At 72.8% G+C, this 113,281-nt stretch carries 101 protein-coding genes and 6 tRNA genes (2 of these 107 running past the window's edge); 39 read left to right on the forward strand and 68 right to left on the reverse strand.

From position 1 onward, the window contains the following. The 5 genes in view from ABD234_RS02845 to ABD234_RS02865 are tightly spaced (at most 23 nt apart) and all read right to left on the reverse strand, a layout consistent with a single transcriptional unit that may run on beyond the window. On the reverse strand, nt 1-656 hold the 5' portion of the coding sequence (locus ABD234_RS02845; RefSeq protein WP_038369959.1) for a vWA domain-containing protein. The gene continues 343 nt to the left of window position 1, outside the view; only the first 656 of its 999 coding nucleotides appear in the window; its start codon is at nt 654-656; the stop codon falls past the left edge of the window. Further along, entirely contained in the window at nt 656-1,678 is a 1,023-nt protein-coding gene (locus ABD234_RS02850; protein ID WP_038369958.1) for a vWA domain-containing protein, read from the reverse strand. Before ABD234_RS02850 ends, ABD234_RS02845 begins: the two co-directional genes overlap by 1 nt. Beyond that, the gene (locus tag ABD234_RS02855; protein ID WP_038369957.1) at nt 1,669-2,169 is read right to left on the reverse strand and encodes a hypothetical protein; all 501 of its coding nucleotides are present in this window, start codon (nt 2,167-2,169) and stop codon (nt 1,669-1,671) included. The genes ABD234_RS02850 and ABD234_RS02855 overlap by 10 nt, the downstream gene beginning before the upstream one ends. After that, complete coding sequence (locus ABD234_RS02860) at nt 2,156-3,052, reverse strand: DUF58 domain-containing protein (protein WP_038369955.1); 897 nt, start codon at nt 3,050-3,052, stop codon at nt 2,156-2,158. Before ABD234_RS02860 ends, ABD234_RS02855 begins: the two co-directional genes overlap by 14 nt. Nucleotides 3,053-3,075: 23 nt before the next feature. Then, nucleotides 3,076-4,158: an AAA family ATPase gene (locus ABD234_RS02865; RefSeq protein ID WP_232226134.1), complete on the reverse strand. Its 1,083-nt coding sequence runs from the start codon at nt 4,156-4,158 to the stop codon at nt 3,076-3,078. Nucleotides 4,159-4,332: 174 nt separating this feature from the next. Between ABD234_RS02865 and glgX the strand changes: the two genes are divergently transcribed. The 3 genes from glgX (at nt 4,333) to glgB (ending at nt 10,933) form a co-directional block, all read left to right on the forward strand. After that, entirely contained in the window at nt 4,333-6,561 is a 2,229-nt protein-coding gene (gene glgX / locus ABD234_RS02870) for a glycogen debranching protein GlgX (RefSeq protein ID WP_038369954.1), read from the forward strand. Nucleotides 6,562-6,733: 172 nt separating this feature from the next. Next, nucleotides 6,734-8,704, forward strand: a complete 1,971-nt coding sequence (locus ABD234_RS02875; protein ID WP_051486447.1) for an alpha-1,4-glucan--maltose-1-phosphate maltosyltransferase — start codon at nt 6,734-6,736, stop codon at nt 8,702-8,704. Between the two features lie 24 nt (nt 8,705-8,728). Continuing rightward, a complete protein-coding gene (gene glgB / locus ABD234_RS02880; RefSeq protein ID WP_038369953.1) occupies nt 8,729-10,933 on the forward strand; it encodes a 1,4-alpha-glucan branching protein GlgB in 2,205 nt (734 codons plus the stop codon). A gap of 104 nt (nt 10,934-11,037) precedes the next feature. Here the strand turns inward: glgB and ABD234_RS02885 are convergent, their stop codons facing one another. The 3 genes from ABD234_RS02885 to ABD234_RS02895 are packed head-to-tail and all read right to left on the reverse strand — an operon-like array spanning nt 11,038 to nt 13,950. Continuing rightward, nucleotides 11,038-11,919, reverse strand: coding sequence for a co-chaperone YbbN (locus tag ABD234_RS02885; RefSeq protein WP_038369952.1), 882 nt, complete (start codon nt 11,917-11,919; stop codon nt 11,038-11,040). Nucleotides 11,920-11,965: 46 nt separating this feature from the next. Then, nucleotides 11,966-13,057, reverse strand: coding sequence for a DUF8094 domain-containing protein (locus tag ABD234_RS02890; RefSeq protein ID WP_038369951.1), 1,092 nt, complete (start codon nt 13,055-13,057; stop codon nt 11,966-11,968). After that, nucleotides 13,054-13,950 (reverse strand): hypothetical protein, encoded by an 897-nt coding sequence (locus tag ABD234_RS02895; RefSeq protein WP_156953999.1) that lies wholly within the window; start codon nt 13,948-13,950, stop codon nt 13,054-13,056. Before ABD234_RS02895 ends, ABD234_RS02890 begins: the two co-directional genes overlap by 4 nt. Nucleotides 13,951-14,111: 161 nt before the next feature. On the opposite strand from ABD234_RS02895, the gene nucS reads away from it, so the two are divergent. Continuing rightward, a complete protein-coding gene (gene nucS, locus ABD234_RS02900) occupies nt 14,112-14,822 on the forward strand; it encodes an endonuclease NucS (RefSeq protein WP_038369950.1) in 711 nt (236 codons plus the stop codon). Nucleotides 14,823-14,871: 49 nt separating this feature from the next. After that, a complete protein-coding gene (locus tag ABD234_RS02905; protein ID WP_038369949.1) occupies nt 14,872-16,107 on the forward strand; it encodes an N-acetylglucosamine-6-phosphate deacetylase in 1,236 nt (411 codons plus the stop codon). A 12-nt stretch (nt 16,108-16,119) separates the two neighbouring features. On the opposite strand, the gene ABD234_RS02910 is transcribed toward ABD234_RS02905, so the two are convergent. From ABD234_RS02910 to ABD234_RS02990, 17 genes are all read right to left on the reverse strand, one after another. Continuing rightward, on the reverse strand, nt 16,120-16,557 hold the full coding sequence (locus ABD234_RS02910; protein WP_038369948.1) for a DUF2550 family protein: 438 nt from the start codon (nt 16,555-16,557) through the stop codon (nt 16,120-16,122). Between the two features lie 19 nt (nt 16,558-16,576). Next, on the reverse strand, nt 16,577-16,849 hold the full coding sequence (locus ABD234_RS02915; RefSeq protein WP_038369947.1) for a F0F1 ATP synthase subunit epsilon: 273 nt from the start codon (nt 16,847-16,849) through the stop codon (nt 16,577-16,579). Continuing rightward, a complete protein-coding gene (atpD, locus tag ABD234_RS02920) occupies nt 16,846-18,303 on the reverse strand; it encodes a F0F1 ATP synthase subunit beta (protein WP_038369946.1) in 1,458 nt (485 codons plus the stop codon). The genes ABD234_RS02915 and atpD overlap by 4 nt, the downstream gene beginning before the upstream one ends. 51 nt (nt 18,304-18,354) lie before the next feature. Beyond that, the gene (locus ABD234_RS02925; RefSeq protein WP_038369945.1) at nt 18,355-19,269 is read right to left on the reverse strand and encodes a F0F1 ATP synthase subunit gamma; all 915 of its coding nucleotides are present in this window, start codon (nt 19,267-19,269) and stop codon (nt 18,355-18,357) included. A gap of 71 nt (nt 19,270-19,340) precedes the next feature. Then, nucleotides 19,341-20,963 carry a F0F1 ATP synthase subunit alpha gene (gene atpA / locus ABD234_RS02930; RefSeq protein WP_038369944.1) on the reverse strand — a complete coding sequence of 541 codons (1,623 nt, stop codon included), beginning with the start codon at nt 20,961-20,963 and terminating at the stop codon, nt 19,341-19,343. Nucleotides 20,964-21,046: 83 nt separating this feature from the next. After that, complete coding sequence (locus ABD234_RS02935) at nt 21,047-21,862, reverse strand: F0F1 ATP synthase subunit delta (protein ID WP_038369943.1); 816 nt, start codon at nt 21,860-21,862, stop codon at nt 21,047-21,049. 9 nt (nt 21,863-21,871) lie between these two features. Next, a complete protein-coding gene (locus ABD234_RS02940) occupies nt 21,872-22,411 on the reverse strand; it encodes a F0F1 ATP synthase subunit B (protein WP_038369942.1) in 540 nt (179 codons plus the stop codon). Between the two features lie 10 nt (nt 22,412-22,421). Then, nucleotides 22,422-22,661: an ATP synthase F0 subunit C gene (atpE, locus tag ABD234_RS02945; RefSeq protein WP_038369940.1), complete on the reverse strand. Its 240-nt coding sequence runs from the start codon at nt 22,659-22,661 to the stop codon at nt 22,422-22,424. Nucleotides 22,662-22,739: 78 nt separating this feature from the next. Continuing rightward, nucleotides 22,740-23,555, reverse strand: a complete 816-nt coding sequence (atpB, locus tag ABD234_RS02950; protein WP_344354263.1) for a F0F1 ATP synthase subunit A — start codon at nt 23,553-23,555, stop codon at nt 22,740-22,742. 242 nt (nt 23,556-23,797) lie between these two features. After that, nucleotides 23,798-24,286: a Cg1360 family ATP-synthase-associated protein gene (locus tag ABD234_RS02955; protein ID WP_051486329.1), complete on the reverse strand. Its 489-nt coding sequence runs from the start codon at nt 24,284-24,286 to the stop codon at nt 23,798-23,800. Beyond that, nucleotides 24,273-25,394 carry an MraY family glycosyltransferase gene (locus ABD234_RS02960; RefSeq protein ID WP_038369937.1) on the reverse strand — a complete coding sequence of 374 codons (1,122 nt, stop codon included), beginning with the start codon at nt 25,392-25,394 and terminating at the stop codon, nt 24,273-24,275. Before ABD234_RS02960 ends, ABD234_RS02955 begins: the two co-directional genes overlap by 14 nt. Then, nucleotides 25,391-26,470, reverse strand: coding sequence for an L-threonylcarbamoyladenylate synthase (locus ABD234_RS02965; RefSeq protein WP_084148139.1), 1,080 nt, complete (start codon nt 26,468-26,470; stop codon nt 25,391-25,393). Before ABD234_RS02965 ends, ABD234_RS02960 begins: the two co-directional genes overlap by 4 nt. Nucleotides 26,471-26,475: 5 nt before the next feature. Next, entirely contained in the window at nt 26,476-27,348 is an 873-nt protein-coding gene (gene prmC / locus ABD234_RS02970; protein ID WP_038369935.1) for a peptide chain release factor N(5)-glutamine methyltransferase, read from the reverse strand. Next, entirely contained in the window at nt 27,345-28,463 is a 1,119-nt protein-coding gene (gene prfA / locus ABD234_RS02975; RefSeq protein WP_344353929.1) for a peptide chain release factor 1, read from the reverse strand. Before prfA ends, prmC begins: the two co-directional genes overlap by 4 nt. A 96-nt stretch (nt 28,464-28,559) precedes the next feature. Next, nucleotides 28,560-28,772: a 50S ribosomal protein L31 gene (gene rpmE, locus ABD234_RS02980; protein WP_038369933.1), complete on the reverse strand. Its 213-nt coding sequence runs from the start codon at nt 28,770-28,772 to the stop codon at nt 28,560-28,562. Nucleotides 28,773-28,905: 133 nt separating this feature from the next. Next, a complete protein-coding gene (locus ABD234_RS02985) occupies nt 28,906-29,946 on the reverse strand; it encodes a LacI family DNA-binding transcriptional regulator (protein ID WP_038369932.1) in 1,041 nt (346 codons plus the stop codon). 19 nt (nt 29,947-29,965) lie between these two features. Continuing rightward, complete coding sequence (locus tag ABD234_RS02990; RefSeq protein ID WP_038369931.1) at nt 29,966-31,963, reverse strand: aldo/keto reductase; 1,998 nt, start codon at nt 31,961-31,963, stop codon at nt 29,966-29,968. A 339-nt stretch (nt 31,964-32,302) separates the two neighbouring features. Between ABD234_RS02990 and ABD234_RS02995 the strand changes: the two genes are divergently transcribed. From ABD234_RS02995 to ABD234_RS03005, 3 genes are read left to right on the forward strand one after another with little or no spacing between them, the layout of a single operon-like run. Next, nucleotides 32,303-33,673, forward strand: a complete 1,371-nt coding sequence (locus ABD234_RS02995) for an ABC transporter substrate-binding protein (protein WP_084148138.1) — start codon at nt 32,303-32,305, stop codon at nt 33,671-33,673. Then, a complete protein-coding gene (locus tag ABD234_RS03000; RefSeq protein WP_084148137.1) occupies nt 33,670-34,644 on the forward strand; it encodes a carbohydrate ABC transporter permease in 975 nt (324 codons plus the stop codon). The genes ABD234_RS02995 and ABD234_RS03000 overlap by 4 nt, the downstream gene beginning before the upstream one ends. Further along, nucleotides 34,641-35,564, forward strand: a complete 924-nt coding sequence (locus ABD234_RS03005) for a carbohydrate ABC transporter permease (RefSeq protein ID WP_084148136.1) — start codon at nt 34,641-34,643, stop codon at nt 35,562-35,564. The genes ABD234_RS03000 and ABD234_RS03005 overlap by 4 nt, the downstream gene beginning before the upstream one ends. Nucleotides 35,565-35,636: 72 nt before the next feature. Here the strand turns inward: ABD234_RS03005 and rho are convergent, their stop codons facing one another. The 5 genes from rho to lysA form a co-directional block, all read right to left on the reverse strand. Next, nucleotides 35,637-37,661 carry a transcription termination factor Rho gene (gene rho / locus ABD234_RS03010; protein WP_038369930.1) on the reverse strand — a complete coding sequence of 675 codons (2,025 nt, stop codon included), beginning with the start codon at nt 37,659-37,661 and terminating at the stop codon, nt 35,637-35,639. Nucleotides 37,662-38,050: 389 nt separating this feature from the next. After that, nucleotides 38,051-38,968 (reverse strand): homoserine kinase, encoded by a 918-nt coding sequence (thrB, locus tag ABD234_RS03015; RefSeq protein ID WP_038369928.1) that lies wholly within the window; start codon nt 38,966-38,968, stop codon nt 38,051-38,053. After that, nucleotides 38,965-40,023 carry a threonine synthase gene (thrC, locus tag ABD234_RS03020; RefSeq protein ID WP_038369927.1) on the reverse strand — a complete coding sequence of 353 codons (1,059 nt, stop codon included), beginning with the start codon at nt 40,021-40,023 and terminating at the stop codon, nt 38,965-38,967. The genes thrB and thrC overlap by 4 nt, the downstream gene beginning before the upstream one ends. A gap of 5 nt (nt 40,024-40,028) precedes the next feature. Next, on the reverse strand, nt 40,029-41,375 hold the full coding sequence (locus tag ABD234_RS03025) for a homoserine dehydrogenase (RefSeq protein WP_051486328.1): 1,347 nt from the start codon (nt 41,373-41,375) through the stop codon (nt 40,029-40,031). A gap of 118 nt (nt 41,376-41,493) precedes the next feature. Next, entirely contained in the window at nt 41,494-42,909 is a 1,416-nt protein-coding gene (lysA, locus tag ABD234_RS03030; protein ID WP_344353944.1) for a diaminopimelate decarboxylase, read from the reverse strand. A 214-nt stretch (nt 42,910-43,123) separates the two neighbouring features. On the opposite strand from lysA, the gene ABD234_RS03035 reads away from it, so the two are divergent. Beyond that, nucleotides 43,124-45,373, forward strand: a complete 2,250-nt coding sequence (locus tag ABD234_RS03035) for a bifunctional alpha,alpha-trehalose-phosphate synthase (UDP-forming)/trehalose-phosphatase (protein WP_232226132.1) — start codon at nt 43,124-43,126, stop codon at nt 45,371-45,373. A 69-nt stretch (nt 45,374-45,442) separates the two neighbouring features. Here ABD234_RS03035 and pabB read toward each other — a convergent pair whose 3' ends face one another. From pabB to ABD234_RS03065, 6 genes are all read right to left on the reverse strand, one after another. Then, on the reverse strand, nt 45,443-47,320 hold the full coding sequence (gene pabB, locus ABD234_RS03040; protein WP_038370399.1) for an aminodeoxychorismate synthase component I: 1,878 nt from the start codon (nt 47,318-47,320) through the stop codon (nt 45,443-45,445). 101 nt (nt 47,321-47,421) lie between these two features. Continuing rightward, nucleotides 47,422-47,494 (reverse strand) — tRNA-Arg (locus tag ABD234_RS03045). 75 nt (nt 47,495-47,569) lie between these two features. After that, nucleotides 47,570-48,622 carry a tRNA (adenosine(37)-N6)-threonylcarbamoyltransferase complex transferase subunit TsaD gene (gene tsaD / locus ABD234_RS03050; protein WP_038369923.1) on the reverse strand — a complete coding sequence of 351 codons (1,053 nt, stop codon included), beginning with the start codon at nt 48,620-48,622 and terminating at the stop codon, nt 47,570-47,572. Next, nucleotides 48,619-49,539, reverse strand: coding sequence for a M23 family metallopeptidase (locus ABD234_RS03055; protein ID WP_038369922.1), 921 nt, complete (start codon nt 49,537-49,539; stop codon nt 48,619-48,621). Before ABD234_RS03055 ends, tsaD begins: the two co-directional genes overlap by 4 nt. A 277-nt stretch (nt 49,540-49,816) precedes the next feature. After that, nucleotides 49,817-50,869, reverse strand: coding sequence for a hemolysin family protein (locus ABD234_RS03060; protein WP_038369921.1), 1,053 nt, complete (start codon nt 50,867-50,869; stop codon nt 49,817-49,819). Continuing rightward, nucleotides 50,862-52,199, reverse strand: a complete 1,338-nt coding sequence (locus tag ABD234_RS03065) for a hemolysin family protein (RefSeq protein ID WP_038369920.1) — start codon at nt 52,197-52,199, stop codon at nt 50,862-50,864. Before ABD234_RS03065 ends, ABD234_RS03060 begins: the two co-directional genes overlap by 8 nt. A gap of 205 nt (nt 52,200-52,404) precedes the next feature. Between ABD234_RS03065 and ABD234_RS03070 the strand changes: the two genes are divergently transcribed. The 5 genes from ABD234_RS03070 to ABD234_RS19160 all read left to right on the forward strand — a co-directional run bounded on the left by ABD234_RS03070 (nt 52,405) and on the right by ABD234_RS19160 (nt 59,173). Continuing rightward, complete coding sequence (locus tag ABD234_RS03070) at nt 52,405-53,193, forward strand: response regulator transcription factor (protein ID WP_051486327.1); 789 nt, start codon at nt 52,405-52,407, stop codon at nt 53,191-53,193. Between the two features lie 4 nt (nt 53,194-53,197). After that, on the forward strand, nt 53,198-54,232 hold the full coding sequence (locus ABD234_RS03075; RefSeq protein ID WP_038369919.1) for a sensor histidine kinase: 1,035 nt from the start codon (nt 53,198-53,200) through the stop codon (nt 54,230-54,232). A gap of 146 nt (nt 54,233-54,378) precedes the next feature. Continuing rightward, a complete protein-coding gene (locus ABD234_RS03080; RefSeq protein WP_344353955.1) occupies nt 54,379-58,254 on the forward strand; it encodes a multifunctional oxoglutarate decarboxylase/oxoglutarate dehydrogenase thiamine pyrophosphate-binding subunit/dihydrolipoyllysine-residue succinyltransferase subunit in 3,876 nt (1,291 codons plus the stop codon). Between the two features lie 87 nt (nt 58,255-58,341). Then, a complete protein-coding gene (locus tag ABD234_RS03085; RefSeq protein WP_051487162.1) occupies nt 58,342-58,980 on the forward strand; it encodes a GDSL-type esterase/lipase family protein in 639 nt (212 codons plus the stop codon). A 118-nt stretch (nt 58,981-59,098) separates the two neighbouring features. Then, complete coding sequence (locus ABD234_RS19160; protein WP_370297284.1) at nt 59,099-59,173, forward strand: 50S ribosomal protein bL37; 75 nt, start codon at nt 59,099-59,101, stop codon at nt 59,171-59,173. A gap of 132 nt (nt 59,174-59,305) precedes the next feature. Here ABD234_RS19160 and ABD234_RS03090 read toward each other — a convergent pair whose 3' ends face one another. Together ABD234_RS03090 and ABD234_RS03095 are read right to left on the reverse strand one after the other, a co-directional pair. Further along, nucleotides 59,306-59,662 carry a zf-HC2 domain-containing protein gene (locus tag ABD234_RS03090; RefSeq protein WP_051487161.1) on the reverse strand — a complete coding sequence of 119 codons (357 nt, stop codon included), beginning with the start codon at nt 59,660-59,662 and terminating at the stop codon, nt 59,306-59,308. Then, on the reverse strand, nt 59,659-60,276 hold the full coding sequence (locus tag ABD234_RS03095; protein WP_038374462.1) for a sigma-70 family RNA polymerase sigma factor: 618 nt from the start codon (nt 60,274-60,276) through the stop codon (nt 59,659-59,661). The genes ABD234_RS03090 and ABD234_RS03095 overlap by 4 nt, the downstream gene beginning before the upstream one ends. Nucleotides 60,277-60,601: 325 nt before the next feature. On the opposite strand from ABD234_RS03095, the gene ABD234_RS03100 reads away from it, so the two are divergent. The 6 genes from ABD234_RS03100 (at nt 60,602) to ABD234_RS03125 (ending at nt 66,631) form a co-directional block, all read left to right on the forward strand. Further along, complete coding sequence (locus ABD234_RS03100) at nt 60,602-61,159, forward strand: DoxX family protein (protein WP_038374435.1); 558 nt, start codon at nt 60,602-60,604, stop codon at nt 61,157-61,159. A gap of 11 nt (nt 61,160-61,170) precedes the next feature. Further along, on the forward strand, nt 61,171-62,496 hold the full coding sequence (aroA, locus tag ABD234_RS03105) for a 3-phosphoshikimate 1-carboxyvinyltransferase (protein WP_038374434.1): 1,326 nt from the start codon (nt 61,171-61,173) through the stop codon (nt 62,494-62,496). After that, the gene (gene rsgA, locus ABD234_RS03110; RefSeq protein ID WP_038374433.1) at nt 62,490-63,536 is read left to right on the forward strand and encodes a ribosome small subunit-dependent GTPase A; all 1,047 of its coding nucleotides are present in this window, start codon (nt 62,490-62,492) and stop codon (nt 63,534-63,536) included. The genes aroA and rsgA overlap by 7 nt, the downstream gene beginning before the upstream one ends. Before the next feature lie 22 nt (nt 63,537-63,558). Continuing rightward, nucleotides 63,559-64,371 (forward strand): histidinol-phosphatase, encoded by an 813-nt coding sequence (gene hisN, locus ABD234_RS03115; protein ID WP_038374432.1) that lies wholly within the window; start codon nt 63,559-63,561, stop codon nt 64,369-64,371. A 219-nt stretch (nt 64,372-64,590) separates the two neighbouring features. After that, nucleotides 64,591-65,811, forward strand: a complete 1,221-nt coding sequence (locus tag ABD234_RS03120) for a pyrophosphate--fructose-6-phosphate 1-phosphotransferase (RefSeq protein ID WP_038374431.1) — start codon at nt 64,591-64,593, stop codon at nt 65,809-65,811. Between the two features lie 31 nt (nt 65,812-65,842). Beyond that, the gene (locus ABD234_RS03125; RefSeq protein WP_051487160.1) at nt 65,843-66,631 is read left to right on the forward strand and encodes a C2 family cysteine protease; all 789 of its coding nucleotides are present in this window, start codon (nt 65,843-65,845) and stop codon (nt 66,629-66,631) included. Between the two features lie 24 nt (nt 66,632-66,655). Here ABD234_RS03125 and ABD234_RS03130 read toward each other — a convergent pair whose 3' ends face one another. The 3 genes from ABD234_RS03130 to ABD234_RS03140 all read right to left on the reverse strand — a co-directional run bounded on the left by ABD234_RS03130 (nt 66,656) and on the right by ABD234_RS03140 (nt 68,116). Then, nucleotides 66,656-67,282 carry an SGNH/GDSL hydrolase family protein gene (locus ABD234_RS03130; RefSeq protein ID WP_344353974.1) on the reverse strand — a complete coding sequence of 209 codons (627 nt, stop codon included), beginning with the start codon at nt 67,280-67,282 and terminating at the stop codon, nt 66,656-66,658. Nucleotides 67,283-67,374: 92 nt separating this feature from the next. Then, a complete protein-coding gene (locus ABD234_RS03135) occupies nt 67,375-67,920 on the reverse strand; it encodes a pyridoxamine 5'-phosphate oxidase family protein (protein ID WP_038374427.1) in 546 nt (181 codons plus the stop codon). Between the two features lie 122 nt (nt 67,921-68,042). Next, nucleotides 68,043-68,116, reverse strand: a tRNA-Met gene (locus ABD234_RS03140). A gap of 184 nt (nt 68,117-68,300) precedes the next feature. Between ABD234_RS03140 and ABD234_RS03145 the strand changes: the two genes are divergently transcribed. Beyond that, nucleotides 68,301-69,122 carry a PhzF family phenazine biosynthesis protein gene (locus tag ABD234_RS03145; protein ID WP_038374426.1) on the forward strand — a complete coding sequence of 274 codons (822 nt, stop codon included), beginning with the start codon at nt 68,301-68,303 and terminating at the stop codon, nt 69,120-69,122. Between the two features lie 135 nt (nt 69,123-69,257). Here the strand turns inward: ABD234_RS03145 and ABD234_RS03150 are convergent. Together ABD234_RS03150 and ABD234_RS03155 are read right to left on the reverse strand one after the other, a co-directional pair. Further along, nucleotides 69,258-69,331, reverse strand: a tRNA-Met gene (locus tag ABD234_RS03150). Nucleotides 69,332-69,460: 129 nt separating this feature from the next. Continuing rightward, entirely contained in the window at nt 69,461-72,562 is a 3,102-nt protein-coding gene (locus ABD234_RS03155) for a UPF0182 family membrane protein (RefSeq protein WP_038374425.1), read from the reverse strand. 166 nt (nt 72,563-72,728) lie between these two features. Between ABD234_RS03155 and ABD234_RS03160 the strand changes: the two genes are divergently transcribed. Then, a complete protein-coding gene (locus ABD234_RS03160) occupies nt 72,729-73,325 on the forward strand; it encodes a PPA1309 family protein (protein ID WP_344353982.1) in 597 nt (198 codons plus the stop codon). A 42-nt stretch (nt 73,326-73,367) separates the two neighbouring features. Here the strand turns inward: ABD234_RS03160 and ABD234_RS03165 are convergent, their stop codons facing one another. Further along, nucleotides 73,368-73,934, reverse strand: coding sequence for a single-stranded DNA-binding protein (locus tag ABD234_RS03165; RefSeq protein ID WP_051487159.1), 567 nt, complete (start codon nt 73,932-73,934; stop codon nt 73,368-73,370). Between the two features lie 233 nt (nt 73,935-74,167). Next, nucleotides 74,168-74,794 (reverse strand): superoxide dismutase, encoded by a 627-nt coding sequence (locus ABD234_RS03170; protein WP_038374423.1) that lies wholly within the window; start codon nt 74,792-74,794, stop codon nt 74,168-74,170. Nucleotides 74,795-74,974: 180 nt separating this feature from the next. Here ABD234_RS03170 and ABD234_RS03175 point away from each other — a divergent pair, with 180 nt between their 5' ends. The 5 genes from ABD234_RS03175 to ABD234_RS03195 all read left to right on the forward strand — a co-directional run bounded on the left by ABD234_RS03175 (nt 74,975) and on the right by ABD234_RS03195 (nt 82,517). Continuing rightward, nucleotides 74,975-79,747 carry an ATP-dependent helicase gene (locus ABD234_RS03175; RefSeq protein ID WP_051487158.1) on the forward strand — a complete coding sequence of 1,591 codons (4,773 nt, stop codon included), beginning with the start codon at nt 74,975-74,977 and terminating at the stop codon, nt 79,745-79,747. Between the two features lie 2 nt (nt 79,748-79,749). Beyond that, a complete protein-coding gene (locus tag ABD234_RS03180; protein ID WP_038374456.1) occupies nt 79,750-80,616 on the forward strand; it encodes a DNA-formamidopyrimidine glycosylase family protein in 867 nt (288 codons plus the stop codon). A 114-nt stretch (nt 80,617-80,730) separates the two neighbouring features. Further along, nucleotides 80,731-81,090: a YciI family protein gene (locus ABD234_RS03185; RefSeq protein WP_038374421.1), complete on the forward strand. Its 360-nt coding sequence runs from the start codon at nt 80,731-80,733 to the stop codon at nt 81,088-81,090. 28 nt (nt 81,091-81,118) lie between these two features. Further along, nucleotides 81,119-82,351 carry an RNA polymerase sigma factor gene (locus ABD234_RS03190; RefSeq protein WP_232226487.1) on the forward strand — a complete coding sequence of 411 codons (1,233 nt, stop codon included), beginning with the start codon at nt 81,119-81,121 and terminating at the stop codon, nt 82,349-82,351. A gap of 93 nt (nt 82,352-82,444) precedes the next feature. After that, nucleotides 82,445-82,517 (forward strand) — tRNA-Arg (locus ABD234_RS03195). 53 nt (nt 82,518-82,570) lie between these two features. On the opposite strand, the gene ABD234_RS03200 is transcribed toward ABD234_RS03195, so the two are convergent. Both ABD234_RS03200 and ABD234_RS03205 read right to left on the reverse strand, forming a co-directional pair. Next, nucleotides 82,571-83,344, reverse strand: a complete 774-nt coding sequence (locus tag ABD234_RS03200; protein WP_038374418.1) for a hypothetical protein — start codon at nt 83,342-83,344, stop codon at nt 82,571-82,573. 455 nt (nt 83,345-83,799) lie between these two features. Then, entirely contained in the window at nt 83,800-84,141 is a 342-nt protein-coding gene (locus ABD234_RS03205; RefSeq protein ID WP_038374417.1) for a GNAT family N-acetyltransferase, read from the reverse strand. Nucleotides 84,142-84,353: 212 nt separating this feature from the next. Between ABD234_RS03205 and ABD234_RS03210 the strand changes: the two genes are divergently transcribed. Beyond that, on the forward strand, nt 84,354-85,472 hold the full coding sequence (locus ABD234_RS03210) for a type I restriction endonuclease (RefSeq protein WP_344353996.1): 1,119 nt from the start codon (nt 84,354-84,356) through the stop codon (nt 85,470-85,472). Between the two features lie 18 nt (nt 85,473-85,490). Here the strand turns inward: ABD234_RS03210 and ABD234_RS03215 are convergent, their stop codons facing one another. Further along, the gene (locus ABD234_RS03215; protein WP_038374414.1) at nt 85,491-85,985 is read right to left on the reverse strand and encodes a mycothiol transferase; all 495 of its coding nucleotides are present in this window, start codon (nt 85,983-85,985) and stop codon (nt 85,491-85,493) included. Continuing rightward, complete coding sequence (locus ABD234_RS03220; RefSeq protein ID WP_038374413.1) at nt 85,982-86,557, reverse strand: TetR/AcrR family transcriptional regulator; 576 nt, start codon at nt 86,555-86,557, stop codon at nt 85,982-85,984. Before ABD234_RS03220 ends, ABD234_RS03215 begins: the two co-directional genes overlap by 4 nt. A gap of 126 nt (nt 86,558-86,683) precedes the next feature. On the opposite strand from ABD234_RS03220, the gene ABD234_RS03225 reads away from it, so the two are divergent. Continuing rightward, a complete protein-coding gene (locus tag ABD234_RS03225; protein WP_038374411.1) occupies nt 86,684-87,346 on the forward strand; it encodes an NAD(P)-dependent oxidoreductase in 663 nt (220 codons plus the stop codon). 32 nt (nt 87,347-87,378) lie between these two features. On the opposite strand, the gene ABD234_RS03230 is transcribed toward ABD234_RS03225, so the two are convergent. The 4 genes from ABD234_RS03230 to ABD234_RS03245 all read right to left on the reverse strand — a co-directional run bounded on the left by ABD234_RS03230 (nt 87,379) and on the right by ABD234_RS03245 (nt 90,546). Further along, nucleotides 87,379-88,191: a class I SAM-dependent methyltransferase gene (locus ABD234_RS03230; protein ID WP_051487157.1), complete on the reverse strand. Its 813-nt coding sequence runs from the start codon at nt 88,189-88,191 to the stop codon at nt 87,379-87,381. Next, entirely contained in the window at nt 88,184-89,020 is an 837-nt protein-coding gene (locus tag ABD234_RS03235) for a DUF899 family protein (protein WP_344354003.1), read from the reverse strand. The genes ABD234_RS03230 and ABD234_RS03235 overlap by 8 nt, the downstream gene beginning before the upstream one ends. Before the next feature lie 78 nt (nt 89,021-89,098). Then, complete coding sequence (locus ABD234_RS03240) at nt 89,099-90,112, reverse strand: NADP-dependent oxidoreductase (protein ID WP_344354006.1); 1,014 nt, start codon at nt 90,110-90,112, stop codon at nt 89,099-89,101. Between the two features lie 47 nt (nt 90,113-90,159). Beyond that, nucleotides 90,160-90,546, reverse strand: a complete 387-nt coding sequence (locus ABD234_RS03245) for a DUF1304 domain-containing protein (RefSeq protein WP_344354009.1) — start codon at nt 90,544-90,546, stop codon at nt 90,160-90,162. Nucleotides 90,547-90,643: 97 nt separating this feature from the next. Here ABD234_RS03245 and ABD234_RS03250 point away from each other — a divergent pair, with 97 nt between their 5' ends. Then, nucleotides 90,644-91,279 carry a TetR/AcrR family transcriptional regulator gene (locus ABD234_RS03250; RefSeq protein WP_344354012.1) on the forward strand — a complete coding sequence of 212 codons (636 nt, stop codon included), beginning with the start codon at nt 90,644-90,646 and terminating at the stop codon, nt 91,277-91,279. On the opposite strand, the gene ABD234_RS03255 is transcribed toward ABD234_RS03250, so the two are convergent. After that, entirely contained in the window at nt 91,255-92,289 is a 1,035-nt protein-coding gene (locus tag ABD234_RS03255) for an acrylyl-CoA reductase family protein (protein WP_344354015.1), read from the reverse strand. The genes ABD234_RS03250 and ABD234_RS03255 overlap by 25 nt on opposite strands. A 104-nt stretch (nt 92,290-92,393) precedes the next feature. Between ABD234_RS03255 and orn the strand changes: the two genes are divergently transcribed. Next, nucleotides 92,394-94,295 carry an oligoribonuclease gene (gene orn / locus ABD234_RS03260; RefSeq protein WP_344354018.1) on the forward strand — a complete coding sequence of 634 codons (1,902 nt, stop codon included), beginning with the start codon at nt 92,394-92,396 and terminating at the stop codon, nt 94,293-94,295. A 30-nt stretch (nt 94,296-94,325) separates the two neighbouring features. Here the strand turns inward: orn and ABD234_RS03265 are convergent, their stop codons facing one another. Together ABD234_RS03265 and ABD234_RS03270 are read right to left on the reverse strand one after the other, a co-directional pair. Further along, nucleotides 94,326-94,757 (reverse strand): DUF6630 family protein, encoded by a 432-nt coding sequence (locus ABD234_RS03265; protein ID WP_344354022.1) that lies wholly within the window; start codon nt 94,755-94,757, stop codon nt 94,326-94,328. 31 nt (nt 94,758-94,788) lie between these two features. Further along, the gene (locus ABD234_RS03270) at nt 94,789-95,136 is read right to left on the reverse strand and encodes a thiamine-binding protein (protein ID WP_038374404.1); all 348 of its coding nucleotides are present in this window, start codon (nt 95,134-95,136) and stop codon (nt 94,789-94,791) included. A gap of 128 nt (nt 95,137-95,264) precedes the next feature. Between ABD234_RS03270 and ABD234_RS03275 the strand changes: the two genes are divergently transcribed. Next, nucleotides 95,265-95,340: transfer RNA gene (locus tag ABD234_RS03275), tRNA-His, on the forward strand. A 136-nt stretch (nt 95,341-95,476) separates the two neighbouring features. Here the strand turns inward: ABD234_RS03275 and ABD234_RS03280 are convergent. Then, entirely contained in the window at nt 95,477-96,151 is a 675-nt protein-coding gene (locus ABD234_RS03280) for a TetR/AcrR family transcriptional regulator (RefSeq protein ID WP_344354027.1), read from the reverse strand. 149 nt (nt 96,152-96,300) lie between these two features. Here ABD234_RS03280 and ABD234_RS03285 point away from each other — a divergent pair, with 149 nt between their 5' ends. Together ABD234_RS03285 and ABD234_RS03290 are read left to right on the forward strand one after the other, a co-directional pair. Next, nucleotides 96,301-96,807: a DUF6326 family protein gene (locus tag ABD234_RS03285; protein WP_051487156.1), complete on the forward strand. Its 507-nt coding sequence runs from the start codon at nt 96,301-96,303 to the stop codon at nt 96,805-96,807. 58 nt (nt 96,808-96,865) lie between these two features. Continuing rightward, nucleotides 96,866-97,480, forward strand: coding sequence for a hypothetical protein (locus tag ABD234_RS03290; protein ID WP_344354030.1), 615 nt, complete (start codon nt 96,866-96,868; stop codon nt 97,478-97,480). A gap of 19 nt (nt 97,481-97,499) precedes the next feature. On the opposite strand, the gene ABD234_RS03295 is transcribed toward ABD234_RS03290, so the two are convergent. Beyond that, the gene (locus ABD234_RS03295; protein ID WP_344354032.1) at nt 97,500-98,048 is read right to left on the reverse strand and encodes an SRPBCC family protein; all 549 of its coding nucleotides are present in this window, start codon (nt 98,046-98,048) and stop codon (nt 97,500-97,502) included. A gap of 16 nt (nt 98,049-98,064) precedes the next feature. Between ABD234_RS03295 and ABD234_RS03300 the strand changes: the two genes are divergently transcribed. Beyond that, nucleotides 98,065-98,418 carry an ArsR/SmtB family transcription factor gene (locus ABD234_RS03300; protein ID WP_344354033.1) on the forward strand — a complete coding sequence of 118 codons (354 nt, stop codon included), beginning with the start codon at nt 98,065-98,067 and terminating at the stop codon, nt 98,416-98,418. Nucleotides 98,419-98,443: 25 nt separating this feature from the next. Here ABD234_RS03300 and ABD234_RS03305 read toward each other — a convergent pair whose 3' ends face one another. The 4 genes from ABD234_RS03305 to ABD234_RS03320 all read right to left on the reverse strand — a co-directional run bounded on the left by ABD234_RS03305 (nt 98,444) and on the right by ABD234_RS03320 (nt 101,395). Further along, the gene (locus ABD234_RS03305) at nt 98,444-99,316 is read right to left on the reverse strand and encodes a DUF1206 domain-containing protein (RefSeq protein ID WP_344354034.1); all 873 of its coding nucleotides are present in this window, start codon (nt 99,314-99,316) and stop codon (nt 98,444-98,446) included. 71 nt (nt 99,317-99,387) lie between these two features. Further along, nucleotides 99,388-100,137 (reverse strand): ABC transporter permease, encoded by a 750-nt coding sequence (locus tag ABD234_RS03310; RefSeq protein WP_344354036.1) that lies wholly within the window; start codon nt 100,135-100,137, stop codon nt 99,388-99,390. Further along, complete coding sequence (locus ABD234_RS03315) at nt 100,134-100,847, reverse strand: ABC transporter ATP-binding protein (protein ID WP_344354037.1); 714 nt, start codon at nt 100,845-100,847, stop codon at nt 100,134-100,136. The genes ABD234_RS03310 and ABD234_RS03315 overlap by 4 nt, the downstream gene beginning before the upstream one ends. Beyond that, a complete protein-coding gene (locus tag ABD234_RS03320) occupies nt 100,841-101,395 on the reverse strand; it encodes a TetR/AcrR family transcriptional regulator (RefSeq protein ID WP_344354039.1) in 555 nt (184 codons plus the stop codon). The genes ABD234_RS03315 and ABD234_RS03320 overlap by 7 nt, the downstream gene beginning before the upstream one ends. A 205-nt stretch (nt 101,396-101,600) precedes the next feature. Between ABD234_RS03320 and ABD234_RS03325 the strand changes: the two genes are divergently transcribed. Then, the gene (locus ABD234_RS03325; RefSeq protein WP_344354040.1) at nt 101,601-104,114 is read left to right on the forward strand and encodes a GcvT family protein; all 2,514 of its coding nucleotides are present in this window, start codon (nt 101,601-101,603) and stop codon (nt 104,112-104,114) included. 10 nt (nt 104,115-104,124) lie between these two features. On the opposite strand, the gene ABD234_RS03330 is transcribed toward ABD234_RS03325, so the two are convergent. Next, nucleotides 104,125-104,871 (reverse strand): IclR family transcriptional regulator, encoded by a 747-nt coding sequence (locus tag ABD234_RS03330; RefSeq protein WP_344354041.1) that lies wholly within the window; start codon nt 104,869-104,871, stop codon nt 104,125-104,127. A gap of 146 nt (nt 104,872-105,017) precedes the next feature. Here ABD234_RS03330 and ABD234_RS03335 point away from each other — a divergent pair, with 146 nt between their 5' ends. Together ABD234_RS03335 and ABD234_RS03340 are read left to right on the forward strand one after the other, a co-directional pair. After that, entirely contained in the window at nt 105,018-106,214 is a 1,197-nt protein-coding gene (locus ABD234_RS03335) for a glycine cleavage T C-terminal barrel domain-containing protein (protein WP_344354042.1), read from the forward strand. A gap of 43 nt (nt 106,215-106,257) precedes the next feature. Then, the gene (locus ABD234_RS03340; RefSeq protein WP_344354044.1) at nt 106,258-107,097 is read left to right on the forward strand and encodes a methylenetetrahydrofolate reductase; all 840 of its coding nucleotides are present in this window, start codon (nt 106,258-106,260) and stop codon (nt 107,095-107,097) included. A 31-nt stretch (nt 107,098-107,128) separates the two neighbouring features. On the opposite strand, the gene ABD234_RS03345 is transcribed toward ABD234_RS03340, so the two are convergent. From ABD234_RS03345 to ABD234_RS03360, 4 genes are all read right to left on the reverse strand, one after another. Next, the gene (locus tag ABD234_RS03345) at nt 107,129-108,727 is read right to left on the reverse strand and encodes a solute:sodium symporter family transporter (RefSeq protein ID WP_344354046.1); all 1,599 of its coding nucleotides are present in this window, start codon (nt 108,725-108,727) and stop codon (nt 107,129-107,131) included. A 109-nt stretch (nt 108,728-108,836) separates the two neighbouring features. Then, nucleotides 108,837-109,514 carry a 3'-5' exonuclease gene (locus ABD234_RS03350; protein WP_038374389.1) on the reverse strand — a complete coding sequence of 226 codons (678 nt, stop codon included), beginning with the start codon at nt 109,512-109,514 and terminating at the stop codon, nt 108,837-108,839. Next, nucleotides 109,511-111,439, reverse strand: a complete 1,929-nt coding sequence (locus tag ABD234_RS03355; protein WP_198025481.1) for a DUF294 nucleotidyltransferase-like domain-containing protein — start codon at nt 111,437-111,439, stop codon at nt 109,511-109,513. The genes ABD234_RS03350 and ABD234_RS03355 overlap by 4 nt, the downstream gene beginning before the upstream one ends. After that, the gene (locus ABD234_RS03360; protein ID WP_038374387.1) at nt 111,439-112,335 is read right to left on the reverse strand and encodes an NAD-dependent epimerase/dehydratase family protein; all 897 of its coding nucleotides are present in this window, start codon (nt 112,333-112,335) and stop codon (nt 111,439-111,441) included. Before ABD234_RS03360 ends, ABD234_RS03355 begins: the two co-directional genes overlap by 1 nt. Before the next feature lie 127 nt (nt 112,336-112,462). Here ABD234_RS03360 and ABD234_RS03365 point away from each other — a divergent pair. Further along, a tRNA-Lys gene (locus tag ABD234_RS03365) sits at nt 112,463-112,536 on the forward strand. A gap of 45 nt (nt 112,537-112,581) precedes the next feature. Here ABD234_RS03365 and ABD234_RS03370 read toward each other — a convergent pair. Beyond that, nucleotides 112,582-113,281, reverse strand: the 3' portion of a protein-coding gene (locus tag ABD234_RS03370) for a nucleoside/nucleotide kinase family protein (protein WP_051487152.1). 26 nt of this gene lie beyond the right edge of the window; the window shows 700 of its 726 coding nt (coding positions 27-726); the start codon falls outside the window, past its right edge — the gene reads right to left on this strand; it ends in the stop codon at nt 112,582-112,584.

Genomic DNA, 113,281 nt, shown 5'->3' on the forward strand with positions numbered 1-113,281 from the left:
TTCATCGGCCCGCCCTCCGGGGTGCCGTAGCCCAGCACGGCGCCGCCGTCGATCATCGGCTGGGCGGGGCCGAAGGGCTCGGACTCCTGCCCGTCGGTGTTCTCCCCGTCGGAGAGGAAGTAGACGATCCGGTAGGAGTCGGGATCATCGCGCTTGGTCTCGGACAGGGCCGTGAGCAGGCGCTGCAGGGGCCGGTCCACGTTGGAGCCCTGGGAGTAGGCGGTGGGCTCGGTGGTGAGGGTGTCGACCCAGGCCAGTGCGGCCCCTGCATCGGTGGTCAGCGGCAGCTGCTCCGAGGCGGAGGAGTCGAAGGAGATGATCGAGTAGCGCGAGCCCTCGGTCATGGACATGATCCGCTGCATGTCGGCCTTCACCCCCTCCAGCCGGGGCTGCCCGTCCGCGTAGTCCTCGGCGTTCATCGAGCCGGTGCGGTCCACGACGAAGAAGACGTTCGCGTTCATGCGCTGGGTCTGCTCGCCCTCGAGCGGGGTCACCGGGCGCACCGCGACCACGGCGATCAGCAGCACCATCAGCAGACGGCGCCCCCAGTCGACCCGCTGGCGGGGGCGGCTCACCAGCATCACGGCGCACAGCACGAGCAGGGGCAGCAGCACCGGGATGCTCAGCCACAGCGGGATCAGGTGCTCCAGGCGCATCAGCGGTTCCTCCAGCCCAGGACCAGCACCGCGACCAGCGCGAGCAGCGCCAGCACGAAGCCGAGCATCGGGTGGTCGTTGCGGATCACGGTGGGCTCGGCGCCCATCAGCTCGGCCTGGCTGCGCTGGATCTGCTCGATGATCGAGGGGATCGCGTTCGGGTCCGAGGACTGGTACAGGCCGCCGTCGACGGTCTCGGTGACCGTCTTGAGCTCCTCGAAGCAGACGTCGGTGCACTCGAAGGCGCCGGGGTAGAAGGTGTACAGGTCGATGTCGCGGGCGGCGACGCCGTCCACCGCCTCCTGGAGGGTGAAGATCGGCTCGCCGTTGACCTCGTTGTCCGTCGCGAAGATGATCGAGCGGCTGCGGTCCTGGGCGGCCTGGTCGAACAGCAGTCCGCAGGAGGCCAGGCCGTCGGGGACGATGGAGGCCTGGTCGTCGATGCCGCGCGTGCCCTCGACGAAGTCGACGTACTGGCGCACCTTCTCCTCGGGGTAGTCGCGGGTGCCCAGGCGGTAGCCCGTCTCGTCGAAGTCGATGGCCTCGGCGCCCTCAGTGAGCTCGCGCCGGATCAGGTCGTAGTCGTTGGTGAGGGGGAAGACGGTGCGGCTGGTGGAGTTGAAGATCGACAGCGCCACCCGCTCGCCGTCGAAGGAGTCCACCATCGCGGCGAAGGTCTGCAGGATCTCCGTGTCGTACTCGTACATCGAGCCGGACACGTCCAGGCACAGCACGATGTCCCGGCTCGCGAAGTCGGGGGTCTCGATGCGCTCGGTGGCCACGCGGCCCGAGAGCACGGAGGCGCCGAGCACGCCCAGCACCGCCAGCCCCACCTGCAGCACGCGGACGATCCGGGCCGTGCGCTGGGCGCGCACGAAGCTGGGCAGCTGCTCGAGGAAGGAGGAGTTGGCCACCAGCACCGGCGAGCGGCGCATGGCGCGGCGGTTCCAGAAGGTGATCGCCCACACCGCGATCCCCGCCAGGAGCAGCAGCAGCGTGACCCACCAGAAGGTCATGACCATCGGCGGATCACCTCCCGGCAGCGGTGCACGGACTCGGCCAGCTCGGTGTCGCTGCTGGCGGCGAAGTCCGGCTCGTAGAGGTGGGCGATCAGCCGGCCCACGTCGTGGGTGCGGTCGTCGGCGATCAGCGTGGCGAGGTCCTGGCTGGTGACGTCGTGGCCGGTGGTCGAGCGCACGAAGCGCCGCATGACGGCGGTGAGCTCGTGGTGGCCCTCGCGCGCGTCGATCTCCTCGGCCTCGTGGCGGGCGGCGATCTCGTTGACCGCGCGCAGGAACTCGGCCTTGAGGGTCTCCACCTCGCCGGGGCGGGCGCGGTAGGCGCTGCGGGTGACCACGGCGCGGGAGATGCGCAGCACCGCGATGACCAGCGCGGCGATCACGATCAGGCACAGCGCGGCGAGGATCAGCCAGGCCACCGAGTACTGCGGCGGATCGATGATCTGGGCGGGCTCCGCGAGGAGGGACGGCAGCGGGAACTCAGGCGCGGGCATGGCGGTACTCCCTCGCACGCAGCATGGCGATCATGTCCTCGACCACCGTGGTGTCCCCGGCGGTGAGCACGTGGCTGATGTGCAGGCGGTCCAGCATCGCGGAGACCTCGTCGCGACGGGCCCGGCGGAAGGCCTCGACGTCCCGGGCGACCTTCGGGCTGTGGCGCGAGAGCTCCGCGATCTCCCGCGGATGGTTGACGTCGACGACCTCGTGCTCCTCGTCCTCGCGCTGGAGGGGATCCGCATCGCCGATGCGCACCACCATCACGTCGTGCCGGGTGGTCAGGCGCCGCAGGATCGAGTAGTCCTCCAGCAGGGGATGCGCCTCGTCGGTGATGATGGTCATCAGCGTGGCGCGGGAGGTCACGCGGAAGGCGCGCTCGATCAGCCAGGAGGAGTCCGGCGCCGGGGCGGCCGCGGTGGTGGTCTGCTGGATGGTGCGCAGCACCAGCTCGAGGTGGCCGTCGCTGGAGCGGGCCGGCAGCTGGGTGGGCCGCGCCTCCGCGCCGGCGACCAGACCCACCAGGTCCCCGTTCTTCTGGGCCAGGAAGCACACCAGCCCCGCGGCGGTCACCATGGCATCGCGCTTGGAGGTGCCGTCGGCCGCGGTCGCGGCCATCGCGGAGGAGGTGTCCGCCACGATCGACAGGTGACGCACCCGCTCCTCGTTGAACTGGCGGATCAGCGGCTCCCCCGAGCGCGCCGTCGCCTTCCAGTCGATGTCGGAGATCTTGTCCCCGGGCTGGTAGTACTTCAGGTCGTCGAAGTCCTCGCCGCTCCCCTTGAACAGGGACCGTCCGCGCCCCTGGATCAGTCCCCGTGCCCGCCCGGACGTGGACAGGTCCACCCGGGCCTTGACACGGGTCAGCAGCGATGTCGCCATGCGGCGCCGTCCTCTCCTCGCGGTCAGGGCATCGGCACGGCGTGGAACACCGCGTCGATGATCTGCTCGGGCTTGATGCCGCCGGCCAGGGCGTCGAAGGTCAGCACGAGGCGGTGGCGCAGCACGCCGTAGCGCATGGCGCGCACGTCGTCCGGGGTGACGAAGGAGCGCCCGTTCAGCAGCGCGTGCGCCTGGCCCACCCGCATCAGCGCGAGCGAGCCGCGGGGGCTGGCGCCCACGCGGACCGACTGGGTCAGGTTCGGCACCGGGCGCGGGCCGGAGCCGCGGGTGGTGAACACGAGGTCGATGATGTAGCGCTTGACGGCCTGGTCGACGTACACCGCATCGACCATGCGCTGCAGGAAGCGGATGTCGTCGAGGGTGACGCTGGCGACCGGCTCGGAGGGCGCCGAGAGACGGCCGCTGGTGGAGCGGTCGAGGATCTCGTGCTCCTCGCCGGGCCGCGGGTAGGTGAGGACCTCCTTGATGAGGAAGCGGTCCATCTGCGCCTCGGGGAGGACGTAGGTGCCCTCCTCCTCGATCGGGTTCTGGGTGGCGAGCACCATGAACGGCGAGGGGAGCTTGTAGACCTCCCCGCCGATGGAGGTCTGCCGCTCCTGCATCGCCTCGAGCATGGCCGACTGGGTCTTCGCGCTCGAGCGGTTGATCTCGTCCAGCAGCACGACGTTCGCGTGCACCGGGCCCAGCTGGGTGGTGAAGGTGCCGTTGCCGTAGTTGAAGATCTGGGTGCCGATGATGTCGTTGGGCATCAGGTCGGGCGTGCACTGGATGCGGGCGAAGGTGCCGGTGATCGAGGACGCCAGGGCCGATGCGGCCGTCGTCTTGGCCAGCCCCGGGACCGACTCCAGCAGCACGTGCCCGCCGGCGGCGAGCGCCGCCAGCAGGGTCAGGCGCAGGTTCTCCTGGCCGACCACGCGGGAGCCGAAGACGCTGCTGATCGTGCGCACGATCTGCTTCGCCCGCTCGAGGTCCTCGCCCGAGATGGTGGCGGCACCGGGGGCGAACGACGCCGCGGGACGCTGTCCCCGGGCCTCGGACTGCGGCGACGCGGGCGCCTCGGGACGCTGATGCGGCGGATTGCTCATGTGGTGCGCTTCCCCATCCATGCTCTTGCGGCGTCTGCCGGTGCCCTCGCGCGCTGCGGCGGCACCGGCCACGATCCTAACGGGTGTGAGCGGGGGCACCGTGAATGCGGTGGCACCGACCACAGAACACCCGGTCCTCCGGGCGCGCGCTCCGCCCGGTGCGAGGATGAGCGGGTGCCGGAACACGTCCCCTCAGCCTCCGCCCCCGTCTCCCCCGGTCTGCACGTCGGCCAGGACGGGAGCGGGACCTTCGCCGTCGTCGCGCCCCGCGCGCAGGCGGTCGACCTGTGCATCCGCCGGGGACGCACCGAGACGCGGCACCGGCTGCGCCGCGTGGACGGCCCGCTGCACTGGGACCGCGTCACCGGGATGACCCCCGGCACCGAGTACGGCATCCGGGTCTACGGCCGGTGGGACCCGGAGGCGGGGCACTTCGCGAACCCCGAGATGCTCCTGCTGGATCCCTACGCGCGCGGGGTGAGCCACGCCTCGCCGCTGCTGACCTCGATGTTCCCCTACGAGGTCGACTCGATGCTCGAGCCGGTCTCCGCCGAGCTCGCCCCCAGCCCCTTCGACTCCGGGCCCACCGCCGTGTGGTCGGTGCACCTGGACGGCTCCTTCGACTGGCAGGAGGACCGCGCCCCGCGCACCCCGTGGGAGGACACCGTCCTGTACGAGGCGCACGTCAAGGGGCTGACGGCCCTGCACCCGCGGGTCCCCTCCGCCCAGCGCGGCACCTATGCGGGGCTCGGGCACCGCGCCGTCACCGACCATCTGCGCTCCCTCGGCGTCACCGCGATCGAGCTGATGCCGATCCACGCCGCGATGGACGAGCCGCACCTCACGCGGCTGGGGCTGACGAACTACTGGGGCTACTCGACCCTCTCCTTCCTGGCCCCCAACCCGGCCCTGGCGACCGCCGCGGCCCAGCGGGCCGGCGCGCAGGCGGTGCTCGACGAGGTGCGCACCATGGTCCGCTCCCTGCACGCGGCCGGGATCGAGGTGATCCTCGACGTGGTCTACAACCACACCGCCGAGGGCGGGGCGCTGGGGCCCAGCCTGTCCCTGCGCGGCCTGGACGCGGCGGAGTACTACTGGCTCTCCGAGGGCTCCTTCCTCGACGTCACCGGCACCGGCGGCACCCTCGACCCGCGCAGCGTCCACGTGATGGACCTGATCCTCGCCTCCCTGCGCTACTGGGCGCAGGAGGTCCACGTCGACGGCTTCCGCTTCGACCTGGCGACCGCCCTGGCCCGGGACGACGGCGGCTTCCGCGCCGACCATCCCCTGCTGCGCGCCATCAGCACCGACCCGGTGCTGCGGGGGCTCAAGCTCATCGCCGAGCCCTGGGACGTGGGCTCCTACGGCTGGCGCACCGGCGGCTTCCTGCCGCCGTTCGCCGAGTGGAACGACGCCTTCCGCGACGGGGTGCGCGGCTACTGGCTGGCGCAGCCGCGGGAGCGGGAGCGCTCCGGCGACCCGGCGATCGGCGGCGTCCGCGATCTCGCCACCCGCCTGGCCGGCAGCAGCGACCTGTTCACCCGCCAGGACCCCTCCGACCTTCCCGCCGGGCGGACCCTGCGCTCGGCCTGGGCGTCGGTCAACTACCTCACGGCCCACGACGGCTTCACCCTCGCCGATCTCACGAGCTACGACGACAAGCACAACGAGGCCAACGGGGAGGACGGCCGCGACGGCACCGAGGCCAACCGCTCCTGGAACCACGGGCACGAGGGTCCGGTGGATCCGGGCACGGCCGACGGCGCCCGCATCGCCGCGCAGCGCCGGCGCACCCGCCGCTCGATGCTCGCCACCCTCCTGCTGGCCAGCGGCACCCCGATGATCACCGCCGGGGACGAGCTCTCGCGCACCCAGCAGGGCAACAACAACGCCTACTGCCAGGACAACGAGATCTCCTGGGTCGACTGGTCCCTCGCCGAGAGCGAGGAGTCCTGCATCGCGACGGTGCGCACGCTGCTCGCCCTGCGCCGCGAGCATCCCCAGCTGCGCACCCGCGCGTTCCCCCGCCCGGCCGACCCGGCGGACCTGCGCGAGGACCAGGTCGCCTGGTTCGGGCGCGAGGGCGAGGAGCTCAGCCACGAGGACTGGTTCGACCCCCGCCGGCATGTGCTGCAGATGCTGCGCCCCGGCCCCGAGCATGTGCTCGTGGTGATCTCCGGCGCCGACCGCGACCTGGAGGTCACGCTGCCGGCGCAGCCCTGGCCCACCGGGACCCCGCGGATCGTGCTGGACACCTCCCGCGAGGACGGCGGGACCGGCAGCGATCCGATGTCTCGCCCCGTGCGCGGGAAGGACGGGCGGCAGCGGCTGCAGGTCCCGGCGCGCAGCGTCGTCGTCATCGTGATCGGCGACACATCCGGGGTCGAGGAGCGGCTACCCTGAGCCCAGGCGGCTCCCCCCGCCGGCACCCCGACCCGATCCGGCAGGAGTAGGCATGACCGCAGCGAGCGGCCCCACCGCATCGAAGTCCCCCGCACCTCCCTCCGCGAGCCCGGCTCCCCCTGCGAGCGCTGCTCCGCGGGGCCTGGACGCCGGCGTGGGCCGGATCCCGATCATGGCCGTGTCCCCGGTCGTGGACGGGGGGCGCTTCCCGGCATCGGCCGCCGAGGGCGAACGGGTCCCGCTGACCGTCAACGCCTTCCGCGAGGGCCACGACGCGATGGGCGTGCAGGTGCGCCTGCGGGATCCCGACGGTGCGGAGAGCGTGCTGCCGCTCGAGCCGCTGAACCCCGGCCTGGACCTGTGGCGCGGGTACGCGATCCCGGACCGCCCCGGCCACTGGTCCTTCACCGTGGAGGCGTTCAGCGCCCCGTACGCCACCTGGGCGCACGTCGCCGAGGTGAAGATCCCCGCCGGCATCGACGTCGACCTCGTGTGCGCCGAGGGCGTGCAGGTGCTCGCCCCCGTGATCGAGGAGGCCGAGGCGGGGCTGCGTCCCGCCTCCGACGCGACCCTGGCGCGGGCGGCGATCGACGCGCTGCGCAGCCACGCGCTGGGACCCCAGGGGCGCGTCGCCCCCGCCCTCGCCGCCGACCTCGCGGCCGTGCTGCGGGAGCGGCCCCTGCGCGAGGGTGTCACCACCGCGGGCCCCTACCCGCTGGTGGTCCACCGACGCCGGGCCCTGTTCGGCTCCTGGTACGAGTTCTTCCCCCGGTCCGAGGGCGCCCGCTTCGATCCCGAGCACGGCGGCTGGCGCTCGGGCACCTTCGCGACCGCCGCCCGGTCCCTGGACCGGATCGCGGCGATGGGCTTCGACGTCGCCTACCTCACGCCCATCCATCCCATCGGCACCACCTTCCGCAAGGGCCGCAACAACACGCTCGAGGTGGCCGAGGGCGATCCGGGGTCCCCCTACGCCATCGGCTCCCCGGACGGCGGCCACGATGCGATCCACCCGGACCTCGGGACGATGGAGGACTTCGACGCCTTCGTCGGCCGGGCGAAGGAGCTGGGGCTCGAGGTCGCCATGGACATCGCCCTGCAGTGCTCCCCCGACCACCCGTGGGTGGCGGAGCACCCCGAGTGGTTCGTGGTGCGCCCCGACGGCAGCATCGCCTACGCCGAGAACCCGCCCAAGAAGTACCAGGACATCTACCCCCTGAGCTTCGACACCGACTACGAGGGGCTGTACGCGGCGATCCGCGACATGCTCGAGCTGTGGGTGTCCCACGGGGTGACCCTGTTCCGCGTGGACAACCCCCACACCAAGCCGGTGCGCTTCTGGGAGGAGCTGCTCGCGGAGTTCGACGAGAAGCACCCGGAGGTGATCTTCCTGGCCGAGGCCTTCACCCGGCCCACCATGATGCACACCCTGGGCAAGGTCGGCTTCCACCAGTCCTACACCTACTTCACCTGGCGCCACACGCCCGAGGAGCTCAGCGAGTACGCCCTCGAGCTGGCCGAGGCCGCGCACTACATGCGGCCCAGCTTCTGGCCCACCACGCACGACATCCTCACGCCCTTCATGAGCGGCGGCGGCGAGGCCGCCTTCCGCCTGCGGGCGATCCTCGCCGCGACGCTCTCGCCCACCTGGGGCATCTACTCCGGCTACGAGCTGGTCGAGGACGTCCCGCGGCCCGGGGCGCAGGAGCAGATCGACAACGAGAAGTACGAGTACAAGCCCCGCGACTACCTGGGAGCCCTGCGCTCGGGGCGGAGCCTCGAGCCGCTGCTGACGCGGCTGAACACGATCCGGCGCGAGCACCCCAGCCTGCAGACGCTCACCGACGTGACCTTCCACCGGGCCGACGACCCGCAGGTGCTCGTCTTCTCCAAGCACCTGCCGGGCGAGGCCACCCCCGGCGGCGTCGCGGACACCGTGATCGTGGTGTCGCTGACCGAGCACGACCGCGACAGCGGGACCGCGGTCCACCTGGACCTGGAGGCCCTCGACGTGCCCGGACCCTTCGAGGTGGAGGACCTGCTCACCGGCGAGCGGTTCACCTGGGATGCCGATCCGTTCGTGATCCTCAGCGCCGGCTCCCGCCCCGCCCACGTGCTGCGCATCGTGCGCGAGCACGCCTGACCCCGACCGCCCGAGGAGACCATCATGAGCGAGAACAGCAGCGGCACCGGCGCCCCCCAGCCCATGCCCGTGGGGACCCACGAGCTCGGCGCGACGGCCACCGGCTCCTACCACGACCCGCACTCGGTGCTCGGTGTGCACCACTACGACGGGGCCGTCACCGTCCGCACGCTCAAGCCGCTCGCGCACGCCGTCGCGGCGGTGCTCGAGGACGGCACGGCCGTGGACATGGTCCACGAGCACGACGGCATCTGGGTCGGGGTGATCGACCTCCCCGAGGTGCCCCGCTATCGGATCCGGGTCACCTGGAGCGAGGGCCAGGACCCGGTCGAGCTCGAGGAGCCCTACCGCTTCCTGCCCACCCTCGGCGAGCTGGACCTGCACCTGATCCGCGAGGGACGCCACGAGGAGCTGTGGCGCGCGCTCGGCTCCCACGTGCGCGAGGTCGGCGGCGTGCCGGGCACCTCCTTCGCGGTCTGGGCGCCGAACGCCCGTGCCGTGCAGGTGATCGGCGAGTTCGACGGCTGGGACGGACGGGGCCATGCGATGCGCTCGCTGGGATCCTCCGGCGTCTGGGAGCTGTTCGTCCCCGGGGTCGGCGACGGCGCCGTGTACAAGTACCGGATCCTCGGCGGGGACTCCCAGTGGCGCGAGAAGGCCGATCCGATGGCCCGCCGCGCCGAGGTCCCGCCGGCCACCGGCTCGATCGTCACCAGCAGCACCTTCGAATGGGACGACGACGCCTGGTTGGCCGCCCGGGCCCAGACCGACGCCCTGTCCGCGCCGATGTCCATCTACGAGGTCCACCTGCCCAGCTGGCGCCAGGGGCTGGGCTACGCCGAGCTCGCCACCGAGCTGGTCGACTACGTGGTGGAGATGGGCTTCACGCACGTGGAGTTCATGCCGCTGGCCGAGCACCCCTTCGGCGGCTCCTGGGGCTACCAGGTCACCGGCTACTACGCACCCACCTCGCGCCTGGGCTCCCCCGACGAGCTGCGCGCGCTGATCGACGCCCTGCACCGGGCCGGGATCGGCGTGATCATGGACTGGGTCCCCGCGCACTTCCCCAAGGACGAGTTCGCCCTGGCCCGCTTCGACGGCCAGCCGCTGTACGAGCACGCCGACCCGCGCCTGGGCGAGCATCCCGACTGGGGCACCTACATTTTCGACCTCGGCCGCAACGAGGTGCGCAACTTCCTCGTCGCCAACGCGTGCTACTGGCTCGAGGAGTTCCATGTCGACGGCCTGCGCGTGGATGCCGTCGCCTCCATGCTCTACCTCGACTACTCGCGCGAGGAGGGGCAGTGGCTGCCCAACCGCCACGGCGGCCGCGAGAACCTCGAGGCGATCGCCTTCCTCCAGGAGACGAACGCGACGGCGTACAAGCGCGCCCCCGGCATCGTGATGATCGCCGAGGAGTCCACGTCCTTCCCGGGGGTCACCCGACCCACCGACGCCGGCGGGCTCGGCTTCGGCTTCAAGTGGAACATGGGCTGGATGCACGACACCCTCGAGTACCTGGGCCTGGACCCGATCCACCGCCAGTACCACCATCACGACCTCACGTTCTCGCTGATCTACCAGTACTCCGAGAACTTCGTGCTGCCGATCTCCCACGACGAGGTCGTCCACGGCAAGGGCTCCCTGCTGCGCAAGGCGCCCGGCGACGACTGGCAGCAGGCCGCGAGCCTGCGCGCCTATCTCGCCTTCCAGTGGACGCATCCCGGCAAGCAGCTGCTGTTCATGGGCAGCGAGTTCGGCCAGGGCACGGAGTGGTCGGAGTCCTCGGGGCTGCCCTGGTGGCTGCTGGAGTACCCGCTGCACCGCGGCGCCCAGCAGCTCGTGCGGGACCTCAACCATCTGCTGCGGGAGCACCCGGCGCTGTACGAGCAGGACCAGGACCCGGCCGGCTTCGAGTGGCTGATCGGGGACGACGGCGCCCACAACACGGTCGCCTTCGCCCGCCGCGACGCGGCGGGCGACCCGGTCGTGGTGGTCGTGAACTTCTCCCCGTCCCCGTGGCACGAGTACCGGGTGCCGATGCCCGAGGCCGGCGGCTGGGTCGAGGTCCTCAACTCCGACGCCCCCGTCTACGGCGGCAGCGGGGTCGGCAACCTCGGTCGGGTGCGGGCCGAGAAGCTGCCGATGCACGGCCGCGAGGCCTCCGTGCGCCTGTCGGTGCCCCCGCTGGGCGCGGTCGTCCTCGCCCCGGAGCGCACCGTGCGCTGATCTGCGGGAGCGCCGCTCCCCCGGGCACGACGGCGTGAGGCCGGCGGCCCCTCCGCAGGGAGGGGGCCGCCGGCCTCACGTCATCGGACCGGGGTGCGGGCCGGTCAGAACAGCAGGTTCGCCAGGCGCTTGCGGGCCGGCGGCACGCGCGGGTCCTCGGGGCCGGCGACCTCGAACAGCTCCAGCAGGCGGGACCGCACGGCGTCCTTCGTCTCCGCATCGGCCCCGCGCAGCAGCTCGAGCAGACGCCCGAAGGCGTCCTCGACATGGCCGCCGAGCATGTCCAGATCCGCCACCAGCAGCTGCGCGGGAAGGTCCGCGCGATCCGCGGCGGCCGCGGCGCGCGCGGCGTTGAGGTCGACGCCCTGGGTGCGGCGCATCAGGCTCACCGTCGCCAGTCCCGCCTTCGCCTCGGCGTCGGCGGGGCTCTGGGAGAGCTGCTCCTCGTAGGCGGCGACGGCTCCGTCGAGGTCGCCGCGCTCGATCGCGTCGTACGCCGCCTGGATCAGCGGCGCGAGCGGCTCCTCCTCCGCCTCCGGCGCCTCGCCGGCGGCGGAGACGTCCATCCCCTGCTGCTCGGCGACCTGGACGACCTGGTCGAGCAGGGGGGTGATCTCCTCGGCCGGGAGCACGGACTCGACGATCGGCTGCAGCTGCCCCTTGAGCAGCAGCAGCAGGGTGGGGAGCTGGCGCACGCGCAGGGCCTCGGCCACCCGCGGCTGCGTGTCGGCGTCGACGGTGGCCAGGCGCACCGCGCCGGACTTCGCATCCACCGCCGCGCGCAGGGCGGCGAGGAAGTCCGCGGCCTGGGGCACGCGGGAGCTGGTCACCAGCAGCAGCGTCGCGATCTGCTGGGAGTCCTGGATGAGCTGCTCGAGCCCCTGCTCGGTGACGGCGACCTCGTGCTGGGCGGGCTCGCCGACGTGGGAGCTGGGAGCGGGATCGCGCAGCGCGGCGAGATCGGGGATGCCGTACGGATCGGTCATGGATGGTCCTCTCACGGATGGTCGGTCGGGAGCATGCTGACGGGGATCAGGAGCCGGAGGCGCCCAGCAGCGCACGGCTCGCGCCGATCGGCTGGATCTGCTGGTCGGAGTCCGCCGGCGGGATGTACAGGGCCACCACCGAGCCGTACTCGCGCACGTAGCTCTCGGTGAACTCGGTGCGTCCCGCCAGGGTGGTGAAGACGTTGTCCTCGGTGTAGGAGATCGTGGCGCCCTCCTTGACCTTCACGGTCCGGGTGGACAGGAGCGTCCCCATCACCACCGCGCCGCCGTCGTCGGTGCGCAGGCCGGCGAAGTCGCCGTCCTTGACCGTGTACCTCTCGTGGATCGTGGCCGCCTGGTCGCGCTCCACGTCCTTGTTCAGGTCGGTGCGCTCGGCCTGGATCTGCGCGTGGGCCTGCGTCTGGAAGGGGTTCTCGGCGAGGACGTCCTCGGCGTCGACCCCGTCGCCCGAGGAGAGGACCGCGGCGTACAGCGACAGCGCCTCGGCGGGGGTGAGCTTCAGCCCCTCGGCGTCCGGCGCCACGGGCTCGCTGCCGACGCTGTCCGCGGGCACCTTCGGCATCTCGACGTCGACGGCCTGCTGGGCCCAGCCCCAGGTGGTGTACGGCGACTGCGCATCGGCCTGCTGGAGGGCGAGGAAGAAGGGGATCCCGGAGGGGCCCGCATCGGGCACCAGCGCCATGGCGGTGCGCGGGAACTCGGTCGCGGTCGAGGTGAGGAGCACCATCGGCTCGGCGCCGGGGTACGAGGCCAGCTGCTCGGACCAGTCCGGGAAGGCCGCGACGATCTCGTAGGTGCGGGTGCGGAACTCGACCGCCGAGCCGACCACGCGCGGCGCAAGCAGCCCGGCGTCCTTCGCCTCGTCCGCCGCGGCGACGGCGGCCGAGATCTCCGCGACCACGGGGGCCAGCTGTTCGGTGCTCGCGGCGGGCGTCGGCGAGGCGAGGGAGGGGCCCGTGGGCACCGGCGGCGGCGGGGCGACCTCGGAGCAGGCCGCCAGGACCGTACCGGTCAGCAGGGCCCCGGCCCCGGCGAGCAGGGAGCGGCGGGCCAGGACGGGGCGCAGGGACATGGGGCCTCCCGGGACCTGGAGCGGGGCGGCGGGACGCAGGCTCATGACCGCTCCTCCCCGCGATGGGTGGGACGGTGGGGCGCCCGGGGCGCGGGATCCTCCTCCGCGGCGGGCACCGGCGGGAGGGTGTCGGTGACGTCCCCGGCGGGCGGTGCGGAGTCCGGGGAGCTCACCGGCGCGTCGCGGCCGGGCACCAGCGTGGGCGCCGCCGTGGTCGTCGACGGCGCCGCCGAGGGGCCGGCGGCGGCCGCGGCGACCTCGGGCCGGGCCGGCGCATGGTCCTCGTCGCGGCGGCCGCTGCTGCGGAAGGCGAGCACGAACCAGATCAGGCCGATCACGGCCACGGTCGCCCCGCCGGCATATGCGTAGGGCACCCAGGCGTTGCTCGCCTCCACCGGCCAGGTGATGGAGATGCTCTGCGCACCGGGGGCGGTCCCGTCGGTCACCAGCAGGATCGCGCGGTACGGCTGCTCGGAGCCGGGAGCGGCCTCCTCCCGGCGGAAGGCGGCGATGTCGATGCTCGCGGGGCTCGGCGAGGTCTCGACCTGGCGCCAGAGGTCCGAGCCGGCCGGATCGCTCAGCGTGGTGCCGCCGTCGGGATTCACGACCTCGGTGGAGAGCGTCTCCCAGCTGGGGACGCCCGTGACGCGGGTGTACCGGGTCTGGGCGAGGTAGGCGGCGATGTCGTCGTTGGCCGCGGTGATCACCGAGACGTCGGAGGCGGCGGTGATCTCCACCGTGCCCTCCTCCCCGCCGACGTACAGCACGCCCGGGTCGATGACGACCGCGGGTCCGGCATCGGCGAGGTCGGCCACGGCGGTGTGCTCGGTGGAGGGCGCCCAGGTGGTCTCGCCCAGGCGGCCCAGGACGAGGCCGGCCAGGCCCAGGACCACGAGGGCCGCGGCGAGGATCTTCTGCACGGCGGAGATCTCCTTCAAGGATGGGAACCACACCACGATACGAGCGCTCCCGCACGACCGGCACGGCGACGTGAGCGTTTCCACCCGGCGGCGGCGCCGACCGGGACCCGGCCCCTCAGGGATACCGCCGTGCCAGCCTATCGTCCCGGAGCCCGCGCGGCCTGACGTACGCTGTCGGGGTGCGTCTCGTGGTAGCTCATTGCTCTGTGGATTATGCGGGCCGGTTGACGGCCCACCTCCCTCTGGCCCCGCGCCTGCTGATCGTCAAGGCCGACGGCAGCGTGCTGGTGCATTCCGACGGCGGCAGCTACAAGCCGCTGAACTGGATGAGCCCGCCGTGCACCCTCACGGTCGAGCGGAGGTCGGACGAGGAGGCCGCGGCGGACGCCGACGGCTCCCCCTGGATCGAGCAGTGGCAGGTGACCCACACCAAGACGGGCGACACCCTGCGGGTGCGCCTGCACGAGGTGCTCGAGGACTCCTCGCACGAGCTGGGCGTGGACCCCGGGCTGCAGAAGGACGGCGTCGAGGCGCATCTGCAGGCCCTGCTGGCGCAGAACATCGACCATCTCGGCGAGGGCTGGACCCTGGTGCGGCGCGAGTACGCGACCGCCATCGGCCCCGTGGACATCCTGGCGCGCGACGCCGACGGTGCGAGCGTCGCGATCGAGATCAAGCGCCGGGGCGAGATCGACGGCGTCGAGCAGCTGACCCGGTACCTCGAGCTGCTCAACCGCGATCCGCTGCTCGCGCCCGTGCGCGGGATCTTCGCGGCCCAGGCGATCAAGCCGCAGGCCCGCGTCCTGGCCGCCGACCGCGGGATCGACTGCGTGACGCTGGACTACGACGCCCTGCGCGGCATCGACGACGTCGAGTCGCGGCTCTTCTGAGCGAGCGCCCCGGCCTCACCGCTCCCCGCCCGTCCGAGGAAGGACCGCCATGACCCAGCCCGCCGAGAGCTCCCCCTCCCCCGAGTCCGTCCTCGCCGTGGACACGGCCGTCCACGGCACCGCCGTGCTCGGGGACCGCGTCCTGCCCGGAGCGCTGGTGCTGCTGCACGAGGGGCGGATCGTCTATGCCGGCCCGGCCCATGGCGCCCCCGTGCACCGCGCGGCGCAGGAGGTGCGCCACGAGGGCCTGGTCCTCCCCGGGCTGGTCGACGTCCACGACCACGGCGGCGGCGGCGTCTCCTTCCCCGACTGCGAGGATCCCGAGCGCGCCCTGGTCGCGGTGCGCGAGCACCGCCGCCACGGCACCACGTCCCTGGTCGCGTCCCTGGTCACCGCCGATGCCGACACGCTGCGCCGGAGGGTCGCCCTGCTCGCGGGCCTCCACCGCGACGGGGAGATCGCGGGGATCCACCTCGAGGGGCCGTTCATCTCCGCGGCGCGCAAGGGCGCGCAGAATCCCGCGCACATCGTGGCCGGGGACGCCGAGCTGGTGGCCGAGCTCTGCGAGATCGGCGCCGGGGCGGTCGCCACCATGACGCTGGCCCCCGAGGCCGAGGGCGCGGACGCCGTCCTCGCGGCCCTCGCCGCCGGCGGGGCGGTGCCCTCCCTCGGGCACACCGACGCCAGCAGCGAGATCATGACCCGCGGGATCGAGCAGGCCCGGCGGGCCCTGGAGGCCGCGCGCGGACGATCCGCCCTCCCCAGCGCCACCCACCTGTTCAACGGCATGCGCCCGATCCATCACCGGGATCCGGGACCGGCCCTCGCGGCGCTGGACGCCGCCGCCCGCGGCGAGCTGCTGGTCGAGGTCATCGCCGACGGCGTGCACCTGGACGCGCGGACGGTCGCGCACGTGTTCGCCATCGCCCGCCCGGGCTGCGTGCTGCTGGTCACCGACGCCATGGCAGCGGCGGGCATGGCCGACGGCGCCTATCACCTGGGCGCTCTGGACGTCACCGTCGCGGGCGGGGTCGCGACCCTCACCGAGGGCGGCAGCATCGCCGGGGGCACCGCCCACCTGATCGACGTGGTGCGCTGCGCCGTGCAGGAGGCGGGCGTGGACCTCGGCGCCGCGGTCGCGGCCGCGAGCACCACCCCGGCGCGCCTGCTCGGCGCGGAGGGGGAGATCGGGGTCCTCGCCGCCGGCGCGCGGGCCGACGTCCTGCTCGTGGACGAGGATCTCCAGGTCCAGCGGGTGCTGCGGGAGGGCGTCGACGTCCTCTGACCGCCGCCGGCCTCAGTCGGCGTCGCCGATGACCAGCCCCATCGGCGCCGACTCCAGCCAGGCGTTCAGCGCGGAGGCCGCCGAGCGGGCCATGATCACCCGCACCCGGGCGCCCTGGCGCAGGGTGAGCTCGACCAGGACGTAGTCCTCGCCGCCGGGGGTCTTCTCCCCGATCACGCTGCGCTGCTCGCCGAGGATGTCGCAGCGGCCGATCCGCCGCTCGGGGCGGATGCGCCACGAGAGGGCGCGAAACCACTGCAGCTCCTGCGAGGTGAAGCGCATGAGCCCCTGCTGCCAGCCCTCGCGGCCCCGGACGCCCCGGCGCCACAGCACGCAGTCGAACACCCCGCGCATCCGCGAGACATGCACCTGGCGGGCGACCAGGGCGAGCGTCGCCAGGACGACGAGCGCCCCGATCACCAGGGCGATGATCGGGGCGCTCGTTCGCATCGACGTGTCCGGGACCGGATCAGCTCGCGCTGCGGGCGCGGTCGGCCTGATCCACGGCGATGGTGACGACGTCGGAGTCCATGGACACGAAGCCGCCCTGGACCTCGCGCTCGGTCACCGAGCCGTCCTCCGCGATGATCCGCACGTTCCCGCGATCGAGGATCGCGAGGGTGGGCTGCATGCGCGGGAGGATGCCGAAGGAGCCGTCGACCGCAGGCACGACGACCTGCGCCGCGGTGCCGGTCCAGACGGTCCGGTCCGAGGTGACGAAGGTGACCTCGAGCGAGCTCACTGGCCGAGCTCCTTCTGGATGCGGTGCCAGTTCTCCAGGACCATGTCGATGCCGCCGACGTTGAAGAACGCCTGCTCGGCGATGTGGTCGAACTCGCCGTCCACGATCCCCTTGAAGCCCTCGATGGTGTCGCGCAGGGCGACGTCCGAGCCGTCCACACCGGTGAACTGCTTGGCCATGTGGGTGTTCTGCGAGAGGAACTGCTGGATGCGGCGGGCGCGCGCCACCGTGACCTTGTCCTCCTCGGAGAGCTCGTCCACGCCGAGCATCGCGATGATGTCCTGCAGCTCCTTGTTGCGCTGGAGGATCTGCTTCACGCGCAGGGCCGTGTCGTAGTGCTCCTGGCCCACGTAGTGCGGGTCCAGGATGCGCGAGGTGGAGGCCAGCGGGTCGATCGCCGGGTACAGGCCGCGCGAGGCGATCTCACGGGAGAGCTCGGTGGTCGCGTCCAGGTGGGCGAAGGTCGTCGCCGGGGCCGGGTCGGTGTAGTCGTCGGCCGGGACGTAGATCGCCTGCATGGAGGTGATCGAGTGGCCGCGCGTCGAGGTGATGCGCTCCTGGAGCACGCCCATCTCGTCGGCGAGGTTCGGCTGGTAGCCCACGGCCGAGGGCATGCGGCCCAGCAGCGTGGAGACCTCGGAGCCCGCCTGCGTGAAGCGGAAGATGTTGTCGATGAACAGCAGCACGTCCTGGCTCTGCACATCGCGGAAGTACTCCGCCATGGTCAGCGCCGACAGCGCCACGCGCAGACGCGTGCCCGGCGGCTCGTCCATCTGGCCGAAGACCAGGGCGGTCTTCTCGATGACGCCGGACTCGGTCATCTCCTCGATGAGGTCCCAGCCCTCACGGGTGCGCTCGCCGACGCCGGCGAACACGGAGACGCCGTCATGGTTGTTGGCCACGCGGTAGATCATCTCCTGGATGAGCACCGTCTTGCCGACGCCCGCGCCGCCGAACAGGCCGATCTTGCCGCCCTGCACGTACGGGGTGAGGAGGTCGATCGACTTGATGCCGGTCTCGAACATCTGGGTCTTGGACTCCAGCTGGTCGAAGTTCGGCGCCTTGCGGTGGATGGGCCAGCGCTCGGTGACCTCGAGGGTCTGGCCCTCGGGGAGGTTCAGCGCGTTGCCGACGGTGTCGAAGACGGTGCCGAGGGTGACGTCGCCGACCGGCACGGAGATCGGGGCGCCGGTGTCGGTCACGGCCTGGCCGCGCACGAGCCCGTCGGTCGGCTTCAGCGCGATGGCGCGGATCATGCCGTCGCCGAGGTGCTGGGCGGTCTCGAGGGTGAGGGTGGTCGGGTCCAGGCCCGCGCCGGTCGCCTCGATGACGGTGGTCAGCGCGTTGTACATCGCGGGGATGTTCCCGGGCGGGAACTCGATGTCGACGACGGCGCCGGTCACGCGCGCGACGCGGCCGGTCGCGGTGACGGTCTCGGGGGCAGTGGTGGTCATGTGCGTTCTCTCCAAAGGGTCGGGCCGGCGCTCAGGGCGCGGGGCGAGGTCTCAGCGCTCTGCGCGTCCTGATCCGGCGAGTGCGTCGGCGCCGCCGACGATCTCCGTGATCTCCTGGGTGATCTCCGCCTGTCGGGCGGAGTTCGCCAGACGGGTGAACTTGTCGATCTGGGTCTGGGCGTTGTCCGTCGCGGTCTTCATCGCGCGCTGCCGGGAGGCGTGCTCGGAGGCGATCGACTGCATCAGCAGGTTCACGATCCGGGACTCCACGTAGCGCGGGATGAGCTCGTCCATCACCGAGGCGGCGTCGGGCGCGAACTCGTACAGCGGGAAGGTCTGCGCCTGGTCTCCGTGCCCGCCGTCGACCACTGCCATCGGCACCAGGCGGCTGACCCGGGCGACCTGCTGGAAGCGGCTGAGGAACCGGGTGCCCACGAGGTACAGCTCGTCGACGTGGACGGCCGGGTCCTCGCTGAGCAGCGCCTCGGTGAGGGTCTGCGCGATCTCGTGGCCGAGCGCGCCGAGCTCCTCCTCCTTGTAGGGCGTCCAGGCCTGCTTGGGCGGACGGTTGCGGAACCGGTAGTAGGTCTCGCCCTTGCGGCCGACGACGTACAGGTCCACCGTCTTGCCCTCGTCGCGCAGCCGGTTGGACAGCTCCTCCGCCTCCCGGATCGCGTTGGGCGAGTAGGAGCCCGCCATGCCGCGGTCGGAGGTGATCAGGAGGACGGCCGCGCGGCCGGTCTCGCTGCGGTCCTGCTCCAGGAAGGGGTGCGCGAAGTCGGTCGAGTGCGCGCCGACCGCGCCGATGGCCTGGGTGATGGCGTCGGCGTAGGGGGTGGTGGCGAGCACGCGGGCGTGCGCCTTGGCGATGCGCGTGGCCGCGATCATCTCCTGGGCCTTGAAGATCTTCTTCATGCCCTGGGCGGAACGGATCCGCTTCTTGTACTCCCTCTGCTGGGCTCCCATGTCTCTCCTCGTACGGGGCGATGAACCGGCGTCCGCCGTGCCCGCCCGAAGGGGCGGGCACGGTGTTCGGATCAGCCGCGGACGATGCTCTCCTGGTCGATGTCCTCGTCGCCGAGGCGACCGTGCACGTCGGTGACCGGCTCCTTGCCCCGACCGGCGAGGAAGTCCTTCTTCGCATCGGCCAGCAGGCGGGTGAGCTCCTCCTCGGTGGAGGACTCGAACTTGCCCGAGGTGCGGATGGCCTCGAGGACCCCGCCGGTGTGGCGCAGGTACTCGAGCAGGTGCGTCTCGAAGTCGCGGACGTCCTCGACGTCGATGTCGTCGAACTTGCCGGTGGTGCCGGCCCAGATCGAGACGACCTCCTCCTCCATCGGGAACGGCGAGCTCTGGTTCTGCTTGAGCAGCTCCATGAGGCGGGCGCCGCGGTTCAGCTGCTGCTTCGAGGCGGCATCCAGGTCCGAGGCGAACATCGCGAAGGCCTCGAGGTCGCGGTACTGCGCGAGCGAGATCTTCAGCGTGCCCGAGACGGACTTCATGGCCTTCGTCTGGGCGGAGCCGCCCACGCGGGACACGGAGATGCCGACGTCCACGGCCGGACGCTGGTTCGCGTTGAACAGGTCCGACTGCAGGAAGCACTGGCCGTCGGTGATGGAGATGACGTTGGTCGGGATGTAGGCCGAGACGTCGTTGGCCTTGGTCTCGATGATCGGCAGGCCGGTCATCGAGCCGCCGCCCATCTCGTCGGACAGCTTCGCGCAGCGCTCCAGCAGACGGGAGTGCAGGTAGAAGACGTCGCCGGGGTAGGCCTCGCGGCCCGGCGGGCGGCGCAGCAGCAGCGACACGGCGCGGTACGCCTCGGCCTGCTTGGACAGGTCGTCGAAGACGATGAGGACGTGCTTGCCCTCGTACATCCAGTGCTGGCCGATGGCCGAGCCCGCGTAGGGGGCGATGTACTTGAAGCCCGCCGGGTCGGAGGCCGGGGCCGCGACGATGGTGGTGTACTCCAGGGCGCCGGCCGCCTCGAGGGTCGAGCGCACCGAGGCGATGGTCGAGCCCTTCTGGCCGACTGCGACGTAGATGCAGCGCACCTGCTTGCTCGGGTCGCCGGACTCCCAGTTCGCCTTCTGGTTCAGGATGGCGTCCATGGCGATGGCGGTCTTGCCGGTCTGGCGGTCGCCGATGATCAGCTGGCGCTGGCCGCGGCCGATGGGCGTCATGGCGTCGATGGCCTTGATGCCGGTGGCCAGGGGCTCCTTGACGCTCTTGCGCTGCATGACGCCGGGCGCCTGCAGCTCGAGGGCGCGGCGGCCGGTGGACTCGATGGTGCCGAGGCCGTCGATGGGCGCGCCGGTCGGGTCGACCACGCGGCCGAGGAAGGCGTCGCCGACGGGGACGGAGAGGACCTCGCCGGTGCGGCGGACCTCCTGGCCCTCCTCGATGCCGGCGAACTCGCCGAGCACGACCACGCCGATCTCGCGCAGGTCGAGGTTCAGCGCGAGGCCGAGGACGCCGTTCTCGAAACGGACGAGCTCGTTGGCCATGACGTTGGGCAGGCCCTCGACGCGGGCGATGCCGTCGGCCGACTCGGTGACGCGGCCGATCTCCTCGCGGTCGGTGGAGCCTGCCTGGTAGGTGGACACGGCGGTGTCCAGAGCATGCCGGATGTCCTCCGGGCGGATCGTGAGCTCAGCCATCGCGGTGCTTCGCTTCCTCTCGGTCATCCCGTCGCTGCGGGAGTTCTGGGTCGTGTGGTTCGAGGGTGCCTGGGCGGGAGCCGTCAGGACACCAGGTGTGCGCGGGCCTGGGCCAGGCGCGCGAGGACGGTCGCGTCGTACAGGTCGTCGCCCACGTGGACGCGCAGACCACCGACGACGTCCGCGGAGACCTCGAGGTTCATCTGCACCTCCCGGCCGTAGCTGCGGGCCAGGATCGCCCCGAGACGGGAGACCTGCTGCTCGCTGAGCGGGCGGGAGCTCTCGACGACCGCCATGAGGCGGCTGCGCCGCTCGGAGGCGAACTCGGCGAACTCGCGGACGCGGCGGGCGGGCTTGAGCTCGCTGCGGCGGGACACGGCCCGGCGGGCCAGCGCCACGGCCAGACGGTGCGCCCGGCCCTCGAGCAGCCGCGAGACGAGCCCGCCGCGGGCGGCCGGCTCCCCGCGGGAGTCGTCGAAGGCCGAGGACAGCTCGGGGCTGTCGTCGATGAGGCGGGAGACCTGGAAGAGCTCCTCCTCGACCTGGCCCAGCACGTTCTCCCGGTCGGCCTGGTCCAGCAGGGCGAGCACGCCCAGCTGCTCCAGCGCGTCGAGGATGTCCTCCTGCTCGGACCAGCGACGGCGCACGACCTCGAGGGTGAGACCGAGGGCTGCCTCGCCGACCTTGCCGGCCAGGAGGGTGCGCACCGCCGTCTCCTTCACCTCGGCGTCGCGACCGGAGTCGCTCAGCAGACGCACGAGCTGATTGCTGGAGTCGATCGCATCGGCGATCGCGAACAGTTCGTCGGCGGTGCTCTCCAGCGAGAGCCCGTCAGCCCGGAAGGCGGACTGGGCCTGCTGGACGACCTCGGCGAACGAGGTGGAGGAGATTCCTCGCATCACTGGTCCTTATCGGGTGGCGGGCTGGCTCGACTCGAGGTCGTCCAGGAACCTGTCGATCACACGGCGGGAGCGCTCGTCGTCGGCGAGGGACTCCCCGACGATCTTCGAGGCGAGATCGCTCGCGAGCGATCCGACCTCGCTGTGCAGCTGGGCGGAAGCGGTCTGGCGCTCGGCGCTCAGCTGCTGACGCCCGGTGGCGAGAACACGCTCGGCCTCGGCCTCGGCATGCGCCTTGGCCTCCTCGACGATGCGGGCACCGTCCTGGCGAGCCTTCTCGCGGATGGCAGCGGCCTCCTGGCGCGCTGCGGCGAGCTCCTGCTCCTGGGTGGACTTCAGCTCGTCGACCTGCTGCTGGACCTCCTCGGCCTTCTTCAGCCCGCCCTCGATCTTCTCCGCGCGCTCGTCGAGCACCGCGTTCAGACGGGGAAGGATGAACTTCATGAAGACCAGCGCGAAGATCAGGACGAAGATGAGCGTCCAGATGATCTCGGAGGGGGCAGGGATGAGCAGCCGGGTACCGGAGACTTCTCCTTCGGCGAAGATCATCAGGGGAGCCTCAGGCCGTTCCGCCGAAGATGAGGCCGGTGACGATGGCCAGCAGGGTCAGGATCTCGGTGAAGGCGATACCGATGAACATGGTCGTCTGCAGCTGGCTGCGCAGCTCGGGCTGGCGAGCGGTCGCCTCGGCGGTCTTGCCGACGATGATGCCGATGCCGATGCCGGGGCCGATCGCGGCGATGCCGTAGCCGATGGATGCGACGTTGCCGGAGAGCTCCGAGAGAATCATCGGGTCCACAGGGTTTCCTTTCGTTGTGCCGCCCGGACGGGCGACGGACAGGGGTCGTGCGAGGGGACGGTCAGTGCGGGGGCAGGCTCAGTGCTCCTGCGAGGTGGCCATCTGGATGTACACCGCGGAGAGCATCGTGAAGATGAAGGCCTGCAGAGCGGCGACGAAGATCTCGAAGCCGTAGATGCCGATCGCCAGGGCGCCGGTGAAGGGGGCGCCGACGAGGAGGATGCTGCCCGAGAACAGCAGACCCTGCGTGAGGCCGATGAACACCACGAGCATGATGTGGCCGGCGACCATGTTCGCCAGGAGTCGGATCGTGAGCGAGGCCCAGCGGATCAGGACCACCTGGAGGAACTCGATCGGCACCAGCAGCAGGTAGATCGGCTTCGGCACGCCGGGGGGCATCGTCTCGTGCTTGAGGTAGCCGGCGACGCCGTGCACCTTGACGCCGGAGACGACGTAGGTGACGAAGGTCCACAGGGCCAGCACCAGCGGCACGCCGATCACGGAGGTCCCGGCGAGGTTCAGCCCGGGGATCACGCCGGCGATGTTCATCGTGAGGATGAGGAAGAACAGCGTGGTGAGCATCGGGGCGAACCGCTTGCCCTCCCGCAGGCCGAGCGTGTTCTGGATGATCGTGTTGTTCACGAAGTCCAGGAGGAGCTCGACGATGCTCTGGGAGCGGCCCGGCACGAGCTTGGCGCGGGAGGCGATGATGCTCAGCACGAGCAGCACGACCACGATCATGATGAGGCGGACGAGCTGGACCCGGTTGAACTCGAAGGGGGTGCCCGCGAAGAGGATGGCGTCCGGGAAGAACTCCGCCAGCGACGGGATGTGGAAGAGCTCGTCGCCCTCCGCGTAGAGGGCCGGAGTGAGGTCTGCGGTGTTCAGCTCGATCTCCCAGGTCGTCGGTCCCGCGCGGCAGCGCGGGAACGGCTGTCATTGAATGTCCGGCACCGGTGTCGGAGACGGCCGGAGCGAAGCTCCTCGCGCGCCGCGACGGATCACCCAGCACCGACGATCCAGCTCTGCGGGAGAGGGCCGTCCATGGCGCGCAGGACGCGCCGATGATGAGTTTTCAGGGGGTTCCGTGCGGCCTCAGGGGCCTCACAGCGCACGGCCTCGAGCATAACAGAATGTCACTGCCCGACCGACGGCGGTTCGACCTCCAGACGGGGCCGACGGGCCAGCAGGGCGAGGGCCTCGGTCACGGCGGCGGCCACGGCGCCCGCGAGCAGCGCGATGCCGATCCAGGGACGGGAGATCCCGTCGACGTCCTGGAGCAGCAGCAGGACGATGACCAGCACGAACATCTTCACCAGCCAGGCCCCCACGAGCACCGCGGCGCTCATCATCGGGTCCCGGTCCCGGGTGATCCGCGCGGAGAGCAGTGTGGGCACTGTCACGACCAGCGCGAGCCCCGTCCCGACCAGCGCCCCGCGCAGCGCCGGGCCGTCCAGGAGCGTCGCCGCCAGCACGATCAGCACCGCGTCGATCACCGCGCCGACGACGATCGCCAGCAGCAGCGCCCGGTGGAGGTGGTGCTGGTTCTCGCGGCGGATCCCGGCGGCGCCGGCGGCCGGCTCCGCGCCCTCGGCGGGAGTGGGGAGGTCGTCAGTGCTGGGCATCGGCGGGCTCCTTCCGGGAGCGCTTGAGGAGACGGGTGACGGGGTCGATCGTGAGGACCAGCGCGAAGACCACGCCGATCACCCAGAAGATGACGGAGGCGCGCAGGTCCAGGAAGACCGGCAGCAGCAGGCCGACGCACACCACGACCGTCCACGTGTACATGATGAGCACGGCGCCGCGCTTGGAGTGGCCGAGCGCCAGCAGACGGTGGTGGAGGTGGAGGGCGTCGGCGTGGAAGGGGGACTTCCCCGAGCCGATGCGCCGCACCACGGCGAGGGCGAAGTCGAGGAAGGGCACGAACATCACGCCGATCGGCAGCAGGATCGGCAGGAACTGGCCGAAGACGTCGGCCGCGGAGAGCTGGGCGGGGTCGACCTGCCCGGTGACGGTGATGGTGCTGGCCGCCAGCAGCAGGCCCAGCAGCATCGAGCCGGAGTCCCCCATGAAGATCCGCGCCCGGTCGAGGTTGTGCGGGAGGAACCCCAGGCAGGCGCCGATGAGGATCGCCGTGAGCAGGGCGGCCAGCGAGGAGAAGTCCGTCGCGCTCGCCCCGCGGGTGAGCAGGTAGGCGTAGATGAAGAAGGCGCCGCCGCCGATGGCCATCACGCCGGCCGCGAGCCCGTCCAGCCCGTCCACGAAGTTCACCGCGTTCATGCTCACCACCACCACCAGCACGGTGAGGATGAGAGCGCCGCGCGGCGACAGCAGCATCACGCCGTTGATCGGCAGCGAGACCAGCTGCACGCCCTGCCAGGCCAGCAGGAAGGCGGCGAGCACCTGGCCGGCGAGCTTGGTGACCCAGTCCAGGTCCCATTTGTCGTCCGCCGCGCCGAGCAGGCACACCACCACCGCGGCGGTGAGGATCGCCCAGGGCTGGCCGTTGTCGAACAGCCTCTCCAGGAAGGGCACCCGGCTGGCGACGAGCATCGCGGCGATGACGCCGAGCAGCATCGCCACGCCGCCCAGCCGCGGCGTGACCACGTCGTGCATGTCCCGGGCGCGGACGGCGGTCATCGCCCCGGCGCGCCGGGCCAGCAGCCTCACCGCGGGAGTGGTGAGGAAGGTCACTGCCGCGGCGAGCAGCAGGATGAAGAGGTAGACCCTCACCCGGCCGTGGCCCCGGCGGCGCCACGGGCGTCGTCGGCAGCCGACTCACGGGGCAGGTCCAGCGCCCCGGCGGCGGCCGGCCCGGCACCTGCCGGGGAGTCGACCTCGCCCTCGTCCGAGGTCGCGGCGTCTTCCTGCAGCGCGGGCCCGTCCGGTCCGGCCAGGGCGCCGGAGGCGGCGGCCTGCGCCGGGTCCGCGGCATCGGCAGCATCGGCCTCGGCCTCGGCCTCGGCGGCATCGACATCGGCGGGAGCGGCGTCGGACCCCGGCGCCGGGGCGGGGTCCTCGGAGTCCAGGGCCAGGGCCGGAGCGGCGCCGGCCGGGCTCTCGCCCTCGGGCGCCGTCTCCCCCGATGCGTCGTCGGAGGAGTCGCTCGCCGCGGTGTCCGCGGCCTCGGCCTCCGCCGCCGCGTCCTCCTCCTCGGCGGGCGGCTCGGGGGCGGTGAAGATGTCCCCGACCTTCGCGACGATCTCGTCCCGGCCCAGCGCGCCCTGGCGGACGATCTCGGCCGGCGTGACCGTGGTGTCGATGATGGTGGACGCCTCGCCGATCCGCGCGGGTCCTCCGTCGAGGTAGACGTCGACGGCGTCGCCCAGCTGGGTGGCGGCGTCCAGCACCGTCAGCGCGGCGCTCTTCCCGCTGCGGTTCGCGCTCGAGACGGCCAGCGGCCCGGTCGCGCGCAGCAGCTCGAGGGCGACCTCGTCATCGGGCATGCGCAGGGCGACGGTGCCGCGGGTCTCCCCCAGGTCCCAGGTCAGCGACGGCTGGGCGTTCAGGATGAGGGTGAGCGGCCCGGGCCAGAAGGCATCGGCCAGGTCCTCGACGTAGTCCGGGACGTCCACGGCCAGCGCGAGCAGCACGGCCGGGTCGCCGATGAGCACGGGCGGCGGCATGTCGCGGCCGCGCCCCTTGGCGTCCAGCAGCGCCTGCACGGCCTCGGGGGTGAAGGCATCGGCGCCGATGCCGTACACGGTGTCGGTCGGCAGCACGATCAGCCTGCCGTCGCGGACGGCGGCGACAGCGGCCTCGATCGCCTCGGGGCGGCTGTCCTCATTCTGGGTGTCATGAACGCTCACGGGGGTCAGTCTCTCACTTCCGCCTGACGGCGCACCGCGACGAGGAACCGGTCCCGGCCGGTGAGATCGACGCGGGTGCGCACCTGCTCGAACGCCCCGGTCTCCTGCGCGATCGCGCAGGTCGCCGGGCCCTGGACATCGGCGTGCTCCATCACCAGCAGCCCGCCGGGCCGCAGGAGCCGCGCCGCACGGACGATGATCGCCCGTGGGATCTGAAGACCGTCCTCGCCGCCGCCGTAGAGCGCCGCCTCCGGGTCGTGGGCGAGCACCTCGGGGTCCCGGGGGACCTGGCCGGCGGGGATGTACGGCGGGTTGGACAGCACGGCGTCGACGCCGGGCTCGATCGGGACCTCGCGCACATCGCCCTGCAGCACCGTGCCGCGGTCCCCGCCGGCGGCGGCGATGTTCCGGGCGGCGAGGCGCGCGGCGGCCGGATCCCGTTCGACCGCGAGCACGCGCACGCCGGGCATCTCGTCCAGCACGGCGGCGGCGATCGCCCCGCTGCCGGTGCACAGGTCCAGCACCTGGGCCACGTGCTCGGTGCGGGCGTGCTCGAGGAGGACGTCGAGGGCCACCTCGGTCTCGGGACGGGGGATGAACACCCCGGCGGCCACCTCGAGCTGGAGCCGGCGGAACGGGGCGCTGCCGAGGATGAGCTGCAGCGGCTCGCGCGCCTCCCGGCGGCGGGTGAGCTCCTCGAGATGCGCGTCGAAGCCGTCCGGCAGCGCGTCGAGCAGGACCAGGTGGGCGGGCTCGCCGGCGGCGCGGGCGATGAGGGCGCGGGCATCGACGGTGGGGCTGGGCACCCCTGCGGCCGCGAGGCGGCCGGAGACCTCGCCGAGGGCCGTGCGCAGCCGCGCCGGGACGGGCAGGCTCATCGGGCGTCCTCCGCGCCGGCGACCAGCCGCGCCTCCCGCTCGGCGCGGCGGGAGGAGTCGATGACCGCGTCCAGGTCCCCGGCGAGGACCTGGTCGAGGTTGTTGGCCTTGTACCCCGTGCGGTGGTCGGTCACCCGCGACTCGGGGAAGTTGTAGGTGCGGATCCGCTCGGAGCGGTCCACGGTGCGCACCTGGGAGCGGCGGGCCTGGGAGGCCTCGGCGTCCTGGGCGGCATGATGGGCGTCCAGCAGGCGAGAGCGCAGGATGCGCAGGGCCTGCTCGCGGTTCTGGAGCTGGCTCTTCTCGTTCTGGCAGGAGACGACGATCCCCGTCGGCAGGTGGGTGATGCGCACCGCCGAGTCGGTCGTGTTCACGCTCTGCCCGCCGGGCCCGGAGGAGCGGAAGACGTCCACGCGCAGGTTCGCGGGGGCGAGGGCGTCGGCCAGCAGCTCGGCCTCGTCGGTCTCGTCGGCCTCGGGCAGGACGAGCACGCCCACGGCGGAGGTGTGGATGCGCCCGGCCGATTCCGTCACCGGGACGCGCTGGACGCGGTGCACGCCGGCCTCGTGCTTGAGGTGGGCCCACACGCCGTCGGCCGGGGTCCCCGCGCCGCGCGAGCGGATCGAGATCGTGGCCGCCTTGATCCCGCCGAGGTCGGAGTCGGCCAGGTCCAGCACCTCCAGGAGCCATCCGCGCGCGGCGGCGTACTGGCGGTACATGCGCAGCATCTCCGCGGCGAACAGGGCGGATTCCTCGCCGCCGGCGCCGGCCTTGATCTCGAGGATCACGTCGCGGCCGTCGTCGGGGTCGCGCGGGGCCAGCAGCTCCTCGAGCTCCTCGGACAGCCGTGCGGCGCGGGCCTCGAGCTGATCGGCCTCGGCGGCGAAGTCGGGGTCCTCGAGGGCGAGCTCGCGGGCGGTGGCGAGGTCGGCCTGCACCGCCGCGATCTCGTCGCTGCGGGAGATGATCGCCTCCAGCTCGGCGTAGCGGCGGCCCACCCGCCGGGCGCGCCCGGCGTCCTCGTGCAGCGACGGGTCCGCCATCTCCTGCTGCAGGCGGCGGTGCTCCTCGCGCAGCGCCGGCAGGCCGGCCGGCGACGTCGGCCGATCGGCCATCTGACCTCCTGGAGGCTCCCGCCCCGCCGCGGCGACCGGGAGCGGGGACGACGACGCCGACGGCCCCGAGGGGACCGCCGGCGTCGATCGGATGTCTTAGTCGGACTTCTTGCCGTAGCGCGCCTGGAAGCGGGCCACGCGGCCGCCGGTGTCCAGGATCTTCTGCTTGCCCGTGTAGAACGGGTGGCACGCGGAGCACACCTCGGTGCTGATCGCACCGTCGGTCTTGGTGCTGCGGGTCGTGAACGTGTTGCCGCAGGTGCAGGTCACGTCGGTCACGACGTACGCGGGGTGGATCTCGGCCTTCATCTCGTCTCCTTCTCACGGGTCGCTGGGTCGACGCCCGGCGGGCGCCGTGAACCAGAACCGTCGTTCAGTGTGCCACGAGCGCGGCCGCCGCGGGAACGCCGACGGCACGGGGGTGACGAAGATCCTTCCCCGCTCAGGCGGACTCCCGCACCACCAGGCGATAGGCGTGACGGCGCAGGGTGGCCGTGCCGTCGGGACCGCCGTCGGAGGGGATGGCGTGCTCGTAGATCCCGATCGCGAGATCGACCGCATGGCGGGCGATCTCGTGGGCGTCGGAGGCCAGGCTCGTGAGGGTCGGCGTGACGAGCTCGCCGAGCGCCAGGCCGTCGACGCCGATGACGCGGACCTGCTCCGGGACGCGCACGCCGCGCCGTCGGAGGCCGCGCAGCAGCTCGATGGCGAGGCGGTCGTTGAAGGCGACGATCGCATCGGCGCCCCTGCCGTCCTCCCCCGCCGCCAGCAGGCGCTCCAGGGCCGCCTCCCGGGCGGCGTCCGCCTCGGCCCCGCGCAGGCGGTCGTCGAGCACCTCGAGCGGGACCTGCCCGGCGGCGGCGAGCGGGGCCAGCGCCGCCCGCAGGAGCACGGCGCGCTGGGAGGGACCGTGCGCGCTCGCGTCCAGCACGGCCGGGCGCGATGCCCCGACGCCCCGCAGATGCTCGCGGAGATCGGTCAGCGCGGGCTCGTAGTCCAGGACCACCCGACCGCATCGGGGATCGGCGTCCTCCGGGGCATCCAGCAGGACCACCGGCACGGCGGCGTTCCCCGGCGCGTGCTCCCCCATCGGCGAATATCCGATGAGGGCGTCCACCCGCTCCCCCAGGTACGGGACCGGACCGGCGGTGACCCGGGACTCCGCGAAGAGGACGGACCAGCCGGCGCGATCCGCTTCTCGGATCATCGCGGTCGCGAGCTCGGAGAAGAAGGCGTTGGTGAGGTCCGAGACGATCAGCCCGATCACCGGGGTCTCCGACCGCACGAGGGCGCGGCCGGAGCGGGAGGGGCGGTAGGCCAGCGCCTGCGCCGCCGCGAGCACGCGCTCCCGGGTGGTCGGGCTGATCCCCGGCATGTCGTTCAGGGCCCGGGTGACGGTCTGGCGGGACACCCCGGCGCGTTCGGCGACGTCGACGATGGTGGCCCGCCGGGCCGGGCGGGGCCCGGCGGGCACACGGTTCATCGGATCACCATAGCCGTGCTCAGCGTGCGTCGCTGCGCAGATCCAGCCAGGCGATCTCCTGCGCGCTGAGCTCGACCGACAGGCCCAGCGTGGAGGAGCGCATCTCGGAGATGCTGCGCGGGCCGAACAGCGGGAACGTCGGGAACGGCTGGGCCAGCACGAAGGCGAGCGCGATCGCCGTGGCCGGGACCCCGCGCTCGGCGCCCAGCTGCTCCGCGCGCGCCAGGCGCTCGAAGTTGTCGTCGCTGTAGTAGCAGCGCACCAGCTCGGCGTCGGATCGGTCCTCGGGACGCGCACGGCCGGTGAAGAAGCCGCGCGCCTGGGAGGACCACGGCAGCAGGGCGACGCCCCGCTCGGTCAGCCAGGCCTTGGACTCGGGATCGGTCGCGTGCTCGCAGCCGGCCCACGGCACGTCCAGCGCCTGCGCCAGCCCGAAGTGGTTGGACAGGATGGTGAAGCCCTGCTTGCCGTGCGCCGCCGCGTAGGCGTTGGCCTCGTCGAAGCGGGCCGGCGTCCAGTTCGAGCCGCCGAAGGCGCGGATGCGCCCGGCGCGGTAGTGCTCGTCCAGCACGTCGACGAACTCCCCGACCGGCACGTCGAGGTTGTCGCGGTGCATCATGTAGAGGTCCGCGTAGTCGGTGCCCTGGCGCTCGAGGGACTCCTCGAGCTGACGGGTGATCGACTCCGGATCGCAATGCGGCGTGTGGGCGCCCTTGGTGATGACCACGACGTCCTCGCGCACGCCGCGGTTGTTCACCCACTGCCCCAGCAGCTTCTCGCAGTAGCCGCCGCCGTAGATGTAGGCGGTGTCGAAGGTGGTGCCGCCGATCTCGAAGAAGGCGTCGAACATCGCCGAGGCGTGGGAGAGGTTCATCTGGTTGTCGCAGCCCATGACCAGGCGCGAGACCTTCTTGTCGATCCCGGGGATCCGGCCGTAGGTCATCTGGGTCCCGGCCTGCAGCGGCCGGCCCGTGAGCGTGGGGATGTCGGCGTCGTCGCGCTCGAAGGGGTACCGCAGGCCGATCTGCTCGCGCCAGGCGTCCAGCGCCCGCGCCTGGCCCAGGGATCCGGCGTAGGGCAGCTCGGGGACCTCGGTGCCGGCCTGCGCGGCCGCGGCCAGGGCGTCCGCCTCCAGGGCGTAGGAGAAGGACGGCTCGATCTCGATCCGCCGGGGCTCCTCGCCCACCACGTCGAGCTCGATGACCTGGCTCTCGCCCAGGGCCCACGGATCGGACAGGCGGATCACGCCGCGCGCGCCGGTGATGGTGGCCGACTGCGGGTCCGCCAGGCGCACGCCGGTGCGCAGGCTCGCGGTGATCCCGCCGGGGAGGCGGAGCTCGGCGGTGGCCCACTCGTCCACGCCGGTCTCGCCGATCGTGCCGCGCCCGACGAGCTCGGTGGGCTCGGCGAAGGGGGCTCCGGCCGCCGCGCCCGCGACGAAGCGGGCCAGCGACAGCGGGTAGCAGCCAACGTCCAGGATGCCGCCGCCGGCGGTGTCCACCTCGAACAGGCGGCCGCTGCGGCCCTTGGTGTCGAAGGAGAAGGAGGCGTCCACGTGGGCGATCTCGCCGATGGCGCCCTCGGCGACGAGCTCGAGGACCTTCACCGTCTGCGGGTGGAAGCGGTACATGTAGGCCTCGAGCAGCACCTTCCCGCTGCGCTCGGCGAGGTCCAGCAGCGCCATGGTGGTGCCGGAGTTCGGGGTCAGCGGCTTCTCGACCAGGACGTGCTTGCCGGCCTCGAGGGCCGCGGCGGCCAGGCGCGCGTGCCCGGTGTGGACGGTCGAGATGTAGACGGCGTCGACCTCGGCGGAGGCGAGCACCTCCTCGTAGGTGCCGACGATCGCGGCGCCCTGGAGGGGGAACTCCTCGGCGAAGGCCGCGGCGCGCTCGGGCGAGGAGCTGCCGACGCCGACGAGGGCGCCGGCGCGGGACTGCGGGAGCTGCGTGGCGAAGCGACGGGCGATGGAGCCGGGGCCGAGGACGGCCCAGCGGAACGAAGCGGGGGCGGAGCTCATGGAGACGTGTCGTCCTTCATGGGTGTCTGGGGGTGGTCTGCAGATCGCGGACGCCAGCCCCTCCTCGGGCCGTGAACGTTCACGATCGCATCACGCTATCGCCCCGCGGCGGGGATCGACAAGTCCTTTCCCGTTCCGGCTGCCCGCACGGGGGCGCGGAGCCCTCGCCGAGGCTCCGCGAGCGGGCATCGGGCGGTCTCCGGGTGGTCACGACGGACGCGGAGCCGTTGACGGCACGGAGAGCCGATGCAATGATCTCCGACAGCCGTGAACGTTCACGGCCTCCTGACGGCCGTGAACGTTCACGGCCGCCCGACACCACTCGATGAGGAGGGTGCCATGCCCACTGTCCCTGACCACGGACCGCCCCGGCGCACGGGGCTGTCCCGCGGCGTCGCCGACGCCCTGACCCGCCGCCCGTCGCGGCGCTCCCTGCTGCGCGGGGGTGCCGCAGCCCTGGGAGCCGGCGCGCTCGCGCCGTCGCTCGCGGCCTGCGGCTCCGACCCGAGCATCTCCGAGGACCCCGATGAGCTGGTCCTGTGGTACTGGAACCGCTCGGCCAGCCCGATCCTGCTGGACCAGGCCGCCGAGCAGATCCCCGGCACCAGCAAGCATCTGCGCGCCGACGTGATCGGCACCAGCTTCGACACGAAGCTGCGCACGAGCCTCGCGGGGAACGCCTACATCCCCGACATCACGTACATCAACTCCAACAACGCCCTCTACTTCACCAACGAGGACCTGTTCCTGGACCTCGGAGAGCTCGGCGCGGATGCCGTTCGCGGCGACTACTTCGACTGGAAGTGGAACCTCGGCATGACGCCGAAGGGCCGCTTCTGCTTCTTCCCGCTCGACATCGGCCCCACCGGCTACTTCTTCCGGCAGGACGTCTTCGAGGAGGCCGGGCTGCCCACCGACCCCGCGGAAGTCGGGGCCGCGATCGCGACCTGGGAGTCCTGGATCGAGCTGGGGACCGAGCTCAAGGGCGCCACCGGCTCCTTCCTCATGAACGACGCCCAGGCCGTGTACGAGGGCTTCCTCAACTCCTCTCCCGAGCGCTACTTCGACACCGACGACACCCCGCTGTACGAGAAGCCGGACTCCGCGGTGCGGCAGGCCTGGGACACGGCCGTCGCCGCGATCCAGGCCGGGATCACCGCCCGGATCCCCCGCGACCGCGGCACCGACCAGAACGCCGCCTGGTCCAGCGGGCGCACCGCCGGGCAGATCGGCGCGGCCTGGTGGACGCAGGTCCTCGAGGAGTCGGCACCGGACACCGGCGGACTGTGGCGCATCGCCGATCAGCCCGTGAGGGCGGGGAACAGCGGCGGATCCTTCGCCGCGCTCCCCCACACCTGCAAGGACCCCGAGGCCGCGCTGGCCTTCGTGATGTGGATCAACAGCCCGGAGAATCAGGCGATCGCCTACGACGACGTGCAGCTGTTCCCCTCGACCCCGGGCTCCTTCGACTCCCCGAAGATGGCCTACGACGGCGACTTCTACGGGGACCAGAACCCGCTGGACTTCTTCTCCGCCGCGGCGGAGACCGTGCCGTCCTCCTTCATCAGCACCTGGGAGACGGTGATCGGCGGGTCGTTCAGCCTGGAGATCACCAACGTCGAGACCTCGGGCAAGGATCCCGAGCAGGCCTGGGACGACGCCGTCGCCCAGGCCGCCAAGGTCCTCACCAAGAGAGGAGTGGAGGCATGAGCACCGCCACCGCCGCCCCCGCGTCGCCCTCCGCCCCGGAGGCCGCATCCGCCCGCCGACGCCGGAAGGTCCGCGAGCGGCTCCCGATCTACCTCGCGATCTCCCCCTTCTACCTGCTGTTCGCGGTCTTCGGGCTGTTCCCCATCCTGTTCTCGATCGTCCTGTCGTTCACCGACTGGGACGGCATGGGCGACATCTCCTTCGTGGGCCTGGCGCAGTACCAGTTCCTGCTCAGCGACGGCCGCTTCTGGAACGCTGTGGGGAACACGTTCATCATCTGGTTCCTCTCCACGATCCCGATGCTGTTCTTCGCCCTGGTCATCGCGTTCCTGTTGCATCAGAACATCCGGTTCACCAAGGTCTACCGGGTCGCGTTCTTCCTCCCGAACGTCACCTCGATGGTGGCCATGGCGATCGTGTTCGGCTCGGTCTTCTCCGACACCTTCGGCCTGGTGAACTCCGCGCTGACGGCGCTGGGCCTCGGCTCGATCCCGTGGCTGTCCACCAGCTGGGGCATCAAGGTCACCATCGCGATCATGGTGATCTGGCGCTTCACGGGCTACAACGCCATCATCTACCTGGCCGGGCTGCAGTCGATCCCGACCGACCTGTACGACGCGGCGAAGGTCGACGGCGCCAACCTCCGGCAGGTCTTCACCCGGGTCACCGTCCCCATGATGCGGCCGATCATCCTGTTCACCGTCATCACCTCCACGATCGGCGGCCTGAGCCTGTTCACCGAGCCGCAGGTCCTGCTGGGCAACTCCGGCGGCGCCGGCGAGGCCGGCATGACCATCGTGCTCTACCAGTACAACCAGGCGTTCACGCAGTTCGACTTCGGCTACGGCTCGGCCATCGCCTGGGCGCTGTTCCTCATCGCGGCCGTCTTCGCGATCATCAACTGGCGCCTGGTCTCCGGTCGCAGCGACGCCGCCGACCGCACCCCGCGCCGCAAGGAGGCCCGCCGATGAGCACCACCACCACTCCCGGCCCCGTCGCCCCGGTCCCCTCCGCCGGAGGGGCGGAGCCCCGATCCAGCTCCCCCGTCGGCTCGAAGCACCCGGTCGCCTCCCGGCGGATCGGCGCGATCGTCACCCACCTGTGCGTGATCATCGGCGTGCTGCTGTCGATCTTCCCGTTCTACTGGCTGATCGTCATGTCCACGTCGACCACCGCAGAGATCTTCGGCTACCCGCCGAAGCTCACCTTCGGCAGCAGCTTCGGCGAGAACGTCCGCAACGTCGTGGCGAGCGTGGACCTGCTGCAGGCGCTGCTGAACACGATCATCGTCTCCGGGGCCTGCGCCCTGCTGGTGATGTTCTTCGACTCCCTGGCGGCCTTCGCCTTCGCGAAGTTCGACTTCCCCGGACGCACCCCGCTGTTCATCCTGCTCATCGCGACCATGCTGGTGCCCGGCAGCCTCTCCCTGGTGCCGAGCTTCATCCTCATGTCGGAGCTGGGCTGGGTGGGGACGCTGCAGGCGCTGATCGTCCCCGGAGCGGCGAACGCCTTCGGCATCTTCCTGCTGCGGCAGATGGCCGCCGGGTCCATCCCCGACGAGCTGGTCGAGTCCGCCCGCATCGACGGCGCCGGGTTCTTCCGGACCTATTGGAGCGTCGGCGTGCCGATGCTGCGCGGCGGTCTCGCGTTCCTGGGCATCTTCACCTTCATCACCGCCTGGAACGACTACGTGTGGCCGCTGATCGTGCTGGTGGATCCGCAGCGGCAGACCCTCCAGACGGCCCTGCAGAACCTCAACTCCCTGTACCTGACCGACTACGGCATGGTCATGGCCGGGGCGCTGATCAGCGTCGTGCCGCTGATCGGCGTGTTCATCATCGGCTCGCGCCACTTCATCGCGAACATCGCGGCCGGAGCGGTCAAGGGCTGATCCCCGCCCCCTCAGCGCGACGACGCCCCGCCGATCCGGCGGGGCGTCGTCGTGCTGCGGGGCGGCGGGCGATCAGTCGTTCGCGCGGCCGTTCACGCTCGGGGTGTTCTTCTGCACCGTCATGAGGAACTCGGTGTTGGACTTCGTCTTCTTGATCCGCTCCAGGAGCAGCTCGAGCGCCTGCTGCTGCTCGAGGGCGCCGAGGACGCGACGCAGCTTCCACATGATCGCGAGCTCGTCCTTGCCCATGAGCTCCTCCTCGCGGCGGGTGCCGGAGGCGTTGACGTCCACGGCCGGGAAGATGCGGCGATCGGCGAGCGAGCGGGACAGGCGCAGCTCCATGTTGCCGGTGCCCTTGAACTCCTCGAAGATCACCTCGTCCATCTTCGAGCCGGTCTCCACCAGCGCCGAGGCGAGGATGGTCAGCGAGCCGCCGTGCTCGATGTTGCGGGCCGCGCCGAAGAACCGCTTGGGCGGGTACAGCGCCGAGGCGTCGACACCGCCGGAGAGGATGCGACCGGAGGCCGGGGCCGCCAGGTTGTAGGCCCGCGAGAGGCGGGTCAGCGAGTCCAGCAGCACGACCACGTCGCGGCCCATCTCGACCAGGCGCTTGGCGCGCTCGATGGCGAGCTCGGCGACGATGGTGTGGTCCGAGGCCGGGCGGTCGAAGGTCGAGGCGATGACCTCGCCCTTGACCGTGCGCTGCATGTCCGTGACCTCCTCGGGGCGCTCGTCGACGAGCACGACCATGAGGTGGACCTCGGGGTTGTTCGTGGTGATCGCGTTGGCGATCTGCTGCATGATGATCGTCTTGCCGGCCTTCGGGGGCGCGACGATGAGGCCGCGCTGGCCCTTGCCGATCGGCGAGACGAGGTCGATCACGCGCGGCGCGAGACCCAGCGGGGCGGTCTCCAGGCGCAGGCGCTCGTCCGGGTACAGCGGGGTGAGCTTGCTGAAGTCCACGCGGGAGCGGGCGCGCTCGGCGGTCATGCCGTTGATCGTGTCGATCTGGACGAGCGCGGCGAACTTGCCCTGGTTGCCGCCGCTGTTCTTGCCGCGACGGTTGCGGCCGCCGGAGTACTGCTGCGGCGGCGCCTCGCGCTCCTCGCCCTCGCGCGGGGCCTGGACCTGGCCGACGATCGCATCGCCCTTGCGCAGACCGTGGCGGCGCACCTGGTTCATCGTCACGTAGACGTCGCTGGGACCGGGCAGGTAGCCGGTGGTGCGGATGTATGCGTTGTTGTCGCGGATGTCGAGGATCCCGGCGACGGAGACGAGCTCGTCGCCGTCTCGGACCTCGGGATCGTCGTTCTGGGAGCGGCCCTGGTCGCGGCCCTGATCCCGGCCCTGGTCCTGGCCGCCCTCGCCGCCCTGGCCGCCGCGCCCGCGGCGCTTGCGGTCGCGGGTGCGGTTGCGCGAGCGGCGACCCCGGCGGTCCTCGCCGTCCTGGTCCTCGCCGCGGCCGGAGCCCTCCGCGTCCTCGGCGCCGCGCGCCGGGAGCTCGATGTCCTCGATGCGGCGCGGGCGGTCCCGGCGGTTGCCGCGTCCCGGACGCTCGCCGTCCTGACGCTGCTCGTCGCGATCCTGCTCGCGATCGGAGCGGCGTCCGCCCTCGCGGTCGGAGCGGCCCTGGCCCTGCTCGCGATCGGAGCGGCCCTGCCCCTGCTCACGATCGGAGCGGCCACGGCGCTGGCCGCGCTCCTGGTCCTGCTCCTGGCCGGAGTCGCGGCGGGAGTCCTCGCGGCGCGAGTCGTCCTGCCGGCCCGAGCGGCTGGGCAGCTCGATGTCCAGCTCGGGGCTGCGCGCGGGGGCGGAGCTCTCGGCGCGGGGCGCCTCGGCCGCCGGCGCGGCGGGAGCCTCGGCGGCGGCCGCGGGCTGGGCGGCCGGGGCCTCGGCGGCGGGGGCGCTCTTCGCGGGGGCCGCGGAGCCGCCCTGCGCGGGGCCGGAACCTCCGCCGCGGATCGCCTCGATGAGGTCGTTCTTGCGCAGGCGGCGCACGTTCTTGATGCCCATGGAGGCGGCGATGGCCTGCAGCTCCGGGAGCTTCTTCGCCGCGAGCGAGGTGTTCTCGCCCGAGGCGGCGGTGGTGTCGTTCACCCAGGTTCCTTCCTGTGGAGCCGATGGTCTCGGCTCGTCGTGCCCGGCATGCGGCCGGGAGCGCTGTGACGGATCCCGGACCGCCAGGGGCCGCTCTCGGCCCGCCGTGCGGTGATCAGGGGATCGTTGTCCGGCGGAGGGAGCACGCCGCGAGGAGCGGCGGGCGGGTTCCACGTCCGTCGAGAAGATGGTTCTGGTGCGTCGGCGTCCCGTGACCGGATGCGGACTGTCGCATGCGGTCGATGCGGGGTGCGGGCGCGGAGAGCCGTGGTCCGGGGACCGGGCTCATGCACCGGAGCACTGCGCTGCGAGGTGGGGTTCGTCGTTGCGGCGCCGGTCCCGGGTCCGGGAGAGGTCGTCGCAGTGGCGTTCTCCGCCTGGACGCGCCCTCAACCTACCACAGCGGGCGCCGCGCCCGTGGTGTCCAGGCCGACACGTGCCAGGCGCCACTGCTCGGGCCGATCCACCACCCGGCGCACGAGCGAGGAGAGGCGGTCGTGATCCCCTGCGAGGACGAGCACCGTCGGCCCCGCCCCGGAGATCACCGCCGGGAACCCCTCGGACCGCAGCACCCGCATCAGCTCCACGCTCTGCGGCATGCCCGGGGCCCGCTGCTCCTGGTGGAGGCGCTCCTCGGTGGCGGGAAGCAGCAGGGACGGGTCCGTGGCCAGGGCGTGCACCAGCAGGGCCGCACGGCCGGCAGTGAAGGCCGCATCGGCGTGCGGGACCTCGGCCGGCAGCAGGGAGCGGGCCTTCGCGGTGGACAGCGTCGCCTCGGGGCGCAGCACGATCGGGTTCAGGGCGCCCTCGGCGACCGCGAGACGCACGGTGCGGGGCACCTCCTGCTGCATCCACGAGAGGGTGACGCCGCCCAGCAGGGCCGGAGCGGCGTTGTCGGGGTGGCCCTCGATCGCGGTGGCGAGGGCGAGCACCGCCTGGTCGTCCAGGCCCGCGGGATCCGCGATGAGCCCGCGGGCCAGCAGCAGGCCGGCGACCGCGGCCGCGGCGCTCGAGCCCAGCCCCCGGCCGTGCGGGATGCGGTTGCGGGTGCGCAGGCGCACGCCGATCTGAGGGGCGCCCGCGTGGTCCAGGCCGATGCGCAGGGCCCGCACCACGAGGTGGTCCTCGGTGCGCGGGACGTCCTGGGCGCCCTCGCCGGTCACCTCGATCTCGAGGCCGCCGGCGACGGCCTCGACCTCCAGGTCGTCATGGAGTCCTAGGGCGAGGCCCATCGCGTCGAAGCCCGGCCCGAGGTTCGCGCTCGTGGCCGGGACGCGGACCGCCGCGCTCCGGCGGCCGATCCTCACAGGCCCATCGCCTCCGCGGCGGCGTTGACATCCGCCTCGACGACGGTCGGGGTGAGATCGCGGCGCGAGAGCGCGGTGTCGATGTCCTTGAGCCCGTTCCCGGTGACGGTGATCGCGATCCGCGCCCCGGCGGGGACCAGGCCGCGGGAGGACTGCTGCAGCAGCCCGGCGACGCCGGCGGCGGAGGCTGGCTCGACGAAGATGCCGACCTCTCCGGCCAGGATCTCCTGGGCATCGAGGATCTGCTCGTCGGAGACCGCGCCGATCAGGCCGCCGGAGTCGTCGCGGGCGGCGACGGCGAGGTCCCAGGAAGCGGGGGCGCCGATGCGGATGGCGGTCGCGATCGTCTCCGGGTTCGGGATCGGGCGGCCGGCGGTGAACGGCGCGGCGCCCTCGGCCTGGAAGCCCCACATCTGCGGGACGGAGGAGGTGATGCCCTTGTCGCGGTACTCCTGGTAGCCCATCCAATAGGCGGAGATGTTGCCCGCGTTGCCGACGGGCAGGATGTGCACGTCCGGGGCGCCGCCGAGCGCATCGGCGATCTCGAAGGCGGCGGTCTTCTGGCCCTGCAGGCGGTAGGGGTTCACGGAGTTCACGAGCTCGACGGGGTACTGGGCGTCGAGCTTGCGGGCGATCTCGAGGCAGTCGTCGAAGTTGCCGTCGATCTGGACCAGCTGGGCCCCGTGGACGACGGCCTGGGCGAGCTTGCCGGCGGCGATCTTGCCCTGCGGCAGCAGCACCACGCAGCCGATCCCGGCGCGGGTGGCGTAGGCGGCCGCGGAGGCGGAGGTGTTGCCGGTGGAGGCGCACACGACCTTCTGGGCGCCGTCGCTGACGGCGCGGCTCATCGCCGAGACCATGCCGCGGTCCTTGAAGGAGCCGGTCGGGTTCATGCCCTCGACCTTGATGTGCACCTCGGCGCCGACGGTCTGCGAGAGCGTCGGGGAGTGCACCAGCGGCGTGCCGCCCTCCCCCAGCGTGAGCAGGGTGTCGTCATCCCCGAACGGGAGGTGCTCGCGGTACTCGGCGATCACGCCGCGCCACTGATGTGCCATGTGGATCATTCCCCTTCGAGGCGGAGGACGGAGTCGATGCTCTGGACCGCGGGCCGGGCGGAGAGCTCGTCGAGGGCTGCCGTGGTGGACTGCTCGCGGGCCCGATGGGTGGAGATGCCGATCACGGCCCGCTCCCCCGTGCCCTCGCCCTCCGGGAGCGGCTGCTGATGGATGGTGGAGATGGAGATGCCGTGCGAGGACAGGCACCCGGCGACGTCGGCGAGGACGCCGGGGCGGTCCTCCACGGTCAGCGCCAGGTAGAAGCGGGTGCGCAGGTCGCCGATCCCGGCGATGGGCAGCTCCGCGTAGGCCGACTCGCGCGGGCCGTAGCCGCCGTGCACGCGCTGGCGCGCGACGCCGACCACATCGCCCAGCACCGCGGAGGCGGTGGGGGTGCCCCCGGCGCCCTGGCCGTAGAACATGAGCGATCCGGCGGCCTCCGCCTCGACGAACACCGCGTTGTAGGCCTCGGAGACCGAGGCCAGAGGATGGGAGTCGGGGATCATCGCGGGATACACGCGCGCGGAGACCCGCTCCTCGTCGCCGTCCACGATCCGCTCGACGATGCTCAGCAGCTTGATGGTGCGCCCCATGCGGCGGGCCGCCGCGATGTCCTCGGCGGTGACCTCGGTGATGCCCTCGCGGTGCACGTCGCCGAGGCCCACCCGGGTGTGGAAGGCGAGGGAGGCCAGGATCGATGCCTTCGCGGCGGCGTCGTAGCCCTCGACGTCGGCCGTGGGATCGGCCTCGGCGTAGCCCAGCTCCTGGGCGCGGGCGACGACCTCGGCCTGGTCCGCGCCGGTGCGCGTCATCGCGTCCAGGACGAAGTTGGTGGTGCCGTTGACGATGCCCATCACGCGCTGGATGCGGTCCCCGGCGAGGGACTCGCGGATCGGCCGGACCAGCGGGATCGCGCCGGCGACGGCCGCCTCGAAGCTGAGGTCCACGCCGTGGCGGTCCGCGGCCTCGTAGAGGGTGGCGCCGTCCTGCGCGAGCAGCGCCTTGTTGGCGGTCACGACGCTCGCCCCGGACTCGAGGGCCGAGAGGATCAGGCTGCGCGCCCGCTCGATGCCGCCCATCACCTCGATGACGAGGTCGGCCTGCGTGACCAGGGACTCTGCATCGGTGGTCAGCAGGGACGGATCCACGTGCTCGCCGCGGTCGCGGTCGAGGTCGCGCACGGCCACGCCGATCACCTCGAGGCGGGCCCCGATGCGATGCGTGAGCTCCTCGCCGTGGATCCGCATCAGCCGCAGCACCTCGGAGCCGACGGTGCCGGCGCCCAGGAGCGCCACGCGCAGGGTCGGGCGGGGGTCGTCACCGGGATGGGGGGCGGGGGCCGCAGACGTCATTCGGGGGTCCTTCCGGGCAGGCGGTCGGGGCGACGGGGCACCGTGAACTCTAACGGAGCAGGCATGAACAGGTTGCCCCGTATGAACGTGTGGGACGGGCGGGATGCGCGCGGCCGGATCAGCCGACGTCCAGGGCGAGCAGGTCGTCCTCGGTCTCGCGGCGCACGATGGTGCGCACCGTCCCGTCCTTGACGGTGACCACGGCCGGACGCGGCACGTGGTTGTAGTTCGAGGCGAGGGAATAGCAGTAGGCCCCGGTCACCGGCACCGAGACGAGGTCCCCGCGCCGGACGTCGGCGGGGAGGTACTCGTCCTTGACGACGATGTCGCCGCTCTCGCAGTGCTTGCCGACCACGCGCACGACGGCGGGGGCGGCGTCGGAGGTGCGCCCCGAGAGCAGGCAGGAGTAGTCCGCGTCGTACAGGGCGGTGCGCACGTTGTCGCTCATGCCGCCGTCGACGGAGACGTACACGCGGTGGTGCGGGCCGCCGAGGTGGACGTCCTTGACGGTGCCCACCGTGTAGAGGGTCTGGGTGGAGGGCCCGGCGATGGCGCGGCCGGGCTCGAAGGCCACGTGCGGCACGGGGAGGTCCAGCTCGTGGCACTGCTTCTCGACGATCCCGGCGATGCCGTCGGCGAGCGCCTCCGCCGGGGACGGCGTGTGCTGGGAGTTGTACATGACGCCGAAGCCGCCGCCGAGGTCGAGATGGTCGATGGTGTGGCCCAGCTCGTCCCGCACCCGGGCGACGAGGTCCAGCACGCGGCGGGCGGCGACCTCGAAGCCGCCGGTGTCGAAGATCTGGGAGCCGATGTGGGAGTGCAGGCCGATCAGCTCGAGGTCGGCGTCGTGCTCCAGGGCGCGGGCCACCGCCGTGAAGGCGTCCCCGGCGGTGAGGGAGATGCCGAACTTCTGGTCCTCGTGGGCGGTGGCGATGAACTCGTGGGTGTGCGCCTCGACGCCGGTGGTGATGCGCAGCATCACCGGGGCGCGCACCCCGGTCTCGCGGGCGAGGCTCGCGATGCGGTCGATCTCCTCGATGGAGTCGGCGACGATCCGGCCCACCCCGGCGCGCAGGGCCCGCCGCAGCTCCTCGTCGGACTTGTTGTTGCCGTGCAGGGCCAGGCGCTCGGGCGGGAAGCCGGCGCGCAGGGCCACCGCGAGCTCGCCGCCGGTGCACACGTCCAGCCCCAGGCCCTCCTCCTCGACCCAGCGGGCCACGGCGCCGCACAGGAAGGCCTTGCCCGCGTAGTAGGTGCTGGCGCCCGCATGCGGGGCGAAGGCGCGGGCGAAGGCGGTGCGGAAGCGGCGGGCGCGGGCGCGGAAGTCGTCCTCGTCGACCACCAGGGCCGGGGTGCCGATCTCCTCGGCGATGCGGCTCACGCGCACCCCGCCCACGGACAGCTCCCCGTCGGCCTCGCGGCGCGTCGAGCCGGACCACAGGTCCTCGAGGAGGGCGTTCACATCGGCCGGATAGGGCAGCCAGGTGGGGGCGGGATCGTTGCCGTGCAGGGCGCCTGCTTCGTGTGCGCGCATGGTCCAGGGGTCCTTCGGGTGCGGGGACGACGGGGCCGCCGGGGTGCGACGGGACGTCCGGGATCCTATCGGCCGGCGGGCGCGCGGCGCCGGGGCGTCCGATGGCGCCCCCGAGGGAGCCCTCCGCCCGGCCGGCTCGCGCCGGGAACCATCGGCCGTGCTTGGTAGGTTGGGGCGGCCAGGAGTCGTCCGCTCAGCTGTGGAAGGTGGCCCCGTGCCCACACATGATCTCGTGATCGTCGCCAATCGGCTTCCCGTCGACGCCCGCACCCTCCCCGACGGCGCCACGGAATGGGTGACCAGTCCCGGAGGCCTGGTCACCGCCATGGAGTCCGTGATGCGCCATGTGGACAGCGGCGCCTGGGTGGGATGGCACGGCACCGCCGGGGAGGCCCCGGAGCCCTTCGCCGCCGACGGCATGCACCTGTACCCGGTGGCGCTGTCCGCGGAGGACGTCGAGAAGTACTACGAGGGCTTCTCCAACGGGACGCTGTGGCCGCTCTACCACGACGTGATCGTCGACCCGGAGTTCCACCGCGCCTGGTGGGACGCCTATGTGCGCGTCAACCGGCGCTTCGCGCAGGCGGCGGCCGCGGCCACCGCCCCCGGCGGGACGATCTGGGTGCACGACTACCAGCTGCAGCTGGCGCCGGAGATGATCCGGGCCTCGCGGCCCGACGTCCGCATCGGGTTCTTCAACCACATCCCCTTCCCGCCCGTCGAGCTGTTCTCGCAGCTGCCCAAGCGCAACCAGGTGCTGCGCGGCCTGCTCGGCGCGGACCTGGTCGGCTTCCAGCGCGAGTCCGATGCGGTGAACTTCCTCTCCGCGGTGCGCCACCTGCTGGGCTACCAGGTCGACCAGTACACCGCCACCGTCCCCGGGATCGGCTCCGAGCCGGCCCGGCAGGTCGTCGCGAAGTCCTTCCCGATCTCGATCGACACCGCCGCGATCTCCTCGCTGACGGAGGATCCGGCGGTGCGCGAGCGCGCCGCGGAGCTGCGCCGGGAGCTGGGCGAGCCGGACAAGATCGTGCTCGGCGTGGACCGCCTGGACTACACCAAGGGGATCCGCCATCGGCTCAAGGCCTGGGGCGAGCTGCTGCGCGACGGCTCCATCGATCCGCACGACGCGGTGATGATCCAGGTCGCCACGCCCTCCCGCGAGCGCGTCGAGGCCTACCGCCAGCTGCGCGACGAGGTCGAGCTCACGGTGGGCCGCATCAACGGCGACCATGCGCCGATCGGCCGGCCTGCGATCTCCTACCTGCACCGCTCCTTCGACCGTCGCGACATGACGGCGCTGTTCATGGCGGCCGATGTGGTGCTGGTGACGGCGCTGCGCGACGGCATGAACCTCGTGGCCAAGGAGTACGTCGCCTCCCGGCCGGACCTGCGCGGCGTGCTGGTGCTGTCCGAGTTCGCCGGCGCCGCCGATGAGCTGCGCGCCGCGATCCTCGTCAACCCCCACGACATCGACGAGCTGAAGACGGCGATCCTGCAGGCCCTCAAGATGCCCGAGGACGAGCAGGAGCAGGCCATGCTCTCGCTGCGCCGCCAGGTGCTGGACCACGACGTGCAGGCGTGGGCGCACGCCTTCCTCGGCGATCTCGAGTCCGCCGGGCGGCCCGAGGAGATCGCGCGGCCGCCGGTGCGGCTGACCGGCGAGGAGAAGCCTCCGCGCGAGGAGCTGGAGGCGGCTCTCGCCCGCTTCGCCCGCACCCCGCGGATCCTCGTCGCCTCCGACTTCGACGGGGTGCTGGCGCCGATCGTCGCCGACCGCGACGCCGTGGTCCCCGACCCCGACAGCCTCTCCGCCCTGCGCGAGCTCACCGAGGATCCGGGCGTGAACGTCGCCCTGGTCTCGGGCCGCTCGCTGGGCGACCTCGACGCCCATACCCGCATGCCCAGCTCCGTGGTGCTGGTGGGATCGCACGGCGCGGAGGTCGGTGCATTGCCGCCGGACATGAACGCCGGGGTGCTCGACGCCGCGGCGCTGACCATGGACGAGCACAAGGAGGCGCTGCTGGCCTCGATCACCCGCACCCTCGAGGTGATCGCCCAGAAGCACCCCGGCGCCGATGTCGAGCGCAAGCCGATGGCGAGCGTGCTGCACACCCGCACCGCCCGCGGTCGCGGCGCCGTCAACGCGACCGAGTCCGCGCTGGAGTACGCGCGCACCCTGCCGGACGTGAAGGTGACCCCGGGCAAGGAGGTCGTGGAGTTCTCCGTGGTGCAGACGGACAAGGGCACCGCCCTGGAGGCCCTGGCGCGCGCCGCGGCCGTGGACGCCTGGCTGTACCTGGGCGACGACGTCACCGACGAGAGCGTCTTCGTGCGCGGCGGGGAGCACGACCTGACCATCAAGGTGGGCGCGGGCGACACCGCCGCGGCCTTCCGGGTCGACGGCCCCGAGGAGGTCGCGCAGCTGCTGCACGAGATCCTGCGCCTGCGCCGCGAGGGCTGAGCCCGCCGGCGGCGCGGGCAGGACGGCGCGGGGCAGGGCCGGCACGATGCTCCCTCCCCGCGCCGCGGATCAGGTCAGCAGTCGCGCCCGGCGCCGTCCGCGCACCGAGCTGATCAGCGCGATCTCCTCCGCGGCGCGCAGCTCGGCGACGGTGATGCTGCGCTCGACCGCCTCACCGCGCTCCAGCAGCAGGCGCCGGCCGATCCCGGGCAGGCAGCCGTCGCCCTGCGGCGGGGTGCACCAGGTCCCGTCGAGGCGGACCAGCAGGTTCGCGATGCCGGTCTCGGTGACCAGGCCGCCCGGCGCGGTGAGCACGACGTCCTGCACCCGCGCATCGCGCGCCCGGGCGCGCCGCAGGGCCGCGTCCAGGCTCGCGCGGTCGGTCGTCTTGTGGCGCACCTCCGGGGCCTCCGGGTCCCGCGGACGGTCGTCGAGGGCGAGCAGGACCGGGCCCTCCCCCGCCGGCGGCAGCTGCCGCGCGGTGACGGTCGGGGTCCCTGACAGGTCCAGATGCAGGCGCAGCACCCCCGTGCCGCGGGCGGCGGCCTCCTTCCGCAGCAGGGCGCGCAGCGCAGCGCGCTCGCAGGGGATCGCGAAGCGGTCGGCCGACGCCTCGAGACGGTCCAGATGCTCCTCGAGATGGCGGGGGGCTCCGGCATCGACCGCCAGGGTCTCCAGGAGTCCGAACGCGGAGAGGTCCCCCGGGTCGGCGATGACGGCGGCCCCGTCCGTGCCGGGCGCGGCCGACGGCGGAGCCGGGTCGGCATCGCCGGACCGGAGACCCGCGGCAGGATCGGCAAGGCGCTCGAGCACCTGGGACTTGGTGGCGAGCTCGTCCCACTCCCCCTCGGCCCGGGAGCCCCAGGTGACGCCGCCGCCGACCCCGTAGGTCGCGGCGCCGTCCTCGCGGTCCACCACCACGGTGCGGATCGCGACGCTGAAGCGAGTCTCGGGTTCCTGCTCCCCGGCCGCGTCGCGGCGGCGCGGGGCCAGCAGCCCCACCGCCCCGCAGTACACGCCGCGCGGCGAGGACTCCAGCTCCGCGATGATCCCCATGGTGGACAGCTTGGGCGCCCCGGTGATGGAGCCGCAGGGGAACAGGGCCGCCATCAGCTCCTCGAGTCCCAGGTCCGGGTCCACCTCCGCGGTGATGGTGCTGGTGAGCTGCCACAGGGTCGGGTAGGCCTCGGCCTGCAGCAGCTGCGGGACGCGCACCGTCCCGGGCCGGGCGATGCGGGCGAGGTCGTTGCGCAGGAGGTCGGCGATCATCACGTTCTCCGCGCGCTCCTTCTCGCTGCGCAGGAGGTCGGCCCGGGCCGCGGCGTCGCGCGCCGGGCCCGCGGCGCGCGGTGCGGTGCCCTTCATGGGCACGCAGGTCACCATGCTCCCCTGCCGGTGGACGAAGGACTCGGGGCTGGCGCTGAGCACCGCCCATCGGCCCAGGTCGAGATAGGCGCTGTGGGCCGCCCGCTGCCCGATGGCGAGGTCGCGGTAGCAGGCCAGCAGGTCCCCCTCGATCCGCCCGTGCAGGCGATGGGTGAGGTTGACCTGGTAGGTATCGCCCTCGGCGATGGCGGCGCGCACCGCGGCGATGCGCTCGGCGTGCTGGGATCGGGACCATTCGCCGCGCCAGGCCGAGGCCCTGTACTCCCCGGCGCCGGAGACCTCGGGCAGGGGCGCGGGGTCGTCATCGGGCGCATCCGCGATGCCGAAGCGCACCAGCGGCACGCCGTCTGCGGCAGGGATCACCCGGGCGTCCGGGTCCAGCCCCGCCGCGGCCTCGTAGGCGATCATCCCGAACGCCCACGCCCCGGCGTCCACCGCCTCCTGCACGGCGCGCAGCGCCGGGCGGACCTCGCCGGGCGTCCGCGCCTCGATGACGCGGGAGACCTCGCTGAACTGGACGACCGTCCCGGCCAGGAGGTCGTCGAAGCGTGCGTGGGGCATCTGAGCAGGATAGTCGGCGCGGCCCACCGCGCGCCCGGCACGAGAACGGCCCGCATCCCGGATCGGGTCTCCCCGATCGGGATGCGGGCCGTGCGCATCGGTGCCCGCGACAGGATTCGAACCTACGACCTTCTGCTCCGGAGGCAGACGCTCTATCCACTGAGCTACGCGGGCGTGCCGTGCCAGTCTAGCAACGCATCGCCCCAGCTCGGTCCCTGCGGGCGGCCGCGCCGCGGTTCGAGAGATAGCTCACCGCAGCAGCGGCAGCTGGGCCCCGTGGAGGACGGCGGAGGGATCCGCGGCGATGCCGAGCCCGCTGGGCTCGGAGCCCGCGCGGACCAGGAGGTCGCCGACGGCGGCGATCATGGCGCCGTTGTCGGTGCACAGGCGCGGCGGCGGGATGCGCAGCTCGACGCCCTGCTCGGCGCAGCGGCGCGCGGCCACCTCGCGCAGGCGGGCGTTGGCCGCGACGCCGCCGACGATCACGAGCGTGGACAGGCCGCGGTCTGCCACGGCGCGCAGCGACTTGGTCACCAGCACGTCGACGACGGCCTGCTCGAAGGAGGCGGCGATGTCGGTCACCGGGACAGCCTCGCCGGCGCGCTCGATCTTCTCGACCGTGCGGGCCACGGCGGTCTTCAGCCCGGAGAACGAGAAGGTGTACGGGGCGTCGCCCTGGCGCAGCAGGGCGCGCGGGAAGGCGAAGGCCTGCGGGTCCCCGCCCGCGGCGGCGCGGGAGATGGCCGGCCCGCCGGGGTAGCCGAGGCCCAGCAGGCGGGAGACCTTGTCGAAGGCCTCGCCCGCGGCGTCGTCGAGGGTGTCGCCCAGGTGCTCGATGGGATCGAGCACGAGGTCGCCGACGTGGAGGATCGAGGTGTGCCCGCCGGAGACGATGAGCACGATGCTGCGCTCGGGCAGGGGGCCGTGCTCGAGGGTGTCCGCCGCGGCGTGGCCGGCCAGGTGGTGCACGCCGTACAGGGGCACGTCCAGCGACCAGGCCAGCGACTTCGCGGCGGCCAGGCCCACGTGGACGGCGGTGGCCAGTCCGGGGCCGCTGGTCGCGGCGACGTGGGTGATGTCGGACAGCTCGACCCCGGCATCGGCCAGGGCGATGCGCAGGGTGGGGACGGCGGCGGCGAGGTGGGCGCGCGCGGCGATCTCGGGGACGACGCCGCCGAACTCCGCGTGCTGCGCGGCGCTCGAGGCGAGGCCCTGGCCGAGCAGGGTCCCCTCGCTGACGATCCCGAAGCCGGTCTCGTCGCAGGAGGACTCGACGCCCAGGACGACAGGGGTGCGGCTCACTGGAACAGGGTCATCGGGTTGGAGTACGTGCCCGACGCATCCATCTTCGCGAAGTGCAGGTGGCAGCCGGTCGAGCGGCCGGTGGAGCCGACCGAGCCGACGACGTCGCCCTGGGCGATCACGTCGCCCTCGGAGACGGCGAAGTCCTGCAGATGGTAGTAGCCGGTGATGATGCCGTCGCCGTGGTCGACCTTGACGCGGTTCCCGGAGGAGGAGTTGTACTCGACCGCGACCACGGTGCCGGCCTGGGCGGCGTGCACCGGGGTTCCGCAGGCGGCGCCGAAGTCGGTGCCCTCGTGGCCCTTGCGGTAGCCGAGGACGGGGTGGATGCGCACGCCGTAGCCGGAGGTGATGGGGGCGTCCACGGGCTTGATGTAGCCGCTCGAGCTGCCGGCCGAGGCCTCGTACAGCTCGGCGAGCTCGGGGTCGGGGACCTCGACGTGCAGGCCGGTGGTCGTCGCGGTGGTCTCGGCCGCTGCGCTCGAGGAGGGCTGGGTCTGCACGGGGGCGCCGGGGACGGCCGCGGCCTTCTCGGCGGGGGCCTCGCTCGCGGCGGGCGCCTCGGGGGCGGCGGCCTCGGGGGCGGCCTGCGCAGCGGCGGGCTGCTCGGCGGCGGGCTGCTCGGGCACGGAGGCCGAGGCGGCGGGGGCGGCGGCATCGGCCGAGAGGGAGGCGGAGACCTCGGGCAGCGCGACCGCGGGCTCCGCGGTGGGCTCGACCGTCTCGGGAGCGGAGGTCGAGACGCCCTCGACGGCGTCGGCCAGCGGGGCGCTCGCGTCGAGGCCGCCGGCGGTGGCGGAGGCCAGCGGCACGGCGATGGTGGCGGTGGCGAGCGCGCCGAGCATGCCCACCTTGACCGCGCCCGCAGGGACGAGGGAATCGCGGTGCGCGCCCGGGGAGACCTTGAGGGGTCGCACATGTGCTCGTCCAGCAGCGCGATGATTCGCCACGGATGTACCTGCTTCCGATAGACCGTTCCGTATTCCCGTTCGCTCCTGCGACGCCGGACTGGGGGAAGACGCGTCACCGAACAACAGATTCAAATGTACGGACGACAAGAGGCAGGTCCAGGGCTCTGGACCGGGACATTGCCAAGACTTTGCCGTCGCCCGCAGGACCCGGCGCAACCTTGACCTGGGTCCTCCCGCAGGGTGACGGCCGCGACACGGCCCCGCGCACGGGGCCGTGCCGGAATCACACGCGGTGGCGCTGCATGACGTCCTTGACCTCGCCGACGAGCTCCTCGAGGACGTCCTCGAGGAAGACCACCCCGACGCTCCGGGAGGTCGGCGAGTCCACCCGCGCCATGTGCGCGCCGTTGTACTGCATGGCCCGCAGCGCCTCCTCGATCTCGTCGTCGTCGTCGACCGAGACGACGGCCCGGACCAGGCCCGGGGGGATCGGCCGCTCGTAGTCCGCGTCCTCCGCGCCGGGGGCGAGCAGGACGTCCTTGAGGTGCACGTAGCCCACCAGGTCCCCGGCGTCGTTGCGCACGCCGATGCGGCTGTACCCGGTGCGGGCGACGATCTCCTCGATCTGCGCCGGGGAGACGTCATGGGTCACGGTGACGACCTCGGAGATCGGCACCATGACGTCGCGGGCCGTGTGCTCGGAGAACTGGATGGCGCCGCGCAGCAGCCCCTGGTCGTCCTCGAGCAGGCCCTCGCGGCGGGACTCGTCCACGATCGCGGCGATCTCCTCCGCGGTGAACTCGCTCTCGACCTCGTCCCGGGGCTCGACGCGCAGCAGGCGCAGGATGCCGTTGGCGAAGACGTTGAGGATCCAGATCACGGGGGTGAAGATCCGGGCGATCACCACCAGCGGCGGGGCGAGCAGGCACACGGCTCCCACCGGCACGGCGATCGAGATGTTCTTGGGGACCATCTCCCCGAAGACGACGTGCAGGTAGGACGCGATCAGCAGCGCCACGGCGAAGGCGATCGGGTGCACGAGCACCTCGGGCGCGCCCACGCCCTCCAGCAGCGGCTCCAGGAAGTGGGCGATGGCGGGCTCGGCCACGGCGCCCAGCGTCACCGAGCAGACGGTGACGCCGAACTGGGCGGCGGCCAGCATGATCGAGACGTGCTCGATCGCCCACAGGGCGGTGCGGGCCCCGGGGGTGCCGGCGTCCACCAGCGGCTCGAGCTGGCTGCGGCGCGCGCTCATCACCGCGAACTCGGCGCCGACGAAGAAGGCGTTGCCCACCAGCATGGCCAGGCCCAGCAGCAGGGCGGCGGTGTCACTCATCGTCGGCCTCCTCCACCGGGGCGACGCGCACGGAGTCGTCCAGGACCATCAGGCGCACGGAGTCGACGCGGCGCCCGTCCATCGCCAGCACCTCCAGGCGCAGCCCGGCGCTCTCGACGACGTCGCCGGGAGCGGGGATGCGGCGCAGCTCGTCCATCAGCAGACCGCCGAGGGTGTCGTAGTCGGTGGACTCGGGCACGATCACGCCCAGCTCGCGGCGGATCTCGTCGGGGCGCATGAGGCCGGAGACCACCCAGCCGCGCTCGCTCTCGCGGGCGTAGCGCTCGGGCTCGTCCTCGTCGTGCTCGTCGTTGACCTCGCCGACGATCTCCTCGATGACGTCCTCCAGGGTCACGATCCCGGAGGTGCCGCCGTACTCGTCGACCACCACGGCCAGCTGGGCGCCCAGGTCGCGCAGGTCCAGCAGCAGGTTGTCCAGGGGCACGGTCTCGGGCAGGCGGTGGACGTCGGCCATGATCGAGCGGACCGGGGTCCCCGCGCGCTCGGCGCGCGGCACGGTCACGGCCTGGCGCACCTGCACCACGCCGACCACGTCGTCCTCGCTGCCGTCGATGACGGGGAAGCGCGAATGGCCGCTGGTCCGGCTCAGCTCGAGGACCTCGGCGGCGGAGGCGGAGGCGTCCACCGCGATCATGGCCCCGCGGTGGGTCATGACATCGGCCGCCTCGCGGTCGGCGAGGGCGAGGGTCCGGCTGAGCAGCACCGCGGTGCCGCGGTCGAGGCTGCCGGCCCGGGCGCTGTGCCGCACCAGGTAGTCCAGCTCCGCGGGCGAGCGCGCCGCGGAGAGCTCCTCCTGCGGCTCGATGCCCACCAGGCGCAGGATCGCGTTCGCGGTCGAGTTGAACACGGCGATCAGGGGGCGGAACACGGTGGTGAAGAAGTGCTGCAGCGGCGCGACGACCTTGGCGGTCGCCATCGGCGCGGCGATCGCGAGGTTCTTCGGGACCAGCTCGCCGAACAGCATCGAGAAGGCGTAGGCGATCGCCATCGCGGCGACCACGGAGACCGGGCCGACGGCGGAGCCGGGGATGCCCAGGGCCGCCGCGACCGGGCTCAGCAGGCCCGCCAGGGGGTCCTGCACCGCGAAGCCGAACAGCAGCGTGGTGATCGTGATGCCCAGCTGGGCGCCGGAGAGGTTGGTCGAGAGGTGGGTCAGGGCCGAGAGCACGCCGGCGGCGCGGCGGTCGCCGCCCTGCTGGGCCTTCTCGACGGTGTGGCGGTCCAGGGCCACGAGGGAGAACTCCGAGGCCACGAAGACGGCGGTGCCTGCGGTGAGCAGCACGCCGACGGCCAGAAGGATCCAGGTCACGTGAGGGCCTCCCCGAGGGCGGGGAGTGCGCGCACCGCCGGGTGGCCGGCACGGGGTGCCTGGGCCGCGGGCGGGCGCGCGCCGGTACTCGGCGCGGGGGATTCGTCCATAGTGGCCGGAAGTCTACGACAGGACGGAGCCCTCCCGACGGCGGCGCTCGGCGGCTTTCCGGGAACGGCTCGGGAGGCGCCAGTACAGTGACGGCATGTCGACCTCACGCCCTGATGCCGCTCGTCCTGCCCCGCCCGCCGGCGCGGCCGCGCCCACGCGCGTGGTCGTCATCGAGGACGAGCCCACCATCACCAGCGCGATCGCCGACCGGCTCACCGCCGAGGGCTGGGAGGTCTCCACCGCGCTGGACGGCGTCACGGGCGTGGAGACGGTCCTGCGGGTGCGCCCCGACGTGGTCGTGCTGGATGTGATGCTGCCCGGGATCGACGGGCTCGAGGTGTGCCGGCGCATCCAGGCCGACTCCCCCGTCGCCGTGCTGATGCTCACCGCCCGCGACGACGAGACGGACATGCTCATCGGCCTCGGGGTCGGGGCCGACGACTACATGACCAAGCCCTTCTCCATGCGCGAGCTGGTGGCCCGGCTCAAGGTGCTGCTGCGCCGGGTGCGTCGCGCCGAGCCCGCGACCCCTCCCCCGGACGCGGCCGATGCGCAGGTGGCCCTGCAGATCGGCGATCTCCTGATCGACCGCGCGGGCCGCCGCGTGATGAGGGCGGGCGTGCCCGCCCATCTCACGCCCACCGAGTTCGATCTCCTGCTGTGCCTGGCCAGCTCCCCCGGCACCGTGCTCACCCGAGAGCACCTGCTGGCCGACGTCTGGGACTGGGTCGATGCCACCGGGACCCGCACCGTGGACTCCCACGTCAAGGCCCTGCGCCGCAAGCTCGGCTCCGACCTGGTGCGCACCGTCCACGGCGTCGGCTACGCCCTGGAGATCCCCGAGGATCCCGAGGACGTCGACGCCCCCGCCCCGGAGGCCTGAGCAGATGGCGCGGCGCCCCCTGGACCGGCTGGGGTCGTTCAAGGTCAAGCTCGGCGCGGTGGTGGTCGCCGCCGTCACCCTGACCGCCGTGCTGACCTGGCTGAGCGCCTCCGCCGCCCTGGACCCGTGGCTCGCGATCCCGGTCGCGATCATCGCCGCGCTGGTGCTCACGCAGGTGCTCGCGCACGGCATGACCTCCCCGCTGCGGCAGATGACCCGCGCGGCCCAGGCCATGTCCCACGGGGACTACGGCCAGCGGATCGACGCCAGCAGCAACGACGAGGTGGGCGAGCTGGCCCGGGCGTTCACCTCCATGGCCTCGGAGCTGCAGCAGACCGACCTGCTGCGCCGCGAGCTGGTCGCGAACGTCTCCCATGAGCTGCGCACCCCGGTCGCCGGGCTGCGCGCCCAGCTGGAGAACCTCGTCGACGGCGTCACCGAGCCGGACCCGGCGGCCCTGTCGGTGGCCCTGAACGAGACCGAGCGGCTCTCGAGCCTCGTGGACCACCTGCTGGACCTCTCCCGGATCGACGCGGGCGTGACCGACGTGAGCATCGAGCGGATCGAGCTGACGCCGTTCCTGCACGAGGTCGCCGATGCCGCGGCGCTCGGCGCGGGCGCGCGGGGCCGGGACGTGCGCTGGGCCATCGACGTGGAGCCGCCCCAGCTGACCTTCCTCGCCGATCCCGCCCGCATGCACCAGGTGATCGCGAACCTGCTCGACAACGCCTCGCGCCACTCGCCCCCGGGGGGCCGGGTGCGGGTGCGGGCCCGGGCCGACGAGGAGCGGCGCACCGTCGTCATCGAGGTGAGCGACGAGGGCCCCGGCATCCCGCACGCCGAGCGGGAGCTCGTCTTCGAGCGCTTCCAGCGGGGAGGGCGCTCGGACGCCACCGGCGGCACCGGGCTGGGCCTGGCGATCGCCCGCTGGGCGGTGAACCTCCACGGCGGCACCATCGAGGTCGGCGACGACCCGAGCTCGGCCGCGAGCGAGCACGGCGCCTCCTCCCTGATCCGGGTCACGCTCCCCGATGCGTGAGCGCTCCCGCGGCGCGGCCGATGTGCATCGGCCCACACCGTGCGCAGCCCCTGCGCAGCGCGTCCCCGGCGTCCACATTCCGGTCCGTGCTCGGCTAGGCTGAGCAGGTCATCACCCACGACGTTCAGAAGGCTGGCGATCGCAGCGTGTCACAGCAGACACCACCCCCCGAGGACGAGGCCCCCGAGTTCGGCCCCAACCAGTGGCTCGTGGATGCGCTCCACGAGCAGTGGACCGAGGATCCCACCAGCGTCGACCCCAGCTGGGCGGAGTTCTTCCGCTCGCGGTCGACCCCGGCGGAGCGGGGCGTGAGCACCGCATCCGAGCCCGTCGTGCAGGAGGACTCCCCGGACGCCGCGCCGGCCCCCGCCGAGCCCGCGTCGCCCGCCGCTCCCGAGGAGCCCGCCGCCCCCGCGGCGCCGGCCCCCTCCCCCGCCGCGCCCGGCGCCCCTGTCCCCACCCCGTCCGCCCCCGCCGCAGCGGCGTCGCCGCGGCCCGCGCCGCCGGCGACCTCCCCGGCCGCCCCCACCGCCGCCGCTCCCGCCGCGTCCGCCCCCGCAAAGGAATCCGAGTCCGTGAACTCCACGCCCGCCCCGACGGTCTCCAACACCTCCGACCGCCCCGCGAAGGCCCCCACGACCACCGCGCAGATCCCCGTCGTCGAGCTGAGCGAGCCCGAGGTCGTCAAGCTCCGCGGCCCTGCGGCCGCCGTCGTGCGGAACATGGACGAGTCCCTCACGGTGCCCACCGCGACCTCCGTGCGCGACGTGCCCGTCAAGCTCCTGTTCGACAACCGCATCGTCATCAACAACCACCTCAAGCGCAATCGCGCGGGCAAGGTCTCCTTCACCCACCTGATCGGCTGGGCGATGATCGAGGCGATCCGCGAGCTGCCCGACATGAACAACGGCTTCGACGTCGACGACAAGGGCAAGCCGGTCATGCTGCGCCGGGAGGACGTGAACTTCGGCCTCGCCATCGACATGCCGCGTCCCGACGGCTCGCGCGGCCTGGTGGTCCCCTCCATCAAGGGCGCGCAGCGCCTGGACTTCCGCGGCTTCTGGGCGGCGTACGAGGAGATCGTCCGCAAGGCCCGCGCGAACAAGCTGACCATGGAGGACTTCACCGGCACGACGGTCTCGCTGACCAACCCCGGCGGGATCGGCACGGTCCACTCGATCCCGCGTCTGATGGCCGGGCAGGGATGCATCGTCGGCGTCGGCGCGATGGACTACCCCGCCCAGTTCCAGGGTGCGAGCGCCGCGACCCTCGCGCAGCTGGCCGTCTCCAAGGTGATGACGCTGACGTCCACCTACGACCACCGCATCATCCAGGGGGCCGCCTCCGGCGAGTTCCTCAAGAAGATCTCCGACAAGCTGCTGGGCAAGGAGGGCTTCTACGACCGGGTCTTCGCCTCGCTGCGGATCCCCTACGAGCCCGTCCGCTGGGTGGCGGACAACCCCCTGGAGGACACCCAGGAGGAGAAGTTCGCCCATGTGATGGACCTGATCCACGCCTACCGCGTGCGGGGCCACCTGATGGCGGACATCGATCCGCTGCAGTACAAGGTGCGCACCCACCCGGACCTGGACGTGCAGACCTACGGCCTGACGCTGTGGGACCTGGACCGCACCTTCCCCACCCGCGGCCTCGGCGGGACGCAGGAGGCGACGCTGCGCGACATCCTGGGGATGCTGCGCGACGCCTACTGCCGCTCGATCGGCGTGGAGTACATGCACATCGCGGACCCGGAGGAGCGGGCCTGGCTGCAGGACCAGTTCGAGATCCCGCGGCCCAAGCTCACCAAGGAGCAGGTCACGCACGTCATGGACCGCCTCAACGCCGCCGAGGCGTTCGAGACCTTCCTGCAGACGAAGTTCGTGGGCCAGAAGCGCTTCTCCCTCGAGGGCGGCGAGTCGGTCATCCCCCTGCTGGATTCGATCCTCTCCGACTCCGCCCACCACGACGTCGCCGAGGTCTGCATCGGCATGGCCCACCGCGGCCGTCTGAACGTGCTGTCGAACCTGGCCGGCAAGAGCTTCGGCCAGATCTTCCAGGAGTTCGAGGGCGCCGTCGGCCCGGGCGCGATGGGCTCCGGCGACGTCAAGTACCACCTGGGCACCGAGGGCACCTACACCGCCGACGACGGCGAGACCACCAAGGTCTACCTCGCCGCGAACCCCTCCCACCTGGAGGCCGTCAACCCCGTGCTCGAGGGCATCGTCCGCGCGAAGCAGGACAAGCTCGAGCGCGGCAACGACTTCCCCGTCCTGCCGATCCTCATCCACGGCGACGCGGCCTTCGCCGGCCAGGGCGTGGTCACGGAGACCCTGAACCTCTCGGAGCTGCGCGGCTACCGCACCGGCGGCACGATCCACGTGATCATCAACAACCAGATCGGCTTCACCACCGAGCCGGACTCCTCGCGCTCCTCGTACTACTGCTCGGACGTCGCGAAGTCCACGCAGCTGGCGATCTTCCACGTCAACGGCGACGATCCGGAGGCCTGCGTGCGGGTCGCCGAGATCGCCTTCGCCTACCGCCAGAAGTTCCACCGCGACGTCGTGATCGACATGGTCTGCTACCGCCGCCGCGGCCACAACGAGGGCGACGACCCCTCGATGACGCAGCCCCAGATGGCCGCCCTCATCGAGAAGAAGGCGACGGTGCGCAAGCAGTACACCGAGGCGCTGATCGAGCGCGGCGACCTCACCAAGGACGAGACCGAGGACGTCTTCCGCAACTTCCAGGCGCACCTGGACCAGGCGTTCGCGCAGGCGCGCGCGGTCTCCGACGCGGATCCGTCCCAGAGCGTGCAGGGCCTGGACCTGCCGCAGGCGCAGCAGGGCACCGCGCAGGGCGACGGCAGCGCGCAGACGGCCGTGGAGCGGTCCGTGGTCGAGCGCGTCGGCGCCGCCCACGCCGAGTTCCCGCCCTCCTTCACCCTGCACCCCAAGCTCGGGCAGCTCGCCGCCAAGCGCGAGGAGATGTCCCGCGAGGGCCGCATCGACTGGAGCTTCGGCGAGCTGATCGCCTTCGGCTCCCTGCTCATGCAGGGCCACCGCGTGCGCCTGGCGGGCCAGGACTCCCGCCGCGGCACCTTCGTGCAGCGCCACGCCGTCTTCATCGACCACGAGACGCAGGACGTGTGGACCCCGCTGGCCCACCTCTCCGAGGACCAGGCCCGCTTCAACGTCTACGACTCCTCCCTCTCCGAGTTCGCGGCGCTGGGCTTCGAGTACGGCTACTCCGTGGAGAGCCCGGCCTCGCTCGTGCTGTGGGAGGCCCAGTTCGGCGACTTCGTCAACGGCGCGCAGACGATCATCGACGAGTTCATCTCCGCCTCCGAGCAGAAGTGGGCCCAGAACTCCTCGGTGGTCATGCTCCTGCCCCACGGCTACGAGGGCCAGGGGCCGGACCACTCCTCGGCACGGATCGAGCGCTTCCTGCAGCTGTGCGCCGAGGAGAACCTGCGCGTGGCCGTCCCCTCGACCCCGGCGAGCTACTTCCACCTCCTGCGCCGCCAGGCCCTCGCCGAGCCGCGCAAGCCGCTGATCGTCTTCACCCCGAAGTCGATGCTGCGCAACAAGGCGGCGGTGAGCTCCGTCGAGGACTTCACCTCCGGCACCTTCGAGCCCGTGCTCGCCGACACCTCCGTGGACCCCTCGGCCGTGCGCAAGGTGCTGCTGACCTCCGGCAAGGTGTACTGGGACCTGATCGCCCAGCGCGAGAAGTCCGGGATCCAGGACGTGGCGATCGTGCGGATCGAGCAGATCTACCCGCTGCCCGCGCAGCAGCTCACCGAGGTGCTCGCGGCGTACCCGGACGCCGAGCTGACCTGGGTCCAGGAGGAGCCGGAGAACCAGGGCGCCTGGTCCTTCATGGCCCTGAACTTCGCGGTGCAGGTGGGCCGCACCCTGCGGGTCGTCGCCCGGCCGGCCTCGGCCTCCCCCGCCACCGGATCCGCCAAGCGCCACAAGGCCGAGCAGCAGGACCTGCTGGACCGCGCCTTCCAGGCCTGACATCATGCCCGGACCCGCGCCATCGCGCGGGTCCCCGCGTGAGCGACCCCTCCGCTCCCGACGCATCACGACCTAGGAGGTCTCCTGGTGGAGGACCATCCCCCTCAGACCGCTGCCGCACAGCAGGCCCGCATCCGCGTCATCGCCCTCGGCGACGAGCTCCTGGCCGGAGCGGGCGATGCCCGCGCCCTGGGCTGGATCGGCCGCGCCGTGGCCAGCGAGCAGGATCCCTCGGCACGCATCGAGCTGTTCGTCTCCGCGCTGCCGGGCGAGACCTCGGCCGCCCTGGCCGAGCGCTGGGACACCGCGGTGACGGAGCGGATGGACGCCGAGGCCCAGGCCGAGGGCCTCCTCGAGCATCGTGTGGTGATCGGGATGGGCGCCGCCGACGTCACCGCCGGCATCTCCCTGGCCCGGTCGCGCCTGAACCTCGCCAAGATCCTCGACGGCCTGGAGCGGATGCGCGTGCCCGCCTTCGTGGTCGGTCCCCCGCCCAGCCTGGACCGGGGGCGCACCGCCAGCGTGCGGGAGCTCTCGGCCGCCTTCGAGGACGTCTGCGCCCGTCGCCGGATCCCCTACGTCGACACCGTCGCGGCCCTCGAGGGCCACGACCAGTGGACGGCCGATCTCGCCCGGGGCGGGGACCGCCCCGGCCAGACGGGCTACGGCCTCATCGCGTGGCTGGTCCTGCACGGCGGCTTCGGCACCTGGCTCGGCACCAGCTGACCCGGCCCGCCCGCCGTGCCCCGCGGCCCGGGGCCGGCGTGCGACAGACGGCACCGCGACCCGTGCCCGCCGGTGTGGCACAATAGCGGGGTTGTCCTGGGATAGGAAGGAGAGCGTGATGAGCAAGCGTGGCCGCAAGCGCAAGAGCCGTCGCAAGAGCGGCGCCAACCACGGCAAGCGCCCCAACGCCTGATCCGTGACGGCGCCCTCCCGGCCCCGGCCGGACGCGCACGTGACGAAGGGCCGCCCCCGCGACGGGGGCGGCCCTTCGTGCATCCCGGCCGGTGATGCCGCGGCCGGTCCCTGCCGCGATCGCGGGACGGGCTCAGGCGGTGCCGGCCCCGCCCTCGAAGCGGACGGTGCGCGTGACGGTGGTCCGCGTGATCTGGCCGTCCGGCCCGGAGACCTGCTCCGTCCGGGTCACCTCGGTGCGGGTGACGCCGAGGTCCTGGCACTCGATGCTGATCCGCTCGCGGAGGCTGCTCGGGGCGACGTCCTGCTGGCAGCTGCGCCGCACCAGCTCCTTGAGCAGGCGCAGACGCTCCCATTCATCGGCGCACTCCGGGCAGTCCTCGGTGTGGCGGCTCATCCGGACCACGGTCTCGCGGGGCAGCTCGCCGTCCAGCGCCTCCTCGAGGCCGAAGCGGGGATCCCGCCCGGTGCGATCGTCTCGCTCGTTCACTTCTTCTCCCCTTCCCGGGCGGGGACCGCGTCACCCGTCGTGTATCCGTGGCGGACCGCGTAGTCGCCCAGCAGCTCGCGCAGCTGCCGGCGCCCGCGATGCAGCCGTGACATCACCGTGCCGATGGGCGTGTCCATGATCTCGGCGATCTCCTTGTACGCGAAGCCCTCGACATCGGCGTAGTACACGGCCATGCGGTAGTCCTCGCGCAGCTCCTGCAGCGCCTCCTTGACGGCGGAGTCCGGCAGGTGGTCCAGCGCCTCCGTCTCCGCCGAGCGCAGCCCGGAGCTCGTGTGCGAGCCGACGTCGGCCAGCTGCCAGTCCTGCACCTCGTCCGTCCAGGCCTCCTTGGGCCGGCGCTGCTTCTGGCGGTAGGACGAGATGTACGTGTTGGTCATGATGCGGTACAGCCAGGCGCGCAGGTTCGTGCCCGGGGTGAAGCGGTCGCGGGCGCGGAAGGCCTTCATGAAGGTCTCCTGCACCAGATCCTCCGCATCCTCGGGCTTGCGGGTCATGCGCAGCGCGCCTCCGTAGAGGGCATCCAGATGGGACAGCGCCTCGGCCTCGAAGTCGAAGTCCGCTGCGGTGTCGGGGGCGGCGTCTGTCGGGATCATCGGGGACCACGGTACGCCACGGACGCCCTGCGCATCCCGGGCGGCGGACGCCGGTGCGGCCGCCTCGGACCGGGCCTGCGGGCGCGGGGGTGCCAGCATGGTCATGGTGCTTCGCGCTCCTCGTCCCGGCCCCGGGCCGATCCGTCCACGTGCTTCGTCCGGTCGGGAGCTCCCGACCGCCGTCCACCAGGGTGCAACGCCGCCCGGTCCCGTGGTGTTCCCACAGCTCGGCCGCGCCTCTGCGGCCCGGCCCGGCGCGCTACGCTGGAGCGGACATCGGCCCCTGCTGGGCCGAGCACGCCCGAACACCGAACGTGAGGTCACCATGTCGCTGGTCCGTCGCATCGCCCGTCCCCTGCTCGCCGCCCCCTTCATCGTCGAAGGCATCCGCACCGCGATCACCCCGGAGCGCGCGACCGCGGTGCTGCCCCGCTCCGTGGTCGAGAGCGCGGACCGCACGCTGCACTCCACCCCCGTGCCGGACCTCGTGAAGGTCAAGGACCTCCTGCGGGTCTCCGGCGCCGTGGCCGCGGGGGCCGGCGTCCTGTACGCCACCGGCCGCAGCCCGCGCCTCGCGGCGGCGGTGCTGCTGGCCACGACCACCGTCGGCTGGGCCGGCCGCAAGCGGGTCTGGGAGCTCAAGGGCGCCGAGCGCATGCAGGAGCTGTCCTCGATCGTCACCGACGCCGGGCTGCTGGGCGGCGTGCTGCTCGCGGTGGTCGACCATGACGGCCGCCCCTCCCTGCGCTACCAGGCCGAGCGCTTCCTCGAGCGCAGCCAGAAGAACGCCGAGGCGAAGAAGCGCGAGCTGGAGAAGGCCGCCGGCGCCGCACGGCGCGGCGCCGAGGCCCGCGCCGCGCAGCTCGCCGAGCGCGTCTCCTGAGGCCGGTCTCCGTGCCCGACGTCCTGTGGACCGCACCGGTCGCCACCGGCCCCGTGGACGCGCTGATCAGCGTGCCCGGATCGAAGTCCCTCACCGCCCGCTGGATGATCCTGGCGGCCCTCGCCGAGGAGCCCACCCTCCTGCACGGGGCGCTCGTCTCCCGGGACACCCGTCTCATGCGGGACGCTCTGGAGCGGCTGGGCGCCTCGCTCACCGTGGAGGACGGCGCGCTGCGGGTGCATCCGATCCCCCCGGCCTCCGAGGAGCGCCAGGAGCCCATCGAGATCCACACGGGGCTGGCCGGTACGGTGATGCGCTTCGTCCCGCTGCTGGCGGCACTGCGCCACGGCGATGTGCGGTTCACGGGCGACGAGGCCGCTCTGGTGCGGCCGATGGGCCCGGTGATCGCCGCGCTGCGCGGGCTCGGCGTCGAGGTCACCGAGCACGGCGAGGCCGGCCATCTGCCGATCACCGTCCACGGCAGGGGGTCCCTGCCGGGCGGCCCGCTGACGATCGACGCCTCCGCCTCCAGCCAGTTCGTCTCCAACCTGCTGCTGGTGGCCCCGCGCTGCGAGGAGGACCTCGTGCTGCGGCACGACGGCGCCACGCTGCCGTCCCTGCCGCACATCGAGATGACCGTCGAGACGCTCCTCGAGGCCGGGGTGACGGTCCGCCACCGCCCGCTCGGCGAGGGGGTGCACGAGTGGACGGTCCCCCACGGCCCGATCCGCCTGGGCGAGGTCACCGTCGAGCCGGACCTCTCCAACGCCGGCCCGTTCCTCGCGGCCGCCCTGGTCACCGGCGGCACGATCGCGGTCGCGGGCTGGCCGGAGACCACCACCCAGCCCGGCGACGCCTACCGCGAGCTGCTCTCGCGCATGGGCGGCGAGGTCTGGCGCGAGGAGGACGAGGTCTGCCTCCGCGGGACGGGGACCATCCACGGGATCGACGCGGACCTCTCGGCCGTCGGCGAGCTCACCCCGACCATCGCGGCCCTCGCCGCGCTGGCCGACTCCCCCAGCCACCTGCGCGGCATCGGGCATCTGCGCGGGCACGAGACGGACCGCCTCGAGGCGCTCGCGGCGGAGCTGACGAACATCGGGGCCCGCACCATCGCGCACCCGGACTCCCTGGAGATCCATCCCGGCCCGCTGCACGGCGAGGTCTTCGAGACCTACGAGGACCACCGCCTGGCGACCGCGGCCGCCGTCATCGGCCTGCGCGTCCCGGACCTGCGGGTGCGCAACGTCGAGACGACGCAGAAGACCCTCCCCGACTTCGTGGGCATGTGGCTGGCGATGCTGCACACCGATGCGCCCACCGGCGGGACATGGTAGGTCGCAGGTCCCGGGACTGGGACGAATCCGATGTGCGGGTGCGCCCCAACCGGCGCGGCTCGCGCCCCCGCACGAAGGACCGTCCGGCCCACCGCGACGCCGTCCCGGCGCGGGTGGTGGCGGTGGACCGCGGCCGCTGGCGCACGGTCGTGGACGAGGGCGGTGCGCAGGAGCGGGCGGTGACCGCCATGCGGGCCCGGGAGCTGGGCCGCAGCCCGGTCGTGCCCGGGGACGTGGTGGCCCTCGCCGGCGACGTCTCCGGCCGTGAGGGCACCCTCGCGCGGATCGTCCGCATCGAGGAGCGCTCCTCGTTCCTGCGGCGCAGCGCCGACGACGACGACGCCACGGAGCGTCCCCTGGTCGCGAACGTCGACCTGATGGTGATGGTGACCGCCCTGGCGGATCCGGAGCCGCGCGGCGGGATGATCGACCGCTGCCTGGTCGCCGCCTACGTCGCGGGCGTGGACGCCCTGCTGGTGCTCACCAAGGCGGACCTGCGCTCCCCCGCCCCCTTCCTGGAGACCTACGCGCCGCTCGGGCTGGAGCACGTGGTCACCTCCCGCCGCGAGGACGGCGGCATCACGGGGCTGGACCCCCTGCGCGAGCACCTCGACGGACGCATCAGCGTGCTCATCGGGCACTCCGGGGTGGGCAAGTCCACCCTGCTCAACGCCCTGGTCCCCGGCGCGGACCGGGCCACCGGCGCGGTCAACGACGTCACCGGCCGCGGGCGGCACACGAGCTCCTCCGCCCTGGCGCTGCGCCTGCCCTCCCACGACGGCTGGCTGATCGACACCCCCGGGGTGCGGTCCTTCGGCCTGGGGCACGTGGACCCGGAGGATCTGCTGGACGCCTTCGCGGACCTGGCCCCGCTGGCCGAGGAGTGCCCACGGGGATGCACCCATCTCGAGGACGCCCCGGACTGCTCGCTGGACGCGGCCGTCGCCGCCGGGAGGGCCGGGACGGCCGGCCCCAGCCGTCTGGAGTCCTACCGGCGCCTGGCGACCGCGCTGCGGCGCAATGATCCCTGGGACCTGTGAACCGTTCCGTACAGTAGGGGCCATGTCGACCCGATTCGCCGATGACCTCCGCCTCGCCCATGTGCTCGCGGACGCCGTGGACCAGCTGACCATGTCCCGCTTCAAGGCGCAGGACCTCGTGGTCGAGACCAAGCCGGACCTCACCGAGGTCACCGACGCCGACCGCGACGCCGAGCAGCTGGTGCGCTCCCAGCTGGCCCGGTCCCGCTCGCGCGACCAGGTGATCGGCGAGGAGTTCGGCAGCACCGGGACCGCGGCGCGGCAGTGGGTCGTCGACCCCATCGACGGGACCGCCAACTTCGTGCGCGGCGTGCCGGTGTGGGCGACGCTGATCGGCCTCATCGAGGACGGCGAGGTGGTGATGGGCCTGGTCTCCGCCCCCGCCCTGTCGCGCCGCTGGTGGGCCGCCGCAGGCGCCGGGGCCTGGGCGGGCACGCGGCTGAGCTCCGCGAGCGCCCTGCGCGTCTCGCAGGTCGACGAGCTCGAGGACGCCTCCCTGTCCTACAGCGCGCTGGACGGCTGGGCCGAGACCGGCCGCCTGCGCGAGATGCTCAACCTCATGCAGCGCTTCTGGCGCACCCGCGCCTACGGCGACTTCTGGTCGTACATGCTGCTGGCCGAGGGCGCCGTCGACGTCGCCACGGAGCCCGAGCTGAAGCTGCACGACATGGTCGCCCTGGCGCCCATCGTCACCGAGGCGGGAGGCCGCTTCACCTCCCTCGACGGGGCCGACGGGCCCTTCGGCGGCAACGCGCTGGCGACCAACGGGCACCTGCACGAGCAGGTCCTCGCGGCGCTGTCCGCCCCGGCTCCGGGCGAGGCCGCCCGGTCCTGACCCCGGGCGCGGAGGGCCTGACCCCGACCGCGGAGGACCGGGACGCAGGAGCGCGAGGACGACCCCTTCGCCTGCGCGCGTCCTCGCGGCCCGCGGGCGCGTCCGCGGAGGAGACCGCGGGGACGGCTCGGGGACGGCAGCGGCTACCATGAGGGCGACCTCGAGCGCGGGCGATCTCGCCTGCGCTCACGCCCCCGGAACCCATGGAGGACCTGCCCCATGACCGTCAAGCGCGTCGCACTGCTCACCGCCGGGGGCTATGCCCCGTGCCTGTCCTCCGCCGTGGGCGGGCTCATCGAGCGCTACACCGAGCTCGTCCCCGACGTCGAGATCATCGCGTACAAGCACGGCTACTGGGGCCTGCTCTCCGGGGAGAAGATCGTCGTGGACGAGACCGTCCGGGCGAAGGCCGCGGTGCTGCACGAGTTCGGCGGCTCGCCGATCGGCAACTCCCGCGTGAAGCTCACCAACACCAAGGACCTGGTCAAGCGCGGCCTCATCCAGGAGGGCGAGAACGCCCTCGAGGTCGCCGCGAACAAACTCAAGGCCGACGACGTGGACGTCCTGCACACCATCGGCGGCGACGACACCAACACCACCGCCGCGGACCTCGCGAAGTACCTGCAGGACAACGACTACCCGCTCCAGGTCGTCGGCCTGCCCAAGACGATCGACAACGACATCGTCCCGGTGCGCCAGTCCCTCGGCGCGAAGACCGCCGCCGAGCAGACCAGCCTCTTCGCCCAGAACGTCATCGCCGAGCACGGGTCCAACCCGCGCATGCTGATCATCCACGAGATCATGGGCCGCGCCTGCGGGTACCTCACCGCCGAGGCCGCCCGCGCCTACCAGGAGTGGCACGCGAAGCAGGACTGGCTGCCCGAGATCGGCCTCTCCGGCGACCGCTGGGACGTCCACGCCGTGTTCCTCCCGGAGCTCGCGCTGGACATCGACGGCGAGGCCGAGCGTCTGAAGAAGGTCATGGACGAGACGGGCTGCGTGAACATCTTCCTGTCCGAGGGCGCGGGGATCCCCGAGATCGTCGCCGAGATGCAGGCCCGCGGCGAGGAGCCGGAGAAGGACCCCTTCGGCCACGTCAAGCTGGACACCATCAACCCCGGCCAGTGGTTCGCCAAGCAGTTCTCGGAGAAGCTGGGCGCCGAGAAGGTCATGGTCCAGAAGTCCGGCTACTTCGCCCGCTCCGCGAAGGCCAACGCCTACGACCTGCGTCTGATCAAGTCGATGACGGACCTCGCCGTGCAGGTCGCCCTCGAGGGCGGCACCGGCGTGATCGGCCACGACGAGGAGCGCGGCGACGTGCTGCGCGCGATCGAGTTCGAGCGGATCGCCGGCCACAAGGCCTTCGACGTGAGCCAGCCCTGGTTCCAGCAGGTCCTGGAGACCGTCGGCCAGAAGGCGGTCCCGGCGGCGGCGCACTGACGCCTCCCGTCCGGACCCGTCGCCCGCGACGATGACCCCGCGCCACGGCGCCCGCCCTCCGGGGCGGGTGCCGTGGCGCCGTCGTCTGCGCAGCCTCGTGCAGGCGCTGCGAGGGCACGCCCCGGCCGGCCCGGGCACCGCCGCGGCGATGCCCGGGCCGGGCCCGCACGCCCAGGGGGTCCGGGAGGACGCCACGCGGATCGACCTCGCCGCGCGGCCGCGGCAGGGACGGCTCGGCGACTGCTGGGTGATCGCCGCGCTGCTGGCCGTGCACGAGCAGGCGCCGGACCGGATCGCCGCCGCGCTGCGGCCCGTCGGCGACGGCACCTACCGGGTCGTGCTGCCGGCCGGCGAGGTCGTCGTGGACCGGCGGATGCCCGTGGACGCCGCCGGCCGCTGGGTCTATGCCACCCAGTCCGGCTCCGGCCCCGGCTGGCCGGGCCTGATCGAGAAGGCCCTCGCCGCCCATCTCGCCGGGTCCTACGGGTTCCTCGCCCGGGGCCTCGGCCGGTACGGCCTGCGGGCCCTGACCGGAACCCGCCTGCGCATGCACCTGCTGCTGCCCGGATCCGCCCGGATCTCGACCCTGCTGGGCGAGGGCCGCGCGGTCCTCGCCTCGACCCACCCGCTCAGCCCGCTGGTGCGCAGCCCTCACGGGCCCCTGCCCGCCAACCACGTGATGGCCGTCGTCGGCGCCGATGCCGCGACCGGCCACGTGCACCTTCGCAATCCCTGGCGGCCCGACGAGCTGCTGGTGCTGGATCGCCGCCGGTTCCGCCGCGGGTTCCTCTCCCTGGACGTGAGCGGCCCGCTGGGCTGAGCGGTCCGCTCGCCGGCCCCGGTCTCAGCGGCGGAAGGCCTCGAGCCAGGCGTCGGCGATGAGCCGGTGGCCCGCGGTGCTGGGATGCACGCCGTCGGGGGCGAGGGAGGCCGGCGTGTGCCCGCGGGACAGCGCATCGGCCATGACCTTCTCGAGGTCCACGACGCGAGCGCCGAACTCGCGGGCCAGGCGCCGGATCCGCTCGACCTTGCCGTCCAGGTCCTCGTGGAAGCGGGCCTTGTCCTCGTCGATGTCCGTGACGAAGGGGATGATCAGCACGACCGGCCGGTCCGGCCGGGTGGCGGAGAGCTGGTCGAGCAGGTAGCGGTAGTCGGCCTCGAAGGCGTCGTCCTCCGTCGGATCGCCCTGGTCGTAGCGCCGCCAGGTGTCGTTGACGCCCACGTAGACGGTGACGACGTCCGGATCGTGGTCCAGGCAGTCCTCGGCGAAGCGGGCGCGCAGGTCCACCACCCGGTTCCCGCCGATGCCGGTGTTCACGATCCGGGCGGCGGGCTCGTAGGCGGCGAAGTGCTCGGCCAGCAGGCGGACGTAGCCGAAGCCGATGCCCTCGGGATCCTCCCTCCGCCCGCAGTCCGTGATCGAGTCGCCGATGAACAGGAGGGTGCGCTGCGCGGGGGCTTCTGTGCTCATGACAGGATCCAAGCAGAATCGCGCACCGCGCGCGACGCGATTCCGGCGCGGGGCATGGGCCCGGGCCCCTGCCGGCCGGGGCCGCGGCGAGGTCAGGGAAGAGGAAGGCCCGTCGGGAAGCCGTCGATGCTCTCGAGGTTCTTCTCCGCCCAGTACCGGTGGATCCCCTCCTCGCCCTTCTTCGCGGCCCAGGAGTCCATGAGCTCGCGCTGCGCGCCGAACTCCATGAGCGGCACGCCGTACCCGCAGGACGTCTGCACCAGGTCGATGTCCAGCACGAAGATGTTCCGGGCTCCGCGCATCGGCGGGAAGGCGGAGCAGCGCTCCTCCCAGTCCGGGTCGCCGGGGTGGACGGCGCGGGCGGTGCCGTACAGGCGCAGGATCAGCGGCTCCCGCTCGTAGGAGCAGAACATGACGGTCATCCGCGGCGTGTCCAGCAGGTGCGCGGCCGTCTCGTTGCCGCTGCCGGTGCCGTTGAGGAACATGACCTGGGTCGGGCTCAGGACGCGGAAGGAGTCCAGACCCTTCGGGGAGACGTTCACCCTCCCGTCGCGCGCGGCCGTGGCCACGAAGAACATCGGCTGGCGCTCGATGAACGCGGTCAGGCGAGCGGTGAGCTCCGGGTGCTGGGTGGCCATGCATGCCTCCTGGCGGGCGGGCGATCGTGGGCGGGGCGCGGTGGCCCCAGTCTTCCACGCCCTCCGCCCGGCATGGCGAAAGGCCCCTCCCCCGGCAGAACCAGGAAAGGGGCCTTCTCTCGTAGCGGGGGCAGGATTTGAACCTACGACCTCCGGGTTATGAGCCCGGCGAGCTACCGAACTGCTCCACCCCGCGGCGACTCTCTCAACTATACGGCCTCCATCCTGCCTGGTCCAGCCGCTATCCCGGGAACGTGGCCCACCCCACGCCGTCCCGGGACGACGTGCCCGCCGGCCCCGCGATGCAGGTCGGCCGCACGCGGGGCGGCCTCGGGCGGCGCTAGGCTGACCCCGCCGCGCCCGTTCGTCGAGAGGTTGTCGTGATCATCCCGCTGGTCCAGATCGATGCATTCGCCGAGAGCCTCTTCGAGGGCAATCCCGCGGCGGTGATGCCGCTGGAGCGCTGGCTCCCGGACGAGCTCCTCCAGCGCCTGGCCCTCGAGAACAACCTCTCCGAGACGGCGTTCCTGGTCGACCGCGATCCCGAGGACGCCCCCGACCCGTCGGTGCCCGCCTACGATCTGCGCTGGTTCACCCCCGCGACCGAGGTCGACCTGTGCGGGCACGCCACCCTGGCGGCGTCCTCCTACCTGTTCGAGGACGTGCACCCCGGGGCCGGGCTGCTCCAGTTCTCCTCCCGCAGCGGCTGGCTCGCGGTCAGCCGCTCGGCGGAGGGCCTGCTCACGATGGACTTCCCGGCCGAGACGCCCGAGCCGGTCGAGGTGGATCCCGCGATCGCGCGGGCGCTCGGGGTCGAGGTGGTGGACGCCCACCGTGCGACCGACCTGATCTGCACCGTCGCCGATGCCCGGACCGTCCGGGACCTCGCACCGGACCTGACGTTCCTGGCGTCGCTGCCGGTGCGCGGCATCGCCGTCACCGCGCCCGGCGAGGGCACCGGGTTCGACTTCGTCTCGCGCTGGTTCGGCGCCCGGGCCGGGGTCCCCGAGGACCCGGTGACGGGATCCGCCCATTGCCAGCTGGCTCCCCTGTGGGCCGAGCGTCTGGGGATGCGGGAGATGACCGCCCGCCAGATGTCCCCGCGCGGAGGAACCGTCGCCATCCGTCTGCAGGACGATCGCGTCCACCTGTCCGGACGGTGCGTGCGGTACCTCGAAGGGTCCGTCACGCTGCCTCGCTGACCGGAGAGCGTCCCCGTCGTCCTGCGGACGCCCGGCGCGTCCCGTGCACGGTGCGCGCCGCGGCGCCGGCCGGCAGGACGGCGGGCATGGCGAAGGCCCCTCCCCCGGCAGAACCGGGAAAGGGGCCTTCTCTCGTAGCGGGGGCAGGATTTGAACCTACGACCTCCGGGTTATGAGCCCGGCGAGCTACCGAACTGCTCCACCCCGCGGCGACTCCTCCAGCATATGCCCGCGACGCCGAGAGTCCCAACCGGCGCGGCCCGTTCGTGGGCTACCCCACGTTCCCCGCCCGTCCATCCGGCCGCCGCCCGCGGGGCGACGGCCGGATGCGACCGGGATCAGCCGCCGCCGTCGCTCGCGGCCGGCTCGGGGCTGGTGCCGTTCAGCTCGTCGTTCGCCTGCACGGCCCGGTTCACGGCGTCCTGCAGGCGCTCCTGGGCCTCGCCGTAGGCGGTCCAGTCCCCGCGGGCGAGGGCGTCCTCGGAGTCCTTGACGGCCTGGTCCATGTCGGCGATGGCCTGGTCCAGACGCTCCTGGGCGGTGCCCGGGTCGGCCGCGGGCGCGGTCGTCTCGGGGTCGGCCGGCGGGGTGGTGGCCGTTCCGGCGTCCGGATCGGCGGGGGCGTCGTCCCCCGTGTCGGTCTCGGCGGAGCCTGCCTCCCCGGTCGCGGGCACCTCGGCGTCGCCGGCCGTGGCGCCGGAGTCTCCCTCGAACACCTCGTCCAGCGCCTGGTCCAGCGTCGGGGCGAAGCCGATCTTCTCGCCGAAGGAGACCAGCACCATCTGCAGCAGCGGGTACTGGGTGCCGCCGCCGGAGGCGGAGGACTGCAGGTACACCGGCTGGACGTAGAGCAGACCGCCGCCCACGGGCAGCGTGAGCAGGTTGCCGTTGATGACCTCGGAGTTCCCGGACTTCAGCAGGTTCAGCGCCCGCGAGACGTTCGGCTCCGAGTTGAAGGCCGCCTGCACCTGTCCCGGCCCGTTGACCGGGTTGGTGGCCGGCAGCACGAGCAGGGTGAGATCGCCGTAGGTCTCGGCGGGGTTGCCGGCCTCCGATCCGGTCTCCGAATCGACCGCGAGGTACCCCGTCATGACGTTCTGGCCGTTGGCGGGGATGTAGCTCGAGGACAGCGTGAACCGCGGCGTCTCCTGGCCGGGGACCTGCATGGTCAGGTAGGTCGGCGGCTGCGGGGCCTGCTGGCCGGCGGTGCCGTCGGGGTTCTGGGGCGCCTCCCGGGTCGGGTCCGGCGGCACCTGCCAGAAGTCCTGACGGCCGTAGAACTCGTCGGCGCTGGTCACGTGGTACGTCGACAGGATGTGGCGCTGCGCCTTGAACAGGTCCGAGGGGTAGCGCAGGTGGCTCATGGTGTCGGCGTCGATCTCGCTGGCCGGGCTCAGGGCGTCGGGGAAGACCTCCGCCCACGCCTTCAGGATCGGGTCCTCCGTGTCCCAGGCGTACAGCTTCACTGAGCCGTCGAAGGCGTCGACGGTCGCCTTGACGCCGTTGCGCAGGTAGTTCGCCTCGCGCACCCGGGCGCCCGCCGATTCGGCGGGGTTCGTCTGCGAGTCGTTGATGACCGCGTCGAGGTTCACCGAGTGCGAGTACGGGTAGCGATCGCTCGTGGTGTAGGCGTCGATCACCCACACCAGCTTGCCGTCGACCACGGCCGGGTACATCTGCGAGTCCAGCGAGAGGAAGGGAGCGACCTCGCGCACCCGCTGCTGCGGGTTGCGGTCGTAGAGGATCTGCGACTCCTCGTTCACGTAGCTGGAGATGAGGATGTTGGGGTCGCGGAACTTGATCGCATACAGCAGCCGGTGCAGCCAGTTGCCGATGCTGGGCCCGCCGTCGCCCGTGAAGGTGTTGGTGCGCTGGGCGCCGGACTCCTCGCCGTCCGTGCCGGCCTGGTAGTCGAACTCCTCGGGGGTCGCCCCCTCCGGGGCGCCGACGATCGAGTAGTCCGGCGAGTACCGGCCGAAGTAGACGCGCTCCTCGTACTCGCCGAGGGCGCCCTGGCCCGGGACGCCGGACTGGTAGAACGCCGGCTCGCCGTCCGCGTTGCGCTGGTTGCCGAAGGCCGCCGCGGTGCCGTAGCCGTGGGTGTAGATGATGTGCTGGTCGACCCAGGTGCGCGAGGCGAGGTCGAACTTGTCCGGACGCAGCTCGCGCACGCCGATCACGGTGTCCTGCAGCTGCCCGTCGATCTGGTAGCGGTCCACGCTGAGGACGGCGTCGAAGCCCCAGTAGGCACGGTTGGCCTCGCGCTGCTCGAAGGTCGGGGAGATGACGGCCGGATCCATCAGGCGGATCTGCGCGGTGGTCTCGGCGTCCGAGCGCAGGGCGCCGGGCTCGGCGTCGGTGGTGGCCGCGTACGGGACCTCGGTGACGTCGTCGACCCCGTAGGCGCTGCGGGTCGCATCGATCCCGTACTGGATGTACGTCCGCTCGAGGCTGCGCTCGTTCGGGGCGACCTTGAACTGCTGGATGGCCCACGGGATGCCGCCGCCGACGATGAGCGTCGCCACGATCATGAGCCCCGCCCCGATGGCGGGGATGCGCCAGTCGGCCCGGGCGATCCACACGCCGAACAGGGCGGCCACGACGACCGCGCAGATCGCGAGGATCGTCTGGGCCGGCAGCAGGGCGTTGACGTCCGTGTACGAGGCGCCGTCGAAGGTCTCGCCCTTCTCGGTCAGCAGCCCGTAGCGGCGGAACCAGTGCCCCACGCCCAGCAGCAGCACGTACACGACGGCGAGCACGCCCAGGTGCCGACGGGCGGAGGTGGTGACCTCCAGGCCGTTCTCCTGGCTCCAGGCGACGCCGCCGTACACGAAGTGCCCGGCGATCGCCCCGACCGCCGCGACCAGGCACACGAACTGCGCGAAGCCGATGGCGATGTCGATGAGCGGCAGGGTGAAGACGTAGAAGCCGACGTCCATCCCGAAGATCGGATCGGTCTGCCCGAAGTCCTGAGGATGCAGGAACAGCTGCACCTCCTGCCAGCTGCGGGAGGCGGCCAGGCCGCTGAAGGCGCCGATGACCAGCGGCGCGGCGATGGTCACGCCCCGGCGCAGCGGATCGATCGCGCTGCGGAACTGCTCGAGGGCCTCCTGCTCGCGGGTCACCGGCGGGTAGACCGGCCGCTTGGTGTACGCGATGCGCAGGCTGAAGAACAGCGGGACGGAGAACAGCACGAACCCGAGGACGAACAGGATGCCCTGGGTGAGCCAGCGCGTGGTCAGCGCCTGCGTGAAGCCCAGCTGGTCGAACCACAGGTATCGGGTGTAGATCTCCGATCCCAGGACGAGCGCCAGCACGAGGGCGCCGAGCACGATGAGGGTGATCGTCACCGGGGAGACCCGGTGGGGCCCTCCGGCGGGATCGGCGCCCGGACGCGGCGCGGGACGAGGTCGGTCTCCGAAGGAGGCTGAGAAGCTCACGGGTCACCTTTGATGATCGTCGGCCCCCGGGCCGCCTCGTCGCGACGACGTCGCGCCCGATGCCGGAGGGATGCTCCGGCCCGGATGCGCGGTCCCGGGTACAGTGTGGTGCCGCCGCCCATGGCGGTGGCCCTCCTATTGTGACAGGTCGACCTGACAGGCAGTGATGAACGATTCCGCGCCCCGCACCTCCGACGGCGACCCTCTGGACGCGCCGACCGCTGCCCTCGCCGCCGCCGTCCTCGAGATCGCCCGGCACGTCGACGGGGAGGCCCTCGCCGCACCGCGCTGGTTCGCGCTGGCCCGCAGCGCGGAGCTGATGGCCCGCCAGCCGGGCATCGCCGCTCTGCTCGGGGACGAGGCCTCCCTGGCCCTGGCCGCGGACTCCGCGCACCTCACGCCGATCGAGCTCGACGACGTGCCCCGCGTCCACGACCCGCTGCGGGCGCTGGCCGAGCTCGCCTGGCCGGACATCGCCTTCGGCGGGGCGGTCGCGCTGGATCTGCCGGCGGAGAGCTGGCGCAGCAGCCTGGATGCGGCGGACGACGCCGCCCGCCGCACCGCCGACGCCCTGCGCGGCGGAGCGCTGCGGGTGGTGGTCGCCGCCTCGCAGGAGGGGACGACCTACTCCGCCCTGCGGCGCGATCGCGGCGAGACCTCCCCCGGGGCGGCGGACGCGGACCGCTTCGTGCTGGGCCCGGCGCTGCTGCCCCAGCTCGCGGAGGCCCTCGCCGAGAGCCTCCGCGAGCTGCCCGAGGGCTGAGCCCGCCCGACGGCTGATCCCGTCCGCGGTCCCCGGGTCCTCTCAGCGGTCCACGAGCTCGCGCGGCTCCCCTCCGACCCGGTCCTCCGCGTCGTCGGGCACCAGCGCGTCGGCCTCCCGGGCCTCGGCCTCCTCGCGGGCCGCGGCCGAGGTCATCGCCCCGGAGCTCCGCCCGCCCGAGGGGGGCCTGGTCTCCAGCGGCGGCAGCACCTCGCCGCTGCGGGGATCCATGTCCGGGGTCTCGAAGGCGTCCGCCTTGGTGTAGACGGTCGCGCCGAAGGTGAGGTCGTGCCCGATGCCCTCCGCCTCGATGGTCATCGAGTGCTTGGTCTGGCCCTCCACGGTGGTCCACTCCGAGGATCCCAGCCTCCCGGTCACGATCAGCGGATCGCCCCGGTGCACCGAGCGCAGCACGTGGCGTGCCAGGTGGCGGCGCAGGAACACGTTGAAGTACTCGGCCCGGCGGTCCTCGAACCGGCCGGTCTCGCTGTCGAAGTAGCGTCCGTTCACCGCGACGCGCACCAGCACGGTGAACGGCTCCGTGCCGCCGCGCAGGATGCTGGGGTCCCCGGTCGCGTTGCCGATGATGGTGGTCCTGACGTCCCTCATGTCCTCACGTCCTTCCCTCGGCCCGCCCGGGGCGGCGGGGACCGTCCCCGTCGCCGGCGATGCCGTCTGCGACCAGCGTCGTCCGCCGTGCCGGTGCGGACCAGGGCCTCGCGCCGATGGTGGACAACCCGGGGGTGGGGAGGAGGAGCGGACATGCCGACGGCCGGCCCCCGGGGCGGGGACCGGCCGTCGAGCGGTCGTGCCGGGGCCCTGGGGGCCGCGGCGGGCGCCGATCAGGCGCCGGGGGTGACCAGGCCCGTGGTCTTGCGGGCGTTCTCGAAGCGCGCCTGGACATCGGCCCAGTTCACGATGTTCCAGATCGCCTTGACGTAGTCCGCCTTCACGTTCTGGTAGTCGAGGTAGAAGGCGTGCTCCCACATGTCCAGCTGGAACAGCGGGATCGTGGCGACCGGGACGCCGTTCTGCTGGTCGTAGAACTGCTCGATGACGAGGTTCCCGCCCAGCGGCTCGTAGGCCAGGATGGCCCAGCCGGAGCCCTGGATGCCGAGAGCGGCGGCGGTGAAGTGCGCCTGGAAGGCGTCGAAGGAGCCGAAGTACTCGTCGATCGCGGCGGCGAGCTCGCCGGTCGGCTTGTCGCCGCCCTCGGGCGAGAGGTTCTTCCAGAAGATCGAGTGGTTGGTGTGACCCCCGAGGTTGAACGCGAGGTCCTTCGAGAACTGGTTGATGGCGCCGAAGTCCCCGGACTCCCGAGCGGCCGCGAGCTTCTCGAGAGCCGTGTTCGCGCCCTTCACGTAGGTCGCGTGGTGCTTGTCATGGTGAAGCTCCATGATCCGGCCGGAGATCGCCGGCTCGAGGGCTCCGAAGTCGTAGTCGAGATCAGGAAGCGTGTACTCCGCCATGTCGTTCATCCCTTTCGGTTGACGTGCGCGCAGCCCGGAAACGGGTCTCCGCCTCCGGCAATCCTGCCATGCCCGACCAGCGGATGGGGAGGTCGGGCATGCCCGAGGGACCGGCGGGGACGCACGCGTTCATCCAGGGCGAACACATCGAGCGTCGGTGCGGCGCGCCACAATGGGGCGATGACGACCACAGGACCCGGGGGCGCCCCGGCGGAGGATCCGGCCCCGGCGCGGGAGGCGCTGGACCTGCTCTCCCCCGCCACGCGCGACTGGTTCGAGCAGGCGCTGGGCGTGCCCACCCCCGCCCAGGCGGGCGCCTGGGCGGCGATCCGCGAGGGGCGCGACACCCTGGTGATCGCTCCCACGGGCTCCGGGAAGACCCTCGCGGCCTTCCTCATGGCGATCGACGAGCTCATGTTCGCTCCCCCGGCCGAGGCCCCGCAGCGACGCTCCGGGGTGTCGGTGCTGTACCTGTCCCCGCTCAAGGCGCTCGGCGCGGACGTCGAACGGAACCTCACCTCGCCGCTGGTGGGCACGCAGCGCAGCGCGGAGCGGCTGGGCCTCCCGGCGCGCGGGGTGCGCGTGGGCATGCGCACCGGCGACACCCCGGCGGCCGAGCGCCGGCGCCTGGTCGCCTCCCCGCCGGACGTCCTCATCACGACGCCGGAGTCGCTCTTCCTCATGCTCAGCTCCTCGGCGCGGGACTCGCTGGCCGATGTGCGCACGGTGATCGTCGACGAGGTCCATGCCGTCGCCGGGTCCAAGCGCGGGGTGCACATGGCGCTGTCCCTGGCCCGGCTGGACGCGCTGCTGGAGCGCCCGGCCCAGCGCATCGGCCTGTCCGCGACGGTGGAGCCCGCCGAGGAGGTCGCCGCCTTCCTCGCCGGTCCCGGACGGGACGTCGCGGTGGTGCGCCCGCCGACCGCCAAGGAGCTCGACCTGTCCGTGCGCCTGCCGATCGCCGACTTCGAGGCGATCGACCCTCCGGCCGATGCCGTCGACGAGGACGACGTCTCCGGCACCATCTGGCCGCATGTGGAGCGGGCGGTGCTCGACGAGGTCCTCGCCCACCGCTCGACGATCGTGTTCACCAACTCCCGGCGCCAGGCCGAGCGCCTCACCAGCCGCCTGAACGTCCTGCACCGCCGACGGACGGCCGCGGCGGCGGGCCGCGAGGCACCGGCCGGCCCGGCGACCTGGGCGATGGGCCCCACCTCGGGGACCCCGGACCCGACCCGGTCCGACCCGGACGGCGCCCCGGACGCGGGCGAGGTCGAGGACGTGGCTCGAGCCCACCACGGGTCGATGTCCAAGGAGCACCGCCACCTCATCGAGGACCAGCTGAAGTCCGGGCAGCTGCGCTGCGTGGTCGCCACCAGCTCCCTCGAGCTGGGCATCGACATGGGCGCGGTGGACCTCGTCATCCAGGTCGAGACCCCGCCGGCGATCTCCTCGACGCTGCAGCGCATCGGCCGCGCCGGGCACGACGTCGGCGCGGTCTCCTGTGGGATCGTCCACCCCCTGCACTCGGCCGATGTGCTGCGGGCGGCGGTGACCGTGCGCGAGTCCCTGGCCGGGCGCATCGAGCCGCTCGCGGTGCCGCGCAACGCGCTGGACGTGCTCGCCCAGCAGACGGTCTCCGCCGCGGCGATGGACGAGCTCGACGTCGAGGACTGGTTCGCGACGGTCCGCTCCGCGCAGCCCTACGCCGCGCTGCCGCGATCGCTCTTCGACGCGACGATCGACCTGCTGTGCGGGCGCTATCCCTCGACCGCCTTCAGCGAGCTGCGCCCGCGGCTGGTGCTCGACCGGGAGGCCGGGACCCTCACGGCCCGGCCCGGGGCGCAGCGCCTGGCGGTGACCAGCGGGGGCACCATCCCCGACCGCGGGCTGTTCCCCGTGTTCATCGTCGCCGGGGACGACGACTCGCAGGCCCGTCGGGTCGGCGAGCTCGACGAGGAGATGGTCTACGAGTCCCGCCGCGGGGACGTGATCACCCTGGGCACCTCCAGCTGGCGCATCGAGGAGATCACCCACGACCGGGTGAGCGTCTCCCCCGCCTTCGGCCTGGCCGGGCGGATCCCCTTCTGGCACGGGGAGGGCGCGGGACGGCCGGTGACCCTCGGCAGGGCGCTGGCCGGCTTCTCCCACGAGATCGCCGCGGCCGCCCCCGAGACCGCCCGCGCCGCCCTGGCGGAGATCGGCCTGGACGAGAACGCCCAGGGGGCGGTGCTGAGCTACCTGCGCGGCCAGGAGGAGGCCACCGGCACCGTCCCGGGCGAGCAGACCCTGGTCATCGAACGGTTCCCCGACGAGCTGGGGGACTGGCGCGTCGTGCTGCACTGCGCCCTGGGCCAGCGGATCACGGCGCCGTGGGCCCTGGCCGTCGGCGCCCGCGTGCAGGACCGCTACGGGCTGGACGGCCAGGTGATGGCCGCGGACGACGGCATCGTCCTGCGCATCCCCCACGGGGAGGAGCCTCCCGGCGCGGATCTGTTCGTCTTCTCGCCGGAGGAGATCGACGAGGAGGTGCGCCGGCTCGTGGGGAGCTCGGCCCTGTTCGCCTCGCGGTTCCGCGAGTGCGCCGCCCGGGCTCTGCTGCTGCCGCGGCGGGACCCGGGCTCGCGCGCTCCCCTGTGGCAGCAGCGCCAGCGGGCGGCGCACCTGCTGGACGTGGCGCGCCCCTACCCGGACTTCCCGATCATGCTCGAGGCGGCCCGCGAGTGCCTGCAGGACGTGTACGACCTCCCGGCGCTGGTGGATCTCATGCGCGAGGTCGGCGCGCGCACCGTGCAGGTGCGCGAGGTGGAGACGTCCTCGCCCTCGCCCTTCGCCCGCTCGCTGCTGTTCGGCTACATCGCGCAGTTCCTCTACGACGCCGACGCCCCCGTCGCCGAACGGAGATCGGCCGCGCTGGCCCTGGACCAGACCCTGCTGGCGGAGCTGCTGGGCACCGTGAGCCTGCGCGATCTGCTGGACCCCGCCTCGATCGACCTGGTCGTCCAGCAGCTCCAGGGCCTCACCCCGGAGCGGGCGCTGCGCGGCGCGGAGGACCTCGCCGACGCCCTGCGACGGCTGGGGCCCCTGACCCCGGAGCAGATCGCCCGGCGGATGGATCCGGCGGCCGATGCGGGCACCGCCCGGGAGGAGCTGCTGGCCTCCCGGCGGGGGATCACGGTGCGGATCGCCGGCACCGAGCACCTCGCGGCGATCGAGGACGCCGGCCTGCTGCGGGACGCCCTGGGCACGGCGCTCCCCCCGGGCATCCCGGCCCCGCACCTCGAGCCGGTGGCCCGCCCCGTCGAGGAGCTGCTGGCGCGGTGGGCCCGATCGCGCGGCCCCGTCCTGCTGGAGGAGGCGGTCTCTGCCCACGGCCTGGCCCCGGGCGTCGCCCGCAGCGCGCTGGAGGCGCTGGTGGCGGACCGCGCGCTCGCCAGCGGCGAGTTCACCCCCGGCCGCGAGGGCACCGAATGGGTGGACACCGAGGTGCTGCGTCGGATCCGCCGGGCGAGCCTCGCCGCCTCCCGGAAGGAGATCGAACCGGTCGCCCCGGCCGCGTACGCCCGGTTCCTCGGGCAGTGGCAGCAGGTGCGCGAGCGGGACGAGGAGGGCGCCGCCGGCCGGTCCGCCTGGTCGGGGAGCGATGGGGTGCTCTCGGTGGTCGACCAGCTGACCGGGGTGTCGCTGCCGTTGTCGATCTGGGAGTCGCAGATCCTCCCGGCGCGGCTGCACGACGCCTCCCCCGCCCTGCTGGACGGCATGTTCTCCCGCGGCGAGCTGGTGTGGACCGGCCACGGCCGTCTGGGCTCGGACGACGGCTGGGTGCGGCTGCACCTGGCCGACGCCCTGCCGCTGGGCCTGGACACGGGCGCGATCGAGGAGGCCGCCGCGCAGATCGACCCGGCCTCGCTGCCGGGCCGGGTGCTCGCGCTGCTGCGCTCGGCGCCCGGCGCGCTGCGGCACACCGAGATCCTGCGGGCCCTCGCGGCCGATGCCGACGGCGGCGGGGCCGTGGACCCGCCGCAGCTGACGCAGGCGCTGTGGGAGCTGGCCTTCTCCACGCTCGTCACCAACGACTCCTTCGCCCCGCTGCGCGGCCTGGCCCAGGGCCCCGCGAAGCCCTCGCGCGGCCCGCGCGGCCGCTCCCGCCCCGCGAGCCGCCGCGGCGCGGCCCGCCTGTCCGCCGCGATGCTGCGCACGGGGGCGCACAGCGTCTCCGAGCTGGAGACGGGCCCGGCGGGCTCCGGCCGGTGGTCCGCCCTGCAGGTGCCGGCGGTGGATCCCTCCGCCCGGGCGACGGCGCTGGCGACGCTGCTCCTGGACCGGCACGGCGTGCTGACCCGCGGCGGCATGGGCATCGAGGACGTCCCCGGATCCTTCGCGACCATGTACCGCGTCCTGTCGCGGATGGAGGAGAGCGGCGCGGCGCGACGCGGCTACTTCGTGGACGGGCTGGGGGCGGCGCAGTTCGCCCCGCCCGGCGCCGTGGACCGGCTGCGGGACCGCGACCGGGAGCTGGCCGCGCACCGCGAGGCCGCGGACGGCGCCCCTGCGGGCGGCGGCGCCGTGCTGGCCGCGACCGATCCGGCGAACCCATACGGCGCCGCGCTGCCGTGGCCCGACCCGGCCATCGCCCCGCCCGAGGGCACCGCCCCGCGGCCCGCCCGCCGCGCCGGCTCCCTCGTGGTGCTGGATCACGGGCAGGTCGCCGCGGTCCTCGAGCGGGGCGGGAAGTCCCTGCTGTGGTACGCGTCCCCGGCCCGCACCGCGCATGCCGTGCGCCTGCTGGTGCGGGCCATCGCCCAGGACGCGCTGCTCCCCGCGCTGGCCGTGGAGCGGATCGCCGGGCACCCCATCGCGGCGGAGGAGGTCGCGCACGTCGTCGCGGCGATGGCCGAGGCCGGCTGCTACCGCTCCCCCCGTGCGATCCGCCTGCGCGCCGGAGGGCGGTGACCGTGCCCGAGGGAGACACCGTGTTCCGGCAGTGCCGGATCCTGCACGAGGCGCTGGCCGGCGCCGTCCTCACCCGCGCCGAGCTGCGGGTGCCCCGCCACGCGGAGGCGGATCTGGTGGGCTGGAGCGTCCAGGAGGTCCTCCCCCGCGGCAAGCACCTGCTGATGCGCCTGCTCCCGCCGGCGGATCGCCCGCAGGCGCCGCTGACCCTGCACAGCCACCTCATGATGGACGGCATCTGGTTCGTCGACGAGAAGCCTCTGATCAGCTCGGACACCTCCGCCCAGCGCCGCGCCCCGCACACCGCCCGGGCGATCCTGGAGGCCCGCCGGGCCGATGGTTCCATCACCCGCGCCGTCGGCTACGACATCAAGATGGTGCACCTGCTGCGCACGCAGGACGAGCATCTCGAGGTCGGTCACCTGGGCCCCGACCTGCTGGATCCGGACTGGGACGAGGATCTGCGCGAGGAGGCGGTCGCGAACCTCCGCGCCCAGGCGCACCTGCCGCTCGGGCAGGCGCTGCTGGACCAGCGGGTGATGGCCGGGATCGGCAACATCTACCGCAGCGAGCTGTGCTTCCTGCAGCGGATCTCGCCGTTCGCCCCGACCGCCCGACTGCAGGACCCGGGGGCGCTCGTGGACCTGGCCCATCGGCTGCTGAGCGTCAACGCGGACCGCACGGTGCGCGTGACCACCGGCGGGATGATGGGGCGCGACGGCGACCTGTGGGTGTACGGCCGCGCCGGCAGGCCGTGCCGTCGCTGCCACGGCCGCATCGCGCGGCAGATGATGGCGCAGCCCGACGTCGAGGGCGCGCAGCCGCGACCGGTGTTCCTCTGCCCGCGGTGCCAGGCAGGCGCCCGGTAGCCTCGATCCCGGCGCAGATTCCCGCACCGGACTGTCGATCCGGCGGCGCGCTCGTACGTCGAGGAGACGAGCGGGCCCGCAGCGGGGCCCGGCGACGCTCACGAGGAGGACGAGATGGGTACGTACATGCTTCTGATCCACGGCGACCAGGAGGCGTGGGACAGCATGTCCCCGCAGGAGCAGGACCGCATCGGCGCAGGTCACCGGCGGTTCCGAGAGGCGGCGGGAGAGGCGGTCCTCGAAGGCCGCGAGCTCGCCTCCACCACCACCGCGACCACGCTGCGCTCCCGCGGCGGGGCCCGGCCCGAGGTCACCGACGGCCCGTTCCTGGAGACCAAGGAGGTGGTGGGCGGCTACTACGTGATCACGGCCGAGGATCTCGACGCCGCGATCCGCCTCGCCTCCCTGCTGCCGGAGACCGCCGCCGAGTACGCCTCCGGCGTCGAGATCAGGCCGGTGGTCGAGCCTGGCTGATCCCGCACCCCTGCCGGACGCGGCGGCCGTGCGGGCGGCCGTCGCGTCCGCGCACCGCGAGGAATGGGCGGCCGTCGTCGCGGCGACCGTCCGGGTCACCCGCGACCTCGACCTCGCCGAGGACTGCGCCCAGGACGCCTTCGCCGCGGCGGTGCAGCACTGGCCCCGCGAGGGCGTGCCGCATCGGCCCGGCGCCTGGCTGACCACGGTCGCCCGGCGCCGGGCTCTGGACGCCCTGCGCCGGGGCGCCGTCGGCGCACGCACGCTGCCGCTGCTCGCCGTCGAGGAGAAGCGCGCCCCCGACCCGGCCGATGTGGTCGCCGGTGGTCTCGACGACGACCGCCTGCGGCTGATCCTCACCTGCTGCCATCCCGCCCTGGACCGTTCCGCGCAGGTGGCGCTGACCCTGCGCCTGGTGTGCGGGCTGTCCACCGCGGAGGTCGCGCGGGCGTTCCTCGTCCAGGAATCGGCGATGGCAGCCCGCCTGACCCGCGCCAAGAAGAAGATCGCGCAGGCCCGCATCCCCTTCCGCGCCCCCGCGCCCGAGGAGCTCGACGAGCGTCTGGACGGCGCCCTCGCCGTGGTGCATCTGGTGGTGACGACCGGGCACACGGCGTTCTCCGGCGAGGCCCTGCACCGCGAGGATCTGCTCGAGACCGGGACCCGTCTGGCCCGCCTGCTGCACGACCTGGTGCCGCGCGATCCCCGCGTATCGGGGCTGCTCGCCCTCGTGCTGCTCACCGACGCCCGCCGCACGGCGCGCCTGTCCCCCGCCGGCGAGGCGGTGCTGCTCGCGCAGCAGGACCGCGGCCGATGGGACCAGGGCATGATCGCCGAGGGGGCCGCGCTGGTCGAGCGAAGCCTGCGCGCGGGCATCACGCGCTACGGCATCCAGGCCGCCATCGCCGCCACGCATGCCGCCGCGCCCTCGTGGGAGGAGACCGACTGGCCGGAGATCCTCGCGCTGTACGACGAGCTGCTGGCCCGATGGCCCTCCCCCGTCGTCGCGCTCAACCGCGCCGTCGCCCTGAGCTACCGCGACGGCCCCGCGGCGGGGCTCGCCGCCCTCGAGGCGCTGCGCAGCGATCCGATCGCCGAGATCTACCCCTACCTCGCCGCCGCGGAAGCCGACATGCTCCGCCGCCTCGGCCGCCGCGACGAGGCCGCCCAGGCCTGCGCGTCGGCGATCGCCCTCACCCGCAACGAGGTCGAGAAGGCACAGCTCCAGGCGCAGCTGCGGGAGCTGACCGGGCAGGGCTGAGCGTGGCGCGGCGCTCACCGCGGACGGGATCGCGCCGGCAGCGGGGCCAGGCTCGGTACACTCGACCGGGCACCGCGCCGGCCGCGGTGACCAGCCTCCATAGCTCAATGGATAGAGCAACGGCCTTCTAATCCGTAGGTTGCAGGTTCGAGTCCTGCTGGGGGCGCCGTTCCGGGTCTTTCACGGCGACAGCTCTCGGGGACCAGATGCGCGACGGATTCAACCCGGGGACTGTGCCGTCGCCGTTGCCGTCACGTCCTGCCGGGCGACGGCGCTGCGCGAGAGCATCCTCCGTTCCAGCGACACGGACACCTGCCCCGACACCACTGCGAGGAGCGCGGCCACGACCAGGTAGGTGAGCACGCTCAGGATGTTGTCCATCGCCATGGGACCAGCGGCCGGCGGAACCCACCCCGTGACCTGGTGGGCACCGGCCAGGGTGTCGACCCACGACAGGAGAGACATCAGCCCTGTCATCGCGCCCATGAGCAGCGAGAGCACCATGCCCCACACTGATCGGCGGATCGCCAGCCACACGGCCATGACGAAGAACATGACGGGCACCAGCGGGAGGCTCGCCGCCCAGGCATAGCCGGTGCCCACGGTGTGGATGCCCGGCCCCAGCAGATACATGGACGCCAGCGTCCCCGGAAGCAGGATGAGAAGGCAGAAGGCGGCGCCTCCCACCAGGAGCGGCCATCGACGCCGGCCCTCCGGCAGCACCAGCAGCGCCAGGCACACCACCGCCAGGAGGACGGGGGTCACGAACCAGCGGGCGATCCCCATGGTGATGCCCACGAACAGGAACGCGACCCCGAATGCGGAGAACATCCCCGCAACCGTGAAGACACCGCCCAGCACCGCCAGCTGCGACATCACCGCACCGAAGGTGACGAAGGTCGGCGCGTCGACGACCTTCCAATATCCGTGGTTGTCGCGACTCGTGACGTCGTAGGTGTATCCCGTCCTCGGGGATGTCCACAGCGTGCTCACGTGTCTCCCCCTCGAAGAGTGAACAGTTCGTCCTGTGCGGAAAAAATCAGCGCAGCACCTCGCTCTGGGGAGGCGCGCGAGGGGAACGGTATCACCGAGGCGGATTCCGACGTCGATCCGCCCTTCCGGGCCTTCGAGCAGGTCGGAGTGATCGAGGAATCGGTATTCCTCCTCGCGACGCCGCTTTCGAGGCGGGCGTCTCGCATCCACCCGCCGGGCGCCGCGCCGGCGAGATGAGGGCGACCAGCACCGAGATCTCGGTCCGCCGGGCCCGGCGAGAGATACGGCGCCTGGGCAGGACGCACCGCGAGCAGACCGGCGATCGCCTCCCTGAGCGCGCTCTCGACCTTCGTGCAGGCGCGGGCACGCGTCATCGCCGCAGAGCGGGACCGGGGCACCTCTTGCGAGAGGTGATCGGCGGAGCCGATGACCTTCCGGTCGGACGGCCCACGCGATCAGCTGACGGCGCGGAGATGCTCGGGGCCCACGGGGTCCACGGCGTCGTCGACGTCGTGGTGGGAGTCGAGCCATCGCTTCACATACGGGCACAGCGCCACGATGCGGCGACCTCGGGCGACGGACTCGGTGAGCGCAGCCCGGGTGAGGATGCCGGCGAGGCCCTGCCCGGCGAAGGCGTCGTCGACCTCGGTATGGAAGAAGATGCGCTGTCGCACCGAGCCGATGTCCAGGTCTCGGTACGCGGAGAGGCCTGCGAGCGTCTCCCCGACGTGGATCTCGAAGCGCTGCTCGGCGGGGTTGTCGCGGACGGTGGGGGCGTCCTGGGGCTGATCGGTCATCGCGGGGCTCCTCGTGCTGCGGGGCGACTGGTGCACGCCAGCATGACGCGCAGGCCCGAGATGGGGGAAGGCCCTCGCGCCTCTCCCCGCTCGACTGTTCGAGATCAGAACGTGACGCGGAACCGTCTCCACGCGTCCCTGCCCACGGAGATACTTCCCGAGGGACCGCGCAGCGCAGCGCCGACACGTCCCGATCATCAGGGGAGGAAAGAATGACTTTCGAAGAATCCATCATCGACGTCGCCGCGAAGGTGCGCGGGCAGCGCGATTCCATACAGACGGAGGAGGCGACCAAGAACGCGTTCATCATGCCGTTCATCTCCCGCGTCCTCGGCTATGACGTGTTCAACCCGCTGGAGGTCGTGCCTGAGTTCACCGCGGATCACGGCACGAAGCGTGGGGAGAAGGTTGATTATGCGATCATGAAGGACGCCGAGGTGCAGATCCTCATCGAATGCAAGCGCATCGGCGACGAACTGCACATCAAGCATGCTTCCCAGCTTTTCCGATACTTCTCCGTGACGAACGCGCGCATCGGAGTCCTCACCAACGGCCAGGTGTACAACTTCTACACGGACCTCGATGCACCGAACATCATGGATCAGCGGCCGTTCCTCGTTCTCGATCTCCTGGACATCGACGAGAGCATTCTCCCGGAGCTGCAGAAGCTCACCAAGGAGACGTTCAATGTCGACTCGGTCATCAGCTCGGCCGAAGAGCTGAAGTACGTCGGCGCCCTGAAGCGTGAGATCGCGAACGAGTTCCGCGAGCCCTCGAACGACCTCGTGAAGCTCCTCATGGGGCGCGTCTCGGAGAGGCGCGCCACCGCGGAGAACCTACGGCAGTTCTCTGCGCTCGCAGAGAAGGCGATCAAGCAGTACCTCAAGGAGCAGGTGAACCTCCGCCTGAAGTCCGCGCTCGGAGATTCCGAACCCGACGCACCCGTCACCTCCGCTCCCGAGGCGCCCGCCGATGACAGCGGAGAACTCGTGCCACCTGCAGGAGAGGACCGGCGGGGATCTGACGTCACGACGACGGAAGAAGAGCTCGCCGGCTATCAGATCGTGAAGGCGATCGCCTGCAGCGAGGTCAAGCCTCAGCGCATCACGCACCGCGACTCCAAGTCGTACTTCGCCATCCTGCTGGACGACAACAACAGGCGCACCGTCGCCCGGCTGTGGTTCAACGGGAAGACGAAGAAGCACATCGGCCTCTTCGACGAGAACAAGGTCGAGCAGCGATTCCTGCTCGAGGACGTCGATGACATCTACGCTCATGCGGAGCTGATCCGGGCGACGGTCCGTCGCTACACCGCACCAGCCGTTCCCTGACGACCCGGACGGCTCGCCTCAGACCACGATGTACTGCCCGCCGTCGGCCAGCTCGCGCACGGCGTCGAGCTGGCCGGCATGGGCGCTGGTCTCGATGATGACGTGCAGGATGATGGTGCGCACGTCCGCGAAGGCTCCGGTCGCGGCCCATTCGGGCTCGGGGCGCAGCGGGGCCGCTTCCAGGTCGTGGCTGTGCAGGATCGCGTCGGAGGCGGCGATGGCGGAGCGGTACGCGGCGAGGACCTCCGCGTCGGGCGTTCCCACGGGAACGTGCCAGTCGGCGTCCTCCCCCTCGGGCCAGTAGTCCAGCGATCCGCCGGCGATGACGACCTCGAACCAGTAGCGCTCGTCCGAGAGCGTCAGGTGCCGCACGAGGCCCAGCGGCGTCCACCCGGAGGGGAGCCTCGCGGTGCGCCGGTCGACCTCCGACAGCGCCTCGACCTGCGCGATCACGTGCCGCCGCGCCGTGTCCAGGGCGTGCAGGAGGGCGGCGAGCTCTGCTCCCGCGCTCATGCGGGGACCCCTGCCAGAGCATCGACCAGCCGCCGCGCGAGATCGGCCCCGGCCTCGCGGTCCTCCCCGGCATAGGCGGCGAGGAACGCCTCGTGCAGGGCGCCCCCGACCAGCAGGCGGGCGAGGGCGTCGACGTCGACGCCCGCCGCGATCCGGCCGGCCTCCTGCTCGGCCTCGAGATAGGCGGCCACCAGGGCGTGCGGTCCGTGGGGTCCGCCGCCCTGCGCGTGCATGCCGGCGCGGTGCGCGGCCAGGAGCGCGGAGTCGCTGAAGATCGACGCCGCCATCGGGAAGCTCTCGCGGTAGAAGGCGTACAGCTGCGTCACCAGCAGCTCCAGGTTCTCGCGGACCGTGGCACGGCCCAGGAGCTCCGCCGGTTCGGAGATGCGCGGCGCCCGTTCGGTGAGGACGCGCAGGAACATCTCCTGCTTGTCGGGGAAGTACTTGTACAGCAGCGCCTCGGAGCAGCCGGCCTCCCGGGCGATCAGGCGGGTCGTGGCCCGGGCCAGCCCGTCCCGGCGGATCACCGCCGCCGCGGCGTCGAGCAGCCGCTCGCGCGTGTCGTTCTGCATGGCTCCATCCTCCCCGCCGCACCGGCTGGGCGCGACCGTTGACGCCGGATCCCGACCGTGCCAGCATAGTGGGTGAGCGTTCACTCACCTCCGGGACGCAGATCCCGGCACACCCCAGGAGGACCCATGAGGATCAGCGTGCTCGGCGCGAGCGGAAGGACCGGGAGCGCCGTCGTGCGGCGCGCCCGGGAGGCGGGCCACGAGGTCACGGCGGTGGTGCGCGAACAGAGCCGGCTGGACGAGGACCTGCACCCGGAGCACGTGGTCGCAGGACGGGACTGGGATGCGACGCTGCTGACGAGAGCTGTCGCCGGGGCGGATGCGGTGGCCTTCTGCCTCGGCCCCGTCCCCGGCGGCCCGCGCACGGTCCAGCAGGATCTGGTGGCCCTGACCCTCGCCGCCATGCGGGAGACCGGGACCCGGCGCCTGGCGGCGATCAGCGCGAGCGGCGGGGTCGTGGACGGGGACGATCCGCTCAGCCGGTACCTCGCCAAGCCGATCATCTCCCGTCTGCTGCGCCACGCCTTCGCCGACATGGCGGAGATGGAGGCGCGGATCCGCGCGAGCGATCGGGACTGGACCATCCTGCGCCCGCCGCGGCTGCTCGACGGGCCCGGTCGGGGCCGCTACCGCAGCCGCCGGGACGGGAACGTCCGGTGGAGCTACTCCCTCGCGCGGGCGGACCTCGCCCTGGCGGTGCTGGACGCGATCGCGGACGCCTCGAGCATCGGCGCGACGATCTCCGTCGCCGCCGGAACCCCGGACTCCTCAGCGGGCGCACACCGCTGAGCTCCCGCCGCCGCGCATCGGCAGCGCCCGGCTCAGCGCCGGGCGAGCTCGAGCACCCCGGTGCTCTCGTCCGCGCGCAGGGTGCGCCGCGCCGACAGCCCCGCCCCCTCCCCGAGCGCCCGGGCCCGATCCATCTGCCGGCGGTGCATCTCCAGCAGCAGGTGCCCGCCCGGCGCGAGCCACGGTCCGCACCGGAGGATCAGCGCGCCGATGTGCTCCAGGCCGTCGACCCCGCCCAGCAGCGCCGTCATCGGCTCTGCGTCCCGCGCCTCGCGCGGCAGCAGCGCCGCCTCGGCATCGGGGACGTAGGGGGCCACGGCCGCGATCACCGCGAGGCGGCCGCGCAGGGCCTCCGGCACGCCGTCCAGCACGCTGCCGCCGTGCACGCGGGAGGCGTCGGCCAGGTTCCGGCGGGCGTGCCCGCGGGCGGTCCCGTCGATCTCCGCGGCGTGGACCTGCGCGCCCGGCACCTCCGCGCGGACGCAGGCGGCGATCGGGGCGACGCCGGCGAAGGCCTCGAGCATCACGGCGCCCTCCCCCGCCGCGCGGGTCGCGGCCACGGCGCGGTCGGCGAGGAGCACGGAGCGCTGGCGCGGCACGAACACCCCGGGGCCGACGCTGAGGCGCAGGCCGCGGAAGGCGACCCAGCCCACCAGCGGCTCGAGCGGCGCCCCGGCGACGCGGGCGGCCAGCAGCTCCCGGAGGTGCGCGGCATCGGCCGCGGCCTCGCGCAGGATCGCCGCCTCCTCCTCGGCGAAGACGCAGCCGGCCGCCCTCAGCGCGGCGACCAGCGCCGGATCGCTCGCCGCCGCGGGGCCGGCGGCGAGCGCCCCGACCTCAGGCATCGGCCGCGCCGCAGCAGTCGTCGTGCCGGCCCATCGTCTCCACGGGCGCGGCACCGGGCCGGGTCCATTGCGGGACGGGGCGCCCCGTCGGGCCCCAGGTGGGCGTGCCCTCGGCGTCGGTGCGCCAGAACACGCTGATGGGGGCGCCGTGCCCGCCGACCGGCGCGCCGGACTCGATCGGTCCGGGCCAGCCGTCGGGGACCTCCTGCCAGCCCTCGCGGCGGCCGTAGGGGGTCAGATCCATCATCGCGAGCTCGTACGCCATGAACTCGGTGCCACGGCCGGTGGTGGAGTAGGTGAGGAAGGCGCGGTCCCCCTCGCGCAGGAAGGAGCACAGGTACCCCATGTCCCCGCCGATGGGCTCGGGCAGCCCGCGCACCGAGTACCAGGGCTGGGGGTACCCCATGAAGTGGACGAAGCGCTCGACCTCCTCCCAGATCCCGGTGGTGAGGATCGCGAAGGAGATCCCGCGGGCGGCGAGGTAGACCGTCTGCCGGGTGTTCCAGGCCGTGATGGTGCATCCCTCGCACTGGCCCTGGTGCGGGGCGCCGTCATGCCACATGTGCTTGTAGACCAGCAGCTCCTCACGGCCGGCGAAGAGGTCCAGGAAGGGGAGCGCGCCGTCGGGGCCGACCACCTCGGTGGCGGCGTCGACCTCGAGCATCGGCAGCCGGCGCCGCTGCGCGGCGATCGCGTCGCCCTCGCGGGTGTGCGCCTTCTCGCGCTCGAGCAACCGGGCGCGGGCGGCCTTCCAGGCGGCGGCGTCCACCACGGGCGGGCGGCCGGGGATCGTCTCGAGGGCGGGTTCGTCTCCTGCGGCGGCGGACATGATGGCCTCCCGGATCGGCGGTGCTCCGTGCACGCCAGTATCGCGCGCACGGAGCACCGCCACCAGGGGCCGGGGACCTCAGATGCGCACGAGCATCTTGCCGATGTTGCCGCCGCGCATCATGTCCAGGAAGGCCTGCACGGTGTTCTCGATGCCGTCCACGATCGTCTCGTCGTAGACGATCCCGCCGTCCTCGAACCAGCCGGTCATGCGCTGCTGGAACTCGGCGGAGAGGTCGAGGTGGTCGCCCAGGGTGAATCCGCGCAGGGTCAGCCCGCGGGTGATGAGGTTGGCCATGTTGTCCGGCCCGGCGGCGCGGTCGGTCGTGTTGTAGCTGGAGATCGCCCCGCACAGGGCCGCCCGGCCGCCGTCGCGGAAGGAGGCCAGCGCCGCCTGCAGGTGGTCCCCGCCGACGTTGTCGAAGAAGACGTCGATGCCCTCGGGGGCGGCCTGGGCCAGCAGCTCGCGCACGTCCCCGTCGTGGTAGTCGAAGCCCGCGTCGTAGCCGTACTTCTGCGTGAGCAGGGCGACCTTCTCGGGCGTGCCGGCGGATCCGATCACGCGGCCGGCGCCGAGGTGTCGGGCGATCTGCCCGGCGGCGGTGCCCACCGCGCCCGCGGCGCCGGAGATGAACACGGTCTCCCCCTCGCGCAGGGCGGCGATGCGGGTCAGGCCCACGTAGGCGGTCATGCCGGTCATGCCCAGCACGTGCAGGCGCACCGACAGCGGCAGGCCCGGGATGTCGGGGACGATGCGGAAGGTCGCGGCGTCGCCCTGGACCACGTCGCTCCATCCGTGCTGGTGCAGCACGACGGAGCCCTCGGGCATGCCGTCGACCCGGGAGGCGACGACGCGGCCGATGGCGCCGCCGGTGATCTGCGCGCCGAGCGCGTAGGGGGCGACGTAGCTGCGGGCATCGCTCATGCGGCCGCGCATGTAGGGGTCCACCGAGAGGAACTCGTTGCGCACCCGGACCTGGCCGTCCTCGAGCTCGGGCAGCGCGACCTCCTCGATCCGGAAGTTCTCGGGCGTGGGCCAGCCGACGGGGCGGGAGTCCAGCAGGATGCGGGTGGCGGTGGAGGTGTCGGTCATGAGATGCCTTCCAAGAGGGGGTGCGGGCGGCGGGCAGCCGCCGGGGATCACAGGATCAGGCCGATGACCAGCGCGATCACGCCGAGCGCGGGGGCCGCGCCCTGCTTCAGGGCGGCGCCGCGCTTGTCGGGGCTGGACAGCGCGAGCACGGTGGCGGCCGCGGCCATGGACCCGGCGCCGGTGAGCACGAGGGCCGCGCCGACGGCGAGCTGCCCCGCGGCGACCAGGATGATCCCGACCGCGACGGCGATCGCCAGGAACAGGTTGTAGAAGCCCTGGTTGAAGGCCATCTCCCGGGTCGCCTCGGCCTCCTGCGCGGTGGTCCCGAAGGTGCGCCGGGTGGACTCCCGGGTCCAGGTCAGCGATTCCATCCGGAAGATGAGCACATGGATGAGCGCGGCGATGCCGGAGAGCACGAGTCCTGCGAGGAGCACGAGGCCCTCCTTCCCGGTGAGCCGAGCCACCGGACCGATTCTGTAATGATTGGTTCAGTATATGCTGGAGCGGTTCCGAGCGGAAGGGGGATGCGTGATGGCCAGGACACAGTCCTTCGAGCGCGAGGCGGTCGTGCGCGCCGCCCGCGAGGTCTTCTGGGACCTCGGCTTCGAGGGCGCCTCGGTGCCCGCCCTCGAGGACGCCACCGGCCTGCGCCGCTCGAGCATCTACAACACCTTCGGCTCCAAGCGCGGGCTCTTCGACGAGGCCGTGCAGTCCTACCTCGACGAGGTGATCCGACCGCGCCTGGCACCCCTGCGCGCACCCGAGGTCGCCCCCGGAGCGGTCCTGGACTACCTCGACTCCCTGCGCGAGGCGCTCGCCCGCGAGGGGTCCCGACCCGCCCGCAGCGGCTGCCTCCTCATCAACGCCGCCGGCGCGCCCATCGGCCATGACGCGGCCGTCGCCGCGACCGTCGCCGCCTACCGGGCCGAGCTGCGCGAGGCCATCGGCCGCGGGATCCGCGCCCGCGGCGGCGCCGAGGACGGGGCCGCCGCGCGGGACCGGCTGGCCGATGCGGTCACCGGCCTGGTCGTCGCGGCCTTCGCCCTCGTGCGCATCGCCCCGGAGGAGGCCTCCCGCGCGCTCGTCACGGCGCGGGAGCTGATCCTCGCCGCCGCCCCCCTGACGCCGGGGCGCCCCGGGGCTCAGCCGGCGGCGGTCCCGCGGTAGCTGACCCGGCCTCCCACCTGCACCACCACGCGGCCGGTGCCGCGGCCCTCCAGCAGGGCCGCCGCCTCGTCCTTCGCGGCGGCCAGCGGCACCACGCGGGTGATCGCGTCCAGCAGCGAAGGATCCAGATCCCGGGAGAGCCGGTCCCAGGCGGCACGGCGGGCCTGCGGGGAGATGCGCACCGAGTCGATCCCCAGCAGGCTCACCCCTCGCAGGATGAAGGGCATGACGCTCGCGGGCAGGTCGCTGCCGCCCACCAGCCCGAACGCCGCGACCGCGCCGCCGCGGCGCAGCGAGGCGAGGATCGAGGCGAGCACCTGTCCCCCGGCGGCGTCGACCGCGCCGGCCCACCGCTCGCGGGCCAGCGGCCGGGACGGCGCCTCGAGCTCGGCGCGGTCGAGGATGCTCTGCGCCCCGAGGGCGCGCAGGCGATCGGCGGCCTCCGGGCGCCCGGTGGCGGCCACGACCTCGTAGCCGGCGCCCGCGAGCAGGGCGATGGCGAGGCCGCCGGAGCCTCCGTGCGCCCCGGTGACCAGCACCGGTCCGGCATCCGGCGTGAGCCCGTGGCGCTCCAGGGCGTCGACGGCGAGCGCGGCCGTGAGCCCGGCGGTGCCGATCGCCGCGGCCTGGGCGGCGCTGAAGCGCGCGGGCACCACCACGAGGTCCTCCGCGCGGACGTCGGCCAGGGCGGCGAGGCCGCCGTGGTGCTCCTCCCCCAGGCCGGCCCCGTCGAGGGTGACGAGGGTGCCGGGAGGCAGCGCCGGGTCCTCGGAGGCGGAGACCTCCCCGGTGAGGTCGATGCCGGCGATCAGCGGCGTGCGCCGCACGACGCCCGGCCGGCCGTGCAGGGCCAGGGCGTCCTTGTAATTGAGGCTGGAATACAGCACCCGCACGGTGGTGCCGCGGTCCTCGAGGAGATCGGGGGTGACCTGCTCGAGAGCGGCGGAGGTGCCGCCCTCCCCGTCGCGGACGACCCAGGCGGGGAAGGTCGAGGAGGTGATGGCGGACATGGCGGCTCCGTTCCGGGACGATGATGCTCCGCCCCCATCGTGCCCCGGGTCCGCCCTGCATGCATCGGCCCGGGAGCATCGGCGGGGACGGTACGCTCGGAGCCGTGTCTACCACCTCTCCCCGCACTGCAGCAGACAAGATCATCTGGGTCGACTGCGAGATGACCGGACTCGACAAGGACGCCGACGCCCTGGTCGAGATCGCGGTCCTCGTCACCGACGGCGATCTGAACATCCTCGGCGACGGCGTCGACGTCGTCGTCAAGCCCCCGGCCGCGGCGCTCGCGGGCATGGACGACTTCGTGCGCACCATGCACACCACCTCCGGCCTGCTCGAGGAGCTCGAGGGCGGCATGAGCCTGGCCGAGGCCGAGGAGCTGTGCCTCGCGTACGTGCGCGAGCACTGCCCCGAGCCGGGCAAGGCGCCGCTGGCCGGCAACAGCGTCGGCACCGACCGCGCGTTCCTCGAGGCGGGCGTGCCCGCCTTCGCGCAGTGGCTGTCCTACCGCACGATCGACGTCTCCAGCCTCAAGGAGCTGTCCAAGCGCTGGTTCCCGCGGGTCTACTACAACACCCCCGCCAAGCACGGCGGCCACCGTGCGCTCGCGGACATCCGCGAGTCCATCCAGGAGCTCAAGTACTACCGAGAGGTGCTCTTCGTGGACCAGCCCGGCCCCACCACCGCCCAGGTCCAGGAGGCCGCCCGTCGGCACGAGCTGGGCTCCGAGGAGTCCGCGGCGGTGGCCCCCGCCCCGTCCCCGGCGGTGCCGTGGCTGGATCGCCGCTCGCATCGCGCCTGGCTGGGCGACGAGGCCGATGCCCTGCTCGTGTTCGGCTCCGAGTCGGTGCGCGAGGACGGCGGCTTCGGCTGGCTCGACGAGGACGGCGAGGTCGACCTCGACCGTCCCGCGGAGCTGTGGATCACCTGCCGGATGACGCACTCCTTCGCCCTGGGGCATCTGCTGGGCCGGCCCGACTTCGGCCGCTTCGCCGACCATGGCATCGCCTCCCTGCAGGGCGTCTTCCGCGACCGCGAGCACGGCGGCTGGTTCTCCGCGGTGGCCGACGGGAAGGTCGTGGACGACTCCAAGCAGGCCTACGCGCACGCCTTCGTGGTGCTCGCCGCGGCCTCGGCCACCGCCGCCGGCCGCCCCGGCGCGCGGGCCCTGCTGGCCGATGCCCTCGCGGTCCTGGAGGACCGGTTTTTCGAGCCCGAGGCGCGCCTGCACGCCGACACCGCCTCCCGCGACTTCTCCGTGGTCGACGAGTACCGCGGCATCAACGCGAACATGCACTGCGTGGAGGCGCTGCTGGCCGCGGCCGATGTCACCGGCGAGCGCCGCTGGCTGGACCGCGCGGCCGGGATCCTCGAGCGGGCCGTGGACGAGTTCGCCCGGGCCAACGACTGGGCGCTGCCGGAGCACTACGACCTGCAGTGGAACCCGGTGCTCGAGTACAACAAGGACGAGCCCAAGCACCCCTTCCGCCCCTACGGGGCGACCATCGGCCACTGGTTCGAGTGGGCCCGCCTGGTCCTGCACGGCCGCGCCGCCCTGATCGAGGCCGACGGCCAGGCCCCCGACTGGATGCTGGAGGCCGCGACCGCGCTGATGGAGAAGGGCGCGGCGACCTTCGGGCTGGACGGACAGCCCGGATTCGTCTACACCGTCGGCTGGGACGGCCGGCCCGTCGCCCAGGAGCGCATGCACTGGGTCGCCGCCGAGGCCGTCGCCGCGGCCGCCGTGATGTACCAGGTCACCGCGGATCGCGTGTGGGCGGAACGCTACGAGCAGTGGTGGGAGTACATCTCCACCTACCTGCTGGACGGCGAGGGCGGCTCCTGGTTCCACGAGCTCGACGCCGACAACGAGGTCCAGGGCGTGACCTGGCCGGGCAAGCCCGACATCTACCACGCCCTGCAGGCCACGCTCATCGCCCGCCTGCCCGCCGCCCCGGCCCTGGCCGCCGCGCTGCGCGACGACCTGCTGGACGCCGATCTGGGCTGAGCAGGCCGGACGACTCCCTGGCCACGGGGCTCAGCCGAAGGACCGGGCCCCGTGGCCGAGCCGCGTCGCGAGCGCGACGATCTCCTCGGTCCGCTCGACCGGCACCAGCACCAGGGGCACGGCCTCGGAATCCTCCGGCAGGTGGAGCAGGCGCAGCCCGTGCGGGGCGAACAGGCCGTCGGCGACGCCGATCGCGGCGGTCAGATCGCCCCACGCATCGGCGACGACCTCGAGATCCGCCCCGCAGCGCTTGGCGCCGGGCAGCCGGGCCAGGGCCTCGGACAGCTCGCAGCCGGTGTCCTCCCGCTGGACGTAGGCGAGGGCGTCGGCCTCGTCGAGGGCGTCGATGAGGGCCTCCCAGGGGTCTGCTCCCGCGGAGCCCTCCAGGGCGCGCCGGACGGCGGGGGCGACCTCCGGGTCGTCCTCCAGCAGCGCGCACAGGCGCATCCAGTGCTCGTGCATGTCCGGCACGTCCGAACCGGCCGGCCGCGGCTCAGCCGTCCGCGGCCTCGAGCGCGGCGTCCAGCCGCCGGATCTTGCCGTCAAGCTCGCCCTCGTGGCCCGGGCGGATGTCGGCCTTCAGCACGAGGGAGACGCGCGATCCGTAGCGCCCGGCCTCGGCGGCGGCGCGGCGGACGACGTCCATCACCGCGTCCCAGTCGCCCTCGATCTCGGTGAACATGGAGCTGGTGCGGTGGGGCAGGCCCGAGTCCCGCACGACGCGGACCGCGGCGGCGACGGCGTCGTGGACGCTCGCGGAGTCGGAGCCCGGCGCGAGCTCGCGCACGATGCTCGGGTCCGAGGGCTCACCGGTGGGCTGGACGGAGAAGGCGACGATCATGGCCCCAGTCTCCGCCCGGCCCGCGCCGCGATGCAACGCGTCTCACATCCCTCACGGCCCGTTCCGGTGGGAACCGCCCCGGTGAGCCGGTATATTGGTACCTCGTTGCGGGGAATGCTCCGCACATGGTGGTCGTAGCTCAGTTGGTAGAGCTCCTGGTTGTGGTCCAGGCGGTCGCGGGTTCAAATCCCGTCGATCACCCCATTCGGGTCAGGTGAGAACTCCCGCAGTCGGAGTTCTCGCCTGGCCCTTCTCCGTGCTCCGGATGCTTCGGCACCGAGCTGAGGAGCACGGCGCCGAGCGCGATGGCTGCCCCTGACGCGCCGAGAGGTGGGCGCCCCTAGGCGGAGGTCCTCAGGGTCTCGAGCGCATCGAGGACGAGGTCGAGGCCGACGAGGAACTCCTCGGCCGGGTCGTAGCCGGCGGCGGTGAGCTCCGAGGCGGACTCGTGGAGGTAGGGGAACTCCTCGGGGGGCAGCTGGGGCAGATAGACGTCCTCGGCCATGTCCGCGAGCTCGTCCGCGGAGTCGAACGGGAGGCTGGTCTCCTGCATCACGAAGCCATACACATAGCTGCTGAGCAGCCAATCGGCGTGGGTCGCCGTCCGGACCGAGAATCCGGCCCTGCGGAGACAGGCGGTGACCGCCTCGCGGTGGCGGAGGTTCGCCGGCCCCGGGGCGGTCCGCGATTCCATCAGGCTGATCGCCCAGGGATGACGGGCAAGGGCCGCTCGAGCGGACATGGCCTCCCGGCGCATGGCCGACCGCCAGTCGGCATCACGGGGCGGAAGGTCGATCTCGGCGAACACGACGTCGATCATGGCGTTCAGCAGCTCGCCCTTGTTCGCCACGTAGCGATAGAGCGACATCGCCCCGGCATCGAGCGATTCTGCGAGCCGGCGCATGCTCAGCCCCGCGACGCCCTCGCGGTCCGCGAGCCGGATCGCCTCGTCCACCACGCGCCGGGTGCTCAGCCCCGCGCCGGGGGCGACCGCGCGCTGCTCCTGCGCAGACATGACCCTCCTCGTTCGGACCTCTTGACAAGAGTACAGCGTACGCGCAGAGTACACCGTACGCGTACGGTGTACGCCGCGTGTGGGCCGCACTTCGATACCTGGAGTCCCCGCCCGCGACCTGCGATCCCCTCCAGACGAAGGATGAACCGATGCCCCTCTCCACGAGACCCCCGACCCTGCTCGAGAACCCGCCGATCCCGGTGCAGGCCCGGCTCGCCGCCGCATGGGCCAGCTTCATGGTCCTGTACGTCTACGTCGACTACTTCCACCTCTACAAGCCCGGCACCCTCGACGGACTCCGGGACGGCGTCGTCTTCACGTTCCGGATCAGCCCCGGGCTGCTGACGGTTTTCCTCGCGCTGATCGCGATCCCGGCGATGATGGTGATGCTCTCCATGAGCCTGCCTGCGCGGGCGAACCGCGCGACGAACCTCGTCGTGGCATCGCTGTACCTCCCCATCACAGTGTTCAACGCGGTCGGCGAGACCTGGGAGTGGGCCGCCTTCTACGGCCTCTCCATCGGGCTCGAGGTGCTGCTCCTGGCCGTCATCCTGCGCTCCGCGTGGAGATGGCCCCGGACCTCCGCGGCGGTCGGCAGCGCCTCCGACGGCTCGCGCGGTCCGGTGCGGCCTGCTGGCACGGCCGTGCACCGCTGATCCCGCTGCGGGAGGGCGGGACGGCTGCGGGGAGGCGTGCCGGTGCTAGCCTCCCGACATGCTCGCGATCGCCCACCGGCGCCGCGCCGCCCTCCCCGTGCTGGCGGCGAGCCTCCTGCTGGCCCTGAGCGGCTGCGGGATCGTCGGCGGCCTGCTGCGGCCCGACGTGCCGGAGCCGACCCTGCGGACCGTCCCGGCCGAGGTCCTGGCCCGGTCCGCCGAGGCCTGCGGGACGAGGGAGGACGCCCCGACCGGGGACGTCTCCTTCGAGGCCTCCGTCGAGCGGTCGCCGGAGGCGCAGCCGTCCGGGATGACCCTGCCGCTGACGGTGACGGTGCAGCTGGCCTCCGGGCACGGGGAGCACTCGGCGGGGCCGGGCGGGACGCGCGGCGTGCTGGTCGGCGAGGAGGGCATGGTGGCCGGACTGGTGACCGCGGTGACCGTGACCGACGAGGGGCGACCCCGGGACGGCGCGCAGACCGGCGCGTTCGCGGTCGAGCTCGGCGCCTGCCCGGTGGCGGGGATCGAGCTGGGCGCCCCGCTGCCGGACGGGGACTACTCCCTGGTCCTGCACGGGACGGTGAGCCCTCTCGACCACAACCATGGCCAGCAGGAGTATTGGATCGCTCCCGGGGTGGACGTCGCCGTCTCCGACGGGGCGATCGTCCCCTGAGGGGCGAGGCGGGGGACGCTCAGCGGTAGAAGCCCTCGCGCAGGGTGATGCCGTGCTCGAGCCACACCTTCATCGCGGCGAGCATCCCGGTCCAGCCCTCGCAGTTCCCGAAGGCGTTCTTCGCCCCGTCGGCGGTGGGGCGCCAGGCGGATTCCGTGATGGTCACCAGGGTCCGGGTCCCGTCGTCGAGGGGCTCGAAGGTGAAGACCGTGCGGGTGGTGGTGGCCTCCCCGACCAGATCCGAGCCCTCCCAGGCGATGACGATCCGGCGCGGCGGGACCGCCTCCAGGACGGTCACCGGGAAGCGGCCGGGGAAGTCGGCGAAGTCCCAGGTGACGTCCGCTCCTGCCGCCAGACGGCCGCGGGCGCCGCCGGTGGTGAAGTACCGCGAGAGCTGCTCCGGGTCCGCCACGGCCTCGTAGACCTCGGCGACGGGGCGGGCGATGCGCCCGGAGACGGTGAAGCCGAGCTCGTCCAGCGGCGCCCGGTCGTCCTGGGGCGGCGGCGGCGCGTCGGCGGGCCGGTCGGCGGAGGGGGATCGTCCTGCGGCGGGCTGCTGCGCATTCATGTGATATTTTTACAACATGACTGCGTCCGACCGCAAGGGGTCCCCCGATATCCCCGAGGACGACGACGCGGTCTTCAAGGCGCTCGCCTCCGGCACCCGGCGCCGCATGCTCGACGCGCTGAAGGCCGCTCCGCGCACCACCGGGGAGCTGTGCTCGCTGCTGCCGGAGCTGGATCGCACCACGGTGCTCCAGCACCTGCGGGTGCTGGAGCGGGCGCGGCTGGTCGAGGGGCGGCGGGTCGGCCGGGAGCGCCACCTCACGCTCGCGCCGCTGCCCATCAAGCGCATCCACGACCGCTGGATCGGCGAGTACGCGCGCGCCGCGGTGGATCTGCTGGGGCGTCTGGAGGACGATCCGGGCGGCCGATGAACCGTCCCGCGCGGCCGCCCAGCCCTCACTCCATCCGGTCGTAGCGCGAGCGCAGCACCAGGAAGACCCCGTGCAGCAGGAGGCCGGCGCCCACGGCGAGCAGCAGCGCCGGACCGAACGGCTGGTCGCGCATCGCCCGCAGGGCACCGTCGACGCCGGTGGACCTCTCCGGGTCCCCCGCGAGCGCGGAGACGATCACCAGCACGCCCACGGCCAGCAGCGTCGCGCCCTTGCCGAGGTAGCCGGCGACGCCGCTGACGGTGAGGATCGCCGCCAGCGGGCGGGCGCGGGGCATGCGCAGGCGGCGCTCCCAGCTGCGACGGACGCCCTGGACGCAGAAGCCCACCCCGAATCCGACGACCACCAGGCCGATCACCACCAGGATGACGAGGCCGCCGGGCGCCGAGGCGATGGTCGTCGACAGCGCCGCGGAGCGACGATCGGAGTCGCCCCCGCCGCCCAGCACCACCGGGACGAACACGCTCGCGACCGCGGCATAGGCGACGGCGCGGCCGAGCGCGATGAGCAGCTCCTTCCACCGGCGGCGTCCGCGCGAGGTCCGGGGGTCGGTGCTGCCGGAGCCTCGCAGCGGGGCCCGCCCGAAGAAGGCGTTCGCGAGGTTCCACAGGGCCAGCAGCACGCAGCCGACCAGGCACATCCAGATCAGGGCGAGGCCGAAGGGCTGCCGGGCGAGGATCTGCACCGCACCCGACTGGTCCGCCTCCCCGCCGCGGCCGAGCGCGAGCCCGACGGCCAGCCCGCCCAGGAGGGCGTGCACCGCCCCGTTGGCCACGTAGCCCGCGCGGGAGGCGCGCTCGAACCAGGTGCTGTCCGCGGCGCGCTGCGCAGCGTCATCGGCCGCGCGCGCGGCGTCCTCCACATCCCCCTCATCGATCATGAGCGGAATCCTCGCACCTCGGGCGGCGCGCCGGAACACCCGGCCGCACCGGCAGGCCCGGATCGCCAGGATCAGCGATCCTGCTGCAGGCGCTGCCACTGGCGGTGCAGCAGCCCGGCCCAGGTCGCCGCCCACACCGGCACCAGGAGCAGCGACCCGACCCCGACCCCCTCGACGCCCAGCGCCCACAGCGCCGGGATGCACGGCGGCAGCCATCGCCCGGCGCCCGCGAGCACCCCCACCTGCGCGAGGACGACCAGGGCGATCCCGCCGGAGCACCCGGCGAGGATCGAGCGGCGCCAGGTGGCGAGCACGGCGACCGGCATCGCCGTCGGGACGAGGAGCACGCCCAGCAGGAGCTGCCGCGCCAGGCCCGCGAGGACCGGCGCGTCGGGCGGGCCGTACCCGAGCAGCAGGCCGAGCACCGCGATCGAGGCGACCAGCGCCAGGCTCAGCGCGGCGCCCCAGGCGATCATCACGAGGACCTTCGCGATCGCGATCGTCCCGCGCGCCACGGGCAGGGCGAACAGGCCGTCGGCGGTGCCGTCCACGAACTCGCGCGCGACGATCCAGGTCAGCACGACGCTCACGCCGAGCATGCCGCCGGCGGTGGTGATCTGCGCGGCGGAGGACAGCAGCCCGTCCCAGTCCTGGCTCGCGGCAGGGCCGAGCTTGGCCTCGAGCGCCGGGTCCCCGCGCCGCAGGGCGAGCGCCATCCCCGCCAGCAGCACGGTCTGGCCCAGCACGATCGCGAGCGTGGCGACCAGGCCCACGCTCGAGCGCAGGAGGGTGCGGCCCGCCAGGGCCAGCGCCGCCCTCATCGGGGACCCTCCGCGCGGGACCGGTCGTCCTCGAGGATGCGGGCGAACAGCGCCCTCTCGAGATCGGGGGCGCGCGGATCCAGCTGCCCGATCAGTCGGCCGGCGTTCATCACGTCGATCCGCCCGGCGATCCGGGCGACCTCGTCGAGGTGATGGCTGGAGACGAGGACCGCAGCCCCCTCATCGGCCCGCCGGCGCAGGTGGGTGCGCAGCACGATCATGGAGGACGGGTCCAGCGCCAGGCTCGGCTCGTCGAGCACGATGAGCCGGGGCCGATGCTGCAGCGCGCTCGCGAGCCCGACCCGCTGCGCGGTCCCCGAGGAGAGCCGGCGGAACCGGGTGCCCGCCACGGCCTCGAGGCCCCACAGCTCCAGGGCGGCGTCGACCGCCCGGGCCTCGCAGCCCCGCAGCCGGGCGGCGATCCGCAGGTTCTCGCGGACGGTGAGCTCGGGATAGGCGAAGGGCCGCCCGACCATCTGGCCGACCTCCCGCAGGACCGCCGCGGGCGCGGCGGCGACGTCATGGCCCAGGATCTCGACGCGCCCCGCATCCGGGCGCAGCATGCCGAGGGCCAGGCGCAGCAGCGTCGTCTTGCCCGCCCCGTTCATCCCGAGCAGGGCGTGGACCGCGCCCTCCTCGACCGCGAGGTCGAGGTCGCGCACGCCGGCGCCGCCGCGGTACCGGCGCGCGACGCCGCGCAGCCTCAGCACGGCCCCTCCCCGGCGAGCGCGGCGAAGGCGGCGCCGAGGAACTCCTCGATGCTCTCCTCCGGGGCGGCGGCCCAGGCCAGCAGCGCCTCGGAGAGTCCGGCGACGACGGCCGACGCGACCACCCGTGCCGCGACCCGGTCCGTGCCCCGGGCGACCAGCGCCTCCGCGATCGCCCGGGCGCTCTCGCGGCTGTTGCGCTCGACGGCGCCGTGCAGGGAGGGCTCCGCGACGATGATCCCCAGGCGCCGGCGCAGGGCGGCGACCTCCGTCGCGGGCAGACGCCCCCAGGCCTCGGCGACCCCGGAGACGGCGGCGCGCAGCGCGGGCTCGGTCGCGGGACGCTCGCGCACGGCCGCCGCGATCGCCGGATCGGCGCGGTCCTCGAGCAGCAGCGCCTCCTTGGAGGGCACGTGCCGGAACAGGGTCATCTCGCTGACCTGCGCCGCGGCGGCGATCTGCGCGGTGGTCGTGGCGGCATAGCCCTGCCGGGCGAACAGCTCGGCAGCGGCCGTGAGCAGCCGTGCGTGCGTGCTCTCCCAGCGTCCCATGCCCGGAATGTTAGTCACTCACATTCGAGCTGTCCACCCTCCCGCCCCCTCGCGCCGATCCCGCGCGCCGCGCCCTCTACCGGCGGCCTGCGCTCTCGACTACCATCGGCCCACCAGCGGAGAGAACAGACAGCACGGGCATCCTGACGCCACGGCCTGCACCGCACCCGCCGCCAGGCATGACCCGACACGTCGGGAGGTCGCCATGGCCAGCACGCCCACCAGCGCGGATGTCGTCGTCATCGGAGCGGGGATCGTCGGCAACGCCGCCGCCTTCCACCTCGCCCGTCTCGGATGGCGCGGCATCGTCCAGATCGACAAGGGACCGCTGCCCGATCCGGGCGGCTCCACCGGGCACGCCTCGAACTTCGTGTTCCCCGTGGACCACTCCAAGGAGGTCACCGACCTCACCGTCGACTCCCTGCACCAGTACGAGGAGCTCGACGTGGTGATCCGCTGCGGCGGCATCGAGGTCGCGCGCAGCGCCGAGCGCATGCAGGAGCTCACCCGACGGATGACCTCGGCCCGCTCCTGGGGCGTGGAGGCGCATCTCCTCTCCCCCGCCGAGATCCAGGAGCTCGTCCCGTACTGCGCCTCGGACCTGCTGATCGGCGGCTTCCACACCCCCACGGGCTCGGTGGTGGACCCGATCGAGGCCGGCCGCCTGTTCCGGCAGCGAGCCCAGGAGCTCGAGGCGCTGACGGTGTGCCCGGACACAGAGGTCCGCGACCTGGTCGTGGAGGAGGGCCGGATCCGCGCCGTCGTCACCGACCACGGCCGCATCGAGACCGAGGCCGTGGTCATCGCCTGCGGGGTGTGGAGCCCGCAGGTGGCCGCGCTCGCCGGCGCCTCGATCCCCCTCACCCCGGCGGTCCACCAGATGATCGACGTCGGCCCCATCCCCGAGCTCGCCCGCACCGGCGCCTGGATCGCCATGCCGCTGCTGCGGGACATGGACTGCCGGATGTACGAGCGCCAGCGCGGCGCCGATCTCGAGATCGGCTCCTATGCGCATCGGCCGCTGCTGCATCGGCCCGCGGAGATCCCTCCGGTCGGCGCCCCCGGCCAGGCCTCCCCCACCAGCTTCCCCTTCACCGAGGCGGACTTCACCGAGCAGATGCGCCATGCCCGGGAGATGTTCCCCTCCCTGCTCACCGATCCCGAGCCGGAGCGCCGCAGCGCCATCAACGGCCTGCTCTCGCTCACGCCCGACGGCGGCGCGCTGATCGGCGAGCTGCCGGAGGTGCGGGGCCTGTGGACGGCATCGGCCGTCTGGATCAAGGAGGCGGCGGGCGCGGCGCGCATGCTCGCCGAGCTCATGACCTCCGGCGCCAGCGAGATCGACCCGCACGGCTCGGACGTGGCGCGCTTCGCCCCGCACGAGCGCACCGAGCACCATGTGCGGGCCCGCGCGGCGGAGGGCTTCCCGAAGGTCTACGGGATCAGCCATCCCCGCGAGCAGTGGGCCACGGACCGCCCCCTGCGCACGAGCCCTGCGCATCCGCGCACGCAGGCGCTGGGGGCCGTGTGCTTCGAGACAGCCGGATGGGAGCGGCCCCAGTGGTACGCGGCCAACGAGTCGCTGCTGGAGCGGTTCGGCGACCGCATCCCCGAGCGCCGCCACGAATGGGACGGACGCTGGTGGTCGCCGATCATCGAGGCCGAGCACCTGGCCATGCGCGAGGGCGTGGCCATGATCGACCTGGGCGCCTTCACCATCCTGGACCTGCACGGCCCGGCCGCCCTCGCGCACCTCGAGCGCCTGGCGGTGGCGCGCATCGACGTGCCGCCCGGCCGCGTGGTCTACACCCCGATGCTGACCCCCGCCGGCGGCTTCCGCACCGATCTCACGGTCGTGCGCCGTGGTCCGCAGGACTTCCGCGTCATCACCGGGGCGGCCGATGGGGGCCGGGACCTCGCGCATCTGCGCGCCGACCTCCCCGCCGGCGCGCAGCTGATCGATGCGACCGCCGCGGTGACCACGATCGGGGTATGGGGACCGCGCGCCCGGGACCTGCTGGCCCCGCTCGCGGACGCGGACCTCTCCGACGCCGCCTTCGGCTTCGGCACCGCCCAGGACCTGCACCTGGGCTCGATCCCCGTCTCGATGCTGCGGATCTCCTACGTCGGCGAGCTGGGCTGGGAGGTCCATGTCTCCTCCGAGATGGGGCTGGCGCTGTGGGACCTGCTGTGGGAGGCGGGCCTCCCCCTCGGCGCGGTCGCCGCCGGGATCGGCGTGTACGGCACCACGGGCCGCCTGGAGAAGGCCTACCGCCTGATGGGGGCGGAGCTGACCGGCGAGCACGATCCGGTCGAGGCCGGCCTCGCCCTGCCCCGCGTCAAGAGCGCCGACTTCGTGGGCCGGGACGCCTATCTCGCCGCGCGCGAGGCGAGCCCTGCCGCGCTCCTGTGCACGCTCGCGGTGGAGGGCGCGGACGGCGCCGCCGAGCCCGCCCGCTTCCCCACCGGCGGGGAGCCGGTCCTCACGGCCGGCGGCGAGGAGATCGTGGACGCCCGGGGCAGGCGCAGCTACGTGACCTCCGCCGGCCCCGCCCCGTCGCTCGGGCGGTTCCTGGCGATGTCCTACCTTCCCCCGCAGCATGCGCACGTCGGCGCGCGGCTCGAGATCGAGTACCTCGGCGACCGCCTGCCCGCGCAGGTGCTGAGCACGGGGCGCACCCCTGCCTTCGATCCCGAGAACACGCGGATGAAGGGCTGAGGCGCCGGTCTCAGGACGGGCGCACGCCCAGGCGCCGGCTGATCTCCGCGGCGGCCTCGACCAGGAGTCGGGCCGTCGCCGGGAGGCGCTCGGCCCGCAGGCGGTAGGCGGGCCCGGCGACGGACAGCGCGGCGATCACCCGCCCGCCCTCGCCGTGGATGGGCACGGCCAGGGCGTTGAGCCCTTCCTCGAACTCCTCGACGGCGATCGCATAGCCCTGCTCCCGCACCTGCTCGAGCTCGCGCAGCAGCGGCGAGCGCGCGGTGACCGTGCGCTCGGTGAAGCGCTCCAGGGAGTGGGAGAGGACCCTCTCGCGCTGGGCCGGCGAGGCGTGGGCCAGCAGCACCTTCCCGCTCGAGGTCGCATGCAGGACGGTGCGGTCCCCGACCCAGTTGTGCATGGCCACCGAGCTCGGACCCTGCGCCTGGTAGAGGTTCACGGCGGCGTCCTCCCGCAGCTCCGCGACGTTGACCGTCTCCCCCACCCGGCGGGCCAGCTCCTCGCACACCGGGCCTGCCTGCCCGGTGAGGTCCAGCGGCACCGCGACCGCCCCGGCCAGGCGCAGCACCCCCACGCCCAGGCGCGCCCGCCCGCCGGGCTCCGGACGCTCCACGAGCTCGTGCGCCTCCAGGGCCGCGAGCAGGCGGGTGACCGTGGAGGCGTGGACGTCGAGCTCGCGGGCGATCTCGCCGGTGCTCGAGGCCCCGTCGCGCGCCAGGATCTCGAGCACCCGCGCCGCCCGATCGACCGATTGCACCGATCCTGCCGCCGCTGTCCGCATCTGCACCATGGAGGGACCTTACAACACATTCTGACCAGCGCGAATGCGCAGGACGCAACCTATTGCGCAGGACGCACGCCGCATGGGACAGTGGGGCACGGACACGCACACCGGAGGCCACGATGACTGTGAACCCGACCCCCCGGATCCTGCTCTACCCACGGATCCGCAAGTCCCCCTTCTTCTACGCCTCGCGCCGCCACGGCGTCGCGATGTACAGCGTCTACAACCACACGTACCACCCCCGCCACTACGGCGACCCGGTGGCGGAGTACTGGGCCCTGCTCGAGGGGGTCACGCTGTGGGACGTGGGCGTCGAGCGCCAGGTGGAGATCACCGGGCCCGACGCCTTCGACTTCACGAACCTGCTCATCACCCGGGACCTGTCCAAGTGCGCGGTGGGGCAGTGCAAGTACACCTTCCTCACCGATCAGCACGGAGGGATCATCAACGACCCCGTGCTGCTGCGGCTGGAGGAGAACCGCTTCTGGCTGTCCCTGGCCGATTCGGACGTGCTGCTGTGGGCGCGCGGCGTGGCCGCCTTCGCCGGCATGGACGTCGAGATCCGCGAGGCGGACGCCGGCCCCGTGCAGGTGCAGGGCCCGCGCTCCTTCGCCGTGCTGCGGGACCTCTTCGGCGACGCCGTCGCGGAGATCCCGTACTACTACCTGCGCGACTTCACGATCGAGGGGATCGAGGTGACGGTCTCGCGCACCGGCTACACCGGCGAGATCGGCTACGAGATCTACGTGCACAACGCCTCGCGCGACGCCGAGCGCCTGTGGGACCTGGTGTGGGAGGCGGGCCGTCCGCACGGCATGCAGGTGATCGGCCCCTGCCACATCCGCCGGATCGAGGGCGGCATGCTCGCCCACGGCGCCGACACCGACATCGACACCAACCCCTTCGAGGTCGGCATGGGCTACGACTGGATGGTCGACCTCGAGCAGGAGGCGGACTTCCTGGGCAAGCAGGCGCTGCGGCGGATCAAGGACGAGGGCCCCTGGCGCATGCTCGCCGGCATCGAGATCGGCGGGCCGCAGCTGGGCACCTTCAACGACGGCTCGATGATCGACATGTTCCCCGTCCTCCAGGACGGCCTCCGGGTCGGTCACGTGACCTCGGCCTGCTTCTCGCCGCGCCTGGAGAAGAACATCGGGTACGCGATGGTGCCCACCGAGCTCGCCCGGCTGGGGACGACGCTCACCGTCGACACCGGCGAGCAGCAGGTCGAGGCGGTCGTGGTGCCCAAGCCCTTCATCGACCCCGCCAAGGAGCAGCCCAAGAGCGATGTCACCGCGCCGGTGCCGCTCGGGTAGCCGGCCGGGAGGACGCACCGCAGAGCCCGCAAGGAGGACCACGATGGTGGACGCCCCGGCCGTCGATCCGCGCTGCAGCACCCCCGGCGCGGTCGAGCATCGGCCGCAGTTCGAGGTGATCCCGCTGCCCGGGGTCCTCGAGGCCGTGATCGCGCACCTTCCCCCCGGGTCGAGGGTGAGCGTGACCTCCTCCCCCACGCAGGGGCAGGAGGCCTCGCTCGCCCTCGCCGCAGACCTGGCCCGCGCGGGCTTCACCGCCATCCCGCACCTGGCCGCGCGCCGGATCCGCGGAGCGGCGCAGGCGCAGGAGATGGCCGCGCGGATGGAGGAGGCGGGGATCCGCGAGGCCTTCGTGATCGCCGGGGATCCCGCCCTGCCCGCGGGCGGTCTCGCCGGGTCCCTCGACCTGCTGGAGGCGCTGCATGCGCAGTCCCCGTTCCTGGTCGCGGGGGTGGCCGGGTACCCCGAGGGGCATCCGCACGCGGAACCGGCCGCGGAGCTGGACCTGCTGCGCCGCAAGGCCGAGCATGCCTCCTACGTGGTCACCCAGATGTGCTTCGCCCCGCGGCCCATCATCGACTGGGCCCGGCGCGCCCGCGAGGCGGGGGTCGACCTGCCGGTCCGCCCCGGGGTCGCCGGCCCGGTCGACCTCGCCCGCCTGCTGCGGATCGGGTCGCGGGTCGGGGTCGGTCCCTCCCTGTCGGTGCTGCGCCGGCACGGCACCGGGCTGCGGCGCCTGATGCGACCGGGCACCTGGTCCCCTGAGGACCTGCTGGCCGACCTCGCCCGCGATGCCCGCGCGGCGCGGCTGGAGCTGGCCGCGCCGCACGTCTACACCTTCAACGCCCTCGAGCTCACGGGGGCGCACTGGGCCGGCCGCTGACCGGCCCGGGCGCGGCCGCCCGCGCCGGCTCTCAGGCGAAGACGATGTAGATCGCGACGACGACCAGCACGATCGCGACGGCGACGGGCTTCGTCGCCGGCCACGGCGTGATGTCCACGGCCCCGGCGTCCACCTGCACGTAGGCCTCCTGGCGCGGGCGCAGCTTCCCGATCACCAGCATGATCACGACGTTCAGCACGAACAGGATCGCCATCACGTGCAGGAAGTGGGGATACGACCCTCCGGCGCCCTCGACGGCGGGCTTGATGAGGAACTGGCTGATGCAGTACAGACCGGCGCCGAGGACGATCGCGACCTTCGCGGAGAGCGCCGGGACGTACTTGGTGAAGATGCCGACCAGCAGGATCGTGAGGATCGGGATGTTGTACATCCCGTTGACCTCCTGCAGATACCCGAACAGACCCGCCGGGGCGTTCGCGATGAACGGCGCGATGATCATCGCGGCCGCCGCGAGGAAGATGCCGAAGATCTTCCCGGAGGAGACGACCTTCGCGTCCGAGGCGTCCTTGTTGATGTATTCCTTGTACAGGTCCAGGCCGAACAGGGTCACCGAGCTGTTCAGGGCGCTGTTGAAGGAGCTGAGGATCGCGCCGAAGATGACGGCCGCGAACAGGCCCAGCAGCGGGCCGGGGAGCACCTCGCGCACGAGGGCGGGGTAGGCGGCATCGGCCGTGGGCAGGTCGGGCCCGAGCAGCTGCCAGGCGATCACGCCGGGCAGGACCACCATCACCGGGCCGAGGATCTTCAGCCCGGCCGCCAGCAGCAGGCCCTTCTGGCTCTCCTGGAGGTTCTTGCCGGCCAGGGCCCGCTGGATGATGGCCTGGTTGGTCCCCCAGTAGAACAGCTGGACGAGCATCATGCCGGTGAAGATGGTCGCGAAGGGCACCGAGGACTCCGGCCCGCCCATGCTCTCGAAATGCTCGGGGTTCTGGTCGTAGAGCGTGGTCACGCCCTCGAAGAGGTTCCCCTGGCCGATCGCGATGAGGCCGAAGATCGGCACCGCCAGGCCGCCGAGCACGAGACCCAGGCCGTTGATCGTGTCGGAGACGGCGACGGCCTTCAGCCCGCCGAAGATCGCGTAGATGGAGCCGATGATCCCCAGCGCCCACACCGTGATCCAGAGGGCGACGGTCGGGCTCACGCCCAGCAGGCCCGGGATGTCGAACATGGTGCTCATCGCCAGCGCCCCGGAGTACAGCACGATGGGCAGCAGCACGATCGCGTAGCCGCTGAGGAACAGGATGGACACCATCGCCTTGGTGGTGGTGTCGAAGCGCCGTTCCAGGAACTGCGGGATCGTGGCGATCCCGCTCTTGAGGTATTTCGGGATGAGCAGCACGGCGCACACGCAGATGGCGATCGCCGCGAGCGTCTCCCACGCCATCACGAGGATCCCCTCGGAGTACGCCTGGCCGTTCAGCCCCACGATCTGCTCGGTCGACAGGTTCGTCATCATCAGCGAGCCGGCGATGACCGGCGCGGTGAGACTTCGTCCGCCCAGGAAGTACCCGTCGGAATGCGATTCGTCGGTGCCGCGCGTCCACCACCACGAGAGCACACCCACCAGGGCTGTGAACCCGACGAATGTCAGAACCTGCATGATTCCCATGTCGACCGCCTCTCCACGGCTCGGCGGCATCTGTGACCGCCGACACATCCGGTGCACATGGTCTCACCGCGGGTGCCGTTTCGCCGGGAATCCCCCGTTTTCGGGGGGATCAGACCAGCACGCGCCGCAGCCGGGTGGTCCGGGAGCCGCTGATCTCGCGCCACTGGCACAGCATGACCTCCGCCGCGGCGACCGCATCGGACAGGGCGTGGTGCGCCCGATGCGGCGGCAGGCGGTACCGCTCGCGCAGCGCCGGCAGGCGCAGGTCCCGGCTCTCGCGGCGGAAGCTGGCCAGGCTCCGCTCGACCCGGACGGTGTCCAGCACCGGCACCTCCGGGCGCAGGCCCCAGGCGCGTTCGCAGGCGCGGCCCAGGAATCCGCGTTCGATGGACGACTCGTGGGCGACCAGCACGCTCCCGGCGAGCTCCGGCATCAGCGCGGCGAGCACCGTCTCGAGCGGGGCGCCGCGCGCGAGCACCTCGCGGGTCAGCCCGTGCACGAGCACCGCCTCGGTGCGGGCGACCTCCTCGTGACGGACCACGGCGTAGCCCGCCCGGCCCAGACGGATCCTCCCCTCCTCGACGGGGACCCAGCCGATGCTGAGGATGCGGTCCGTCTCCGGGTCCAGACCGGTCGTCTCCAGGTCCACGGCGAGGAACCGCACGTCCCGCACGTCCTGGGAGGCGCGCGGCCAGGGCCGGGAGAGCAGCGGGAGCAGAGGCGCGGGGACCCGGCCGCGCTCGAGGGCCCGACGGCGGCGCCGCTCCAGGGCCGGGAGGCTGCTCACCCGATCGCCCCGGCCTCGCTGGCCTGGCGCAGCACCGCCTGGGCGGAGCGCACGATGGTGAACGCCTCCTTGAGGTGCCCCTGCTCGTAGGCCGTCAGGGCGTCGGGGGCGAGGTCGTTGTTGGGGGCCAGCCCGCGCTCGCGCCGGTCGCGCTGATGGCGCAGGCGCACCCCGGAGATGAGCACGAGGGCGTTGCGCAGATCGTCGGCGCTGGTCGCGGAGATGCGGCCCGCCTGCTGCGCCGCCTCGAGGCGGTCGTAGGTGTTGGCGGTGATCGACCCGGCGGACATCGCGTGGATCCGGGCGATGTCGATGATCGGGGTGATGCCGCGGCGCTTGATGTCCAGCACCTTCTGGCCCTCCCCGTCGCGGCTGAGCACGAAGGTGCGGAAGAAGCCCAGAGGGGGCGAGCTGCGCAGGGCGTTCGCGGTGAGGGCCCGCAGGAAGCGCACGGGGCTGCGCAGCAGCTCGCGCAGGTGCTCGGCGAGCTCTGCGGCGAGGCTCTCGTCGCCGTGCACCGGGCGCACGTCCAGGAAGACGGTCGCGTTCAGCAGCGCCTCGAGCTCCGGCTCGGCGATCCACTGCTCGTAGTACTCGCGCCACTGGCTGATCGGCTGGCGCCAGGCGGGGTTGGTGGCCATGAACCCGCCGGAGCAGGCCGGGATGCCGCAGGCCTCGAGGCCGCCGGTGACGCGCCGGGCGAGCTCGGCGAAGTACTGCTCGCCGTCCGCGCGCTCGACGTCGTCGATCATGCCCATGTCCTCGAAGAGCAGCGCATTGTCCTGGTCGGAGCCGATGGTCACCTCGCAGCGCGCCTGCGAGCCGAGCGCCAGCCACACGTAGCGGCACGGCGGCTCGCCGAGGTCCTGCTCGGCCAGCTGGAGCAGACGCCGGGTGCAGGTGTCGACGATGCTCGTGAGCACGTGCGTCACCTGCCGCGGGGGCAGCTCCGCGCGGATCAGGGCGGACTGCAGGTCCGGCAGGGCGCGCATGAGCTCGGCGAGCTCGGCGGGAGCTCCGGCGCGGGACAGCCGCCCGGCCAGGCCGATGGCGTTCATGCTGTGGTGGTCGCGGAACAGGTCCGCCGCGGAGACCACCCCCAGGATCTCCCCGGCCTCCCGGACGGGGACGTGGCGGATGTCGTTCTCCACCATCATGATCATGGTCTCGAAGCCGGAGGCGTCGCCGTCGACGGTCAGCGGCTGCGGCGTCATCACGGCGGAGACCGCCTGGCCCGGGTCCCGGCCCTCGGCGATCACCCGCTCGCGCATGTCGTGGTCGGTGAGCACCCCGACCAGCCGCCCCTCCTCCAGCACGCAGGCCATCGAGGTGCGCTGGCGGCTCATCGCGATCGCGGCCTCGCGCACGGTGGCGCCCGGGTCCAGGAGCACGGCGGCGCGGGTGATGAGCTCGCGGGCGGGCGCCGATGTCGGCATCCCGATCGCCTCGATCGCCCCGGTGCTGGTCAGGGCGTGCTGCAGGCGCTCCTCCTCCTTCCCCGCGAAGGCGTCCCGGACCTCGGGGACCAGGGCGGCCTGCTCCTCGAGGACGCTCGCGGGGAACCGCAGGACCAGGGCGTCCTCGAGCGCCACGGCGGTGTACTCGGTGGGCCTGCCCGAGGTCGCGGACTGCCGGCCGAAGAACTCCCCCTCGCCCAGCCGCGCCCGCAGCGCGCCGTCGCCCTCGCGCTGCTCGATCGCGCCGGTGCGCACGAGGAAGACGTCGGTGTTGCGGTCGCCGATCGCGAACACCTGCTCGCCGCGCGGCACGAAGCAGAGGTCGCTCGCGGTCGCGATCGCGTAGGAGACCGAGGGCGGCAGGCGGTCCAGCGGGTGCGCCCGCGAGATCACGTCGAGGATCTCGGGCACGGCCGCCGGCCGCGTGATCCCCGAGGAGGCGACGTCGTCCTGCCGCTGCGGGCTCATCACATACGGGACCAGCCGGGAGTGGAGGGGCCGATGGTGGGCCGCCATCCGGTCTCGGACATGAAGCGCAGGGACGACACGCGCAGCGACCGGCGCTGGACGTCCAGCCGGGTGCCGACGATCGCCTGGGTGAGGTCGGGGAAGAACTTCGCCGAGCCCTCGATCCCGGCCTCCGTACCGAGGTCCTTGGCCCAGCGCCGCCGGGTGATGGGTTCGCCGCCGACGTTGTAGAAGCCGCTGCCCGCCTGGAGCGCGGCGACGAAGGCGCGGCCGGCGTCGCGATGGTGCAGCAGCGTCACGTAGTTCTCGGGCTTGCCCAGCAGGATCGCCTGGCCCTCGCGCGTCGCCTTGAGAGCATGGGTGGTCTGGGGGTCGCGGCCGAAGAGCTGCCCCAGGCGCAGGATCACGGCGGTGCGCCCGCCCTGGGCGAAGTCGACGGCGGCGCGCATCTCGCGCACGCGCGGACGGAAGGCCTGGTTGCGCACGGACAGCGGCTCGTCCTCGCCGATCCAGTCCGAGCCGTTGTCGGGGTAGAGGAAGATCGTGGACTCCTGGACGAGGCGTCCCGCTCCGGCCCGTGCGGCGGCCTCCGCGATCGCGACCGATGCCTCCAGGTGGAGGCGGTCGTCCTCGCGCCAGGCGAGCGGGCGCATGGCCGCCATGCCGATGGGCAGCTTCGCCAGCGCATTGATCACGACATCGTGCCCGCGGAAGGCCTGCTCGAGGTCGGCGGCGTCGAAGACGTCCGCCACCACGGCGCTCGCGCCGCGCCCCTCGATCACCGGGACGCCGCGCTCGCGACGCGTGACGCCGGTGACCTCATGACCCTCGGCCACCAGAGCGGCGACGGCCTCCTGGCCGAGCACTCCGGTCGCACCGGTGACAGCGATCCTCACGTGGGCCTCCTCCACTTCGCGGTGAGGCATCCCAGTCTAGGCGATGGCCTGCGCTGTCACCTCGCTCACAGACGCAGCCCCCGGATTTCTCGCGGCCGGGCCGGCGGCGGTAGAGTCTTCTGCGTTGGCGTCATTAGCTCAGTTGGTTAGAGCAGCTGACTCTTAATCAGCGGGTCCGGGGTTCGAGTCCCTGATGACGCACCGACACCGAAGCCCCCGTCCAGCGGACGGGGGCTTCGTCGTGCGTCACGACGGCTCCACGGCAGGAGCGTCGGTGTGCTCCGCCCCGGACGCGCCGCCGCGCTGATCCCGCAGCCGGGGGCGGGTGAGATCGGTGTTGTCCAGGATCCAGCGCGCCCGCTCCGCGGGCGCGGCCTCGGCGAGATACAGCCGCTGCCCCTGGACGTACCGCCGGTTCGAGGGCGCCTCCGGGTCCGCCTCGCGCATCCCGGGGAACCGGGCGTTGCCGCGCGGCACGCTCACCGCGAACGGGACCTCGACCCAGACGACGGCGTCCCAGACGTCCCTCAGCTCCGGGCGCTGCAGGAAGATCCCGTCCACCAGCACGATGCCACCGGGAGGCACCTGCACCGGCTCCGGGTCGACCGGGGCATCGCGGGCGACGTCCCAGACGGCCGGGATGATCGGCAGGCCCGCGCGCAGCGGCTCGACCACGCTGCGGCGGAAAGCGTCATAGCGGTAGGAGGCGCGATAGAAGCCGTCCGGGCCGGTGCCTGCTGCGAGCCGCTCCGCCCGCGGCCGATGGAAGCCGTCGATGCTCACCGTCACCGCGGGCCGGGCGCCCTCGTGGGCGGCGATCGCTGCGAGCTCCGCGGCCAGACGCGTCTTGCCCGCGCCGTCGACCCCGTCCACCGCGATGAGGGCACGCCCCTCCGGCCGGACCTGCGCGATCCCGCGCCACAGCCGCTCGAGGACGGCGCGGCGC

Origin of the sequence: Brachybacterium phenoliresistens (assembly GCF_039530785.1) — a bacterium.
GTDB classification, from domain to species: Bacteria; Actinomycetota; Actinomycetes; order Actinomycetales; family Dermabacteraceae; genus Brachybacterium; species Brachybacterium phenoliresistens.

Bases quoted from the DNA above. Each gene is read 5' to 3' on its own strand.
- ABD234_RS02865 (WP_232226134.1), bottom strand. From the start codon at position 4,158: ATGAGCAATCCGCCGCATCAGCGTCCCGAGGCGCCCGCGTCGCCGCAG.
- ABD234_RS03280 (WP_344354027.1), bottom strand. From the start codon at position 96,151: ATGTCTGCGCAGGAGCAGCGCGCGGTCGCCCCCGGCGCGGGGCTGAGC.
- ABD234_RS02855 (WP_038369957.1), bottom strand. From the start codon at position 2,169: ATGCCCGCGCCTGAGTTCCCGCTGCCGTCCCTCCTCGCGGAGCCCGCC.
- ABD234_RS03125 (WP_051487160.1), top strand. From the start codon at position 65,843: ATGACCCCGCGCCACGGCGCCCGCCCTCCGGGGCGGGTGCCGTGGCGC.
- ABD234_RS03135 (WP_038374427.1), bottom strand. From the start codon at position 67,920: ATGGCCACCCAGCACCCGGAGCTCACCGCTCGCCTGACCGCGTTCATC.
- atpA (WP_038369944.1), bottom strand. From the start codon at position 20,963: ATGGCTGAGCTCACGATCCGCCCGGAGGACATCCGGCATGCTCTGGAC.
- ABD234_RS03160 (WP_344353982.1), top strand. From the start codon at position 72,729: ATGAACGATTCCGCGCCCCGCACCTCCGACGGCGACCCTCTGGACGCG.
- ABD234_RS02875 (WP_051486447.1), top strand. From the start codon at position 6,734: ATGGCCGTGTCCCCGGTCGTGGACGGGGGGCGCTTCCCGGCATCGGCC.
- ABD234_RS03255 (WP_344354015.1), bottom strand. From the start codon at position 92,289: ATGTCCGCCATCACCTCCTCGACCTTCCCCGCCTGGGTCGTCCGCGAC.
- ABD234_RS03205 (WP_038374417.1), bottom strand. From the start codon at position 84,141: ATGACCGATCAGCCCCAGGACGCCCCCACCGTCCGCGACAACCCCGCC.
- ABD234_RS03320 (WP_344354039.1), bottom strand. From the start codon at position 101,395: ATGGGACGCTGGGAGAGCACGCACGCACGGCTGCTCACGGCCGCTGCC.
- ABD234_RS03305 (WP_344354034.1), bottom strand. From the start codon at position 99,316: ATGATCGATGAGGGGGATGTGGAGGACGCCGCGCGCGCGGCCGATGAC.
- ABD234_RS03310 (WP_344354036.1), bottom strand. From the start codon at position 100,137: ATGAGGGCGGCGCTGGCCCTGGCGGGCCGCACCCTCCTGCGCTCGAGC.
- rsgA (WP_038374433.1), top strand. From the start codon at position 62,490: ATGGTAGGTCGCAGGTCCCGGGACTGGGACGAATCCGATGTGCGGGTG.
- ABD234_RS03025 (WP_051486328.1), bottom strand. From the start codon at position 41,375: ATGACGTCTGCGGCCCCCGCCCCCCATCCCGGTGACGACCCCCGCCCG.
- ABD234_RS02925 (WP_038369945.1), bottom strand. From the start codon at position 19,269: ATGGGAGCCCAGCAGAGGGAGTACAAGAAGCGGATCCGTTCCGCCCAG.
- ABD234_RS03290 (WP_344354030.1), top strand. From the start codon at position 96,866: ATGCTCGCGATCGCCCACCGGCGCCGCGCCGCCCTCCCCGTGCTGGCG.
- ABD234_RS03250 (WP_344354012.1), top strand. From the start codon at position 90,644: ATGGCCAGGACACAGTCCTTCGAGCGCGAGGCGGTCGTGCGCGCCGCC.
- ABD234_RS02850 (WP_038369958.1), bottom strand. From the start codon at position 1,678: ATGGTCATGACCTTCTGGTGGGTCACGCTGCTGCTGCTCCTGGCGGGG.
- ABD234_RS03240 (WP_344354006.1), bottom strand. From the start codon at position 90,112: ATGACCGACACCTCCACCGCCACCCGCATCCTGCTGGACTCCCGCCCC.
- ABD234_RS03060 (WP_038369921.1), bottom strand. From the start codon at position 50,869: ATGAGTGACACCGCCGCCCTGCTGCTGGGCCTGGCCATGCTGGTGGGC.
- ABD234_RS03005 (WP_084148136.1), top strand. From the start codon at position 34,641: ATGAGCACCACCACCACTCCCGGCCCCGTCGCCCCGGTCCCCTCCGCC.
- atpD (WP_038369946.1), bottom strand. From the start codon at position 18,303: ATGACCACCACTGCCCCCGAGACCGTCACCGCGACCGGCCGCGTCGCG.
- ABD234_RS03300 (WP_344354033.1), top strand. From the start codon at position 98,065: ATGACTGCGTCCGACCGCAAGGGGTCCCCCGATATCCCCGAGGACGAC.
- ABD234_RS03120 (WP_038374431.1), top strand. From the start codon at position 64,591: ATGACCGTCAAGCGCGTCGCACTGCTCACCGCCGGGGGCTATGCCCCG.
- ABD234_RS02990 (WP_038369931.1), bottom strand. From the start codon at position 31,963: ATGAGCTCCGCCCCCGCTTCGTTCCGCTGGGCCGTCCTCGGCCCCGGC.
- thrC (WP_038369927.1), bottom strand. From the start codon at position 40,023: ATGGCACATCAGTGGCGCGGCGTGATCGCCGAGTACCGCGAGCACCTC.
- ABD234_RS03095 (WP_038374462.1), bottom strand. From the start codon at position 60,276: ATGATCCCGACAGACGCCGCCCCCGACACCGCAGCGGACTTCGACTTC.
- ABD234_RS03175 (WP_051487158.1), top strand. From the start codon at position 74,975: ATGACGACCACAGGACCCGGGGGCGCCCCGGCGGAGGATCCGGCCCCG.
- ABD234_RS03345 (WP_344354046.1), bottom strand. From the start codon at position 108,727: ATGGGAATCATGCAGGTTCTGACATTCGTCGGGTTCACAGCCCTGGTG.
- ABD234_RS02995 (WP_084148138.1), top strand. From the start codon at position 32,303: ATGCCCACTGTCCCTGACCACGGACCGCCCCGGCGCACGGGGCTGTCC.
- ABD234_RS02955 (WP_051486329.1), bottom strand. From the start codon at position 24,286: ATGCCCAGCACTGACGACCTCCCCACTCCCGCCGAGGGCGCGGAGCCG.
- ABD234_RS03325 (WP_344354040.1), top strand. From the start codon at position 101,601: ATGGCCAGCACGCCCACCAGCGCGGATGTCGTCGTCATCGGAGCGGGG.
- ABD234_RS03170 (WP_038374423.1), bottom strand. From the start codon at position 74,794: ATGGCGGAGTACACGCTTCCTGATCTCGACTACGACTTCGGAGCCCTC.
- prfA (WP_344353929.1), bottom strand. From the start codon at position 28,463: ATGGCCGATCGGCCGACGTCGCCGGCCGGCCTGCCGGCGCTGCGCGAG.
- pabB (WP_038370399.1), bottom strand. From the start codon at position 47,320: ATGCCCCACGCACGCTTCGACGACCTCCTGGCCGGGACGGTCGTCCAG.
- ABD234_RS03355 (WP_198025481.1), bottom strand. From the start codon at position 111,439: ATGAGCCCGCAGCGGCAGGACGACGTCGCCTCCTCGGGGATCACGCGG.
- ABD234_RS02985 (WP_038369932.1), bottom strand. From the start codon at position 29,946: ATGAACCGTGTGCCCGCCGGGCCCCGCCCGGCCCGGCGGGCCACCATC.
- ABD234_RS03075 (WP_038369919.1), top strand. From the start codon at position 53,198: ATGGCGCGGCGCCCCCTGGACCGGCTGGGGTCGTTCAAGGTCAAGCTC.
- ABD234_RS03235 (WP_344354003.1), bottom strand. From the start codon at position 89,020: ATGTCCGCCGCCGCAGGAGACGAACCCGCCCTCGAGACGATCCCCGGC.
- ABD234_RS03130 (WP_344353974.1), bottom strand. From the start codon at position 67,282: ATGAGCACAGAAGCCCCCGCGCAGCGCACCCTCCTGTTCATCGGCGAC.
- rpmE (WP_038369933.1), bottom strand. From the start codon at position 28,772: ATGAAGGCCGAGATCCACCCCGCGTACGTCGTGACCGACGTGACCTGC.
- ABD234_RS02935 (WP_038369943.1), bottom strand. From the start codon at position 21,862: ATGCGAGGAATCTCCTCCACCTCGTTCGCCGAGGTCGTCCAGCAGGCC.
- prmC (WP_038369935.1), bottom strand. From the start codon at position 27,348: ATGAGCCTGCCCGTCCCGGCGCGGCTGCGCACGGCCCTCGGCGAGGTC.
- ABD234_RS03100 (WP_038374435.1), top strand. From the start codon at position 60,602: ATGTCGCTGGTCCGTCGCATCGCCCGTCCCCTGCTCGCCGCCCCCTTC.
- ABD234_RS03230 (WP_051487157.1), bottom strand. From the start codon at position 88,191: ATGCCTGAGGTCGGGGCGCTCGCCGCCGGCCCCGCGGCGGCGAGCGAT.
- ABD234_RS03165 (WP_051487159.1), bottom strand. From the start codon at position 73,934: ATGAGGGACGTCAGGACCACCATCATCGGCAACGCGACCGGGGACCCC.
- ABD234_RS02910 (WP_038369948.1), bottom strand. From the start codon at position 16,557: ATGCGAACGAGCGCCCCGATCATCGCCCTGGTGATCGGGGCGCTCGTC.
- ABD234_RS03335 (WP_344354042.1), top strand. From the start codon at position 105,018: ATGACTGTGAACCCGACCCCCCGGATCCTGCTCTACCCACGGATCCGC.
- ABD234_RS03340 (WP_344354044.1), top strand. From the start codon at position 106,258: ATGGTGGACGCCCCGGCCGTCGATCCGCGCTGCAGCACCCCCGGCGCG.
- ABD234_RS03000 (WP_084148137.1), top strand. From the start codon at position 33,670: ATGAGCACCGCCACCGCCGCCCCCGCGTCGCCCTCCGCCCCGGAGGCC.
- ABD234_RS03295 (WP_344354032.1), bottom strand. From the start codon at position 98,048: ATGAATGCGCAGCAGCCCGCCGCAGGACGATCCCCCTCCGCCGACCGG.
- ABD234_RS02885 (WP_038369952.1), bottom strand. From the start codon at position 11,919: ATGACCGATCCGTACGGCATCCCCGATCTCGCCGCGCTGCGCGATCCC.
- ABD234_RS03220 (WP_038374413.1), bottom strand. From the start codon at position 86,557: ATGCAGAACGACACGCGCGAGCGGCTGCTCGACGCCGCGGCGGCGGTG.
- ABD234_RS03185 (WP_038374421.1), top strand. From the start codon at position 80,731: ATGGGTACGTACATGCTTCTGATCCACGGCGACCAGGAGGCGTGGGAC.
- lysA (WP_344353944.1), bottom strand. From the start codon at position 42,909: ATGCGCGCACACGAAGCAGGCGCCCTGCACGGCAACGATCCCGCCCCC.
- ABD234_RS02890 (WP_038369951.1), bottom strand. From the start codon at position 13,057: ATGAGCCTGCGTCCCGCCGCCCCGCTCCAGGTCCCGGGAGGCCCCATG.
- ABD234_RS03215 (WP_038374414.1), bottom strand. From the start codon at position 85,985: ATGAGCGCGGGAGCAGAGCTCGCCGCCCTCCTGCACGCCCTGGACACG.
- ABD234_RS03265 (WP_344354022.1), bottom strand. From the start codon at position 94,757: ATGCACGAGCACTGGATGCGCCTGTGCGCGCTGCTGGAGGACGACCCG.
- hisN (WP_038374432.1), top strand. From the start codon at position 63,559: ATGTCGACCCGATTCGCCGATGACCTCCGCCTCGCCCATGTGCTCGCG.
- ABD234_RS03285 (WP_051487156.1), top strand. From the start codon at position 96,301: ATGCCCCTCTCCACGAGACCCCCGACCCTGCTCGAGAACCCGCCGATC.
- ABD234_RS03210 (WP_344353996.1), top strand. From the start codon at position 84,354: ATGACTTTCGAAGAATCCATCATCGACGTCGCCGCGAAGGTGCGCGGG.
- glgB (WP_038369953.1), top strand. From the start codon at position 8,729: ATGAGCGAGAACAGCAGCGGCACCGGCGCCCCCCAGCCCATGCCCGTG.
- ABD234_RS03270 (WP_038374404.1), bottom strand. From the start codon at position 95,136: ATGATCGTCGCCTTCTCCGTCCAGCCCACCGGTGAGCCCTCGGACCCG.
- ABD234_RS03070 (WP_051486327.1), top strand. From the start codon at position 52,405: ATGTCGACCTCACGCCCTGATGCCGCTCGTCCTGCCCCGCCCGCCGGC.
- ABD234_RS03225 (WP_038374411.1), top strand. From the start codon at position 86,684: ATGAGGATCAGCGTGCTCGGCGCGAGCGGAAGGACCGGGAGCGCCGTC.
- ABD234_RS02860 (WP_038369955.1), bottom strand. From the start codon at position 3,052: ATGGCGACATCGCTGCTGACCCGTGTCAAGGCCCGGGTGGACCTGTCC.
- ABD234_RS02940 (WP_038369942.1), bottom strand. From the start codon at position 22,411: ATGATCTTCGCCGAAGGAGAAGTCTCCGGTACCCGGCTGCTCATCCCT.
- ABD234_RS02905 (WP_038369949.1), top strand. From the start codon at position 14,872: ATGACCCAGCCCGCCGAGAGCTCCCCCTCCCCCGAGTCCGTCCTCGCC.